This is a genomic window from Weissella sp. LMG 11983 (genome assembly GCF_025908495.1).
Taxonomy (GTDB): Bacteria; Bacillota; Bacilli; order Lactobacillales; family Lactobacillaceae; genus Weissella; species Weissella fermenti.
Genome location: NZ_JAOZFD010000001.1, coordinates 1,170,001 through 1,285,343, shown reverse-complemented (window position 1 = coordinate 1,285,343; position 115,343 = coordinate 1,170,001). Strand labels below are relative to the sequence as shown.

General features: G+C 46.9%; 74 protein-coding genes, 8 tRNA genes, 5 pseudogenes, 1 riboswitch and 1 other annotated feature (1 of these 89 running past the window's edge). Of the genes and pseudogenes, 9 read left to right on the top strand and 78 right to left on the bottom strand.

The features are described from left to right. On the bottom strand, positions 1-405 hold the start of the coding sequence (leuS, locus tag OIT45_RS06530) for a leucine--tRNA ligase (RefSeq protein ID WP_199403892.1). Its footprint begins 2,010 nt before the window's first position; 405 of the gene's 2,415 nt are visible here — the first part of the coding sequence; its start codon is at positions 403-405; its stop codon lies off the left edge, out of view. Between the two features lie 154 nt (positions 406-559). On the opposite strand from leuS, the gene OIT45_RS06525 reads away from it, so the two are divergent. Both OIT45_RS06525 and OIT45_RS06520 read left to right on the top strand, forming a co-directional pair. Continuing rightward, positions 560-1,255, top strand: coding sequence for a phosphatase PAP2 family protein (locus tag OIT45_RS06525; protein ID WP_135798500.1), 696 nt, complete (start codon positions 560-562; stop codon positions 1,253-1,255). Then, complete coding sequence (locus OIT45_RS06520; protein WP_199403893.1) at positions 1,215-1,727, top strand: rRNA methyltransferase; 513 nt, start codon at positions 1,215-1,217, stop codon at positions 1,725-1,727. Before OIT45_RS06525 ends, OIT45_RS06520 begins: the two co-directional genes overlap by 41 nt. A 664-nt stretch (positions 1,728-2,391) precedes the next feature. Here the strand turns inward: OIT45_RS06520 and rlmD are convergent. From rlmD to OIT45_RS06505, 3 genes are read right to left on the bottom strand one after another with little or no spacing between them, the layout of a single operon-like run. After that, positions 2,392-3,771, bottom strand: coding sequence for a 23S rRNA (uracil(1939)-C(5))-methyltransferase RlmD (rlmD, locus tag OIT45_RS06515; RefSeq protein ID WP_199403895.1), 1,380 nt, complete (start codon positions 3,769-3,771; stop codon positions 2,392-2,394). A gap of 51 nt (positions 3,772-3,822) precedes the next feature. Continuing rightward, on the bottom strand, positions 3,823-4,680 hold the full coding sequence (locus tag OIT45_RS06510; protein ID WP_199403896.1) for an alpha/beta hydrolase: 858 nt from the start codon (positions 4,678-4,680) through the stop codon (positions 3,823-3,825). A 31-nt stretch (positions 4,681-4,711) separates the two neighbouring features. Beyond that, positions 4,712-5,530 (bottom strand): hypothetical protein, encoded by an 819-nt coding sequence (locus OIT45_RS06505; protein ID WP_199403897.1) that lies wholly within the window; start codon positions 5,528-5,530, stop codon positions 4,712-4,714. A 112-nt stretch (positions 5,531-5,642) separates the two neighbouring features. Between OIT45_RS06505 and msrB the strand changes: the two genes are divergently transcribed. Next, positions 5,643-6,080: a peptide-methionine (R)-S-oxide reductase MsrB gene (msrB, locus tag OIT45_RS06500; protein WP_056972292.1), complete on the top strand. Its 438-nt coding sequence runs from the start codon at positions 5,643-5,645 to the stop codon at positions 6,078-6,080. 77 nt (positions 6,081-6,157) lie between these two features. Here msrB and OIT45_RS06495 read toward each other — a convergent pair whose 3' ends face one another. The 13 genes and pseudogenes from OIT45_RS06495 to OIT45_RS06435 form a co-directional block, all read right to left on the bottom strand. Next, positions 6,158-6,565, bottom strand: coding sequence for a GtrA family protein (locus tag OIT45_RS06495; protein ID WP_199403898.1), 408 nt, complete (start codon positions 6,563-6,565; stop codon positions 6,158-6,160). A 390-nt stretch (positions 6,566-6,955) separates the two neighbouring features. Next, entirely contained in the window at positions 6,956-8,002 is a 1,047-nt protein-coding gene (locus OIT45_RS06490) for a BMP family lipoprotein (protein WP_199403899.1), read from the bottom strand. 243 nt (positions 8,003-8,245) lie between these two features. Continuing rightward, entirely contained in the window at positions 8,246-10,027 is a 1,782-nt protein-coding gene (locus OIT45_RS06485) for a glycerophosphodiester phosphodiesterase (RefSeq protein WP_199403900.1), read from the bottom strand. 78 nt (positions 10,028-10,105) lie between these two features. After that, positions 10,106-10,654 (bottom strand): hypothetical protein, encoded by a 549-nt coding sequence (locus tag OIT45_RS06480; protein WP_264339937.1) that lies wholly within the window; start codon positions 10,652-10,654, stop codon positions 10,106-10,108. Further along, positions 10,603-15,813: an adhesive domain-containing protein gene (locus OIT45_RS06475; protein WP_264339936.1), complete on the bottom strand. Its 5,211-nt coding sequence runs from the start codon at positions 15,811-15,813 to the stop codon at positions 10,603-10,605. Before OIT45_RS06475 ends, OIT45_RS06480 begins: the two co-directional genes overlap by 52 nt. A gap of 432 nt (positions 15,814-16,245) precedes the next feature. Beyond that, on the bottom strand, positions 16,246-16,413 hold the full coding sequence (locus OIT45_RS06470) for a hypothetical protein (RefSeq protein WP_264339935.1): 168 nt from the start codon (positions 16,411-16,413) through the stop codon (positions 16,246-16,248). Continuing rightward, positions 16,374-17,402 (bottom strand): M28 family peptidase, encoded by a 1,029-nt coding sequence (locus OIT45_RS06465; protein WP_264339934.1) that lies wholly within the window; start codon positions 17,400-17,402, stop codon positions 16,374-16,376. The genes OIT45_RS06470 and OIT45_RS06465 overlap by 40 nt, the downstream gene beginning before the upstream one ends. Positions 17,403-17,628: 226 nt before the next feature. Further along, the gene (locus OIT45_RS06460; protein ID WP_199403903.1) at positions 17,629-18,375 is read right to left on the bottom strand and encodes a hypothetical protein; all 747 of its coding nucleotides are present in this window, start codon (positions 18,373-18,375) and stop codon (positions 17,629-17,631) included. 3 nt (positions 18,376-18,378) lie between these two features. After that, positions 18,379-18,942, bottom strand: coding sequence for a hypothetical protein (locus tag OIT45_RS06455; RefSeq protein WP_199403904.1), 564 nt, complete (start codon positions 18,940-18,942; stop codon positions 18,379-18,381). Positions 18,943-19,359: 417 nt separating this feature from the next. Next, a pseudogene (metK, locus tag OIT45_RS06450) lies at positions 19,360-20,554 on the bottom strand (methionine adenosyltransferase). A gap of 267 nt (positions 20,555-20,821) precedes the next feature. Continuing rightward, positions 20,822-21,601, bottom strand: a complete 780-nt coding sequence (locus OIT45_RS06445) for a hypothetical protein (RefSeq protein WP_199403905.1) — start codon at positions 21,599-21,601, stop codon at positions 20,822-20,824. An 18-nt stretch (positions 21,602-21,619) separates the two neighbouring features. Continuing rightward, positions 21,620-22,402, bottom strand: a complete 783-nt coding sequence (gene map / locus OIT45_RS06440) for a type I methionyl aminopeptidase (RefSeq protein WP_199403906.1) — start codon at positions 22,400-22,402, stop codon at positions 21,620-21,622. An 87-nt stretch (positions 22,403-22,489) separates the two neighbouring features. Next, positions 22,490-22,768 (bottom strand): hypothetical protein, encoded by a 279-nt coding sequence (locus OIT45_RS06435; protein ID WP_003608845.1) that lies wholly within the window; start codon positions 22,766-22,768, stop codon positions 22,490-22,492. 142 nt (positions 22,769-22,910) lie between these two features. Between OIT45_RS06435 and msrA the strand changes: the two genes are divergently transcribed. Next, a complete protein-coding gene (gene msrA / locus OIT45_RS06430; RefSeq protein WP_135798513.1) occupies positions 22,911-23,435 on the top strand; it encodes a peptide-methionine (S)-S-oxide reductase MsrA in 525 nt (174 codons plus the stop codon). Between the two features lie 44 nt (positions 23,436-23,479). Here msrA and OIT45_RS06425 read toward each other — a convergent pair whose 3' ends face one another. The 29 genes and pseudogenes from OIT45_RS06425 to OIT45_RS06285 form a co-directional block, all read right to left on the bottom strand. Continuing rightward, a complete protein-coding gene (locus OIT45_RS06425; protein WP_199403907.1) occupies positions 23,480-25,030 on the bottom strand; it encodes a bifunctional metallophosphatase/5'-nucleotidase in 1,551 nt (516 codons plus the stop codon). Positions 25,031-25,085: 55 nt separating this feature from the next. Next, positions 25,086-25,880: a phosphonate ABC transporter, permease protein PhnE gene (phnE, locus tag OIT45_RS06420; protein WP_056972242.1), complete on the bottom strand. Its 795-nt coding sequence runs from the start codon at positions 25,878-25,880 to the stop codon at positions 25,086-25,088. After that, positions 25,880-26,662 (bottom strand): phosphonate ABC transporter, permease protein PhnE, encoded by a 783-nt coding sequence (gene phnE, locus OIT45_RS06415; protein ID WP_003608852.1) that lies wholly within the window; start codon positions 26,660-26,662, stop codon positions 25,880-25,882. The genes phnE (OIT45_RS06420) and phnE (OIT45_RS06415) overlap by 1 nt, the downstream gene beginning before the upstream one ends. 3 nt (positions 26,663-26,665) lie before the next feature. Next, the gene (gene phnC, locus OIT45_RS06410; RefSeq protein WP_087044571.1) at positions 26,666-27,433 is read right to left on the bottom strand and encodes a phosphonate ABC transporter ATP-binding protein; all 768 of its coding nucleotides are present in this window, start codon (positions 27,431-27,433) and stop codon (positions 26,666-26,668) included. A 142-nt stretch (positions 27,434-27,575) separates the two neighbouring features. Continuing rightward, positions 27,576-28,508 (bottom strand): phosphate/phosphite/phosphonate ABC transporter substrate-binding protein, encoded by a 933-nt coding sequence (locus OIT45_RS06405; RefSeq protein WP_264339933.1) that lies wholly within the window; start codon positions 28,506-28,508, stop codon positions 27,576-27,578. Positions 28,509-28,811: 303 nt separating this feature from the next. Then, complete coding sequence (locus tag OIT45_RS06400; protein WP_199403909.1) at positions 28,812-29,768, bottom strand: acryloyl-CoA reductase; 957 nt, start codon at positions 29,766-29,768, stop codon at positions 28,812-28,814. 85 nt (positions 29,769-29,853) lie between these two features. Further along, entirely contained in the window at positions 29,854-30,456 is a 603-nt protein-coding gene (locus OIT45_RS06395) for a thymidine kinase (RefSeq protein ID WP_199403910.1), read from the bottom strand. Between the two features lie 125 nt (positions 30,457-30,581). Next, a complete protein-coding gene (locus OIT45_RS06390; protein ID WP_199403911.1) occupies positions 30,582-31,298 on the bottom strand; it encodes a hypothetical protein in 717 nt (238 codons plus the stop codon). A 154-nt stretch (positions 31,299-31,452) separates the two neighbouring features. Continuing rightward, complete coding sequence (locus OIT45_RS06385) at positions 31,453-32,598, bottom strand: LCP family protein (RefSeq protein ID WP_199403912.1); 1,146 nt, start codon at positions 32,596-32,598, stop codon at positions 31,453-31,455. A gap of 106 nt (positions 32,599-32,704) precedes the next feature. Next, positions 32,705-33,328: a hypothetical protein gene (locus OIT45_RS06380; protein ID WP_199403913.1), complete on the bottom strand. Its 624-nt coding sequence runs from the start codon at positions 33,326-33,328 to the stop codon at positions 32,705-32,707. After that, positions 33,325-34,101, bottom strand: coding sequence for a sensor histidine kinase (locus OIT45_RS06375; RefSeq protein ID WP_264340025.1), 777 nt, complete (start codon positions 34,099-34,101; stop codon positions 33,325-33,327). Before OIT45_RS06375 ends, OIT45_RS06380 begins: the two co-directional genes overlap by 4 nt. 5 nt (positions 34,102-34,106) lie before the next feature. Next, positions 34,107-34,721 (bottom strand): hypothetical protein, encoded by a 615-nt coding sequence (locus OIT45_RS06370; RefSeq protein ID WP_264339931.1) that lies wholly within the window; start codon positions 34,719-34,721, stop codon positions 34,107-34,109. Then, the gene (locus OIT45_RS06365) at positions 34,718-35,380 is read right to left on the bottom strand and encodes a response regulator transcription factor (RefSeq protein ID WP_199403915.1); all 663 of its coding nucleotides are present in this window, start codon (positions 35,378-35,380) and stop codon (positions 34,718-34,720) included. The genes OIT45_RS06370 and OIT45_RS06365 overlap by 4 nt, the downstream gene beginning before the upstream one ends. A gap of 117 nt (positions 35,381-35,497) precedes the next feature. Continuing rightward, entirely contained in the window at positions 35,498-36,181 is a 684-nt protein-coding gene (locus OIT45_RS06360; RefSeq protein WP_199403916.1) for a VIT family protein, read from the bottom strand. Positions 36,182-36,196: 15 nt separating this feature from the next. Next, complete coding sequence (locus OIT45_RS06355; RefSeq protein ID WP_199403917.1) at positions 36,197-36,880, bottom strand: VIT family protein; 684 nt, start codon at positions 36,878-36,880, stop codon at positions 36,197-36,199. A 79-nt stretch (positions 36,881-36,959) separates the two neighbouring features. Continuing rightward, a complete protein-coding gene (locus tag OIT45_RS06350) occupies positions 36,960-37,418 on the bottom strand; it encodes a universal stress protein (protein ID WP_199403918.1) in 459 nt (152 codons plus the stop codon). An 18-nt stretch (positions 37,419-37,436) separates the two neighbouring features. Next, positions 37,437-38,825, bottom strand: coding sequence for an Nramp family divalent metal transporter (locus OIT45_RS06345; RefSeq protein WP_264339930.1), 1,389 nt, complete (start codon positions 38,823-38,825; stop codon positions 37,437-37,439). Positions 38,826-39,241: 416 nt separating this feature from the next. Continuing rightward, positions 39,242-39,637 carry an HNH endonuclease family protein gene (locus OIT45_RS06340; protein WP_264340024.1) on the bottom strand — a complete coding sequence of 132 codons (396 nt, stop codon included), beginning with the start codon at positions 39,635-39,637 and terminating at the stop codon, positions 39,242-39,244. Positions 39,638-39,654: 17 nt separating this feature from the next. Further along, a pseudogene (locus tag OIT45_RS06335) lies at positions 39,655-41,046 on the bottom strand (DUF262 domain-containing protein). 296 nt (positions 41,047-41,342) lie between these two features. After that, a tRNA-Leu gene (locus OIT45_RS06330) sits at positions 41,343-41,426 on the bottom strand. A 54-nt stretch (positions 41,427-41,480) separates the two neighbouring features. Beyond that, positions 41,481-41,564 (bottom strand) — tRNA-Leu (locus OIT45_RS06325). A gap of 44 nt (positions 41,565-41,608) precedes the next feature. Then, a tRNA-His gene (locus OIT45_RS06320) sits at positions 41,609-41,681 on the bottom strand. Between the two features lie 14 nt (positions 41,682-41,695). Then, positions 41,696-41,766 (bottom strand) — tRNA-Trp (locus OIT45_RS06315). A 27-nt stretch (positions 41,767-41,793) separates the two neighbouring features. Beyond that, positions 41,794-41,866: transfer RNA gene (locus tag OIT45_RS06310), tRNA-Phe, on the bottom strand. Positions 41,867-41,872: 6 nt separating this feature from the next. Beyond that, positions 41,873-41,946: transfer RNA gene (locus OIT45_RS06305), tRNA-Asp, on the bottom strand. Between the two features lie 2 nt (positions 41,947-41,948). Then, a tRNA-Val gene (locus OIT45_RS06300) sits at positions 41,949-42,021 on the bottom strand. Positions 42,022-42,175: 154 nt separating this feature from the next. After that, positions 42,176-46,720, bottom strand: a complete 4,545-nt coding sequence (locus OIT45_RS06295) for a hypothetical protein (protein ID WP_199403922.1) — start codon at positions 46,718-46,720, stop codon at positions 42,176-42,178. Next, positions 46,692-54,518, bottom strand: a complete 7,827-nt coding sequence (locus OIT45_RS06290) for a hypothetical protein (protein ID WP_264339928.1) — start codon at positions 54,516-54,518, stop codon at positions 46,692-46,694. The genes OIT45_RS06295 and OIT45_RS06290 overlap by 29 nt, the downstream gene beginning before the upstream one ends. A gap of 5 nt (positions 54,519-54,523) precedes the next feature. After that, positions 54,524-54,913, bottom strand: coding sequence for a hypothetical protein (locus OIT45_RS06285; protein WP_199403924.1), 390 nt, complete (start codon positions 54,911-54,913; stop codon positions 54,524-54,526). Positions 54,914-55,167: 254 nt separating this feature from the next. Here OIT45_RS06285 and OIT45_RS06280 point away from each other — a divergent pair. Beyond that, positions 55,168-55,238 (top strand) — tRNA-Cys (locus OIT45_RS06280). Between the two features lie 117 nt (positions 55,239-55,355). Here the strand turns inward: OIT45_RS06280 and OIT45_RS06275 are convergent. From OIT45_RS06275 to OIT45_RS06230, 10 genes are all read right to left on the bottom strand, one after another. After that, complete coding sequence (locus tag OIT45_RS06275; protein ID WP_264339927.1) at positions 55,356-55,673, bottom strand: hypothetical protein; 318 nt, start codon at positions 55,671-55,673, stop codon at positions 55,356-55,358. A gap of 43 nt (positions 55,674-55,716) precedes the next feature. Then, positions 55,717-60,057 (bottom strand): phage tail protein, encoded by a 4,341-nt coding sequence (locus OIT45_RS06270; protein ID WP_264339926.1) that lies wholly within the window; start codon positions 60,055-60,057, stop codon positions 55,717-55,719. Between the two features lie 24 nt (positions 60,058-60,081). Further along, positions 60,082-61,182: a hypothetical protein gene (locus OIT45_RS06265; RefSeq protein ID WP_199403926.1), complete on the bottom strand. Its 1,101-nt coding sequence runs from the start codon at positions 61,180-61,182 to the stop codon at positions 60,082-60,084. After that, a complete protein-coding gene (locus OIT45_RS06260; RefSeq protein ID WP_264339925.1) occupies positions 61,133-66,430 on the bottom strand; it encodes a beta strand repeat-containing protein in 5,298 nt (1,765 codons plus the stop codon). Before OIT45_RS06260 ends, OIT45_RS06265 begins: the two co-directional genes overlap by 50 nt. Positions 66,431-66,444: 14 nt before the next feature. Continuing rightward, complete coding sequence (locus OIT45_RS06255; RefSeq protein WP_264339924.1) at positions 66,445-68,958, bottom strand: hypothetical protein; 2,514 nt, start codon at positions 68,956-68,958, stop codon at positions 66,445-66,447. A 3-nt stretch (positions 68,959-68,961) separates the two neighbouring features. Further along, the gene (locus tag OIT45_RS06250; RefSeq protein WP_264339923.1) at positions 68,962-71,145 is read right to left on the bottom strand and encodes a lectin-like domain-containing protein; all 2,184 of its coding nucleotides are present in this window, start codon (positions 71,143-71,145) and stop codon (positions 68,962-68,964) included. Positions 71,146-71,414: 269 nt separating this feature from the next. Beyond that, complete coding sequence (locus tag OIT45_RS06245; protein ID WP_199403928.1) at positions 71,415-72,929, bottom strand: glycosyltransferase; 1,515 nt, start codon at positions 72,927-72,929, stop codon at positions 71,415-71,417. Positions 72,930-72,940: 11 nt separating this feature from the next. Then, positions 72,941-74,542, bottom strand: coding sequence for a glycosyltransferase family 4 protein (locus OIT45_RS06240; RefSeq protein WP_199403929.1), 1,602 nt, complete (start codon positions 74,540-74,542; stop codon positions 72,941-72,943). 143 nt (positions 74,543-74,685) lie between these two features. Next, positions 74,686-75,555: an NAD(P)-dependent oxidoreductase gene (locus OIT45_RS06235; RefSeq protein WP_199403930.1), complete on the bottom strand. Its 870-nt coding sequence runs from the start codon at positions 75,553-75,555 to the stop codon at positions 74,686-74,688. An 88-nt stretch (positions 75,556-75,643) separates the two neighbouring features. Beyond that, positions 75,644-77,149: a helix-turn-helix domain-containing protein gene (locus OIT45_RS06230; RefSeq protein ID WP_242458254.1), complete on the bottom strand. Its 1,506-nt coding sequence runs from the start codon at positions 77,147-77,149 to the stop codon at positions 75,644-75,646. Positions 77,150-77,341: 192 nt separating this feature from the next. On the opposite strand from OIT45_RS06230, the gene OIT45_RS06225 reads away from it, so the two are divergent. Beyond that, the gene (locus OIT45_RS06225) at positions 77,342-78,961 is read left to right on the top strand and encodes an L-lactate permease (protein WP_199403932.1); all 1,620 of its coding nucleotides are present in this window, start codon (positions 77,342-77,344) and stop codon (positions 78,959-78,961) included. 385 nt (positions 78,962-79,346) lie between these two features. Here the strand turns inward: OIT45_RS06225 and OIT45_RS06220 are convergent, their stop codons facing one another. The 3 genes and pseudogenes from OIT45_RS06220 to OIT45_RS06210 form a co-directional block, all read right to left on the bottom strand. Further along, positions 79,347-80,300, bottom strand: a complete 954-nt coding sequence (locus tag OIT45_RS06220) for an aldo/keto reductase (RefSeq protein ID WP_135798545.1) — start codon at positions 80,298-80,300, stop codon at positions 79,347-79,349. 85 nt (positions 80,301-80,385) lie between these two features. Beyond that, positions 80,386-80,957, bottom strand: a pseudogene (locus OIT45_RS06215) (xanthine phosphoribosyltransferase). Next, on the bottom strand, positions 80,957-82,276 hold the full coding sequence (locus OIT45_RS06210) for a nucleobase:cation symporter-2 family protein (protein ID WP_199403934.1): 1,320 nt from the start codon (positions 82,274-82,276) through the stop codon (positions 80,957-80,959). Before OIT45_RS06210 ends, OIT45_RS06215 begins: the two are co-directional and overlap by 1 nt. A 113-nt stretch (positions 82,277-82,389) precedes the next feature. Continuing rightward, a riboswitch (purine riboswitch) is annotated at positions 82,390-82,488 on the bottom strand. Between the two features lie 158 nt (positions 82,489-82,646). Between OIT45_RS06210 and OIT45_RS06205 the strand changes: the two genes are divergently transcribed. Beyond that, positions 82,647-83,045: a hypothetical protein gene (locus OIT45_RS06205; RefSeq protein ID WP_199403935.1), complete on the top strand. Its 399-nt coding sequence runs from the start codon at positions 82,647-82,649 to the stop codon at positions 83,043-83,045. A 43-nt stretch (positions 83,046-83,088) separates the two neighbouring features. Here the strand turns inward: OIT45_RS06205 and OIT45_RS06200 are convergent, their stop codons facing one another. From OIT45_RS06200 to OIT45_RS06170, 7 genes and pseudogenes are all read right to left on the bottom strand, one after another. Then, positions 83,089-84,429: a dihydrolipoyl dehydrogenase family protein gene (locus OIT45_RS06200; protein ID WP_135394356.1), complete on the bottom strand. Its 1,341-nt coding sequence runs from the start codon at positions 84,427-84,429 to the stop codon at positions 83,089-83,091. A gap of 66 nt (positions 84,430-84,495) precedes the next feature. Continuing rightward, a complete protein-coding gene (locus OIT45_RS06195; RefSeq protein WP_199403936.1) occupies positions 84,496-84,996 on the bottom strand; it encodes a GAF domain-containing protein in 501 nt (166 codons plus the stop codon). Between the two features lie 95 nt (positions 84,997-85,091). Next, positions 85,092-85,331 (bottom strand) — a binding site (T-box leader). A gap of 73 nt (positions 85,332-85,404) precedes the next feature. Then, positions 85,405-85,743, bottom strand: a complete 339-nt coding sequence (locus tag OIT45_RS06190) for a thioredoxin family protein (protein ID WP_199403937.1) — start codon at positions 85,741-85,743, stop codon at positions 85,405-85,407. A 144-nt stretch (positions 85,744-85,887) separates the two neighbouring features. Next, positions 85,888-86,922 (bottom strand): branched-chain amino acid aminotransferase, encoded by a 1,035-nt coding sequence (locus OIT45_RS06185; RefSeq protein ID WP_199403938.1) that lies wholly within the window; start codon positions 86,920-86,922, stop codon positions 85,888-85,890. An 83-nt stretch (positions 86,923-87,005) separates the two neighbouring features. After that, positions 87,006-87,992: pseudogene (locus OIT45_RS06180) on the bottom strand (NAD(P)-dependent oxidoreductase). Positions 87,993-88,284: 292 nt separating this feature from the next. Continuing rightward, complete coding sequence (locus OIT45_RS06175) at positions 88,285-89,034, bottom strand: glycosyltransferase family 2 protein (RefSeq protein ID WP_199403939.1); 750 nt, start codon at positions 89,032-89,034, stop codon at positions 88,285-88,287. A gap of 112 nt (positions 89,035-89,146) precedes the next feature. Continuing rightward, the gene (locus OIT45_RS06170; protein ID WP_003608442.1) at positions 89,147-90,091 is read right to left on the bottom strand and encodes an NADP-dependent oxidoreductase; all 945 of its coding nucleotides are present in this window, start codon (positions 90,089-90,091) and stop codon (positions 89,147-89,149) included. Between the two features lie 300 nt (positions 90,092-90,391). Between OIT45_RS06170 and OIT45_RS06165 the strand changes: the two genes are divergently transcribed. Further along, positions 90,392-91,465: a VanZ family protein gene (locus tag OIT45_RS06165; RefSeq protein ID WP_264339922.1), complete on the top strand. Its 1,074-nt coding sequence runs from the start codon at positions 90,392-90,394 to the stop codon at positions 91,463-91,465. A gap of 136 nt (positions 91,466-91,601) precedes the next feature. On the opposite strand, the pseudogene tyrS reads toward OIT45_RS06165, so the two are convergent. From tyrS to gnd, 9 genes and pseudogenes are all read right to left on the bottom strand, one after another. Further along, a pseudogene (gene tyrS, locus OIT45_RS06160) lies at positions 91,602-92,785 on the bottom strand (tyrosine--tRNA ligase); the annotation flags it as partial. 318 nt (positions 92,786-93,103) lie between these two features. Then, positions 93,104-94,807 carry a DUF2207 domain-containing protein gene (locus tag OIT45_RS06155; RefSeq protein WP_199403942.1) on the bottom strand — a complete coding sequence of 568 codons (1,704 nt, stop codon included), beginning with the start codon at positions 94,805-94,807 and terminating at the stop codon, positions 93,104-93,106. 229 nt (positions 94,808-95,036) lie between these two features. Next, on the bottom strand, positions 95,037-95,942 hold the full coding sequence (locus OIT45_RS06150; RefSeq protein ID WP_199403943.1) for a sulfite exporter TauE/SafE family protein: 906 nt from the start codon (positions 95,940-95,942) through the stop codon (positions 95,037-95,039). Between the two features lie 139 nt (positions 95,943-96,081). Further along, positions 96,082-96,717, bottom strand: coding sequence for an NAD(P)-dependent oxidoreductase (locus OIT45_RS06145; protein ID WP_199403944.1), 636 nt, complete (start codon positions 96,715-96,717; stop codon positions 96,082-96,084). Positions 96,718-96,770: 53 nt separating this feature from the next. Further along, positions 96,771-97,142: a hypothetical protein gene (locus OIT45_RS06140; protein WP_237667673.1), complete on the bottom strand. Its 372-nt coding sequence runs from the start codon at positions 97,140-97,142 to the stop codon at positions 96,771-96,773. A 113-nt stretch (positions 97,143-97,255) separates the two neighbouring features. Continuing rightward, positions 97,256-102,631, bottom strand: a complete 5,376-nt coding sequence (locus OIT45_RS06135; RefSeq protein WP_264339921.1) for a mucin-binding protein — start codon at positions 102,629-102,631, stop codon at positions 97,256-97,258. Beyond that, entirely contained in the window at positions 102,609-109,847 is a 7,239-nt protein-coding gene (locus OIT45_RS06130; protein WP_264339920.1) for a KxYKxGKxW signal peptide domain-containing protein, read from the bottom strand. Before OIT45_RS06130 ends, OIT45_RS06135 begins: the two co-directional genes overlap by 23 nt. A gap of 553 nt (positions 109,848-110,400) precedes the next feature. Beyond that, the gene (locus OIT45_RS06125; RefSeq protein ID WP_199403946.1) at positions 110,401-111,108 is read right to left on the bottom strand and encodes an FGGY family carbohydrate kinase; all 708 of its coding nucleotides are present in this window, start codon (positions 111,106-111,108) and stop codon (positions 110,401-110,403) included. A gap of 342 nt (positions 111,109-111,450) precedes the next feature. Next, the gene (gene gnd / locus OIT45_RS06120) at positions 111,451-112,359 is read right to left on the bottom strand and encodes a phosphogluconate dehydrogenase (NAD(+)-dependent, decarboxylating) (protein ID WP_003608474.1); all 909 of its coding nucleotides are present in this window, start codon (positions 112,357-112,359) and stop codon (positions 111,451-111,453) included. A 181-nt stretch (positions 112,360-112,540) separates the two neighbouring features. On the opposite strand from gnd, the gene OIT45_RS06115 reads away from it, so the two are divergent. Continuing rightward, positions 112,541-113,383 (top strand): MurR/RpiR family transcriptional regulator, encoded by an 843-nt coding sequence (locus OIT45_RS06115; protein WP_199403947.1) that lies wholly within the window; start codon positions 112,541-112,543, stop codon positions 113,381-113,383. A gap of 39 nt (positions 113,384-113,422) precedes the next feature. Here OIT45_RS06115 and OIT45_RS06110 read toward each other — a convergent pair whose 3' ends face one another. The 3 genes from OIT45_RS06110 to OIT45_RS06100 form a co-directional block, all read right to left on the bottom strand. Further along, entirely contained in the window at positions 113,423-114,082 is a 660-nt protein-coding gene (locus OIT45_RS06110) for a hypothetical protein (protein WP_199403948.1), read from the bottom strand. Positions 114,083-114,088: 6 nt separating this feature from the next. After that, a complete protein-coding gene (locus OIT45_RS06105) occupies positions 114,089-114,913 on the bottom strand; it encodes an aldo/keto reductase (protein ID WP_199403949.1) in 825 nt (274 codons plus the stop codon). A 167-nt stretch (positions 114,914-115,080) separates the two neighbouring features. Continuing rightward, positions 115,081-115,332: a GlsB/YeaQ/YmgE family stress response membrane protein gene (locus OIT45_RS06100; RefSeq protein ID WP_135798567.1), complete on the bottom strand. Its 252-nt coding sequence runs from the start codon at positions 115,330-115,332 to the stop codon at positions 115,081-115,083. Between the last annotated feature and the right edge of the window lie 11 nt (positions 115,333-115,343).

The window sequence follows — 115,343 nt, the reverse complement described above, 5'->3', positions numbered from 1 at the left end:
GGTCCACTTGTAGTACTTAGGGTCAGTCGTGTTAACCTCACGTGACCAGTCATATGACAAACCAAGTGTCTTCATTTGGCGGCGGAAGTTCTTAACGTTCTTTGCCGTCACGACACGTGGATCCTCACCCGTCTTGATTGCGTACTCTTCAGTAGGCAAACCGAACGCGTCGAATCCCATTGGGTGCAAAACATTGAACCCTTGCATACGCTTCATACGTGAAACGATATCAGTTGCCGTGTACCCTTCTGGGTGCCCAACGTGTAGCCCTTGCCCTGATGGGAATGGGAACATGTCCATTGCAAAGAACTTTTCCTTTGAGTGGTCTGATGACGTCTTAAAGGTTTGATTCTCTTCCCAGAAGCGTTGCCACTTCTTTTCTACTTCTTTGTGTTGATATGCCATGATTGATAACCTCACTTTAATGTTCTAACTTTAACAAAAAAATGCCGTTCTTTCAATAAATGAGCGGGTTTATACCGGTGTTTCACACGACTAATAATTAATCCAAATTGTGATACACTTAGTTAATGAAAAAGTAGTGAAAGCGGGTGTCCATATGTTTCAAATGCGTAAGTTTGATTATTTTCAGCTTGCGGTTGCCTTTGCGGGGTTAATCCTATTTATTTTATTAGCAATTGGCTATACCCACCATTTGGGTTATATCGATTGGATTGACCAGTTTGGCTTCAAACATATCCGGCAACCAGTCACGCCAGAACGGTCTTGGTTCTTCCGCAATATCACGCGTGCTGGTAATCCAAAATGGACGTTAATTGTGATGACAGCGACCGCCATTGTGGCATTGCTGGTTCGCAAAATTGACGTGGCCGTCTTTATCGTTTTGAACGTCGGCGTCTTCGGACTCGGCGTCATGGCCCTACTTAAGCACGTTTTCCACCGCCCACGTCCTGACATTTATCACGTCATCAGCCAAGGTGGTTTTTCCTTCCCATCGGGTCATGCACTCAATGCCGTGCTATTATATGGTTCATTGATTGTTCTCGTACATTATTACTTGAAGCAACACGACCAAGTGCGCTATGCGATCATGACATTGTTTGCCGCACTAGTCGTCGCCATCCCCCTCAGCCGCGTCTATCTAGGTGTCCACTATTTGTCAGACATCCTTGCCGGCTTCGGTCTTGGCGCCTTTTTCCTAATTATGTCGAAGGAACTCATTTTTAAATATCAAACACGAGAGGTTTTCGAACATGCGATCAACTCAGAATCTAGCGCAAATCACGCTGAATGAATATTTAGTACCCGGCGATTTAGCCATCGATGCCACGATTCGTCGCGGTGACATCACGCGCTTCCTTGCTAGCCGTGTTGGCGACACTGGTAAGGTCTTGGCCTTTTCAGATGTTAAGGCTGAAATCGACGATGTTGCGACATCACTTTTCTTGAGTGGTCTGCACAACCGCGTTGACCTCATCAGCAAGGACTTCTCAGCCGTTACCAACTATTTGGATCCAACAAAGCCAATCGCTGCGGCCCTGTTCCAAGTTGATGAAAACATGGATACAGAGACATTGACGGCAACGGTTAAGACATTGTTGATGGTCTTGAAGACAAATGGTTTGGTGTTGTTGCTAAGTGACAACCCAGCCAACCTAGCCGACGCCCAAGCTTACGTGGCACAATTGCCAACGGATTCTTACGGTGTCCAAAAATACGAAGACGTCCTAACCGGCGAAACCGCCTTGTTAGTTCAACGTCGTTAATGAAATATATATTAACTGTTTAACGGCCACCCATCGGTAGTATATCGATAGGTGGCCGTTATATTTTGAAATCTTTTATTTGTCGTTAAAGTGTTTATTGATGACCTTCAACGCTAACAACCAACTCATTAATAAGAATAGATACCATAGAGGTAGTAGACCTTTCTGAGTTATCGATAAAAATACGAATGCACTGAGCAGTAAAATTAAAACAGCGATTTGAGTCATTCTCTTTTTATTATTCATAGATTACCAATTCTCCTTTCGGTGTTAAAAACAACGCAACTCAGGAAGTAGCTAATCTTTTAAAACCAGCTTGTAGCCGATATACACCCAAGGGAGCTGTGAAATCGGATAAACCCAAGGTGAAAAACCATGAAAGTAGTAATTAATTATAAAATCAATAACCACGTACGCGACCGCAACATAGGCAGTTTGCTTTTTTCCCATAAACTACTTTCTTCTCCTAACCATTATTTCCCTACCCTCACCATAACAAAAATACATCATCATTGATTATGTATTTATTCATCTTCATTTAAGTCGATTTAATGCCGCATTAAAAAATCCCAGAACCGCATCCAAGCAGTTCTGGGATTTATTAGGTGCGTCTTGGTCACGTCGGAGGTCTAAAACCTCCAACATTCCCAGTCTGCTTTACCGTTTACTTATTAATTGGCTCAAAAACCGCCACTGCTTCAACGTGAGCAGTTTGTGGAAATTGATCCAACGGTTGAATGTCGCCCTTGATGCGGAAGCCCTTGTCGATCAAGTACTTTGCATCGCGTGCCATCGTTTCTGGGTTGCATGACACATACACAAAGCGGTCTGGATTCATATCGGCAACGGCATCCAACAAATCTTCCGTCAAACCACGACGAGGTGGGTCAACGAAGATAACGTCCGGCTTCAAGCCACCATCTTTCCACTTTTGCATTTGTTCAGGTGCATCAGCTGTAACGAATTCAGCGTTCTTCACGTTGTTGTTAGCGACGTTCTTTTGCGCGTCAATCACGGCACGCTCAATCACTTCCACACCCAATACCTTGTCAACACGGTCGGCAACCGTTAAACCAATCGTTCCGATACCTGAATAAGCATCGATAACCGTATCAGATTCCTTCAACTCACCCTTCGTTGCGGCCATGTCGTATAACACTTCCGTCGTTTGTGGGTTAACTTGGTAGAACGAATTTGGTCCAATTTCAAAATCGATATCCAACAACTTATCGTGGATGGCGTCGGCGCCCCACAACGTGCGATTGTCGCCTGATGTCAAAACGTGCAAGCTACGTGGGTTGTGGTTCAAAATGATACTCTTGATGCCATCGACGGCTTCAGCAATATCAGCAGCAATCGCGTCTTCATCCGTCAACGTTGGCGTTTGCGTTACCAACACCACCATGACTTCGTGACTGTAATAACCACGACGCACCATGATGTAGCGCATTTCGCCTTCTTGCGTATCGTCATCAAAAACCGATACCTTGTGGGCGTCTAAAATGTCACGCACAATGCCGATGATTTGGTCGATTTTCTCATCGTTCACGAAGTAATCGTCCAATGGCACAATGTCACCAGGCGTACGCTTCTTGATGAAACCGGTCGTCAACTTACCATCAACATACTTCACCGGCACAACCGTCTTGTTGCGGTAGTGGGTTGGATTATCCATTCCGATAGTTGGTGCAACGTCGACATCGATACCGTATTCCTTATATAACTTTTGCACCTGTTGTTGCTTCAAACGCAATTGCGCATCATAAGCCAAATTGACGTATGGTGCGATACCAGCTTCAAGCAAATAATCCTTACCAGATGCCACACGGTCTGGTGACGCTTCAAGGATTTCAACGACCTTGGCACGGCCGAACTTACGGTTGACCTGCGTCACCTCAAATAAAATTTTCTCGCCTTCGAAGGCGTTTTCCAAATGAATTGGATAATCATCAACCATGATGACCCCCAATCCAGTGTAAAGCACGTCGATGACAACACCTTCGCGTTGCTCACCCAGCTTTACCGGAGTGATTGTATTACTCATATTTTCTCTCGTTTATCCTTTTTAGTCGCTTTCCATTATAACTGAACTGAATTACTTCGTGCGACCCCACAAGAAATCAATCATTGCATGGTTCACTTGCTGATTGTTCTCATGTAGCTTACTGTGTTGTGCTTCAGGACCACTAATCAAGCGTTCTTGGTATGACTTTGGTCGGTCACCAAGTAAGTATTGCAACGATTTAGCTGACGTTGTTGAAACCCGCCCGTCCGAGTGCGTCCCATCATCCAAATCACCGTAAATGTTCAACACATCAACTTGGTTCTTTGGATAATTATCTTGGCGGGCCAACAACCAGTCATAGTACGACACCGTTTTTTCAGGCTTACCAAGACCATCCAAATGGTTATCTGAAACCTGCTTATCAAGGCCAACAATCCCATCGAAGTGACCAGCAATTGCGACTTGCTTTCGTAACTTTGGCAACGACTTATCTTGACCGTACGTCATTTCATAAGTCATCAAACCCAAGTTTCCCATCGAATGTGCGACGGCATTGAATGACTTAATACCATACTTATGTTGCAATGCAACCACGACATTCTTGATCCACTTGGCATCTGTTTGATAATCCGTATTACGATTATCGGAAAAGACAATTTGCACCATTGGATTAAAACGATTCTTATCCCAATGGCCTGACAACTTCACGTGACCATCTTTGGTCACTCGTGCTGTCAGCATTTTCTTAGCCGCCCCAGACTTTTCAGCTGCGCGAACTAGGTCTTTGGTTGAATTTAGCGTGCCACCATACCCGTGAATAAACAAGGTTGGCGTGTTCGAATAGACATACTTGTCTGGATTGCGTTTTAGCTTTAACGAATAGTTCAAAGTAAATACAACCGCAAAAATTGCGACCAATCCGACTATAATACTGACCCATCTTTTCATCGTGCATCCCCCTTTGCATTCCGAATAGTGTTTAGTTCATTTTTTGTCCGTGTTCAATGACATACGCTACCGAAACCGGCATCATCTTGCCACTGTACTCTACCGCCAACGCACGTGCCGTTTCGTCTTGCGTTGGAACAACTGCCACAAAAGATCCGTCATCCAAGCGATACATATCCACCAATTGCCCCGCGTCATTCAATAAGAATGAAAAATCGATCAAGTGGTTGTAATCGTCAAACTTGAATGGACGCTCATCTACGCGTTCTTCGTGAACTGGCTCAACCGGTTGTTCAGGCATCCCCGCTGCCAATTGTGCAATCAACTCAAAACGCAGGTTCTTCATATCCAACAGTTGTGCTTGGAATGAAATTGGCGCTTCATCAACCACCGAACGGACAAACTTAGGCAACAAACGCTTTGGCCGTGTAATTGGCGCTGATAGTTCTGAGAAGAAAGCGTAGATGCTCATCTTACGATCAATCAAATCATCCAGCGTCACTTCAATATGCACATCATCGTTTTCAATGCGCCAAGGCAACTCTTGACCATTCTTCAGGTCACGGTCTGAAACCAACGGTGCCACCAACGTACCAAGCGTAATCATAATTAAGCCATCAACTTGGTTAATTGTCACATCAAATTGCTTGGTTGCATCTTCAAACAGCATCCCCACTGTGCGCGTTGAAAACATGTTCACCATGCGAATATCAGCTAGTATCCCGGTTGCAGCATCCGCGTTCTTGTCTGTAATTAAATCGACCAACTCGTGGTACGTCTCAAGGCTCTCAAAATCAGTTGGCGTTAGGATTAGTTCGCCATAATCGTCAAACATTTCATTTAGTAACATGTAACACCATTCCAAACTCTTCTTATTTATTAATAATGATACCAGCGTTTGCGATGCAATGGTAATCATGAGACACTACTGGTAGATTCATCAGAAAGAGGGGATATTATCGATGACAAAATATGATAAAGAAGCATTGCGTCAACGACTCACACCAGAAGAATACGCCGTCACGCAAGAGGCCGCGACCGAAGCACCGTTCACTGGTAAGTACGATGCCTGGTTTGATGACGGTATCTACGTTGACGTTGTGAGTGGCGAACCATTGTTCAGTTCAACTGACAAATATGACGCCGGCTGTGGCTGGCCATCATTCACTAAGCCAATCGAGAAAAAAGCCGTTAAGCGCCATCTCGATACCTCGCACGGTATGTTCCGAACTGAGGTCACCTCAACAGATGCTAACTCTCACTTAGGTCACGTGTTTACTGACGGTCCTATTCAAGAGGGCGGATTGCGTTACTGCATTAACTCAGCAGCCATGCGTTTTGTGCCAGTTGATGAGCTAGACAAGCAAGGTTACGGCGATTACAAATCATTATTCGAATAACACAAAAGGACGGCATCTCTGCCGTCCTTTTGTGTTCTAAAACGTTCAGCAACAACCAGTTATCCGAATTCCCAGACCTATATCTTCCTAATTTTAAAAACAATCAGCTTGCTAATTATGTAATTCAAAGTAATGACCACGATATTATCAATAATCTTCCAGACGATAGGGTCCTGATTTAGGAGTTGAACCCCAAACCAAATTATCACCATCTCCACAACCAGCGTCGCTAATCTAGCAAGCATAAAAGAAATGAACTCGCGCAATAATTCCAACTTGGTAACCGCTCCAGAATTAAATACCCAGACTCTATTAGTTAAGTAAGCAACAATTACAGCCAGTAACCATGAAAAAACAACCGCTATTTGCACGTTTATTCCAACGAATAACAGCAATGCGTACGAAACAACGTTGATAATTGTGGTTGTTACTCCAAAAATCCCGTATAAAATAAGTGCCTTATATTTTTCAAACCTGGCAAACATGCGCAGACGCTCCTTTGCAATAAATAAAAATAGAGGGCAAAATTTCTTACGCCCTGTAATCACTTAGGTCAATGTATTATCATCCCCCACATGTTGTGCTTAATACGTAATTTTGTATATGTCACAGTTCACTTACCGATCTTACACACGACATTGTCTTGCTGAGAGATAAAAATTTGCAACTTACTATGTTCATTACATAACAAATTATATCTCTATCAATAATTTTCCTCTTAAAAAAGAATACATTTCAATTCAAATATTTGATATTAACAATCATCAAACCATCGATCGACTATACTCAAAAGGCAGCCGACCTCAACACCGTGAAATCAACTGCCTAAGCGAGGTTCAAAGTCATCCGTACCGTGTGCCTTTGAGCCTATTTTTTTACTTCACCGGCACCTTCACGTCACCAGAAAGAATTTGCTTCTTAGCTGCTTCGACTGCAGACCATGCCTTATCTGACATGTTTCCGCGCGTCACCGCAACACCCTTATCATCCAAACCGTAAACCAAGTGCTTGCCACCTGGGAACTTGTTTTCATCTGCCATCTTCGTCACGTCAGTTACAACCGTGCCAACACCCTTCGTTGCTGACGTCAACGTGAAGTTTGCTGCGCCGTCAGTTGCCTTGTACTCACCGTCAGCTGATTGATCAATATCGACACCGATGACCCAAACCTTGTCGGCCTTCGTTTGCTTTTCGTTCAAATCCTTTGCCTCAGTAAAGACACCCGTACCAGCGCCACCGGCAGCTTGGTAAATGATGTCCGTACCGTTTTGGTACATTGAAGCCGCGATTGTCTTGGCCTTACCAGCGTCAGCAAAATCACCGACGTATTGCACATCAACTTGAATATCAGGGTTAACTGACTTGGCACCTGCAATAAAACCAGCTTCAAACGTATCAACAACCGCAGACTTCATGCCACCAACAAAACCGAGCTTGTTCGTCTTCGTCGTTTCAGCGGCTGCAACACCGGCTAGGTATGATGATTGTTCTGAGTGGAACGTTACTGAGACAACATTCTTACGTGTCTTTGCAACGTCATCGATAATCATAAAGTTGTTCTTTGGGTACTTCTTAGCCGCCGCATTAATTGATGGCGTCTTTGGGAACCCGATTCCATAGATGTTCTTGTAGCCATTTGAAACAGCTTGGTTGATGTTTGTCTCAAAGTCAGCCGACGTCTTGGCTTGGAAGTATGTGTAACCACCCTTACCTTCCTTAACGTCATTAGCCTTCGCCCACTTCGTCAAACCTTGCCAAGCTGATTGTTGGAATGACTTGTCATCGATACCAGCCGCATCCGTGATCAACGCAACAGACGTGTGTTCATTCTTAGCTTCAACTGAGCCAGAGTGCATGTATGCCCCAATCCCTGCACCAACCAACACAACAGCACCAATTCCCAAAACAACTTTACGATTCATTATGAAATCCCCTTAATAGATATAAAACACGAACATTTATTTCGTTTTTAACAACTTAGATATCATAACCCGAACTTACAACGTTGTAAAGGGTATATTTCGTATTTTAATCGTTTTAATCAACCAAAACCGGCCCGACTAACGGTTAAAACACGAACTTTAGCATTTTCGTTTACGCAAAGTTCGTATTTAACATAAAAAAGCCGAGACATTTATTCAAAATCCCCGACTTTTAGTCACTTATTAATTTGCCAAAATGTTAACAATATACAATCCTAACTTTTGATGCATCACGTGTGCGCGGTGCGTCTCTTGCACAACCGCCTTCAACTCTGAAACATCATCGGTAATTTCACCTTGGACACCCTTGGCATAAGTTTCCACCATGCCTTGTGAGTCGTTCACTGTCCATGCATAGATTCCCTTACCACGCTCATTCAAGTCATCGACCTGGCTTTGCGTCAAATAAGAGTATTCCATCGTGTAGAAATCAGCCTTCGTCACTGGCGTACCAATAAAGTCACCCGGCAAAATCATCCCAACCTGCAGCTTCTTATCCAGTGTTTTTAAGCGTTGTACAACTGAATAATTCAAACTGTGCATTTGCCAACCATTTTTATCCATCGTTGTTTGAAATTGGTCCAAAAATGAATCGGCTAAGTCTGGCGCATTGGTCCGTTCCGTCTTAATTTCAACCAACAACTTTACGTTGCAACGTTCAGCTGCTTTGGCATAGTCCGCAAAGCTTGGAATCTTTGCTTGATGACCATTCTCATATACCGTCAACTTAGTTGCTTCATCTAACGTCAAATCAGAAACCGACTTAGTCGAAGCGCCTTTGGTTAAAGTTGCCAAGTTAGGATCGTGCATCACCACCCATTTACCATCCTTGGTTTGACGAATGTCCATTTCCACAAAGTTCGGACGAGCATGCGAAACTGTATCAATCATTGCTGGAATTGTGTTTTGTACCCCATTACCGTCATCTACGCCACGGTGCGACAAAGTAACCAATGGTCGGCTAACTGTATTCACAACAAAGAACAATGATGGACCTGCACCTTGGATCAACGCACCTAGCATCAAAATTAGCCCAACGACCCGCTTTGTACGGCGTGGCTTAGTAGCATAATCAACGAGCTGCACAACCTGATAATCACGGGCCATCAGCCCAATAATGAACTGCAAACTCATGATGCCAAAGAAAATATCAATCAGCGTTGCAAATGTGAAAGTCACAACTGCTGTTAGCGCACTGACCATGAACGGCGCAAACCAATCAACAATGTACTGCGCGCTCCACGTTAATCCAAAGACAATCAACGTTAACAGTCCGACCAATAATGACCCAGCCAACAGCGTCAGTGCTAATTTAATACCCTGCGCGCCACTCGTTTTACGCCAACTGTTTTTGATTGCCACCCCCGCTGTATGTTCCGCCAGCATAATTTCCGGCAATACGTAGAAAAAGCGAATCGCGAAGAATAATGCTGCTAACCCAAGCACCCAGATAAGCGTTAACATCCACGGCGTGCCAGTGATAGTCGGCCATACAAATTGTGGAATGATTAAATCCGCCGTTAATTGCGAGTGAAATGCCAGCATTGGGAACGGTAATACGACAATGCCGTAAAACAAAATCAATACCCACGCACCAACACCACCTTGACGTAAACGATGCGATGCGGTCTTCATGACACTCGTTGCAGTTGGACGTTGCCCCTCATGTACTGCCGAAAAGCCAATCGTGTAGCTAGCCAATTGACCGATAAACACCGTTAATAGAATCAGCACCGTGATGACTAAAATAACCGTGAAAATTGGATTTTGCATCAGCACTTGCCCCACGTTTGAGAGGGACATAAACGGCACTTCATCAAGCCATTGACCGACGTACAACAAACCTTTCAAAACCGGTACGACGATAACTGAAATTATAATCGTAATCGAGAAGAACAGTCGGCTCAGTGTCCATTTCGATTGCCAAAACCGACGCCATAACAGCGTCCAGATTGATTGTTTCATAGTATTTTTCTCCCCTAAACCCACGTGTTTTGCCAAATTATACCAAACAGATTTGCAAATTTAGGGTTAGGGCACTCACTATTGGTCTCGCTTATCCTTTCGACGCATAATCCACGCTAAGAACATCGCACAGAATGCGAAAATACCGACAAGATATGGTCGTACGTCAGCAACCTTTTCAGTTTGTTCATCCGTTTCCTGTGATTCGATTTGACCATCTGTTAGTTCTTTGCTTGAGCCGTTGTAAACAATGCGATCATCGATTGTTTGGACTTGCCCCGTCGTTGCGGTTATTGAACTCACAGTTGCGACGTATGGGTTTGATGCACCTGACGCATCCCCATTAGACGAAGTCATCTGGTCACCCACCGTAGTTAATGAACCAGTTGCTGTCTCACCGGTTGGCGCGATGACATTATTCTGCGTACCATCTCCGTTCCAAACAGGCGTATCAGTCAAACCGGCTACCGTGCCAACTGTCGCCACTTGAGCGTTACTCAAAGGTAACGGCGCTGCCACTACGTTATTCGTTGCCCCATCATTCGTTGTCACGTTCTTCGCAGCATCAACACCCACTATTGCATCATTTTGCGATCCTGTGGTTGTTGATGCAACACTCGTTGGCACCGAATCACTTTCATCGTTTGTTCCGGTTCAGGTTGCTCATTGGCAGCCGTTGCTTCATCCACAACTTCTTCTACTTCGGCCACGGTATCTGAGCCACTGGCTTCACTGCTAAACGAACTTGCTAAACTAGCTGACAAATTGGTCAGGTCACTGATTTCAGCATGGGCCCACTCTTTTGCATTCGCCAAGTTAGCCGCTTCGGCTTCCTCGATAATCGTTGTGACCTCATCTGAAGTCGTCGCAGTTGTAACCCGGTCCTTGTATGATGATTTTTCGTCATCAGACAAGTACGCCATTTCATCGATTTGCGCCTCAGCTTCTGTTTTTTGTTGCACTAACTCGTCCGCCGATTTAGCAGCCGCAACGATTTGATCAACTGATGCCACTGTACCCGCATTTGGAATTTGATCAACAAACAATTGCTTCTTATCATCAGTCAAATGCTGTAACCCATCAATCTCAGTCGATGCGTCCGTCTTAGCATTTACCAAGTTTTGGTCCGTCGCTTCAGTGACGATTGGTGCGATATCAGCAACATTCTCAGTGTTAGCAATCTGTTGCTTAAAGTCAGTCTGCTCATCTGATGACAAATAGCTCAGATTATCAATCGTCGCTGTTGCATCTTTTTTTGCTTCGGCCGACACTGAATCAGCCGCCTGCTTTGCATCAGTGACCGCTTGTTCAACTGTCGCGACATCCGTCGCCTGATTGACATGATCGATATACGTCGTTTGGTCAGTTTCAGACAAGTTCGCTAGGTTACCAATTTCAGTTGTCGCTACTTCTTTGGCATTGGCCAAATTTTGGTCAGTTGCGTCATCAACTACGGCATTAACCCCCGCAATATCAGTCGCATCTGAGATTTGTTGGTTATAAGCTGACTTCTCATCATCAGTCAGATAGGTCATGTTATCAATTTCGGCCTGTGCATCTGACTTTTGGTCCGCCAGCTTATCAGCCGCCTGGCCATCGGCAACAATCTGTTCAACGGCACTAGTTGACTCGGCCAATGACACTTGATCATCAAATGATTGCTTCACATCTGCATCCAAATTAGTCAGATCGGCAATTTCACCATTTGCCCAATCCTTGGCATTAGCCAAATTTTGGTCGGTCGCTTCAGACACAAGCTTCTCAACATCAGCAATCGTCGTAGCCTCAGCTACTTGTTGCTTAGCATCATCCTTTTCATCCGTCGACAAGTACGTCATATCGTCAATTGTTGCGCCTGCGTCTTTTTGCGCTTCCGCCAATGCCGCCTGATTAGCATTCTTCGCATCAGTTACCGCTTGTTCAACAGTCGCCACATCCGTCGCCTGATTAGCTTGGTCTGTGTACGTTGATTGGTCGGCCTCAGACAAATTGGCTAAGTTGCCAATCTCAGTCGTCGCGCTTTCTTTAGCATTTGCCAAATTCGTGTCAGTTGCTTCATCAACAACAGCATTAACATCCGTTGCATTGGTCGCATCTGTGATTTGTTGCTTATAATCAACCTTCTCATCATCAGACAAGTAGGTCATATCATCAACGTCAGCTTGCGCATCAACTTTCTGTCCTGCCAATTCAGCAGCTGCTTTAGCATCAGCTACAATTTGCTCAACCGCAGCCGTTGTCGTCGCATCTGTAACTTGATCAACAAACGTTTGCTGCTGTTCATCACTTAAGTTCTGCAAATCAGCAATTTCAGTCGATGCCGATTCCTTAGCGTTCGCCAAATTTTGAGTCGTGGCATCGGCGACCGTCTGCGCAACTGTTGCAACGTCTTTTGCACCGGTAATTGCTTGCTTAACCTCAGACTTTTCAGCCACTGATAAATAAGCCATGGCATCAATGGCTGTTTCAGCTGACGCTTGCGCATTTTTCAAATCAGTCGCTTGTGCATCGGCGAGAATGTGTTCAACCGTTGCGACATCATCCGCCTGCGTAACTTGATTAGCGTAATCAGCCCGCTCGGAATCTGATAGATTAGCCAGATTGCTAATTTCGACTGTGGCTAAATCCTTAGCATTCGCCAAGTTAGTTGCATCCGCTTCGGTAACAACATTGTTCACACCAGTTGCATCAGTCGCTTCGGCAACTTGATTCTTATACGTTGATTTCTCATCATCTGACAAATAAGTCATGGCATTGATCTCAGCTTGCGCATCAGCTTTTTGTCCCGCTAATTCATTAGCCGCTTTGGCATCAGCAACGATTTGCTCAACCGTGTCCGTCGCATCTGCATTCGTTACTTGTTCCACAAACGTTTGTTGCTGACTATCATCAAGATTCTCCAAACCGTTGATTTCATCTGTACCTGATTCCTTGGCGTTGGTTAAATTCTGGTTGATCGCCTCAGTGACAACCTGTGTCACATCAGCAATCATCGTTGCGTTTGTTACTTGTTGCTTGAAGTCAGTCAGCTCATCCGCTGATAAGTACGTCAAATCAGCAATCGTTGTATCAGCTGCTTTTTGCGCTTCGGCTAATGCCAACTCGGCCGCATCCTTTGCATCCGCGACCGCTTTTTCAACAGTCGCCACGTCCGTCGCCTGGTTAACTTGTTCTGTATATGTTGTTTGATCAGCTTCAGACAAGTTCGCTAGCTTGCTAATCTCAGTCGTTGCTGATTCCTTAGCGTTCGCCAAATTCGTGGCAGTCGCATCCGCAACTGTCTTATCAACATCAGCAATCGTTGTTGTGTCATCGATGGCTTGTGTCGCCGTCGACTTTTCCGTATCTGACAAATACGTCAGCTCTTTAATTGTCGCCGTTGCTTCAGCCTGAGCATCCTGCAATGCGTTTTCGTCAGCAACCTTCGCATCCGCCACGATTTGTTCAACCGCCGCTACCGTTTCAGCATCTGGCAACTTAGAAATAAACGACTGTTGTGCATCAGTATCTAAGTTATTCAAAGCACTGATTTCATTTGTTGCCCAAACCCGTGCATCCGCCACATCAGCATTCTTTGCTTGCGCAACAATTGTGGCGACATCTGTCACCGTTTTAGCATTGGCAATTTGATTCTCAAAGTCCGTTTTCTCGTCTGATGATAAGTAGGCCAACGCATCGACAGTCGCTTTCGCTTCATCTTGTGCATCCGCCAATACCGCTAAATCAGCTGCATTTGCGTCAGCGACAATTTGTTCAACATCTGCCACTGTTTTGGCATCAGCCAATTTATCGACGAACGTTGCCTGATCCTCTGATGCCAAGTTAGGTAATGCATTGATTGCTGTTGTCGCCTGGTCTTTAGCATTTTCAACATTTGTCGCTGTGGCTTGCGTAACCACATCATTCACGTCGGCAACAGTCGTGGCATTTTCAATATCTTGCTTGTACCCCGCCACTTCATCCGTCGACAAATAACCTAACGCATCAATGGCAGCATTCGCCTTCGTACGTTCAGCTTCCACAACGGCTGCATCTGCCGCTTTAGCATCAGCCACAATCTGTTCAACTTGCGTCACAGTTGTAGCGGTTGGTACCTGATCGGCGTAACCTTGTTTGGCATCAGCATCCAGGTTAACCAACTTGGTGATTTCATCATTCGCCCACGCTTGGGCATTTACCAAATTTTGATTAGTTGCATCAGACACAACCCCATTCACACCAGCCACGTCAGTTGCACTCGCCACTTTCGCTTTGTAGTCATCCTTTTCAGCGGTCGACAAATAAGCCATGCCATCAATTGCTGTCGTGGCCGTTGTTCGTGCGTCAGTAAGCGCCGTTGCATCTGCCGCTTTAGCAGTCGCTACGATTTGTTCAACTTGCTCAGGCGTTGTTGCGCCTTGTATTTGCGTTGTGAATCCTTGCTTTGAAGCATCATCTAAATTAGTTAGGCTGGCGACTTCGCCATTTCCCCACGTCTTAGCGTTTGCTAAATTTTGGGTTGTTGCGGCCGTCACCACATTATTCGCGTCTTCGACTGTCGTTGCGCTCGCAACTTGTTGCTTGTATGCCGTCTTTTCATCATCAGACAAATAAGTTAGCGCATCAATCGCACCATTAGCATCTAACTTTGCTTGTGCCAACTCATTTGCCGATTGCGCAGTCGTGACAATCCCATCAATCGCATCTGTACTTGTTGCAGCCTCGACCTGACTCTTATAATCTGTGCGTTCGGCATCCGTCAATGCAGTCAAAGAATCAATCTGTGCGTTTGCATTTGCCTTCGCCGTCGTTAAATCAACTAAGACATCAGTCGAACTGGCTACACCAGCAAACAAATCAAGATTAATCGCATCTGAACTCGCAATCGCCCCCTTAACTTCGACTGGTGATGTCGAGCCATCCGGCGTGATTGTCGTCGGAACCGTGACCGTTGTACTACCCAAAACAGCAGCATCTACCAATTGGTTAACAACATCCCCTGTTCCACTAGATAGGGCTGAAATCGTTGGCGTTAGCACCTCATCAACCAACGGCGACAGCACCGGACTCAAGTCAACAAGCCCGCCGACATTAATACTAGTTAACGTTTTAAGCAAATCACTCAGCGTTCCACTAAGCGTTTGCCCTAACGCTGTACCCAAGCCACCATCTAAATCTACGGACAAATACTGACTACCATCTGACAACGTTTTCACTGTCGCCTCGCTGGGATCGACCGTGTAGTCTGCTGTAATCGCACCGTTTTTCAAATTATCGATTGTAGCGTTCAAATTATCGATAACTTCTGAACCAATCAGCGCTTTAACCGCCACGTTGTCCAGCAATGCCACAACACTCTGAACGCCACTAATAACCGGATCAAGAACCGTCCCGAGACCGCCGATTACTTCAACGTGCACCTTAATTGGTCCAGCCGCCTCAATATCCGTCCCCGCCGGCACCTGCAATGCCACTTCACGAGACGTATCACCAACTAGCGAAACATCAGCCGCGCCACTCGCATCCATCGTGAAATCAACATTAGTTGGTTGCCCAACCGGTAGCAATCCCGTCGCATTCGATGTCGTATCGACGTTCGTAAACAATTGACCATCCACAACCGCTGCGTCAGCCGTTCTTTGGACCAAGTGAACGCCATTGCGATCAACCGAAATATCCGGAAAGTCTAACGCTACGCCCCCACCTAACGTCAAACAGGAAATCCCGGCAATCACCCACATCTTCTTGGACTTATACATCCGCTTGCGTTGCTCGGATGTCCCCAAGGCTTTGTCTGCCTTATTCATTTTTAAACCCCCACTGTTATATACTCTCTAACGTGTTCAGACCTCGTCCCTCTCGGAGCTCACTCACCACTCCACAAGGTCAATACAGCTTAGTTTTAACACATATCCAGTAACGGTACCAAAGATAGCTATCGCAACGGTTCCACCCACCAAAAACATGCGTAAACCGTGATGAAGCGTAGAAAAAAAGCGTTGCACAACGAGAATAATTCTCGTTGTGCAACGCTCATATATCGACATAGGTCTTATTTTAAAATATCCCTTTATTTTCAATTAGCGACGTTCACTCGGGTTCCTTAATTGAAAATATACCCCTTTTTTCAATTAAGAGCACTCAGTCAGCCGTCCTTATTTTAAAATTACCCCTATTTTTTAATTAAGAAACCTAATCGACGATTCTAATTCAGAAATACGCTATTTTTTGAATTAGAGTCAGTCTACTTCTTCGATAAACCGACTGACCACATCAGCTACAACGTCACACATCTTTACATCAACAACATCCGCGTTATCTGCATCCCCGTGCAACGAGTCCATTTGCGCAAAAACATCTGCCGACGTCAACGCAATCGCAGGCACGCCCATTGCGACGTAAACCATATGATCACCCATTGCCACGGATCGACGGTTACGAATTCTTCACGCTGTGAAAAAGCCTTCTCAAAAATTTTCTTAAAGCCATCTGGCATTTCATAGTCTGAATACGCAACTTTACTACCACGCATTCCGATGCCATCTAAATTCACGACAATTTTATACGCGTTTGACTCAGCTGCTAAATGTTCTGACACCACCATTTCGCCCGGCATGGCGTAATTATCCTCGCCATTCATAACCACAAACTCTAACGCCGACTTACCGTGCCAATCCTTCAATTTTTCAGCAATCGCCAATAACGTTGCAACACCACTAGCATTATCCAACGCACCAATTGTTTTTGGCGCTGTATCAACATGGGCAACAATTGCAATCTTCTGTCCGTTGCCCAAATGACCAAGGACATTTTCACCAGTACTCTTAGATCGACTAGTCTTAATGACAACATGCGCCCGGTGGCCACTTTGCAACTTTTCGCCGTCATTCTGAGACACGCCCAGAACTGGTATTTCAAAATCGCCGTCTTGGATAACCGCAGTCGGTTCATCACTATGGCTAACAGAAATAATCGCAGTTGGTTCGCCTGATTCTAAGGCTGCAATAATCTGTTGATGTGACTCGGGGTTGTAGAACGTAAAGTTTTTCGGCATCAACACTTCCGTTGTTAAGTCGCCCGTGAGTACACAAATTTTCCCCTTCACGTTGGTTGTTTTTAGGCTCTCGAGTGTATCAACAATTACCAACTCACCAACCGCATTTGCTGGATTACTATAGTCAGCTGACTGTACCGGAATCTCTTGACCATCCACCTTCAACGTCGCACCGTTGTCTTCCCAGTCCATAGCATCAAATTGTTGTTGCTCAACTTGATAGCCAAGTTCTCGCAAAACGTCAGCGACATAGGCCGTCGCCCGCTTATTACCAGGTGCTCCAGTTAATCGCGGACCAATGTCAGTTGCCAATACCTTCAGATGTTCTTTTATTTTTGTCATACTACTCACCTTTCTAAAAACAGTTTATCCGGTAAATGCGCTTATCTTCCGGCTAATTCCAGAGAAAGGTGAGTCAGAATGTTGAAATATGGCACCACACTAAAATTCATCAGCTCCCTTGATACCTGCGGTCGCTTTCACATCCCATACACATTCCTCAGAATACAGAAAAAGCATTATGAATCCGCAGACTCACAATGCTTTATTTCTACCACAATAACTAAAATTAATCAGGGTCGGACGTCTCATCTTGCAGATGTCCGGCTATAGTAGCAATCTGGTTTGGATATTCCTTAACGACACCCTTAATCTTATCCATATTAGTTTTTAACGTTGGTTCATAGTCCCCGTCACTATTCAAGCGATAGAGCTGAATTGTTCCATTTGAATCAACTTTATAGGAAACATTCGCCTGGACATTGCTACTCATATCTCCATCAGTTTCAAAGCCAATCCCGGCATCTGTTGTCACAACATCCAGTCCATCTTCAGCTTCACTGAGCAACGATTTCCAGTCTGCCATCTTCTGGAGATCTGAATCATTATTACTACTGTAATTTCCAGCAGCCAACAACAACGCGGCTTGAACTTGTTGCGCCGTCAAAGACTCCGGCATATCAGAAGCCGAGTTTTCGCTTGAAGATACATCACTTTCATTTGTGTCGCTGTTCATTTCGTTTGAAGATGAAGCTTTAGACACATTTGACTTTGCCTTCAAATAACTTGACCGTTCAGCTTTTGATTCACTTATCGCACGCTTTTCTGCTGCCAAGCTTTCTTTCTCGGATTGCTTTGATTCTGAATCGTACAAACTGTCATTAGCCGCTTTGAATGATGCTTCTCGCGCGTCGTACTCTCTAGACAAGAAATAATTTTCCAAATCACCATTTACATCTACGTGATGCAAAACGCCCACGGCAACGATGATAATAATACCTGAAATAATTCGAAATGCTTTATTTGGTCGCTTCATTAGTTACTTGCCTCGTTCTGCTAAAATCTTACTTGCAACAACGCTCATGGTAGTTGTATATTCACCCGTATCGCTAAAACGCGTTGGTTCTTCAGAAACGATGCGAATAAGTTCCACATTCGTTAATTTGTCTAACATTCTATATGCAGCTTGCACGTTTATGTTATTACTGTCTCGCTCATACATAGTTTTCGCTGATTCAACAACGCTCTTATCTTGCCGTTGTGCATACCAGATTATCCATACTAGTGCCGCGATTATAGCGCCTAGAATCATAAAAATTGTCGAGAATCGAACATCAAACATCCAGTTCAATAGCGCGCTGATTCCAAATACAAACACCCAAAACCACCAGTTCATCGCCTCCGGATTATTGAATAATTGCATGTACAAACTCAACAATGCCAACGCAGTAAATAACACTAGCCAAATATTCTGTTTTGCATCAACCCAATTGCGGTACCCCGCTAAGAATGAACCTTCTGACGCATCGTCTTCCGGAATCCGCTCAACATTTTCAATTACCACATCTGGTGAGGTAATTTCTTCTTTTTCACCTTGTTCCATACTCTCTTAACCACCTATTTATTATGTATCTTTTCCCGAAGTGAAATTATCACCCAAGAAATGGCCACCACAGCCAAAATCAACAACACAAAGCCCAGAAACGGACTCAACAACGCCAGCCCGATTATCACCAACAAAGTAATCCCCACAAATAACAATAATTTGTGTAGTGCCTTTTTCGACAACAATACGAGCAACAAAAATACGACAACTAGTATCAGAATCGGCACCTGTGAAACCTCCTCATAAACCAGTGCATGCCACTACCATGCACTACTTATTTTTTTCACAACTTTATACATAATATCATTACAATTCAAATATATTGAAAAAGTCTAATTATCCAGACGCACAAACTCAGATTATACAAAAAAGCGTTGCAAGCCCAGAGACTCACAACGCTTCTATCAATATTTATTACTTGTTAAAGTATGCCTTCAACTCGTCAACCTTATCCAAACGCTCCCATGGCAAGTCCAATTCAGGACGACCGAAGTGACCGTATGCGGCAGTTGCTTCGTAGCGAGGCTTGCGCAAGTCCAAGTCCTCGATAATTCCGGCTGGACGCAACTCGAACAAGTCACGGATTGCGGCTACCAATTCGTCATCAGAAACCTTACCCGTACCGAACGTGTTGACGTTAACTGAAACAGGCTTTGCCACACCAATAGCGTAGGCAACTTGGATTTCAACCTTTTCGGCCAAACCAGCTGCAACGATGTTCTTGGCAATGTGACGCGTTGCGTAGGCAGCTGAACGGTCAACCTTGGTTGCATCCTTACCTGAGAAGGCACCACCACCGTGACGAGCGTATCCACCGTACGTATCAACGATAATCTTACGACCAGTCATACCGGCATCACCCTTAGGTCCTCCGATTACGAAGCGACCAGTTGGGTTGATGTAGTAACGCGTCTCGTCGTCAACCATGTCGGCTGGCAAAACTGGGTCGATGATGTACTTACGAACATCGGCACGCAATTGTTCCAATGAGACTGACTCACGGTGTTGCGTTGACAAAACAACTGCGTCGATACGGATTGGCTTGTCGTTTTCGTCCAATTCAACCGTCACTTGGGCCTTGGCGTCAGGCAACAAGTATGACAACTCACCTGAACGGCGGACGTCAGCTTGCTTCTTAACCAACTTGTGTGACAAAACAACTGACAATGGCAAGTATTCGTCCGTTTCGTTCGTGGCGAAACCGAACATCAAACCTTGGTCACCGGCACCGATTTGGTCCAATGGATCAACACCACCGTCTTCACGGTGCTCGATAGCTGAGTCAACACCTTGCGCGATGTCAGGTGATTGCTCGTCCAACGTTACCCCAACGTGGATATCGTCAGCCAAGAAACCAGCTTCCTTATCATCGTAACCGATGCGCTTCAATGTGTTACGAACAATTTCGTTAATGTTGACGTAGGCCGTCGTTGACATCTCACCAAAGACGTTAACGTAACCAGTTGTTACTGACGTTTCAATGGCCGTACGTGCTTGTGGGTCTTCAGCCAAAACGGCGTCCAAAATGGCATCTGAGATTTGGTCTGAAACCTTATCTGGGTGTCCTTCTGAAACTGATTTCTGACGTGAACAAACGCTTTTCTGACATATAATCTAATCTCCTAAAATAAAAAACTCTTGTGAAATTAAATAACCCCGACATACCACTCGTAGGCGGCATGTCGGGGTTCAGTCGATATGCGCCTATCTGCTAGAAAGTACCACATCGCCCGAAACGGGTAAGTTGGCGTCAGATCAAAGGGTCTAGTCCCTCCCTGAACTCTCGATAGGAAAGTCGAATTTATTTACTTTTTAATACCTAAATTACTATACGTGGTTTTGAACAATCGTGCAAGCTAAAAAGCTAACTTCTTTTTTAGTCGCCCATTGCACTGACATTTTGATCAGTAACCGTTACGTCACCAAAGGCTTGGCGGACCGCATCAAGGTCGTGTGTTGCCAACCAATTGTTAACATCGATAGTAAATTCGTGCATGCCATCGCCATTACCAGCGCTGTAACGGCCAGTAATTTGACTCACCCCGCCATCGCCGGCCAATGAGTATTGCACCCCAATCCCATTTACGCCAACACCAAGGTGCAAGCTTCCTTTACCAGATCCAACACCACCAACCGTTCCGGCTGTAATACCTTTTACTTCAGTGGCTGGCTTGTTATATCCCGCCATAACTACCTGCGCAATAATCTCAGCGCGATCAGTACGGTTTAGGCTCGTTGCAGCAACGCCAGGCGTGCTACCAGAAAAGTCTGACGCCTTGGTTGAACTTGCTGAACTAGCGCTTGATGAGCTTGCACTGCTACTTGATGAAGAAACGGCACTCGAAGCTCGGCTTGAGGATGCCTTTGACACTGACTTAGCTGAAGAAGAAACTTTGGCCGTTTCAGTTTCAGACTTAGGATGCGTCAACTTGTATGTCAGAGCACCAGCTACAACGGCAACGACGACGGCTAATAACAAGAACAACGCTTGCTTGCCACTAGTCTTTTTCACAACAGCCGTTGGCGTTACAACTGTCGTTTCGACCGGCGTCTCTTCCGGTTCAAAATTACGTGCAGCCGCCATGCGATACTCTTCACGGCGCGCAACGCGTCCATGTTCTTGACGGAATTTATCTTCCCATTCTTGACCAGTCATGGATTTACCTCCTGCAAATTATAGATACTTCGCATCGAATTCAGGGTCCTGACTCGTCAAAATCTTTGGTCCCTCTTCAGTAATTGCAATTACGTGCTCATATTGGGCTGACCATGAACCGTCCAACGTCGTCACAGTCCAACCATCTTCTTCAGATGTTTCAACTTCCCACGTTCCCATGTTAACCATTGGCTCAATGGTAATTGTCATTCCCGACTTCAAACGCAACCCACGTCCGGCAACACCATAGTGGAACACGTTCGGATCTTCGTGCATAGTTGGTTGAATACCATGACCAACATAGTCACGGACATTACCATAGCCATTTTCGTCTTCAACAAAAGCGTTAATTGCAGCCCCAATGTCACCCAAACGGTTACCAACTTGGGCTTGTTCAATGCCGATGTACATCGCTTCCTTAGCAACATCCATCAAACGTTGGGCTTCAGGCGAGACTTCACCCACAGCATACGTCCAAGCTGAATCTGAATAATAACCATCCAATTCAACCACCGTATCAACTGTGACGATATCGCCTTCCTTAAGGAAAAGTGTCTTACGTGGAAATGCGTGTGCGACTTCTTCATTCACTGAAACAGTCGTCGCATATTCGTAGCCTTCAAAGCCAATTTGTGCGGCGCGTGCGCCGTGACTCTCGATGTATTGGCGACTGAATTCTTCAATCTCCCAGGTTGAAATGCCTGGCTTAATAATGTCGCGTAGTCCTTGGTGCATACCGGCAATGATTGCCCCAGACTTACGCATTCCCTCGATTTCACGAGGTGACTTAATCGTAATCATAATAATCTCTCTTCACTAATCTTCTGTTTTCATTCTACACGTACCACTTACAAAAAAGCCACGCAAACGCGTGGCTTTAAGAGTTTCTCAGTAAATAACGGTTGCCAGTTGTGACGTCAAAAATAGATCAACGTATGCACGGTCCAACAACATCTTTGTATCATTCATTGACATGAATAGGAATTGCAAGTAACCACGCACCAATTCATCATCAGGCAAAGCTGACAACTTTGGCAAGCGCTCTGATAACTCTGGCGCTGACAAAATCATTTGTTCATTCGCACGCGCAATACGTGGAATGCTCTTACGAATCGTTTCTGCCATTGAAGCAACCATCGCATCATCAATTTGAAGTGTAATACCCATTTCTCTGTCCTCACTTAACTTTTATCAGTCATTATTATAACCAAAAAAGTTACAATAACGATTTTTCAAGGGAAAGTCTTGAAATATTGCTTTTGTTTTTGCACCAACTGAGTAGAATAAGAACCAAACGGAGGGGAATAATATGGCAATTCAAACAGCAATTTTTGCAGGTGGATGTTTCTGGTGCATGGTCGAGCCGTTCGAGACCATGGCCGGCATTCAAAAGGTACGTTCAGGTTACACTGGTGGCTTCGTCGCTAACCCAACCTATGCACAAGTCGCATCACATCAAACTGGTCACACAGAAGCCGTTAAGATTTGGTTCGATGATGACGTTGTATCATATAGCGATTTGGTTGAACTATATTGGCAGCTTGCCGACCCGACAGATGCCATGGGTCAATTTGCTGACCGCGGTGACAGCTACCGTCCGGTGATTTTCGTGGCAAACGACGAACAGCGCCAAATTGCCGAAGCATCGAAGCGCGCCTTAAATGACTCTGGTCGTTTCGATGCACCAATTGTTACAAGTATTGAAGACGCTCAACCATTTTATGATGCTGAAGAAGAGCATCAACAATTCTACAAAAAGAATCCTTTGCGCGAGTACATGATGATGGTGCCACGCAAAGCCTACCAAAAGAAATATTGGTCTGATAAGAAGTAACCAAAAAGCCGGTCTCGTCTGCATTGACGAAACCGGCTTTATTTTTAATAGATCACATGGAAATTTGTTGGTTGGTCAATCTTAGTATCTGGGTGACTCATAATGTAATCACCAATTAAGTCGGCCGTTTCTTGCTGCACTTCACGAACCACCTTATCGAGTGAGAAGGATGCAAAATTACCCGCACCACCCGCACGGTAGTTATTCATTGCAACTTCATATTCACCAGCTAAATCAAGCGGCTCACCATCAACCAGCACTTCAATCACACGCTCGCCTTCACGACGGCGTAAATCAAACGTGTAATCAATGCCACTCCAAACATCATAGTTATAATGTTCGACCTTAGGTTCCAAAAATGCCGGGTTAACGGCTGGTTGACCATTATCATCCAAAACAAAGTAACGCGCATTCACTTCCAGGGCATCTTTAATATCTTGCCCCGTCAACTTTTCGACGACTAGTGTATTTGGATAAATGTAATTCGTCATGATGTCGCGCAACGTCACTTCATCAGCCAATCCCTTCACTTCATTGTTAAACAAAGCCGTGTTAGCAATCGTCGTTTGCGTCGCATCCATTTGCACTTGGTTAACCAAGGCAATGAATGGGTGACTATGCAAACGAGCCTCGAAATGATTCGTAACTTGCATGTTGTGACCAACGTGACCGACCGCCGTATCAAGCCAGTGATTTGTCGCAACATGAACTGGCTCAACAACCGCCTTCACCGCATCGCTCTCAGGGAATACCGCTGTGGCAATCAATTGCGCATCACGATTAGTAATTTGCTTTTCGTCATTCAACGCAAATGTCATCAAACCAACTTGGTCAGCACGGTAGCCAGGCTGCGTCGTCGCAACGTGATTGATAACCGCTGCCAGCGTACGATGTTGGTGACCAGTCACAAGAGCATCGACACCTGGGATTTGGAGTAATTGGTACCCTTGGTTTTCACCCGTCAAACGTTCTAACGGTTCACCAGTTTCCAAATCTTCAGCGAAACCGCCGTGATAAGCCAGTACCAGCACATCTACTTGTGGACGCAATTCATCGACATAACGCGTAGCAATTCCGACCGGATCAGCAAATGTTAACCCATGGATGTTCGCCGGTTGCTCCCAATTTGGCACGTACTTGGTAATCAAACCAATGATACCAACCTTTACTCCACCACGTTCAATAATCGTATATGGACGACCGATAAACGGCTCACCACTCGTTTCATCGAGCACATTGGCGTTCAACAACAAATCGTTTTGTCCCAAAACGCGTTCAAGATAATCACGACCATAATTAAATTCGTGATTACCCAAAATGCGTACATCATAACCAATCGTTTCAGCCAAGTCATCATACAAACTCACTGCTGATTGATTGACTTTTTCAATGTAATTCGTTAATGGTGACCCCTGAATAAAATCACCATTTTCAATCGTAATGATGACATCTTCTGGATTAGCTTGTTCCCGCAACGTTTCAATAACCGTGGCTGCGCGGGTCAAACCCAACCCATCATTTTGTAATGGTCGACGGAAATCATCAGCCCGGAAATAACCGTGGACATCAGAAGTCGAAATAATAGAAACTTGCATATTGCACTCCTTTAAACAGAGAAGGCCACCGAGTAATCGATGACCTTCTAACCTATTAGACTAGGCGCTTACGCAATTGACCTGACAAGAAGTCAATTACCGTCACCATGATGATGATTCCTAGCAAGATGATACCAACCTTTGGCCATTGACGTGTTTGCAAGGCAAAAATCAATGGCGCACCGATACCACCGGCACCAACCATACCCAAGATAGCCGCTGAACGAACTGCGATTTCAAATCGGTATAGCGTGTAATTCATAAATTCAGGCATAACCGCTGGCAATGTTGCCAACGTCAACCCATCAAGTGCTGATCCACCAGCTGCTACGATAGCTTCGTTCGGTCCGCGATCAATGTTTTCAACCGCTTCTGAGAACAACTTACCCAACATACCAATTGAGTGAATTGAGACCGCCAACACACCAGCGTAGGCACCAGGTCCAACTGCCTTAATGAACATGATGGCCATCACAATTTCAGGGAACACACGGATAACCGTCAAAATCACCTTACCCAACGTTGAACGTGGTGTGAAGAAGCCCTTCTTCGTGCGTGCGGCCAAGAAGGCAAATGGCACTGACAAAATCGCTGAAATGAATGTTCCTAAGAAGGCAATGGCCAGCGTTTCAACCAACGCTGTGATCAAATCTTCGCCATCCCCTGTATAAACGTAAGACCAATCCGGATGGAACAATCCTGTGAAAATAGCCTTCGTAATCAATAGTGCTTGTGGCTTAACTGACGACATTGGAATCCCAGAAAAGGCCCAAGCAAACAACGCAACAACCAACACTGTAATAATCCAAGGACGATAACGGTGCCAAGGACTTTGCTTAACTACTTGCATTATGCCAACGCCTCCCGCAATCGATTTGAAATGCCGTCAACAATCACGACAACAACCAAGATGGCCAAGATAACCACAGCCGTTCGATCGTAGCGGAACATTGAAAGTGTCTGACTCAAGAACAATCCAACACCACCGGCTCCCAAATATCCAAGCACCGTTGAGGCACGGACATTGATTTCCAATGTGTATAGGAAGTAACTCAAGAATTGATTGAATACTTGTGGGATAACCGCAAACACAATCGTTTGCAAGCTGTTGGCCCCCGCGGCCGTCAACGCTTCAATTGGTCCTTCATCAATCGTTTCGATTGCTTCATAGAACAACTTTGAAATCATACCAAAACTGAAAATTGTCAAAGCGCCGACACCGGCCATCGGACCGATACCAACAATCGCAACGAACAACGCTGCCAACAACAAGTCAGGCAAGGCACGCACTAAGTTCAAGAAGAAACGGACGATACCACGCACAATCGTGTTCTTCATCAAATTACGGGCTGCCAACAAACTGAATGGCACTGCAATAATCGTTCCCAACAACGTTCCGACCAAAGCCATTTGAATGGTCTGCAAAATTGGCGTAATTACCGCCGTGACATATGACCAATCAGGATTCATCATCTTAATCAAGATATCCATGAATTGTTCCCAACTAAAATCAGTTGAGACACCCGTCATGCGCCCTGATCCAAACAAAATTAATACAACTAGAAGCGTTGCCAGTAGACCCTTGACGTGCCATTTTTCGCTGAAACGCTGTTCAGGTAAACTTACATTCATCGTCTATTCTCCATCTGTTGCTTCAGCGTAAATACCGTCAAAGTCATTCTTGTTAACTTCTGCGATTGGCTTGTCATAAACAAGTTGACCAGCCCGCAACCCAATGATGCGCGTTGCGTATTCCATGGCAAGTGGCACACTGTGCAAGTTAACGACAACCGTCATACCCATTTCCGTGTTCAAACGCTTCAAGTCATCCATAACCATCTTGGTTGTCTTTGGATCAAGTGATGCGATTGGTTCGTCGGCCAAGACGACCGTTGGTGATTGCATCATGGCACGTGCAATAGCGACACGTTGTTGTTGTCCACCAGACAACTCGTCCGCACGCGTGTAGTACTTGTCGAGCATGTTAACCTTATCCAAGTTTTCAGCCGCTTTCGCCTTATCTTCCTTAGAGAATAGGCCAAACGTACTCTTGAACGTTGAGTAGTAACCCACGCGTCCGGCCAATACGTTACGCGCAACTGATGCACGCTTTACCAAGTTAAAGTTTTGGAAAATCATGGCGATGTTACGACGCAATTCGCGAAGCTTACGTCCCTTCGCAACCGTGATATCTTCACCATCAATCAAGATTTCACCTGACGTCACATCGTGTAGTCGGTTGATAGCACGCAACAACGTACTCTTACCGGCTCCTGAAAGACCAACAATCACAACGAACTCGCCTGAAGCGATATCCAAGTTAATGTTATCCAAACCAACCGTCCCGTTCGGATAAATCTTTGAAACGTTGTTAACTTTAATTGTGCCTTTTTGGGCTGTCATAATAACTCTCCACTCTTGTTTAACCTTGTTAACCAAATCCAGCGAAATCTGCTGAACCGTTTTACATGATATGTACGAAGAACGGACCTCACTGGGCAATGCCAGTAAAGCCCGTTCTTCTCGTTTTATTCAGAAATCAGTCTTACTTGATATCTTCAATTTGCTTTTGGTAATCGCGGACGATGTCAAAGTTTGAGTCCTTTGACTTCGCAACACCGGCCCAGCTGTAGACATCGTTCAAAACCTTCTTACCCTCAGCCGTCTTTGATACCTTGATCATGGCGTTTTGGATAGCCTTTAAATCCTTAGCTGAGATACCCTTACGCAAAGCAATTGTATCGTTAGGAATCTTTGACGTGTACATCAAAGCACGCGTTTGCTTGAAGACATCTGGGTTGTCCTTCTTAACAACGTTACGGGCATCATCAAAGATAAATGCTGCGTCCGTATCGCCGTTCAAGACTGACAAAACACCTTGGTCGTGACCCTTAACCGTAACTAGGTCAGAGTTCTTCACAACGTTCATACCCTTCTTCTTCAAGTCAACGACTGGGAACATGTAACCCGCGTCTGAAGTCGTATCTTGAACGGCAATCTTCTTACCCTTCAAGTCCTTAACTGACTTGATTTTTGAGTCCTTCTTTACCAAGACAATCGCACGGTAGTAATCAACAAGCTTCTTGGTGTTTGAACCGTCGCCCTTCTTGTCGTTAATACCGTAACGCTCTGATTGCAAGATAACCTTGGCACCGTATTGCTCGTGTGCGTGTACGTATGGGTCAGGTGGCAAGAATCCCATATCCACCTTCTTTGAACCCATCGCCTCAACAACCGTGTTGTAGTCAGTTGAGATGGTTACGTGCACTGGAATCCCCAATTGCTTCTTTAGCAACTTTTCCAGTGGCTTAGCCTTCGCTTGAATCGTGTCAGCTTGTGATGATGGCACGAATTGTACGTTCAACTCCTTCAAGCTAACCTTCTTTGATGCGGCATCAACTGATGCGACTGGCAATGCGGTAACAAGCGTTGATGCTGCAATCGTAAGTGCAGCCCCTGCAACAAGCTTTTTAAACATGTCCCTCTATACTCCTTAAATATGTGTGCGATTAAAGGTTGAGTTAAGGATAACACCGAACTTTCTTCATGACAATATGCATTTTGTTCATATTTATAGTTAAACGTTTTAAAAAAATATATACATTGACTATTAATGTTCGGTAAGTAGAATGTCGAGTTATTCATCCGTAAATCAGGACTTCATCCACGCTGTAAAGCTTATTCACAGACTTTTTGCATCATACATATGCAACGGTGGCTGGTGGGGACAAAATCAATAAAGACGCCGATCAGGTCTATCCAACCTGGTCGGCGTCTTTGTTTAAAATGTCAAAATTGTGCGTCCCTTATGTGTATGTACCGCAAATGCATCAAGTACATCTGGCAACTTTTCAAAAGACACTTGTTCAACTGGCAACGCATTCATCACATGCCAATCGGTCGCGAAACGTTGCCACAATAATTGGCGTGTCGGCATATCAGCTGCCACTGAATCGACACCTAAGATGCTAACGCCACGCAAAATCAGTGGGAACACTGACGTTGGTAAATCAGCGCCACCAGCATTACCCGTCATGGCGATGGCACCGTTGTAGTGCAACATAGCAATTAACTTAGCCGCTAATTCGCCGCCAACCGTATCAATCACGTAGTCATACGTTTGTGAAAGCAGCGGTTTGCTTGGCAGTGCCAAAATATCATCAGCTGTCATTTCATCTTCACCACCGCGGTGCACAATCGGCGTCACATTTTGATAGCCACTAGCTTGCAACAGCGCTAGCGCCACACTACCAACACCACCAGCTGCACCAGTCACCGCAATCTTGGGTTGATCAGCAACGCGCATCCCCAACCCTTCTAACTTCATAATGGCCAAACCAGCAGTAAAGCCAGCAGTTCCAATCGCCATAGCATCTTGCAGGGAAAGACCGTCCGGCAACTTCACCGCCCATTCCGCCGGTACTTGCACTTGCGTTGCAAAGCCACCATCATGACGAACACCTAGGTCATAGCCAGTTACTAGCACTTCATCCCCCACCGCAAACAATGCTGAATTCGACGCTACAACCGTCCCGCTCACATCAATGCCCGGCACCATTGGATATTGGCGAATCACGCCACCCTTGGGCAATGTTGCTAAGTAATCTTTATAGTTCACACTCGAAAAAGCCGTTTGAATTTGAATTTCACCAGCCGCTAACTTGGGTAAGTTCCGCTCAGCAAAATCACCTTGCACAACCCCTTCAGTATCAGTCATCACATACGCTGTTGCTGTCATCTTGTTATCCCCCAAAACCTGTTTCTTCCAATATATCATGAATACGAAAAAGCCACTGTCGCAAAACCAGCAGTGGCTTGATTCACTAATTTTGTTTACGGAAACGAGCCGCAATGGCTGCCTCATCCGGGTGATAGTAGTGGTAACGAGAAACTGGTAAATAAGCTTCATCCCCACCAATTTCAATTTGTTCACCTTCATACACCGGCTTACCGTCATGAATACGTAAATTCATCGTCGCCTTTTTCGTCCCAAACGAATCGAGCGTCTTCATTTCTTCCAGCTTATCCGCGAAAATCAACAACGCCTCAGATCCAGGAAACAAGTGATTTGAGAAATCGTTCTTCAAACCGAACGCCATTACTGGAACGTCTAAATCATCCACAATATGCGCAAGTTGCATGACTTGTTCACGCGTCATAAATTGCGCTTCATCAATCAAGACAATTGCTGGTTGCTCAACTTGACCCGCCACCATTTCAAATAGGTCGTCCGTCGCATGAATAACACCAGCATCTTGCTTCAAGCCGATACGCGATGAAATTTCACCGACATTCGTGCGGTCATCTAATGCAGAAGTCAGGAGCATCGGCTTGCGTCCTTGGACCTCGTAATTATGAGCCACCTTCAGAATTTCAATCGACTTCCCCGAAGCCATCGTGCCATATACAAACGTTAATTGCGTCATAGCGTCCAACCTTTCACTCTCAATGATGCTGTGTCTTCATTAAGTGTACTAGATTAGTCAACTAACGCTACTGATAAAAAAAGCGATTGATACACCCATCAATCGCCTAAATCATATTAAATATTTCAACTACTGTGCTTGTTAAGTATGCTGTTTGCGTTATCAGCAGTCGTTTGGGCATCTTGTTCGGCCGCCTTCAACTCATCGGTCAACTCTGAAACTCTAGAATTCAAAGAATTAATTTGGTCATCCTTGCCACTTGAAGCTTTCTTTAGATCATTAACCTGGTTATTCAATGCATCAAATCGGCTTTGCAAATCCCCAATCCTACCATTCAAATTCCCAACTTGGGCCGCCAAAGCATCAACTTCCTTTTGCTTCTCAGCTACTTTTTGATTACCCTCATCAATCTTCTGTTGAATTTCAGTAATCTTTTGTTGAATTTCAGCATCCTTTTGACTTAGTTGCCCCTTCAAACTGTCATTCTCCGCTTTAGCTTGATTCAACGAGCTAGTCAAAGTAGACACCTGTTGCTGGGCACTGACTAGTTGTTGTTGCGCATCATTCAACCTTGTTTCAGCGTCACGCTTTTGTTCAGTCAATGTTGCGATTTGCTTATCAGCATCACTTAATTGTTGCTTCAATGCTGCCACTTGGTTTTCACGACTTGTCAATAGGCCATCAAGCTGACCCAGCACACCATTAATGCGGGTCATATTGTCATGACCACTCCAGCCGTTAAACGCTGCCGAAGCCCCCACTGCTGTAGTAGTTGCTAGTCCAACTACTGCAATCCCCAAAAACACTTTAGACTTACACAGAGCCAAAATCTTATCTAACATGATTAAAAAAATCCTTTCGTATATATCTCTTACTTTTAATCAGTAAAATCAATATACGAAAGGATGTTCCCCTAAACAATAACCGCTTTTTTCAGCTAAATAAAATCTAAAATCTTGACTAATCTGACTTTGAACAGCCTAACATAGCACATTTTTATTGCGCTTGTTCTACCGCGTCAGTTGTTGCTGTCAGCGTTGGCACGCCAATCGCAGCAGCTTCTGCATCAGAAATCTTACCAGCGTACAAGTTACCTGTTTCCGCTTCATCCAAATTCAATGAACGACGCAGAACATTCGTCGCACGTTGTTCTTCTTGACGTGACACGACTTCAGTAGAACCTGATGCCAAGTTGTATCCCTGACCTTGAATGTAATCTGACTTGATGTTCTTCGTAGCATTTAGATATTTTGTGCCAATCGTTGTCATGTCACCAAACGTCAAATCAGTCTTCACTGATTTAGAAAGTGATGTCATGAACCCATCTGTCAGCAATGATGCTGGATTGGCCTTGGCTTTATCAACAACTGCCTCCAACACCAAGCGTTGACGTTGTTGACGGCCATAATCACCACGTGGATCATCGTAACGCATGCGTGAGAAAGCCAATGCTGCCTTACCGTCCATCTTGGTATACGTCTTCGTTTTGCCATCCTCACCGGTATGCGTAAATGTGCTACTATCCTTGACGAAGCTGTACAGGTTACCAGGCGTTGCGTGTGCAGTATCTGGATTAAAGTCAAACGTGAGCGGTGATTTAACTTTCACACCACCAAGTTCATCAACAACCTGCTCCAAGCCACCCATATTAACCAACGCATAATAATCAATTGGAACATTCAACCAATCTTGCACCGTTTCAATCGCGGTCTTGGCTGATCCCAATTCATAAGCGGCATTAATCTTTTGCGGGAACGTATCTTCATACCCAGGCACAGCAACCAAGGTATCACGTGGAATCGACATAATCGTCGTCTCCTCTTTTTGCGGATTAATCGTCATAATCATCATCGAATCCGTACGACCCTTGTCATCACGACCCAGCTCACCCGTATCAGTTCCCATCAACAAGACTGAAATTGGCTTGCCATCTTGAATCGTCGCAGAGACATCACGCGCCTTTTTAATCCCAGCACCTTGATAAGTCTTGTCGACCACCGTCTTTGCACGCATCGACGTAAAGCCCACAATACCGACCAACACCAACAACGTCACGACGACCAACGCACCGATTAAACGTCCCCAGCGTACGCCATGGCGCTTTCTAACACGCGATTGTTCATTTCTATTCTGCTCTGTCATGTTCACTAAATTCCTCTACTTAAACTAATATAGGGTTAAGCATACGGAGGAGTTGTATCTAACTTGTATCGCAAATAAAAAAGCCCGCAAATCCGCGAGCCTCCTTCTAAATAAGTGTGATTACTAAACTGGCATTTGATTTTGCTAGTCGATAATTAATGCCTGATACGAATTGTTGACTGATTTCACCATCAGCCAGGCTTTCTTGATGACGCAACGTCACGTTAATGTTATTGCGCCAATTTTGCGCAATCGTTTGCAACGGCAGGTTAACATCGTCACCGAACCATTGCAGATTCAAAATTAAATTGTTACTAGGTACAAACTCAAAATCAATCTCATTTGTTTTACTCATCGCACTAACATAATAGGTCGTCACAACCTCACCATTGGTTGAGTGATACACTCGTTTTTCAACATCAAGTATCTGTAAATCATTAGGAATATCGCCGACAACTGGTTCCAGTATTTTCTTTAAATCAACCCCGCCTGCTTCGTCGACGTCACTTTTAAACTTAATCGGATTGGCGTATTCAGTCACAACGGTTAAGGCCTCAGCATTGCTTAATAGCATTTGTTGCTTATTGGGCAAACTATACGCCGTCTGATGTGGTGCCTGCTGACTATAATGATTATCTTGCCAGTGCACAAATAGTTGGAGCATGCCGATTACTAGGAAGAAAAAGAGAATCGCCAAGCCGAGCACAAGCCAATTTTGCTTTTGTTTCATCGTTCAATATCTTGCGCCGGCACCTGAATGCTGACGGTCACTCCTTCCCCAGAATTATTCTTTAAGGCTACACGCCACCCCAAAGCCGTACTAATTCTTTTGACAATCGACAATCCTAATCCAAGGTGATCATCTTCGCCAAGCTCGCTATCCGTGACGAACGGTTCAAACACATCATCGACGGCCTGTTCATCTAATCCATGACCATTATCAGTTATCGTGATTGTCAGTCCCGTTTCATTCAAGTCTTCCGCCACCGTAATTCGACCACCTTGTTGCGGCAATGCTTTGACGGCATTATCCAGCAGATTGACCAACATTTCTGAAACCAAGCCCATATCTGTACGCAAACGATAGTCGACCTGATTTGCATAATCAAATTGGAAGCCATGAGCGGTTTGCTGTCGAATGCCAAGTGCAATATCTGTCACCTTTTCGTGCAACATCTGACTGCTAATAGTTTCACGCTGTAAAGTCACGTGATCATATTGAATCAACTGACTGATACGGCTACCGAGCTGCTTTAATCGCGTGCTTTCATCCACAATATAACGCACCGCCTCTTGCTTCACCTCTTCAGTAACATTCGATTCAGCAATAAGCTCGGCATACCCCAAAATAATCGTCAACGGCGTATTAATTTCGTGGGTCAAATGACTCGCAAACTCTTTTTGAAACGCCGCATTTTCACGTTCAGATGCCACCATCGCCTGAATTTGATGTGCCATCTGGTTAAAATCATTTACCAATTCTGTCAATTCATCATGGCGCATCGGCTTCAAGGGCTGATAACCCATCGGATCTGTCTGAAACGACTGACTGGCCTGGCGTAATTGATGAACCGCACCAAGATTTGCTTCGTTAAGATATAAATAATTGCCGTCGATACTAAGAACAACACCAACAAGTTAACCTGCACATCACGAAGCAATCGCTTTTGCGCCACATACACCGAATTCAAATCCGTAAACGTACTAATGTAATACGTCTTACGCAACAGTTGTACCTTAATCGTCGCCACGACATATTTTCGATTACCGTCCAACAAATATTGAATTTGTTGTTTATCACTATCTAGCAAATTCAAACGATTAGCTTGCTTAACTGCCATGTCCTCGCGATAAATCAACTTTTGCTTCGCATCCCAAACCAACACATTATCTTGCGTTGTGCCGACGAACTTAATTACCTGTGCCTCTTTGATACCTTTATCTTGTTGATAGTCCAGCTGTTGGACTTGTCGCGCCGTCTGCTTATTAAGGACTGCGGCGCTTGACTCTTTTTCCTGCAGGCCACTTTCAAAACTACGATGCAACACCAATACACTATTAATCGATAGCGACGCAACCAAAGTCACAATGAAAGCAATGAACAATTTAATCGAAATTTTCATAGCGTCTCCATTCGATAACCAACGCGGAACACCGTCGTAATCCGGTCAGCCAGGCCCAGCTTTTTACGTAGTCGTTGCACATGTAAATCGACAGTTCGGGTATCCACCATGTCATCCGCAAAATCCCAGATGTTTTCATAAAGTGTTTCACGCGCTAAAGTGACCCCCTGGTTGCGCACGAAATAAACCAACAACTCGAATTCCTTGTTCGTTAAATCCACCAACTCACCATCCCGACGAACCGTTTGTTGGGTGACATCAATTACCAAATTATCATACGTCATTCTCTCATCGGCATGGCCGTATACTCGACGCATAACCGCTTCGACCCGACTCTTCAGTACTTCCAGATGGAATGGCTTTGTGATGTAGTCATCCGCTCCCAACTGCAGGCCCTGCACAACATCCGCCACCTCAGTTTTAGCCGTCAAAAAGATGACTGGTATTTCCTTATCTGTGATATACGGCAAAACGTCATAACCACTCATCTTAGGCAACGTGATATCCAATAACACCAGATCAATCTTTGTCGATTGCAGGCTTGCAACGGCATCTTCACCAGTGAACGCTTGCACGATATCATACGTATTCATCAAACTCATTTTGACAAGCTGGTTAATTCGCACACTGTCGTCGACTATTAGAATTGTTCGCTTCATGACAACTGCCTTCCTTCACTAATTCGTAATGACAGTCTATCATATCTCACGTTTGTATCTCAGTTGTATCTCACGCAAAGAAAAAGCGCTCGATTTCTCGAACGCTTGTTGTCTCTTTTAGAAGAACAATCCAATTGTGTAGTGAATGGCAATCGTCAGCAAGCCGATGACCACATTACGTTTAACTGCTCGGCTAGCAAATCCCTTTCCAATCAACGCACTCAGGTAACCCTTTAGTGCCACCGCTACTGTCGTCGCTAGAATAGTTGCCCAGAATTGCCAACGAATTGGTGCAAAGTACAACGCTAGCAGCGGGAACGCCCCACCAATCGCCGCACAGAACAATGATGAAAACGCGGCTGCCCATGGGCTGACATAGTGGCCCAATTGGACATTATATTTCGTTGATAAAATCGTTTCTAAAGGCGACTTGGCCATCAACTCGGTCGCAATTTCTGCAGCTGTCGCTTCAGAAACCCCACGGTCCAGATAGAATTGACGAATGTCTGTCGCCACACCATCTGGATCAACGTTCAGGCGCTGTGTTTCAAGGTCAACGACGACCTTTTCCGCGTCCGCTTGCGAACTAACTGACGCATACTCACCAGATGCCATCGACAAAGCACAGGCCAACAAGTCAGCCAAACCAGCGATCAAAATTGTAAACTGATTGGTCGTGGCAGCGCCAACCGAAAATAGAACACCAACAACTGTTAGAATTCCGTCATTTGAACCGAGCACACCGGCACGAATAGCGTTCAAACGCTCTTCCATCGTTTGATGTGTCTTAACTTTTTTCATGGTTGCACGCTCCTCCTATCGACCAATCAACGTTCCAATGTAGAACGTCACAATCATTGTGAACACTCCTGCGACGACATTGCGTAACGTCGCTTTCTTCTCATTTGCCCCCGACAAGTGGGCCGCTGAATAACCCGTAATCGCCAACGCAATCAAAACGGCCACTCCAGTCGCAGCAACGCGAATATGTGGTGGGAATAGGGTAATTGCCAGCATTGGCAATAATGATCCGAGTGGGAATGACACCATCGACGCAATCGCTGCTCCGACAGCTGACATCTCGTGGTGCAACGTAAAGCCATAACGTTCACGAACCGTCGTTCCAAGCGGATCCTTCGTCATCATTTCTTGTGTCGCCTTGTTTGCTAGGCGTTCAGAAATACCTTGCGCCTCATACTTCTTTTGTACGAACGCAAACTCGTCATCATAACGGTTATTCAATGCATCATTCTGCACCGCTTCCGCCTTAATTTGTGCGTCATTTTGCGAGTGTACCGAAACATATTCTCCCATCGCCATTGAAACCGTACCGGCTAGCGCTCCGGCGAAACCGGCAATAAAAATAGCGAATGAATTCGTCGTTGCACCGGCCACACCAATAACAATACCGGAAACCGACAAAATCCCATCATTCGCCCCCATCACGGACGCACGAATCAAATTATTTCGTTGTGCTAATGTTTGTTTATCCTTTGCCATCCTATTCACTTTCTACTTTTTAAAACTAAAAAGCGCCTTTGATTATGTATCACACACAACCAAAAGCGCTTAAGCTTGCCTAACGACGGGCAATCAATGATGAAATCTTAGCGTGTCGCGCAATGTACACTGCTTGTGATCCCAACGATGGCCACATACCTTGCTTTGAGTGCGCGCCGACAATCAGTAGGTCAGCCTTAATTTCAGGTGCCACCTCCATTGCTAGTACTTCACCAGCTTTAGCACCATCGGCCAAAACCGTCTTGACATCAGTCACACCCTGCTCAACAGCGTATGCCTTATACGTTTGCAAGTTCTTTTCTAAATCTTCACGACGCTTATTCACAGCTGACAAGCTCAAGACGTCTGTTGTTGAAAGATCCCCAAGTTCCAACACAGTTGCAATCGTCAACTTTGCTTGATCTTCTAGCGCCTGGTGGACAGCACTTGCTAATGCAACTTGTCCTTGTTCTGATTCATCAACCCCAACCAAAACGTGTTGGTAGGCTGTTTGAATATCTGATAGTTCCAAAGCCATTTCATCATCCCCCGAAAATTAAAGTAACTTGCCCACAATTTGAATTACCAATTGAATGTTCAAACCTGTCAACAACAAGAAGACCAACCAGGCGACAATCGTCATCCACTTTGAAATGATGAACTCTTCACCCATAATCTTCTTTGAACTTGTCATCCAAATAAGCGGTGCCATTGCAAATGGCAAAGCAACTGACAAGAAGACTTGTGAGTACACAAGCAATTGATCAAGCTTATCTTCAGCACCACCGTAAATCAATGTAAAGGCGACAACTGGAATCAACGCCAATCCACGCGTAATCACACGACGTAGCCACATTGGCACGCGCAAATGCAAGAATCCAGCCATGATAATTTCACCGGTCAACGTACCCGTAATGGTTGAGTTTTGACCTGAAGCCAACAACGCAACGGCAAACAACGTTGAAAGAACTGGTGATGCAATCGCCCCCGCAATCGTCTTGTCACCCAAAGCGTTATACATCTGTCCGAAAGTTCCAACTGAATTTGCGTGTCCAAAGAACATCGCAGCCCCCAAAATCAACAACATTGAGTTAATCACAAAGGCCATTGAAAGTTGGATGTTTGAATCCCAAGCCATAAAGCGAACAGATTCCTTCAACTCTTCCTTGTTCTCGCGGTTAACCTTACGCGTTTGGGCGATAGATGAGTGCAAATACAAGTTGTGCGGCATAACCGTCGCACCAATAATACCCAGCGTCATAACCAATGGCGAATCCGCCCCTGCCACACCGTGTGTGTTAACAGCTTGAATCTTTGGCAAGTAACCGCCAAACATCGCTGCAATATCAGGACGAGATAAGACAACGAGATACAAGAATACAAACAAGATTGTCATAATCAACGTAATAACAATCGCTTCAATCTTTCGGAACCCAAAACGCATCAACAACAATAGCAACAAAACATCAAATGCCGTTGTTAAAACAGATACAATCATTGACCAACCGAACAACAAGTGGAGCGCAATGGCACCACCGATAACTTCGGCGATATCAGTGGCCATCAGCGCCAACTCAGTAATAATCCATAGCGCAATACCGCCACCCTTACTGGTGCGGTTTCGTGTTGCTTGCGCCAGGTCTTCACCAGTGACCATCCCCATCTTTCCAGCCATATACTGGAGCATCATGGCAATCAATGATGAAATCAACACAATTGACAATAGCAAGTAGTGATATGTTGCACCACCTGTTACTGACGTTACCCAATTACCGGGATCCATGTAACCAACCGCCACCAAGGCACCTGGTCCTGAAAACGCCCAGAGCTTACGCCAAAAATAACCGTTCTTTGGCGGCACAATTGACCCGTTAACTTCTGCCAAGCTGGCATCGTCTGCGGCGTTTTGAATCAACCCGTTCTTACCGTTTGTCACACTTTCCATGACAAAACCTCCAAATTATCAATTTGGATTGCGGTCTCAGTACTATTCAGTTTTACGCTTATCGCTAAATATTTAGTGGTATTCGTATGCTAAATGCTAAATAAAAGTCATAAAGAATTTCGTCCAACTTGGCTGTTGAAAGCTTATGACAATAATTTAACCGAGAGCCACTACAACCCATCTCCTACAATTTAGCACTGTTTTCAAGTAATAGGAAAAACCTCCCCTAAAAAAGACAGCCCCTTACAATGAGCAAACAAAAGTATACAGCTTTCAGAAACATCTTCCTGTTCAGCGGAATAATTGATGCAAAAAGAAAAGACGTTCGATTTCTCGAACGTCTTACTTGTAACCCGAAGGTCACTATATTATACCTTCGGATGGGGCTGCCGCAGCAAAGCTTTCCCCTCTACGCATTAATTAACCTCAGAAAATATAAAATCCACAATACGCTTTGCGGACTCGTCAGTCGCTTCTTCAATATCTTTTTTAGTCCAAACATCTTTATCTAAACTACCGAGATATTTGGCAATTGGATATTGCGAGTTTTGGTATCCGTCTTTCTCACCAGCTCGTCCAATTCTTTTTTCATGCAATGCCGGATTGCCTAAAGAACGATTAATTCCCGATTCCAATAAAATCTTGTTTCCCAGCAAATCCTTGTATTCTTCAGCTTGCTCTTCACTTTCAAATCCTGATTGAACTCTAATATCCAACAGGTTATTTCCACTCGCAGGCACCACATGTTCCACATCAGGCGCTTTATCAAACGTCAAAAATACAGGTTCAACACTATTTTCCTGAGCAAACAGATATTCGTTAAGTGTTACTAACGAGATGTTGACCTTTTATTTTGAAGTTGAGTCATAATACTCTCACGATCAAAATGTTCAGCTATGTGTTTCTCAAAATTTTTAATAACGTCAGATGTCATCACACCCTGACCTAAAGCCATATTTTGGTTGTACAAAAAGACTTTAAAGTTGCTTGAAGAATAGCCAACCTCAACAATCTCTAGTAGCACAAACATTTTCAGCAAGGTTCGCATGTAATTTGCTACGGTAATGGCGCCATCTTCTTTAGGCTTCAAAAACATGTAAGTTGCCAAGTATAGACGGAAATTACTATTAAATTTACCTAGAAGCGTTACCAAATATCGTTGATCTATAGTCATTGAATCCCAAGACCAGTTATACGCGATTGTTTTCAAGTCACTCACAAACTCTTGTGGATTATCTAAATATCTAGGTTCCATGTCAATAAAGTATCTGCGCAAACCAGGTAACGTTGTTGACTTTTGGTTAAGACGTGCACGATTTATATACATATATTGGAGCAACAAATCATCCACATTTGATGTTCGTACCAATTCTTGCCAAGTATCCATGAACTTTTGCCGTTCCTCACCATCAGCAGTTTTTCCATACATCTTCGCAGAAAAAATATCCGCATCTGATAAAGGCAATCCTGTGGAATTTAAGGAATTAAAAATTTCAATAGCTTCTTCCATGTCATAAGAAACAATCGTAATAATTTGTGATTGATATAGTATGCGCTTTGCGAAATTATTTAATTTTAAAGTGTCTAATTGGTCAAACTTTTCGACAAAATAATTAAACGTCCTAAAGTACTTTGTTTTACGATTATCACCGCGCTTATACTTTATATCTTGAACGTCATGTCGAATCATCTCAGCATTTTCGCCGCGTAAAATAGTATTTACTTCAGTTTTATACGGTTCATTGATTGAATTATTTACATATTTCGTTTCCAATTCACCCAACGATGTTGCACCATCCACAACATCATAAGCATCATCTTCACTAATAACAAACAAAGCGCTCAAAATTTCTCGTTGTCGGTCTTGAAGCTGTCGATATAATTTCCGTTCATCTTGTTCACCTGCCGCTGGGTCAGCAACAGCTTTAATTCTTAGGTATAACGCCTTAAGCAGCAACATGAACGTAGTTGTTCTTTGCTGACCATCAATAAGCGTACTGTTTTCGTCACCAGTACTCCCAAGCATGATAACAGATCCTAGAAAATACGTGCTTTCTTCGTTTGATTATTCAACAAACGACTCTAAATCTTGCCAAAGTCGGTCAACTTGTTCATTAACATTCCAATCATAAGCTCGTTGATATTCGGGAATTATAAATCGTTTTGACTCTGTCAAAAAATCCTTCAGCCACTTCAAATTTGAATCAATGTCTTTTTTCATAGTAAAATGCCAAACTTTCTTTCGTTAATCGAACTCACTCTCATACTTTTTCAGACCTACATTCAATCCTTATTGTATCAAAATGTTCGAACTAACATCGAAACCGACCACTACACATAATTTCTATAAAATATCTTTTCCAGCCCCCCCAGAATGACAGGTCAGCCAACATGACGCAATCAATGATAAATCAGGCTGGGAATGTCGGAGGTTTTAGACCAACAGTTGCTGTAACAAAAAGAAAAGACGTTCGATTTCTCGAACGTCTTACTTGTAACCCGAAGGTCTTTAGATTATGCCGTCGGTGGGGGTCGAACCCACACTCCCTTGCGGGAACTGGATTTTGAGTCCAGCGCGTCTGCCTATTCCGCCACAACGGCATGATTATTATTAGATAAGACCTGAGGCCTGCTTGGAAACCCGAAGATTTCCGATGCCGTCGGTGGGGGTCGAACCCACACTCCCTTGCGGGAACTGGATTTTGAGTCCAGCGCGTCTGCCTATTCCGCCACAACGGCATATCTAATATTAATCGGATGATAGAAAGTTTAAAACTTTCAAGGGCGGTAGATGGGAATCGAACCCACGCATGTCGGTACCACAAACCGATGTGTTAACCACTTCACCACTACCGCCATTATCTATCAAGCAGGGGTAGAGGGAATCGAACCCCCACCAACGGTTTTGGAGACCGTCGTTCTACCGTTAAACTATACCCCTATAATGGAATGTATTATTAAATTCCAATGGCGCGGGAGGGAATCGAACCCCCGACACTACGAGCTTCAATCGTATGCTCTACCAACTGAGCTACCGAGCCATTTAACGGTCACAACGGGATTCGAACCCGTGATCTTTCGCGTGACAGGCGAACGTCCTAACCAACTAGACCATGCGACCAATGGACGTTACAGGGATCGAACCTGTGACCCCCTGCTTGTAAGGCAGGTGCTCTCCCAGCTGAGCTAAACGTCCATTATGTTTTGTGCTTTGCGATATCTCTCGCTCAACAACAAAAATTATTATACATACCTTCTGAACACTTTGCAACCCCTTTTTTAAAATAAAAAGCACACAATGCATTTTCATTGTGTGCTTTTCGTATGAAACGTTGATATATCAACGTTTATTATTGTTCATCTTCCTTCTTTTTTGTTGGCAAGAAGAACCATCCAAGGAACATACTGAACAACAAAACAGTTACAAGTGTAAATGGTTGCAAGTTCCAGTCCTTGCTAAATCGTCCGCCTAGATAGTATGGACGATCCCAGAATCCACTACGAGCATCATTAGTCTTCGTTTCATCATCTGACTTAATAATGCGGTCTTGGATACGAGCACCACGGGTTGCCTTACCTTCAGCCAACAAACGTTGACCAACATAAGCTGCAACACCTTGGACTGGTGCTTGCGTTGGCAATTGCTCACCAACTTGAGTTGCCACCGCTTCAGTTGCTTGCGCAATACCCGACACTTGGGTTGGCAATACAACCGTCTCAGTAACCGTGTATGGCAACATTGCTGTTTGTGGTACTGATTGACCACTACCAAGTGCTTGAACGATTGTCGCCGTCGTTGAAAGACCGTTAGCAATATCCTGTGCTTCACGCAAAAGTTGTTCTGCACGTTGCGTTGCTTGGTTACCAACAACTTGGTCAACACCAATTTGGTTCGTCGCTGCGTCAATTTGAGCTGGCGTTTCGGCCGTTTCAATTGCTACCAGCTGAGCACGGGCATCTTCAAGGGCTGATTGCACCTTGTTCAATTGATCCTTGGCTTCAGCCAGCTTGTCAGCAAGTTCTTGATTACCAGGATGGTTGTTAACCAAATCCTGCAATTGATCCACAATATCTTGAACACGAGAAGCATCATCACGCAACTCGTTAATCTTGTCGCGAACAGCATCTTCTGCCTCAGCCTTGGCATCTGCCATATCATCAGCAACCGCCTTCTTAGCGTCAGCGACATCCTTATCTGCCGCCTTAACCGCATCGGTTGCCTTTTCACCAGCTTCTTGGGCGACATCATTGATTGCCTTAGCATCATCAGCCGTCTTAGCTTGGTTAACATCAATCAATTGATCAACAATCGTGTCCTTGGCATCCTTTGCGTCAGCCAATTGTTGCTTGGCATCATCCAGCGCCTGTTGAACCTCAGGTGTATTTGGATGATCCTTCGCCAATTGCGTCAACTCATCAATGTCCTGCTGAATTTGCTTGATTTCATCATCAACACGGTCCAATTGTTGTTGGATTGCATCCTTGGCTGCTTCCTTAGCGTCTGCCAAATCGTCCGCTGCCGTCGTCTTAGCATTCGCCAAGTCTTGGTCAGCCTGCTTACGATCAACATCAGCGGCCGTTGTCTTATCAGCAATGTCATCAGACAAATCAGAAACTTCAGCCAAAGTTGTGGCTTGAGCCAGAGCGTCCTTGTCAGCTTGCGCATCCTTATAACGACCCTGTGCCTCAGTCAATTGCTTATTGGCATCCGCCAACAAATCGGCAATCTTCGTGCTGTTTGGATTATCAGCAGCAATCTTTGACAACGCTGCAATGTCATCCTTAATCTGCTCGATATCTTCTTGAATAGCGGCCAAATTAGCATCCGCTTGCTTATTCGCATCATCAATGGCGTTATTCAAGTTATCGGCAGACTTCGCACCAGCATTTTGCAAATCAGTATCGGCAGCTTGACGAGCGGCTTCGGCTGCCGCGACGTCAGCATCCCCTGCAGCCGTCTTTTCATCAACTTGTGCCAGCGTCTTGGCATCATCAACTGTTGCCAATTGATCCTTGGCATCAACCAATGCTGACTCAGCCTTGTCCAATTGGTTTTGGGCATTCGTCAACGCAGCACCGATTTCTGAATCACCTGGGTTCTTTGCAGCAATGTCTGACAAGCGGTCAACGATACGTTGTGTCTCATCCACATCATCTTGGATAGCTGCGATATCATCCGTCAAATCTTGCTTAGCAGCTGACTTTGCAGCGGCCAAATTCTCGGCAGCCTTTGCTTGGGCGTCGGCCAAATCTTGGTCAGCTGTTTCCTTATCCACGCCAGCCGATGCGTCATCATGGCTCAACGCATTGTTAATATCTGTGATATCAGACAACGTTTCAGCCTTGGTAATCGCATCCTTTTGCGCTTCAGCATCGGCCAAAGACTCATTTGCTTCAGCCAATTGTTGTTGTGCATCAGCCAACTTATCAGCAATTTCAGTATCGTTTGGATTATCCGTCACAAGTTGTTGCAACTGACGAATATCCTCGTCGATACCAGCAATATTTTGGTTAATTGACGCGATAATCTTATCAGCATTCGTCGTCGCCTTATCTTGCGCGTCCGTCAATTGCTTGTTCGACTCAGCTTGGGCCTTATCAACGTCATCTTGGGCTTGCGTTGCATCCCCATTCGATAGCGTCGTTTGCTTATCAGCTGAGGCAACCAAATCCGCCACATCAGCCAACGTTTCAGCTGATGCAATTTGGTTAGCTGTATTTTGCACGTCAGCCAATGATTGATTAGACTCGCTCAATTGCGTCTTAGCATCCGCCAACAAATCGGCAATCGTGTTATTACCAGGGTTCTTGTCAGCCAAGTCTTGCAAGGTTGCAATATCATCCGTGATGTCTGAGATATTTTGCTGAATTTGCTTAATATCATCAGCCAAACTCGTATCAGCAGCTGTCTTAGCCGCAGCCAAGTTCTCGTTGCTTTGCGTTTGAGCACTCTTAACATCATTATCCGCTTGTGTCTCAGCCGTTGTTGCATCCGTTTGATCAGATGCTGCGTCTTCAACAAGTTCGGCCACATCAGCCAGCGTTTCAGCTGATGCGACATCGGCAGCTTGTTGCTTAGCATCTGCCAACTTGTTTTCAGTTGTCGTTTGTTGTGCCTTCGCATCTGCCAACAAGTCGGCAATCAATGTATCATCTGGATTCTTCGCTGCAATATCCGTCAATGTTGCGACGTCATCATTGATGTTTGCCAATGAGTCTTCAATGGCAGCAATGTTATCCGCAATCGACTTGTCAGCTGCATCCTTAGCTGCCGCCAAGTTTTCGTCACTCTTCGTTTGCGCGTCCTTAACGTCCTGGTCAGCCGTTGTCTTAGCTGTATCGGCCGTTGTCTCAGCTGTTTCAGCCGTTGACTGTGCGGCTGCCACATCGGCTGGAATCTTGGCATCGTTAACGGCTGCCAATTGGTCTTGCGCATCTGACAAAGCGTCTTCAGCCGTCGTCAATTGGTTTTGTGCATCCGCCAACTTATCCGCAATCTCAGTGTCATCCGGGTTCTTCGCTACCAAATCCTTCAAGTCCGCAATGTCCTTATTGATAGCCACGATGTCATCCGTGATGTTGTCGATTGACGTATTGATGGCCGTCTTAGCTGCCGCTTGGTCGGCTGCTAAATCCTTAGCGGCTTGTGCTTGGGCATCCGCCAAATCGTTATCCGCCGTCTTTTGCGCCGTTGCTGCATTTGAAACTGCCTTATCAGCAATTGCTTCTTGGGCAGCCACATCAGCCAACGTTGTTTGACTGTCGATAGCGTCCTTTGCATCTTGCGCTGCTGTTTGAGCGGCTTGGGCATCCGTCAAACGCTCTTGCGCGTCGGCCAAATCTTGGGCAATTTGATCATTCGTTGAATTATCCTTGGCAATTTGCTCCAAATCAGCGATGTCTTGCTCAATTTGCAGAATGTTGTCACCAATCGTTACCAATTGTTCCGTGATTTGGTCCGTGGCTGCTTCCTTAGCTGCTGCCAAGTTTTCAGCACTCTTCGTTTGCGCGTCCGTCAAATCTTGATCCGCATTTGTTTGCGCCGTCGTACCAGCCGCCTTATCAGTTGCTGCTTGATCAACCAAGTCTTGCACATCGGCCATTGTTGTTTGGTTAGCAACATCGGCCAATTGCGTCTCCGCGTCAGCCTTAGCCGCTTGGGCATCCGTCAATTGTGCCTTAGCATCAGCCAACTTTTGCGCAATTTCACTGTCATCAGGATTCTTAGCCGCGATATCCGTCAATTGCGTGATGTCATCCGTAATCTTCGTGATGTTATCCGTAATTGACGCAATGTCTTGGTTAATCGTATCTGTGGCCGTTTTCTTTGCGTTGGCTAGGTTTTCAGCATGCTTGTCTTGGGCATCGGCCAACGCAGCAGCGGCATCCTTTTGGGCCGTGTCAGCAGTTGTACCAGCTGTCGTGGCCTTTTCTTCGGCTGCCGTCACTTCTGCAGGTGTCGTTGCATCAGCAATCTCCTGCAATTGATCTTGCGCCGTCGTCAACGCTGTCTTAGCATCTGTCAAATCTTGTTGTGCCTTAGCCAAGTCATCTGCAATTTGCGTATCGTCAGGGTTCTTAGCCACCAAATCCTTCAAGTCAGCGATGTCATCATTAATGGCATTGATATCATCTTGAATGCCTGAAATCGTTTGGTTAACAGCCGTCTTTGCCGCTGTTTGGTCAGCTAGCAAATCTGCTGCCGCGGCATCCTGTGCTTGCTTCAAATCAGTATCCGCTTGCGTATTCGCACCATCGGCACTCTTAGCAGCGTCGGTAGCAGCATCAACTTGGTCTTGGACCTCGGCCAACGTTGTTTGATCATCAAGCGCATCCATTGCTGCTTGGGCATCCGCCTTATCTTGCTCAGCCTGAGCCAATTGTTCCTTGGGCATCCGCCTTATCTTGCTCAGCCTGAGCCAATTGTTCCTTGGCATCCGCAAGCTTATCGGCAATGTCCGTGTTTGTTGGATTATCCGCCGCAATTTGCGTCAACTCGTCAATGTCCTTATTGATGGCTGTAATGTTCTCATCAATTGCCGTCAACTGGTCATCGATTGTCACCTCAGCTTGTGCCTTGGCATCAGCCAAATTATCAGCACTTTGCTTTTGGGCATCTTCAACGTCAGTTTGCGCTTGGTTTTCATTCTCTTGAGCTTCGGAAACTTGATCAGCCGCGTCAGCCACTACATCGGCAACATCAGCCAACGTCGTTTGATCCTTAACCTTATCCAAATCAGACTGTGCTTGCGTCTTGGCCGCTTCGGCTTCATCCAATTGCGTTTGCGCGTCATCCAACAATCCTGCAATCTTCTCATCATCTGGATTCTTATCAGCCAAATCTTGCAACGTCGCAATATCATCAGTGATGTTCTTGATGTTGTCATCGATTGTCGCGATGTTATCCGTAATCGTCGTCTCAGCCTGTGTCTTAGCCTCCGCCAAGTTTTGGTCAGACTTTGTTTGGGCGTCCGTCACATCTTGTGCTGATGCTTCAGCTGCCTGAGTTACTGTGTCACCATCAGTTGTTGCTTGATCACGAGCAGCTTCGACTTCAGCTGGCGTCGTTGCATTTTCGATAACCGACTTTTGACTCGTCGCATCAGTCAAGGCATCTTGCGCCGTCTGCAATTGTTCCTTCGCATCAGCCAACTTATCCGCAATCTCAGTATCAGCCGGATTCTTAGCGGCAATATCCGTCAGTTCGGCAATGTCATCATTGATATCAGCGATTTGATCCTTGATATTGTCGATTGTGTTATCAACTGCCGTTTGCGCAGCTGCTTGGTCTTCAGCCAAATCACCACTGGCTTGAGCCTTGGCGTCCGCCAAATCTTGATCAGCCGCCTTACCAGCCGTATCCGCATCACTAACAGCGTCTGTCGCAACTTGCTCTTGCTCAGCAACATCAGCCAACGTCGTTTGTGAGTCAATAGCATCCAATGCCTTTTGTGCATCATCCTTAGCCGTTTCAGCGGTCGTCAATTGCTCCTTCGCATCCGCCAACTTATCGGCAATCACCGTGTTATCAGGATTATCTGTCGCAATTTGCTCCAATGCTGCGATATCGTCATTAATCTTAGCGATGTCATCATCAATGCTTGAAATTTGGTCAGTAATCGCTGCCGTCGCGTCCTCCTTGGCATCGGCCAAGTTGCTATCTGATTGCGTTTGCGCATCCGTCAAATCACCTTGGGCATTTGTCAAAGCGTCCGCTGCGGCCTTTTCATCAGCCGTACCAGCGTCAACTTGCTTCTGCACATCAGCCAACGTCTTGGCATCATCAACCGTATCCAATTGGTTTTGTGCATCCGTCAAAGCGTCCTGGGCGTCCGTCAATTGTTGTTGCGCATCTGCTAGCTTATCAGCAATATCTTGGTCGTCCGGATTGTTATCGGCAACCTCTTGCAATTGGTCAACGATGTCCGTAATCGACTTAACGTCATCGGTAATCGCATGAATATTATCTTGCAACGACTCCTTGGCTGCCGTCTTCGCATCAGCCAAGTTTTGGTCTGATTGCGCTTGTGCATCCGTCACATCCTTGTCAGCCGCTGCTTGGGCAGTATCACCCGCTGTCGCTGCTTCAGTCGCCTTATCTTGCGCAGCCGTCACTTCAGCTGGCGTATCAGCATTTTCAATAGCTGCCTTTTGATCAGTTGCCGTCGACAAAGCATCTTGCGCATCAGCCAATTGTTGCTTGGCATCGGCCAACTTGTCGGCAATCGTTGTGTCGTCAGGATTATTGGCTGCAATATCCGTCAATTCGGCAATGTCATCATTAATTTGATCAATGTTGTCGTTAATATCGCTAATCGCTTGATCAACTGCGGTTTGTGCAGCCGCTTGGTCAGTTGCCAAATCGGAAGCTGCCAAGTCCTTCGCATCAGCCAAATCTTGGTCAGCTTGGTCCTTGTTACCAGTGGTTGAGGTTACGGCATTCGTCGCAATTTGCTCCTGTGCATCAACATCAGCTGGCGTCGTGGCACTATCAACAGCCGTCAAAGCATCTTGAGCGGCCTTTTGAGCCGTCTCAGCTTCAGTCAATTGTTGTTGCGCATCCGCCAACTTATCCTGAATCGTCGTGTTATCAGGGTTATCCGCTGCAATTTGCGTCAATTCGGTAATATCGCTGTTGATACCATCGATATTCTTTTGAATCGTCTCTAAATCCGCATTAATCGCATTCTTGGCGTTTGTTTGCGCATCAGTCAAGTTTGCCGCTGCTTGTTCGTCAGCCGTCTTTTGATCAGCTTGTGCGTTCACCAAATCTTGGGCTGACTTTTCAGCGTCTGTTTGACCTGCATCAACCGCTGTCTGGACATCGGCCAGTGTCGTTGCCTTATCCGCATTATCCTTTTGCGTCTCAGCATCGGCCAATTGTGTCTTGGCATCCGTCAATTGCTGCTTCGCATCTGCCAAAGCATCAGCAATCACTGTATCGCCAGGATTGTCGTTTGCCGTTTGTTGCAAGTCATCCACAATCGTTTGGATATCGTCAATGTTCGACGTGATATCGGCAATGTTTTTATCCAGCGCCTTATCAGCGGCATCCTTGGCTTCAGTCAAGTTACTGTCAGACTTGGCTTGGGCATCTGTCACATCTTGGTCAGCTGCATCCTTGGCATCCGAAGCTGACGTGCCAGCTTCAGTCGCTGCCTTTTCAGCGGCCGCCACCTCAGCAGGCGTTGTCGCTTGTTCGATAACCGTCTTTTGGTCTTGCGCTGTATCCAATGCCGTCTCAGCTGTTACTAATTGGTCCTTGGCATCAGCCAACTTATCAGCAATATCTTGGTCATCTGGGTTCTTAGATGCGATATCTTCCAATGCCTTAATGTCATCTTGAATATCACCAATTTGATCTTCAATTGTTGAAATCGTTGAATCAACCGTCTTTTGCGCAGCCGCTTGGTCAGCAGCCAAGTCAGAGGCTGCTGCCGTCTGAGCATCGGCCAAATCATCGGCCGCTGTCTTTGCATCTGTATCAGAAGTGTTCTTGGCAGCATCGGCGGCATCAGTTTGCGTTTGCACATCAGCAATTGTCGTTTGGTCAGCAATCGCATCCTTAGCAGCTTCAGCAGCTTCCTTTTGTGCTTGGGCATCGGCCAATTGCGCTTCAGCATCCTTCAACTTGTCAGCAATCGTTGTATTGTCTGGGTTATCAGTCGCAATTTGCTTCAAGTCATTAACATTGCTTTGAATGCTATCGATATTGTCTTGAATGTCCGCAATGTCTGCATCAATTGCTGTCTCGGCAGCTGTCTTAGCATCTGCCAAGTTATCCGCAGACTTATCGGTTGCCGTGTCCAATTGTGTTTGCGCATCCGTTACCGCCTTATCAGCTGCATCTTGATCGGCTTGGGCGGCATCAGTAATCGTCGTCACATCTGCCAACGTCTTCGCACCATCAACTGCTGCCAATTGGTCTTGTGCGTCTGCCAAAGCATTGTCAGCAATCGTCTTTTGGCCTTCAGCATTTGCCAAAGCATCCGCAATCGCCGTATCACCAGGATTCTTATCAACCAAATCTTGTAGTGATTCGATTGTATCTGCAATTGCTGCTTGATCCTTTTCGATTTGGTCAATATTTGCTTGAATGTCCGTCTTAGCTTCAGCTTGCGCATTGGTCAAGTTGTCCTCAGATTGAGATTGTGCGGCCGTAACATCCGTACTTACAGCATCAGCTGCTGCCTGGGCGGCGTCCTCATCCTTTTGACCTTGCGTTGTCAAAGCATCAACACCCGCTACCGTTGTTGCAGAATCTACTGCTGCCAATTGTGCTTCGGCATCCGTCAAAGCATTATTCGCAGTTGTCTGTTGCGTAAGTGCATCAGCCAACTTATTCGCAATCTCTTGATCATCAGGATTGTTCTCCGCCAGCGTTTGCAACGTTGCGACGTCGGTTGCGATTTGTGCCACGTCTTCGTTGATAGCGTTGATGTTGTCTTGGATGGCATCCTTAGCCGCTTCTTGGGCAGCCTTCAAGTTGGCATCGCTCTTAGCTTGGGCAGTCGTCACATCTTGTGCCGACTGTGTGCCAGCCGCCTCAGCATCGGTTTGATCACCGGCTGCGACTGCCGTAACTGCCGCGACAGCAGCTGGCGTCGTTGTATCAGCAATCGCCTCCTTTTGCGCTTGTGCGTCCGTCAACGCAGCATTAGCGTTATCCAATTGCTTCTTCGCATCAGTCAATGCATTTGCAATGTCCGTGTCACCAGGGTTGTTATCAGCCAACGTTTGAATCGTGGCGATATCCTGCGTGATTTGGTCAATTTGATCTTGAATAGCTGCGATGTTGCTATCCACCGTGGTTGTTGCTGCGTCTTGGGCGGCCTTCAAATCAGCCGCTGCCAAATCCTTTGCGTCAGCTAGGTCCTTGTCAGCTGCTGTTTGCGCTGTGTTCGCAGTAGTCGTTGCCGTTGTCGCAGTGTCTTCCAAAGCTGTCACGGCTGCTACTGTGGTTGCCGCATCGATGTCCGCTTGCGCATCCTTGATAGCTGTTTGTTGCGTTGTTGCTGTCGTCAATTGTTCCTTGGCATCAGCCAACTTCGCTTGGATTTCAGCATTATCTGGATTATCAGCTGCAATCTGCGTCAAAGCAGTGATATCGTCATTGATTTGCGCAATGTTATCCGTTACTTGCGTCAATTGATCGCCAATTGCGGTTTCGGCAGCTGATTTTGCGGCTGCCAAATTAGCGTCAGCCTTCTTTTGCGCATTGGCCAAATCGGTTGTTGATTGCGTCGTTGCATCGGTAATTGAACTTGCAGTGGCCGTTGCAGCATCACGTGCTGCTTGCACTTCCGCTGGCGTTGTTGCGTCTTGTGATGCTGTCATTGCTTCAGCCAATGTCGTCAATTGCGCGTTTGCCGTCGCTAATTGTGACTGCGCGTCAGTCAAAGCCGCTTGAATATCCGCATCCCCAGGATTGTCAGTAAGCAATTGTTCAATTGCATCGATATTTGATTGAATCGTCTTAGCATTCGCATCAGCATCATCCAATTGTTGTTGAATTGCTTCCTTTGCAGCCGCCTTATCGTCCGCAAGCACCTTTTCAGCTTCAGCTCGAGCCGCCGTCACCGCATCGTTTGCGACAGCCAACATGCTTTGCACATCCTTACCAGCAGCATTAACCGCCGTTTGTTGGGCGATAACAGCTTGCACTGACGTCAAGTCAGGCACTTCTTGCGCAGCCGTATCAACCGTCACTTGGGCAGCTTTGGCATCCGCCAATGCCTTTTGCGCATCAGCCAAAGCAGTTGAAATTGTCGCGTTGTTTGGATAATCCTCATTCAATTGCTCCAATGCAGCCACATCGTCAGCCATCGTATTCGTTGCCGTTGTATTATCGCTCGTAACTGCAGTTGCGGCAGACGTTGCAGCTTCCTTAGCCAACGCCAAGTTTGACGCCGCACGCGTTTGTGCATTCGCCAAGTCAGTATCAGCGATTTGTTGCGCCGACGCCGCAGCTGCACTGTTTTGATCAGTACCAACGACAAGGTTGTTAGCGTCGGCCATCGACATCGTGCCACTATTCAAACTTTCAAGGGCCGCTTGGGCTTGTGAGAGCGCCGTCTGCGCATTCGTCAAACGCGTCTTAGCATCAGCCAACCAGTTGGCGATATCTGTGTCGTTAGGATTGTCCGCCGCGATCGCCTCAAGTTGCGTAATGTCACTCTGAATTTGGGCAATGTTGTTGTTAATTGAGTCAATATTAGCTTGGACGCGCTTCTTTTGTGCATCCAGTACTGCAGCATTGTAGGCTGCCAATGCCGTTTGATAATCGGCCAACGTTTGCGCATTATTTACAGCCGTCAATGCATCTTGCACTGATTGATCACTTGCAACAACACCGGCATCTTGTGGCGTGTCTTCATAAGCAACCGTGTGCGCGATGTTGTCGGCACCAAAACTACCAGCAGCAATTGACGTCGCCTTGTTACCATCAACGAATGATACCTTGCCGTCTTGTTGCTTAACGCTTTGTTCAGCATAATCCGTGAACGCATTCTGGTTAACCACATCCGTTGAACCGTCTGGGTACGTCGTGGTCATGTTAACTGCCTTTTGGGCGTATGCGACCGTGAAACTTGGCACGGCCAATGCACCGGCACTAGTCATGTTGAAGGCACCAACAATCGTGTACGTACCATCACCGTTGTCCTTGTAGTACATTGACTTCGTTGAATCCGTATCCAATACCGTTCCGTCACTGGCCGTAATCTTGGCCGTAAATCCATCCGGCACCTTAATCGTGTTCGCTGAATAAGCCCCGTCCGTGACACCTGTCAAAGACGTTGCAGAACCACCGATAGCCGTTGAAAGTGCCGTCTTTCCGGCATCATTCAACCCGTCTGGTTGCGTGTAATTAATCGTTGCTGTTTGGGCTGCTGGTGTCAATTGGACATAAACCGTCTTATCAGATGATCCAAATGTCGCCGCCGACAAATCAGCTCCCAGCTTACTTGTGAGGCCTGAATCTGAATAAACGCCCGATACCGCACCGGTATAGCCAACACTCTTTGCAGCTTCCAATGCCTCCGTATACTCAGAGTAATCCGCCGCATCCGTACCCTTTTGTCCGTCGTAATTAGTACCAGCTGTTCCAAGTTCAACTGAAGGCACAGTTGAAATAACCTTACCGTTCTGGTCAACAAAGACCGTCGTCAGCTTGGAATTCTTGGCATATTGCACATTAATAATGTTGTTAGCATCCATGTCAGAAACCGTCAACGTACCGGTTGTCGTACCAGATGTGCCGTACTTTGTTCCAACATACGTGTAACCCGTAATTACTGGTGGCGTATATGTGTGCGCAGTCCCAGTTGGATTAGCCTTCGCATCTGAAGTAACCATTCCCAATGTGTCATTGACGTTAGCCTTAATCGTTGTACTAGATGCAATCGTGTTACCTGATTTGTCTTGGTAGTTCACAGTCGTATCAGCCGTCGGCAACGTTAGATCAAATTCACGAATCGTGACACCTTTTTGCGAATATTGATCACCGTCAGACGCCTTAAATCCAACTGACATAGTTGAATTTACGCCTTCCGTAATTGGAATCGTCGTAGTTGCTGAATAGGTACCACCACTACCTGGTGCTGATGTAATAGTAAGCGTACCAACACCATTTGAATACGTATAGGTCGCTACAAATTGGGCTTCAAGGTTAGGGTCTGAAGCCCCCGCCCAATCTGAATCATTAATGCTTTCAGGTCCATCTCCAGCAAATCCCATAACCGATTTTCCCGTGTCATGATTGAAAGATGTAAATCCCACGTCACTAGTAACCGCATTCAACGTTCCTGTTAAATCCGTCGTACGGAAGCCTGCAACCTGAGTACCGTCATCACCAGCACTCAGCAGATTACCCTTAGACGGCTGAACAATCGTTGGATCACCTTCATTAGGATAAAAGTCAATTCCCCATTCAATTGCATTGGGTATTCCGACTCCGGAACCACCACCAATTCCAAGGTCACCACCCAATTCTCCTCCTGATGTTCCTAATGACGTCGGACTAACAGGCGCCAAAACAAGCCCCAAAAAATCACCCGCTGGCTTTGGATCACCCCACGCAGAAGAGCCACCCGTATTAAACTTAGTTAGATTTAAATTAAACTTCAAAGTCCATTCGGATGTCATATCCAATTGCTTATTAAAGGCAATTGCTCCTTGGTCATTCCCTGACATATTAGTCAAAGTTGTAAACGTGGCAGACTGCCCCCATATGATCCTGATGCGTTAGAAAAACCTGTACCTGAACCAGTAAAATTACTCGTCACCTGGGTCTGCGTCGACTTAAACGAGTGGTTTCCCCCATTCGCGTCTGTCACAGTATTAACTGCGTCAGCCGAAGCGGAGCGCGACTCAAATAAGATGTCACCAATCTTTGTAATTGGCGACGAACTCTTCTTCACTTTCACTGATGAACGTGGTTCGTTGTTACCAGCCTCATTTTGAATTTCATCAACAACTTCCGGACCGACAATACTTGCTCCAACTGTCAGTGCGGTCATCCCCGCGATAACCCATGCGGATCTCTTTTTCGGCGTTTCTGACGCCTTTGCAAATTCGTTTTTATTCATCGTTTCCGCCTCAATAGTCACTCAATATTTTTGTGTATACTCAACCCTAAGAATTTCGATACTTTCCCTACTTTGAATGATACGAGGCTGGTTTTTCTTTTCAGTGATAGAAAACAGAATTAAAGTGGTTAAATTTTTGTCCTTATCGCGTGAGCAAATTTCTTGACATCTTTAAAAGTTCCTTATTGAATTGCAAGAAGTTCACATTTCGCCTATAATATGTATTCGTGGTGTGAAACCTTTAAATATATTTTGGTAGTGTAGCCAAGTGGTAAGGCACCGGTCTGCAAAACCGCCATCGCGGGTTCGATTCCCGTCACTACCTCTAAAGAAAAGACCCAATCGGAAGTGTCGCTCCGATTGGGTCTTTTCTTTTTGTCGTGAAATTAAAACAAGCTCCCGAGAAATTATTTTAAGATCTCAGGAGCTTATTTTTTATCGTTTACTTATCATCGTTCTTCTTGCGCTTGATACCAATCAAACCACCCAAGGCAGCTATCATTGATGCCACAGCGCCAGCAATCAAACCACGCTTCTTAACATCCGTTCCATCAGTCGGCTCACTCGTTTCCGTTGGCTCGGCCGTCACATTAATCGGCGTTGCACGAATAATCTTCTCATCAGCCTTAGTTCCAGCGGCGTATGGCAAAGCATTTACTCCACTAGACGTTGCCGGCGTTTCTGACACTACCGATGTCGCTGAACCTGAATCTGTTTGCGTCGTTGGTTCTGCCGCGTAGGCTGCTACGCCTGATGTCACATCCGTCGTTTCGATTGATTGTTCTGCACTTGGTGCAACTGCATCAGGCGTGACAACGTTTGAATTCTTGCGTTTGCGTCACAACTTGATCCACATGTTGTGGTGTCGTTGTTGTTGCGGTCGCACGGTCGTAAGCCGTTTGGGCTGTTGCCATCGCGGCGCTTGCTACATTAGCCAACGATGCTGCTTCAGCAAATGCTGATGTTGCAACGTCTGCGGCACTTGAAGCAATTGCCGTTTCACTAGCAGCCACGGCAGCAGCACTCGTTGCAGCTGACGCAGCGCTCGTTGCTTCGCTGGCAGCACTTGCGGCCTTAGTAGCATATGAATCAGCAGCTGATTGATCACCAGCTTGGGCAGCCGATGTTGCCAATGAGGCATAAATCGAGGCAGCTGATTCAGCAGCTTGCGCCGTACTGTGCAACACATTTGCCTCAGAAGCGGCGGCGCTGGCAGCTTGGGCAGCGCTTTGGGCTACTGCATTCGCGCTTGAAGCAACACTAGCAGCACTGTCCGCAGCTGATGCGGCACTGGCAGCTTGTGATGAAGCCGAAGCAACCGTTGCATCAGTGGTCTTTGATGCCAAGTGGGCAATGGCCGTTGCCTGTGAGCGACTTTGGTTAGCCACACTGCCAATTGCCGTTGCAGCACTTGATGCTGTCTTAGCATATGAACTTGCGGCCGACGCATCAGTCGTTGCCTGCGTAGCGGCTGAACTCGTCGTTGCTGTTGCTGAGCTGGCAGTCTTAGCAGCATCCCCAGCTTGATTCATCGCAGCTTCCTTATCAGCTACTGACTGTGCGGCAGCTGCTCTTGATGTTGCAGCAGCGGCGCTTGAAGCCATCTCATTGGCGGCTGATGCCGTTGAAGTTGCACTCGACGCAACTGACGCAGCACTTGACGCGGCTTCAGAAGCTGCCTGTGCAACACTAGCAGCACTTGAGGCAACCGCTTGGGCTGAACTTGCGACAGCGGCAGCGCTGGCAGCTTGGCTCGCTGCTGAACTTGCCGCAATCGAATCTCCAGCTTGCGCATATGAACTTGCGGCGGCGGCGGCTGAGCTAGCAATTTCATTAGCGTTCGAGGCAACCGTTGCGGCGCTTGAAGCAACCGCATTAGCACTTGAGGCCGTACTTGCCTGACTTGCAGCAACTGAAGCAGCACTTGAGGCCGTACTTGCGGCACTTTGCGCAACACTAGCAGCACTTGAGGCTGTTGAGGCAGCTGACGTTACCGCACTGTTGTTTGGATACTTGGCAGCATCTGATTCAGCATTCGTTGCCACACTTTGCGCCTTTTCAGCAGTTGAACTAGCTGTTGACGCTGTCTTATCAGCTTGGCTAGCGGCCTGACTTGCGCCAGATGAAACTTCACTTGCAGTTGATGCTTGTGAAGCTGCATTACTGTTATTCGCATCTGCTTGGCTCGCAGCGCTCGCAGCTTCATCAGCAGCTGATTGCGCTGCTGTAGCTGTTGAGGCAGCCGAAGCGGCACTTGTGACGACATCATTTGCTGAGCTTGCTGTACTTGCGGCCGTTGATGCAGCATCGTTTGCTGCACTTGCAGCTTCGTTCGCAACACTTGCCGTACTTGCAGCTGACGTTGCTGTACTCTGAGCAGCACTAGCTGTTGCAGCAGCGCTCGATGCAAGTGACGCATATGAGCTTGCTGCTGACGCATCACCAGCTTGTGCGGCACTTGAGGCGGCTGACGCGGCACTTGAGGCCTGCTTGTCAGCTGTCGAAGCGGCCGTGGCAGCGCTCTTTGCCACGCTATTCGCTTCATTAGCAAGACTAGCAGCTGAACTTGCCACGCTGGCTGCGCTTGACGCAACACTGTTGGCAGATTCTGCAACCAAAGCAGCACTAGTTGCCACCGAGGCAGCGCTTGAAGCAGCGCTGTTATTTGGATACTTACCTGCATCCGCTACCGCACTCGAGGCTGCTAAACTTGCTACCGTTGCCGTTGATGCGGCACTTGAAGCAGCACTAGCCGTTGACTTGGCCGCTTCGGCAGTTGCATCCGCGGCACTATCTGTCTTGCCAGCTTGCTCTGACGTAGCAGAAGCTGCTGAACTTGCGGCTGAGGCCGCTTGGCTAGCTTGATCTGCCTCTGATTGGGCAACTGCGGCCGTTGAGGCGGTTGTTGCTTCGCTAGCAGCCGTCTCATTAGCACTCGTTGCCGTTTGGGCAGCGCTTGACGCAACACTATTCGCACTTGAAGCAGCATCATTAGCAGCACTGGCAGCCGTTGCGGCGCTTGAGGCAACCGCTTGAGCTGACTTAGCCGCCGTGGCCTCTGATTGGGCAATCGCTGCATATGAACTTGCAGCGCTCTCGTCGCCGGCTTGTGCATATGAACTGGCCGTCGAGGCAGCTGAACTTGCGGCTGTTGCAGCACTTGATGCAGCTGTTGCAGCACTCGATGCTGTCTCGCTAGCCTCAGCTGCCTTCGCAGCTTCTGATGACGCCGTTGATGCTGCTGAACTTGCTACCACATTAGCCGATGTCGCTTCCGAAGCAGCCGAACTTGCAGCCGTTGCAGCTGACGTTACCGCACTGTTATTTGGATAAGTCGCGGCATCGTTAGCAGCGCTTGACGCAGCATTAGTAGCATCTGATGCTGCTGAACTTGCGTTATTAGCTACTTCATCGGCAACTGACGCTGCACTTGAGGCAGCACTTGTTGCGGAATCAGCAGCATCTGAAGCAATATCCGTTGCTGTGTTTGCAAGACTAGCAGATGAAGCCGCCTTAGCTGCTTCGTCTGCTTGTGATTGCGCATTAGCTGCAATCGACGCCATTGTTGCGGCACTTGATGCCGTTGACAAGGCTGCGCTTGCAGCTTCACTCGCACTATCGGCCACGGTTGCGGCTGATGTTGCTGTGCTTTGGGCTTCAGATGCGACACTGGCAGCTGAGGTAGCTACTGATTGAAGTGATGTCACAGCATCGGCAGCACTCGAGGCAACTGCGGCATATGAACTTGCAGCACTCTCATCACCCGCTTGAGCAGCTGAAGAGGCAGCCGTTGCAGCGCTGGCAGCTGAGTTAGCTGCTTCACTGGCAACTGCGTTTGCATTTGATGCAACCGATGCTGCACTTTCGGCCTTCGTTGCAGCACTGCTTGCTGTTGAGGCTGCACTTGACGCAACGGCATTGGCGCTATCAGCTTCACTAGCTGCAGCAGATGCAACTGAAGCAGCAGATGTTACCGCACTATTGTTTGGATACTTTGCTGCTGAACTTGCGGCATCCTTTGCGGCCGAGTCAGCCGTTCTTGCAGCTACCGATGTTCCTTCTGCAGTTTCTTGTGTATCGTCAGCAACCGAATTAGCACCACTCGCACTGTTTGAGGCTGTTTCAGCTTGATCGGCCGTTGCAGACGCAGCACTTGATGCGACATCAGCCAAACTTTGAGCATCATCCGCCTCAGACTGTGCATCAGCAGCAATCGATGCCGTTTCAGCAGCTTCCGAGGCAACTGCATTCGCACTACTTGCGACGCTCGCAGCACTACTTGCTGTTGATGCTGCCTCACTAGCAGCACTCGAAGCAGTCATCGCTTGGCTATTAGCACTCTCTGCAATCGCTTGTTGGGCAACCGCTTCGCTAGCAGCTGCATCTGCGGCTGAACGGGCTTCGCTAGCAGCAGACAGGTCACCTGCTTGCGCATATGATTCGGCAGCACTGGCTGCGCTGCTTGCCAATACTTCTTGACCGGCAGCCGCCTTGGCTGCTTCTGAAGCCTGACTAGCAACCTTATCAGCCGTTGAGGCAGCTGATTCCGTCGCACTGGCGTTATCTGACGTTTGACTGGCAACAACGCCAGCGGCACTAGCAGCATTACTTGCGGCTGCGGCGGCTGACTTCGCGTTGTTATCCGCCGTCTCAGCGCCGATTGCTTGATCCGTTGCAGCAGCGGCCGTACTTGCTGTTGTTGCAGCACTTGAGGCGGCCGATTCTGCCGCGGTTGCAATTTCTGCTTGTGATGACGCGATAGCTTCAGCACTTGAAGCTAGGCTAGCCATCGAACTAGCAACAGCTGATGCACTCGTGGCTGTCGACAAAGCACTGGCAGCTGCTTCTGATTGCTCAGCAGCTTCGTTTGCAGCACTCGTGGCCTTGTCCAAATCACCGGCCTGAGCTGCTTCACTCGCGACGCTGGCGGCTGAACTTGCCAAACTAGCGGCGTTACTTGCAGCTGTTGCGGCTGATGAAGCAGCCGTTGAAGCTGAATCTGCTGTTGCGGCGGCACTTGAAGCAATCGAGGCAGCCACACTGGCGGCTTCATTTGCGTTCGATGCTGTTGTCGCAGCCGAATTCACATCATCAATTGCCTTATTCAAAGCGGCGTTTTGTGCATATGCTGAAGAATCTAGCAACGCATTCGCAGCTGAAGAGTCTGCTTACGCATTTGAATTAGCTGTCGAAGCCGTTACTGCGGCACTTGAAGCATTATCAGCCGACGCATTCGCATCAGCCGTTTGCTTACCAGCATCACTGGCAGCCTGACCGGCATTTTCGGCATCAGTATTCGCTGCGTTTGCATCCTCAGTTGCACGGTTAGCCTCGTCTTGGGCTTGAGCTGCCGTTTGAGCATCTGCCAACGCTGACTTAGCCTTTTCAGCTGCCAAACTAGCCGTCGTTGCAGCTGATGAGGCAGTTGTTGCAGCACTTGAAGCCGTTTCGTTAGCTGTTGTTGCAACAGCCATTTCAGATGCTGCCGCTGATGACGCTACCGAAGCAGCTTGGGCGGCTGTTGATGCCGCCGTTGAGGCTGCTTCAGCATTTGACTGATCACCAGCTTGAGCATATGAGCTTGCGGCGCTTGCCTGATCAGCGGCAACGGCCGCTTGCGATGCCGCTGTTGAAGCATACTCACTTGCTGCTGTTGCGGCACTGTTAGCATCTAGAACCGCTTGACTGGCCGTTTCATTGGCTGCTATTGCCGTTGACTCTGCATCACTGGCTACCGCCGCTGCTGACTGAGCCGCGCTATTTGCCGTTGAAACGGCAGTGTTATCTGGATAACTTGACGCAATATCTGCCGCTGCTGAAGCGGCTAATTGGGCGACAGAATTGTAATTAGTTGCTGACTCAGTTGCTGTGTTCGTCGCATCGGCGTTTGAGGCAGCATCTGATGCGGCAACTTCGGCATTGTCCGCGTCGCTACCAGCTTGCTTAGCCTGGTCGCTAGCGGTCGTTGCATCCGTCCCTGCCGTTCCGGCAGCATCCGCTGCTGCGGTTGCTTGGTCACCAGCTTGGGCGTATGAACTTGCATCAGCTGTCGCATCGCTCGCTTGTGACGCTGCTGTAGCCGCTTCACTTTGAGCTGATTGGGCAGCAACCAAAGCGTCACTAGCGACACTTGCGGCTGAACTTGCCACCTTGGCGGCTGATTGGGCTTCAGACAATGCTTGTGCTGCTGCGGTCGAGTTCGTTGCGGCAGCTGATGAATTACCAACTTGCGATTGCGTTTTGGGCTGTCGCAGTCGCCGACTGTTCATCCGCGACACTTGCGGCTGATTGCGCCGTACTGTTAGCAACCGATGCCGTCATCGCTGCCGATTTAGCAGCAACAGCAGCTGATTGCACAGCACTGTTATTTGCGTAAGCAGACTCTGATGCCTTAGCACTTGCTGAAGACGCTGCTTGATCAGCCGTTGACTTTTGAGTCGCAGCTGAACTTGCCGCGTTATTAGCTTGTGAGGTCACATTCGCAACATCACTCGCTGTTTGTGACACATTATTTGCCGTTTCGCCAGCTGATGAGGCCGTCGTACCAGCCGTCTGTGCATCCAATGCTGCACTGTCGGCATCATCTTGTGCTTGAGCAGCTGTTTGCGCATCTGCTAACGCTGACTGAGCCACGGCAGCTGCCGAACTAACATCACCGGCGGCCGAACTAGCCACAGTGGCAGCGCTATTAGCCACCGAAGCAACACTTGAAGCTACTAGCAATTCAGATGCAGCTTGTGACGCTGCAGTTGATGCGGCAGCCGATGCCGAACTTGCGGCTGATGAGGCCAATGATGCATTAGCCAAATCACCGGCTTGGGCATATGAGCTGGCTGCACTAGCTTGATCGGTTGCGATTTGCGCTTGCTTGTTAGCTTCGCTGGCAGCCGATGTTGCGTTTGACGCAGCATCATTAGCGGCACTCGCTGCTGATTGGGCAACGACATTTGCCGATGACACAACTTGCGCAGCTGAGTCAGCGACGCTTGCCGCGCTTGATGCTGTGCTATTCGCTGTCGCAATCGCACTATTAGCTGGATACTTCGTTGCGATGCTTTGTGCTTCGCTCGCTGCTGATTGCGCAATTGCATTATCAGCAGTGGCGTTCTCAACACTGACATTAGCGCTATCGGCTGCTGTATTGGCGCCACTCGCTGCTGACGTTGCATTCGTTGCATCGTCCGTTGCTTCTGAAGCTGACGAACCAGCGGTTACCGCATCGCTACCGGCCGTTCCAGCGGCATCGGCTGCTGCAGTGGCATCACTACCAGCCGAAGCATAAGAAGTTGCATCAGATTGCGCACTCGATGCTGTAGTTGCAGCTGAACTTGCCAAAGAATTAGCTGAACTTGCTGTATCCGCTGCTGTTTGTGCGTCTGCTTGGGCACTTGCCGCTGTTGAGGCAGCTGAACTTGCCAACGCAGCATATGATGAAGCAGCTGAACTTGCCGCTTGGGCTGCACTTAAATCACCCGCCTGGGCTGCTTCGCTCGCTTGAGAAGCAGCCTGACTTGCTGCTTCGGCTGCCGATGAGGCAACCGTCGCAGCTGAATTAGCGGTGTCTGTTGCTTCACTTGCCGCATTTTGGGCATTTGAGGCAACCGTGGCTGCTGATTGGGCAATGCTATTCGCTTCACTTGCTTGAGAGGCTGCTGTTGATGCCGCACTGGCGTTAGATTGCACGGCACTGTTGTTTGCATAGGCTGAGTCGGCAGCCATAGAAGCTGCCTCGCTTGCGGCCGTTGAGGCAGTTTCAGCTGCAATCGCGGCTGAACTTGCCGTTGATTGTGCTGCGTTATTTGATTCAGCCGTCTCCGAACTTGTCGATGCTGTTTCAGAGGCAACATCACCGGCCGTAGCGGCTGAACTTTGTGCATCAGTTGCACTGTTCAAAGCACTGTCGGCGACATCTTGGGCTTGAGCAGCCGTCTTCGCTTCAGCTAGTGCCTGTTGTGCTTCAGACAACGCTTCACTAGCTACGGCGTCCGCACTTGCAGCGGCGCTGGCAGCTTCACTAGCCTTTATCATTTCTGCATTAGCCGTCGAAGCCGCACTGGCTGCTGCTTCACTAGCGGCACTAGCTGCTGCTGCCGCTGAACTTGCGGCCAAACTAGCATTAGTTGCCGCACTCAAATCACCAGCTTGCGCATATGAGGCAGCTAATGATGATTGTTCAGCAGCTGTTGACGCAGCTGCATCCGCAATGTCCGCTTGCTTATCAGCCTCTGATGCTGCTGCAATCGCTGCATCTTGTGCTGTTTGAGCATCCGATGCGGCTTGAATTGCATCAGCCTTGGCTGAATTTACCTTATCGGCGGCCGACTGAGCCGTCGATGCAGCCGTTGAAACCGCCGCATTATCCTTGTATGCACTCGAAGCCAAAATATTAGCTGCTGATTGGGCAGTTGTATCAGCATTCGACGCTGTTGACGCGGCTTGTTCAGCTGAAGATTGCGCATTATCAGCATAGCTAGCAGCTGAATCAGCATCATCTACAGCTTGATCAGCGCTGGCGGCAGCACTATCTGCCGAAACAGACGCTGCAATGCCATCTGTTGCCGCTCCTGCTGCATTATCTGCAGCGCTAACAGCCGTTGCCGTTTCAGACAAGGCCGTACTTGCGGCTGTAGCAGCACTATCAGCGGCACTTGAGGCCTGATTGGCAATTGTTGCATATGAACTTGCAACTGATGCGGCATCCGATGCGGCACTAGCGGCCAATTGCGCATCACTCATCGCTGCCGCTGCTGCGGTTTGTGCACCGGCTGCGGCCGTGGCGTAACTTGCGGCGGCCGACTTATCACCAGCGTTAGCAGCACTTGAAGCCAATTCAGCATATGAACTTGCAGCGGTTGCAGCTGAACTTGCCGTTGACGCGGCTGTAGAAGCTGCTTCTTGCGCAGCGGCCGCGGCACTAGCAGCATCCGATGCAGCCGTAGCAGCGCTATTTGCTGTTGTAAGGGCATCGTTTGCTGCCGCAGCGGCACTAGTAGCCGCTGTAATCGCACTTTGTACTGCGCTGTTGTGCGCATAGGCCGAGTCATTTGCCAAGTCGCTGGCTTGTGAAGCATACGATGAAGCAATTGCGGCTGTTGAAGCAGTCACTTGTGCCGTTGATCCAGCACCACTAGCGGCGTTTTGGGCATTCGTCACTGATGAACCGGCTGCGTTAACTGCTTCCCCAGCAGATGCGGCGTTTTCAGAAGCCAATGTCGCTGCGTCATTCGCATTGTTGGCTAAATCAGTTGCGGCGGCAGCATCAGTCGCCTGTAATTGGGCAACCACTGCCTGATCAGCAGCTGATTGCGCCGTCGCTTCGGCGTTATTAGCTAGATCAGTTGCCGATTGCGCTGCCGATGCAGCTGCGGCGCCTTCTGATGCGGCTGTTGAGGCAGCTGCTGATTGATTTGCAGCGACTGTTGCAGCTGAACTTGCGGCTGATGCAGCTGAACTTGCCGTCACGGCATCGCCCGCATTAGCTGCCGAACTGGCAACTGACGCTAATGAAGCAGCTTCTGATGCGGCCGTTGACGCAGCCTTTACTGCAGAAGCCACCTTATCTGACGCTTCACTAGCAATTGATTGTTGTGTGGCAGCTTCTGATGCAGCTGACTGGGCAACCGCATCCGCACTATCCGCCGTTTGTTGGGCAGCACTAGCCATTGATGCAGCTGACTTCACGGCGTCGTTGTCAGCATAAGAATCAGTCGCAGCAATACTTTGTGCAACACTATTCGCTGAACTTGCCGTTGACGCTGCCGAATTAGTGACATCAGCAGTTGACGTTGTATTTGTCACCGCATCATTTGCCGTACTCGTCGCATCCCCGGCCATACTTGTCGCGGTTCCCATATCAGCAACCGTGTCGCTTGCGGCACTAGCTGCTGAACTTGCGTTAGTCGCATCTGCTACTGCCGACGCGACTGTTTGCGCATTTGCCAAAGCTGTTGCGGCAGCCGTTGACGCTGCTGTTGCTTCTGACATCGCTTCAGAAGCCATTGTCGCTGCACTATCTGTCGTTGACTGATAACCATCCGCAGCAGCGCTTGCCACTACCGCGGCGCTCGACATATCAGTCGCTGTTTGCGCAGCTGTTGAAGCAGCGTCGGCCGCTGAACTTGCGGTCGCTAAATCACCGGCTTGCGCTGCTGAACTTGCGACTGACGCCAATGATGCTGCTGTTGATGCGGCATCAGCAGCCGTCTTAGCCATCGAAGTCGCATTCGATGCTGCTTGTGACGCCAAACTATCAGCGTATTCAGCATACGAATTTGCATCGGCTGCTTTTTGTCCCGCCGCCACAGCATCAGTCGCAGCAGTAGCTGCATCTGATGCTGCTGAAGCCATCGCTGAGTTACCGGCATAGGCAGAGTCAGCAGCTAATGATTTAGCTGCACTGGCTGCCGTTGAAGCACTTGTGGCCGTCGTTGTCGCTGTTTGGGCCGACTGACTTGTGGCAGTACTTTGTGCGGCAATCGCACTTGAAGTTGCATTCACTTGATCAGCGGTTAAATCAGTTGTCGTTGCGACTGAACTTGCCTGGTCAGCCGAACTTTGCGCCAAAGCTGCTTGTTCAGAAGCTTCTGCAGCTGTTTCAGCAGTGGTCAATGCATCGTTAGCCGTTTGCAAGGCACTTTCGGCAGTGGCCTTCGCTGAATCAGCTACTGCAGCAGCTGAGCTCGCTGCACTGGCAGCGGCCGTAACATCTGTCATTGCGGTCGCAACATCTGTTTGTGCCGATTCAGCAATTGCTTGTTGTGCAATCGCTTCTGCAGCGGCTGAACTAGCAATGTCATAACGACCTTCTTGGGCAGCTGAACTAGCGACTGCATAAGCTGACTGTGCAGCGTCATTGGCTGCTTCGGCAATGGCTGTTGCGCTATCAACTACCTTTTGTGCATCAGCCAAAGATGCTTGGGCGTCATTAGCTGCTGAAGCGGCTGATTGAGCCGTTGACGCTGCAGTAGATGCAACCGTTGCGGCTGATACAGCCACATCATTAGCCGATTGAATCGTTGCATTACTTGCGTAGGCTGAATTATTAATTAATGATCCAATTTGATCCGCAACTGAACTGGCTGCCGTTGCGGTTGACTTGGCGTCTGCAGCTGAACTAGTTGCGTTCGTTACATCTACCGTAGCGTCAGACATTGCAGCCGTCGTTTCAGCTTGACTATCCGTCGCAGTCGTCGTAGCTTCATCTGCTGCTGACGCGGCTGAACTTGCCTTCGCTGCTTCATCAGCAGCCGAGGCAGCCGTCATCACTTGATCGGCTGCAGAAGCTAAATCATCACGAGCCGCGTCTGCATCAGCTGCATAGCTCGATGCTTGCGCAGCTTGACTTTGAGCAAGCGCAACCGCACCAGAAGCAACTGTTGCGGCACTTTCGGCAGCTTCACGGGCACTATTTACCAATGTAGCTTGTGAAGTTGCTGCCTCAGACATCGCCACTGCTTCACTGTAGTTACCAGCTGACAATAGCGAATCCGCAGCCGCAAACATTGAAGATGCTAACACGGCTTCAGAAGCCGCTACTGATGCTGCTGACGACGCAACAACCGCCGCTGAGATGAAGCGCGGTTATATTGTGCAGTCGCATCTGAAGCCGCCACACTGGCACCAGCGTTTGCAACACTAACTGCCGTGGCAGCGCTTGAGGCGTCAGCAAAGGCTGATGACATCGCTGCGTTAGATGCGTAACTTGAGGCTGTTGCCACACTAGCCAGTGAAGCAAGACTGTCAGTTGCGTTGCTATTCATATTAGATGTCACTAATGCATCAGAATTGGCTGCCGAAGCCGCTGAACTTGCGTTAACAACAGCCTGACTTGCATTCACGTTAGCAGTTGAGGCAGCTGCTGAATCAATATCAACAGCGATTCCCGTGTCACCAGTCTTACCATCAACTCCCGCGGCAGCTGAAGCGGCTGTTTCAGCCGATTGCGCAACAGATGCGGCATTTGAAGCAACGACCGCCAAACTAGCGGCGTTAGATGACGCGACTTCCGCGTGAGCCATAGCTGAATTGGCGACATCCGCAGCGCTTGAAGCCGCAGATGCTGCTTCGCTCGCAGCACTAGCCAACGTTTGCGCGTCGGCAGCGGCTGATGTGGCTTGCGTAATATCACCAGCGGCCATGTATGAATCAGCAGTCGAAGCGGCTACTGATGCAGCCGTTGCGGCTGAACTTGCCTGCGTTGCAGCGTTACTTGCCGCAATCGCAGCTGAACTAGCTTCACTTGCAGCAACATTTGCGGCACTTGAGGCCTTAGCCGCCACACTGGCAGCATTTGCAGCGGTTGCAGCTGCACTGTCAGCATCCAAAGCAGCCTTGGCGACTGCTGAGTTACCAGCTTCAGATCCAACCTTGGCATAATCCAATGCGGCTGATGCATTGCTTGCAGCACTATTTGCAGCGTCCGTTGCACTAGTCGTGTTCGTTTGGGCATCACTAGCCATTGAAGCTGCTGATTGGGCATCACTAGCGGCCAAATCCGCATTTGCGCTAGCGGCTGATGCTGAATCCAACGCCGCACTCGCTGCACTTGAGGCAGCGTTAACAACATCAATCGCCGACATCAGTGCAGTCAATGAATCAGCCGCTGCATTCGCACTAGAAAGTTGTGTCGTTGCGACTGTTGCCAGTGAGCTAGCGGTTGACGCAGCCGTCGATCCCGCAGAAGCCGCCGAACTAGCTTGAATAGCGGCTGCACTTGCTGTCGCTGATGCTGACGCAGCCATTGAAGCTAGTGTTGAAATTTGGTTCATCAATGATTGTTGTGAACTCAATGCGGCTGAAGATGTTAATGACACGTTAGCTGAGATACCAGCTGCTACCGTCGCCAAACTTGAGGCTGCCAGCGCGGCAGAACTTGCCACGCCAGCCGCACTCGCGACGACTGAGGCAGCGCTTGAAGCTGTTGCGTTCTGTGCAGAGGCAACACTTGCTTGCAAACCAGCCGCGGCATTAGCTGAAGCAACCAAACTAACCGCCGTCGAAGCGGCACCGGCTGCACTTGCCACTGCTGAATTTGACGCATATGAACTTCCGGCAGCTTTTGAGGTCACATTAACAGCCGAACTCGTTGCTAACAAAGCTGAATCAGTCGTGCTGTCAGCTGTAATCGCACTAGCGTTTGCCGTAGATGCTACCTTAGCGGCATTAGAAGCCGTGATTGAATCGGTCGACATATTCGTCGCTGCCGTTTGCGCGGCACTATTTGACGCAGTTGCAGCCGACATCGTGATGCTAGTTGCAACAGAGAATGCGCTGCTAGTAGCTGTACTTGCCATTGAAATGAACACGTCAGCACCATCCGTAGCATCAGACACGTAACTATCAATATTGGCCAAATAACTATTGCTCAAATCCTTCACAAGACTAGAAACAAGCACACTTTGCTTATTGTAGACCGAGTTGTAAGCCGAGCTTGCTGAATTCATAAGTACTGTGTATGAATCCACCGCACTTGCATTGCCGTTCGTGTTAGCTGAAGCTGCCAAAGCGGCATAACTACTGTAGGCATTTGCTGCGCTTTCCATCGAATCAACACCAGCATCAACCATCGATAGCAATACTGCACTCGAAGCCACGTTAGCTGCTGCCGTCGAAGACGTCATCACAAATCCCTTGGTTGCGCCAGAAGCCCAATTGCTTGCCGTTGAGGCACTCTTATTCGCCACACTCATCATCTTGTCACTCGAGTAAGCACTTTGAGCAGCCAACGATGAGACCACCTTTGAATATGAAGCTACAACCGATTCACCCGATTGCGCGTATGAAACCGCGACTGATAATGAACTTTGCAATTGCGCAATTGAACTAAGCGCCGTTGCAAGTGACGTTCCCGGATCAGCTACTGACAGAGCTGGTGAATACACAACGTTTGGTGCAAAATTCTGTGACTGGAACGTACCGTTCACTGCAGTTCGATCCATAATATAGCCAGAAACTGATGCCACAGAATAAGAATAGCTGGCTCCGTTAACACCAGTGAGGGTTACAGCTGAAGAAGAGGTCGTAATCCCTTGCGAATCCACGTACAAGAGTTAAATCGTCAATGATCGTTCAGCAATCGTGTTATACAAACTCGTCGTTGCTGATTGGGCACTCAACGTCTGCAATTGTGCAGCTGAAACTGCTGCAATCGCTGAACTTGTCACAACCATCAAGCTCTTAGCCGCACTGGCATAACTTTGTGCGAATGACACTTGTTGACTATATGATGCGGAAGCCAAACTAAACGATGCAATCGCATCGGCCGCTGATGACACTTGTCCTGCTGCGGCCATGCTTGAAGCGACAGCTAAATAAGATGACGCTGAGGCTGACGTGATTGCCGCCGCAGATTCAACTGAAGACGTTTGGGTATACATGTTTGATGCAGCTGAGGCAGCCGACTTGGCAATCGACGTATTCGTTGACGCCACAGCATTTGCACTACTTGCAATAGCTGCAATCGAACCGATGCTTGATGCAACAGAAGCGACTGATGAATTGCTACTGTACTTTGAAGCTAGTGAGCTGGCCGATGACGCTGTTTGACTAGCTGATGAGGCTTCAACGCTTGCTGAAGAAGACTTCGCCGCACTCGTTGCTGACGAAATCATTGAACTTGCTGACGAGGCATCTGATGACGCTGAATTAGCAACACTTGAAACCGCACTAACCGACTTTGGCAAAACCGTTACCGTCGCCATTGAATTTGTGGCATTACCAGCCGCATCAGTTGCTGTAATTTGAACTTGATAAGTGCCTGCTGAAGCGGTATTGATACTACCGCTCGTCAAACTAGTCGTCACCGCCTTTGGTGAGTTGTCACCCAAAGACGTCACAAGGCGGGTCACCATGTCCGAGCTATTAATCGTCTCGTTTTGTTGGTAAGTCACTGTATTAATCAATGACATCTTCGGCGCTTCAATATCCTTATATTGAATTTGAATATTATTGCTTGCCGTAGCCGACGTTACTAACAAATTAGTCGTCGATGCGACTGGACCACCGTTATTCGTATTAGCCGCATATGAAACGGCCACGGCTGAATAACCGGAAATGCTTGGTGCAGCAAAGGTTGTCTTAGCGTTCGTGGCTACTGGCGTCGTTGCACCTGTAATTCCGACAGCTGTCCAGTTATCCGCTGTAAAACTCGTTGCTGATAGCAATGCTGATCCGGCCCCATCAACATACGTCACATTAACTGGTGTTCGTGCTGCAGTGGCTGATACACCCGCCAAAGAACCCGTAACCGTTGCCGGTGTTGCTGTTCCGCCGTTGTTTCCGACCATTTGCATCACAACGTTGCTTGGTAACGAAATGGTCTGGGTAACCACTTTTTCACCTTGTCCACCATTCATTGCAAGCTTCATCGTCCCCGTCACAAACGCGCCGGATGTGCCAGTCGGTGTCCAATTCACTGTATATGAAATGTTTGCTGAATATGATGTTGATGAATTAAAGTTTGTCAGACCAGAGAACAACGATTGAACTGAACTGGCATTTGTATTCGCGATAAATGATCCAGCTGAATTCGTTTGTCGGATACCAACCTGGTCGATTTGCCCCTTACCATTATTTTCAATAACAAACGCCGTATTTGGATCAACACCACTGTCATGCCACAAATCGACACCAACCGTCGTGGCATTGGCAATGCCATTAATCCCGACATTGCCTCCGTTCGCACCATACGAATTACCTGCTGCGTAGGTAGGCGCAAACATCAGTCCAATAAAGTTTCCAGCTGCATAATTGGTCGTTGAAAACGCCCCACTCACAGCAAAAGCGCTTGTGGCAGCGATGGTAGTGTTATATTGCACGGCACCACTAGAACCATTCATAATTCGGTATCCCGAACCACTCGCGACCGCGGTTCCGCCAACAACGCGCATATTTGCATTCGCTGATGCACCAGTCAACGTGCCGTATGTCGCTGCGCTCGTCACTGACGCAACCCCAGCATCCGTCACTGTTACCGCAGTTGTCGTGTTAACCGCAGCCGTTGCAGCCGAAGCGGCATACGCAACACCACCGCCAATAGCCTCTCCTGCAGTTTGGTACACATCCGACATTAACGTCGTGACCTCTTCGGGCGCCATCGCCGTGGCACCACCAACGGCCAAGGCAGTCATACCGGCGATAACCCAGCGCTTTTTAGACTTGTACATCTTTTTATGTGTCTGCGGTTGTACACGCGCTTCGTCGGCCAACTTTTGTTGATAATCTTCTCGACTCATATCTTCATCCCCTCTATATAATCGATTTCATGATGAAAGTTCACTATTTCACCCTGCATCGCCAGTTTCTCAAAAAGATATGGTCGTTCTAACATCATCCGCCCCAAGATTTTATGAATAACTCGCGATTAAACACGCTAATCAACATTCCGATTAATCGTACTTTGTTCAATTTTAGTTGATAGTTATGAATAAAGCGCTTACAAAGTTTCGGGGATGACGGCAATAAAAAAAGATTTAAACCCGCAGGTTTAAATCTTTCATCGTTATTATTGTAATGCGGCTTGCCAAAGTGGCATCATCTCAGTAGCTGAGAAGGTTTGTGCCTTGCGGTAAGCACCTTCAGAAAGGGCTGCCCACAAACCAGTATCTGACAAAATTGCCGTTAAGCGATCCGCCATATCACCATGCGCACCGGCTGGCACGATATAACCATTCATGCCGTCATCAACCAGTTCCTTCGTACCGTACGTAATATCATAAGATACCACTGGTACACCGTAACTCATTGCCTCAACCAAGTTCATACCGAAGCCTTCAGCAACTGACGTTTGGACAATTGCTTGAGCCTCAGTGTAGGCCTTGGCCAAGTTTTCACCAGTCACATAGTCACCGAAGATAACATTTTGCTCAACATCCAATTGCTTAGCCAACGCCTTCAATTCATTCAAAATATCGGCGTTAGATGGATAACCGTGGAATGCCAACGTTGCGTCTGGAATTGACTTTACCACACGCACCAACGCACGAATTGCTTGGTCTGGACGCTTCTCAGGTGAGAGACGACCAACATAAGCAATACGGTGAGCAATACGTTCTGGCAACTTCACATGATCAGCAGCCAAGTGGGCATCATCCACAAAAGTGTCTGGCGCAACGCGGAACGTCACACCTGGGTAACGCTTTTGCAAATCTTGTTGTTGTTCAACGGTTGGGACCAAGATAGCATCAAAATCCTTAACGCGACGTTCCAAAACGTTCAAGTAGGCATCGTAAAGCTTACCGCGTACCGGGTTCTTTATATCAGGTGTGTGAATATCGTGCAAAACCGCAAACTTCTTTGCCGCAAATTGCACATCCGCTACCACGTGGTCCAAACTGCGACGATCTGAAACCAAGACAGAGCCTGGGTTTTCATTCGTTAACTCATTCAAGAAGAACAAGAACATTTGGTCTTCCGTATTGAAGCGCCAATCACGACCCTTGTAGTTCAACAACTTATACATCGTTGGCAAAATGTTGCCATTCACGTTCATGTGCATCACTTCAATCACCGGCACGCCATCTTGGTTCAAGAACTTTTGAACCGCAAGTGCCCCATTTGGATGGAAGTAATCAACAGATGACTTAAAGCCACGCCAATCATAGTTTTCACGCGCCGTTGTGTTACCAAAGCGGTCGTAGTAGAGAATATCATTCACTAGACCAACCGTTGCTGGCATAACATTAATGCGGGCCAATTCACGACCAGCATGATTAATCGTTGAGTAATTTGGTCCGTGACCCTCAATGTGATATTCATCCAATGGAATTTGGTCCAACAAACGCAAAGGTTGTTCCTTGCGTTCAACGGCCGTCGTGCCTTGGAAGAAATCATACATATTAAGCACTTCATCTTGGTTCAAACCGATTGATGCCGCATCACGCGCCAAAAAGCGATTGTAATTACGCGTCACATATAGTGCCGGTTGTCCTTGGGCATTGAACAACTTCACTCGCTTCACTTGTGAGTGCTCAGTCCCTGAATTAAATGTAAAAACATTTTCACTAATAAAATAATTCATTGTTCACACTCCTACTTTGCATCATGGGCATGTGCTGGCATGTCTGCCAACTTGGCCGGCCAAACGCGCTCAGCATCATCCAACAAAACACGCCATGCTTGCCAAACGTTTTCTTCTGAATAACGTTCTGAAGAATCATATGCGCCAGTTGAATATTGTTGGGCCAACTCAGGATCGCGCAACACCTTCAACATCGCCTCGGCCATCGCTTGATAGTCTTCGTATGGGACAACGTTTCCGTTAACACCATCTTCAACGATTTCGTTTGGTCCGTAATTCACATCATATGAAAAGGCAATCAAACCGTGTGAAATAGCTTCCATGATGGCCAAGTTAAATCCTTCCATGCGTGACGTCAAACCGTACATCATGGCATTGTTTTCAACAGCATCGATATCCGTCGTGTAACCCTTCATCGTGACAACGCCATCCAAGTTGTACTCGCGAATCGCTTCTTCAACCGCAGTACGGGCCTTGTAGTTATCAGTTGGATCAGCATAACCGTACAAGTCCAACGTAACTTGTGGGAATTCCTTGTGCACGATACCAACGGCACGTACCAAGTCATCCAAGTGCTTCTCCCAGGCAATACGGGCAAAGGCGATGACCTTACCGAATTCACGTTGTGCAACTGGCACACGTGGTGCGTTCAACAATTCATCAGGTACAACCCCGACCGGAATCGTGAAGAGCTTTGTCTTAGGTTGGAAACGCTCATTCACATCATGCGTTTGCTTGTGCGTCGCTGAAACGACGGCATCGTATTCATCCAAGGCATTCATAGCAAACTCATAGTGATTGTTCAAAATTGAATGCATTGGGTCTTGCGCATCCCCAGCGTGAGAATTGTGCAAGTGCATGGCGATATAAGCCGGCTTACGCAAGCGCAAAAGTCCCCAATCACCCAAGTGCGAACGGTCCAAGACAAACACGTTTGGCTTCTCATCTTGCCAGAAGTCATCATTCAAACGGTCAAAGAAGTGCTTTGTCAATTCTTCAATTGTATCGAATTGCAAAACATGGCCATCATGTTCAATCAAACGCCAACCAGATTTAACAAACTCACCAGCCATCGTGTTCTTGTTGAATGTCTCGATAACCGTGCGCCCTTCAGGCGTCACCCAAGTTTCTGTCCCAATCTTGTTGTCCGGTGTGTACCATTGCAACAATGAGGCGAAACCACGTGAGTCATAGTGATCAACACGGAACAAGTTGTTATAACCGTCAAACAATTCCGTTGAACGCACACGACGATCAGCGGTTGCATCATAATTAACACGCGCCACCAATTGACCATTTTGCGCATTCACCAAGTAACGGTTATTCTCTGGTTCATCAACCAACACCGTTCCCGGCACACCAAAATCAAGGTCTTCAGCATGCAACGTCTTAGGTGTTACAGCCATCGCCTCTTGGAAGTAATCAAACATGTTAATGATCTGTTCATCCGGAATCCCGGCTGCATTCGCATTAATGTGAGCAACTGGATCCCAATCGCGCAAAACGACGCGTGAATCTTCATGGTGATTATTAAATAATTCAAAACGCTTTAGTTGCGCATGCTCAATACCAGATTTCTGGTTTGGCATCGTCGCATTAACGAAGAAATTCATAGTACCGCCCTCTCATGAGCTTTATATTAGTAATTAAATATTATTATCCCTATTGTAACAGTTATCATATTAAACAAACCGTATGATCTTGTTGCGTATTTTGTATGAAAAAAAGGCAACCTTTCAGTCGCCTTTCTTCGTTACTATGCATATTGTGCCCAAAGCTTTACCAATGCTTGCGTTCCCTCGTCACCGAGGTTCTTTTGTTCAACCAACTTCGTATACAAAGCCTCCGCTAAGTCAGTAGCCGGCAAAGCCAACTCCATCTTGGCAGCCTCATCCAACGCGATGCGCAAATCCTTCAACAAGTGCTTTGCATAGAAACCAGGTTCAAAGTCACCTGCCAAAACACGTGGGCCATAGTTATCCAATGACCAGTTTTGTGCGCCACCAGCAGCCAAAGTTTCCATCACCTTGGCAACATCCAATTCAGCTGCTTTCGCGTAAACCATCATTTCTGACATTCCCAACATCGTGGCGGCAATCATAATTTGGTTAGCCATCTTCGTGTGTTGACCGCGACCAGCGACACCAAAACGGTTCGCTGCTTTTGAAATAACATCAAAAATTGGTTGCAAGCTATCATAGGCAGCCTGGTCACCACCCGCCATAATCGTCAACGTACCATTCTTGGCACCAACATCACCACCAGAAACTGGGGCGTCCAACACCTTAACCCCATACTTTTCACCATCAACAGCCAATTGTTCGGCCAAAGTTGGCGTTGACGTCGTCATATCAACGAAAATTTGCCCAGCGTGCGCACCAGCAAATAGTCCGTTGTCACCATAGTATTGTTCTTCAACATCCTTTGGATACCCAACCATCGTGATGACCAAGTCGGCTGCTTCTGCAATCGCCTTTGGACCATCAGCCCACGTTGCCCCGTTATCCAACACGGATTGGGCGTGGGCCTTCGTGCGGTTGTACACCACCACGTCGTAGTTTGCTTTCAACAAGTTATTGATGATACCTCGGCCCATTACACCCGTTCCGATAAATCCAATCTTCATCTCGCGTTACCTCACTTCTATTCGTACTGTCTATTGTACACCGCTGGCAAAAAAGACCAAGAACTTGCGCCCTTGGTCGGATTAATCATTATTCTTGTTCAGGTTGTTCACTACGCCAATCTGCGAATTTTTTCATCTTCACACGATTTATTTCATCGCGCAATTGACTAACTTCATTGGGCGTACCCATGCCATGCCAAATGAACACCGTACAGTCCAAATCAACCGGCTGCGGTGTATCCGTCAGCAGAATATCGGTATGCTCCGTCAATAGATGATTAATTTGAACTTTGTAGCCCGGGAACATCCGCAACGATTGCGCCACAACCTTTTCAAGGCTCTGGTGGGCTCCAAAATCAATCGTCAAATTAACAATCGGCAAACGATCATAAAAGTCTTGCGACATCATAATGACCGCCATTAAATCTGGCAATACGAAATTTTTGTAATCAACATCATTATCATCTGTCGCCACCGCAAAGCGTTCCAACACATCCTCAGAAAACTCGTAGGCCAGTGGGAACTCTGGTGCCAATTGCTCACGATCCATCATGTAATCGAAGTCATCATCACCAGTGTATGGATAAACTAAGTAACGCAGCAACATAGGTTGCATTGAACGCGTCACCGCACGAATTGATTCTTGACGTCCACGATTCTTAAACAAGCACAAGTAGGATTCATGGAGGGCCTTTTCAAACAGCCGCCAGTGCGTAATTGATTCCTCACTCGCATCTTCAAATTCCGTTTCGTGTGGGAAAATTGATAGCGTGTGTAGCACCAAAATAATGAATCGTGCTTCCGCCTGCACCTGCGCTTCTGTGATCTCCGGCAACTTACGTAACTCACCACTCAAAGCCAAAATGATACGTTGGCTGCTTGAAGAGAGTTGTTCAGTTGGCTTCAAAAAGCGATTTGCCAAAGCTGCATCAACGTAGTGTCCACCCTTCAAACGCAACCACCAAATTGCATACAAATGACGCAAGTTCACTAATTGTGTCTCACGTAAGTATGGGCACTCAGGTTCAATCAACTGCTTAATTGATTCACGTGATTGTTCACGCACTTCTTCTGGGAACGGCGATTCACGACGACCATTGTAATAAGACAATAGTTGCAACTTAAATAACCGAATATGCGCTTCGTTCCCGATTAGTTGATAATCCTTGGAAATTTCAATTCCTTCACGAGCAAGCTCTTCGATAACAGCTGCACGCTCTTTATACATCTTTGGTACTGAGACATCGACTTTGAAAGCAAAGTCTTCCCAAGACGTAATGCGTTCGTGAAACAGATCCTCAATCATCTGTCCGCGAATTGATATTTGCAGGTAATGTAGGCCTAGCGCCTCCCAATCCAGCAATTGAATTGGCAATTCGAAGATAACATCCGAGCCATCTTCAATCACAATGCTGTCAGATACACCCGTGAGAATCTCAATATCAACCACTAATTGCTCAACCGTTGTCGTCACCAAATAACGTGACAAATCTAAATCTGTCATGATTTGTGTTATTGGCGCTGCCCCGATTTCCTTAAGGTAGCGAAACATCTTCAACTTATTACGGTCTTGCTTTTCATGCATCCATTTCATTTTTCTCACCACAACCCACATTAACCAAACGTACTCTCAATGAGAAGATACTAACATTTATATTATATTTGTGCCTTATTTAAATCCTGACAACTCATTAAATATCGTATAAAAATCGGACAGTTATCCAATTAAGTTGTGATTTACTGTACAATTAAGAGGACTGAAAAAACGAGTTTTCTTGGGGGTTACATGCTAATTATTGCACTTCTGGCGGTTGTTCTGCCGCTGATTTTGTTGGCGGTTTTCAATATGCCAGCTATGAAAGGAATGGCCATCAGTGCCGCGGTTGTTTCACTAGCCGGCTGGTTCTTCTGGCACATTCCAACCAACGTCATGGCGGCGTCGATTCTGCAAGGTATTCACAAAACATTTCCAATTCTATGGATTTTGTTTGGGGCATTGATGGTCTTGCACGTCTTACGTCATACCGGCGCTATTACACGTATTAACGCTGGTTTCGAATCACTATCAGCCGACATGCGAATCCTGGCGGTTTTGATTGCTTACCTATTTGGTGGCCTGATTGAAGGTGTTTCTGGGTTTGGAACGCCAGCAATGGTGACGGCACCGTTGTTGATTGCCTTAGGGTTCACACCAATGGCCGCCGTTACGTTGGCCTTGGTTGCTGACTCAACTTCAGCTGCTTACGGCGCTGTGGGAACGCCGCTAACCGTTGGGTTGAGTAACGTGGCACCGTCAAATGCCACTGATTTTATGAACGAAATCGCTCGTTCAATGACCACAATTGATTTGTTCGGTGGTACATTCATGCCCCTCATGTTGGTTATCTTGCTAGTTACATTCTTCAATCGTGGCAAGAAATCAGCCCGTGACTGGTTGGAGATGACACCATGGGCTTTGTTCATCGGTATTGCGTACAATGGCTTCGCTTGGGTGTACGCGCACCTAATTGGTTATGAGTTCGTGTCAATTTTGACACCACTAACATTGCTAATCATTGCCGTTATCACACTTAAGACACGTTTCTTGTTACCAAAGACAGCGTTCACGAACCCTTGGAAGGGTGCAAACTTTGCCGGCGATGGTGTGCAAAACGACGAAGAAGTTAATCAACACGCTTCAGGAAACATGTCATTGTTGACGGCCTGGTCACCTTACCTCATCGTGGTGGTGCTCTTGTTGCTATCACGAACAATTGGTTGGTTGAAGGATTTCATGAACCACGCTATTGATTTGGGCTGGGTCAACATCCTTGGTATCAAGGGAATCAGCTCAGATTGGCCAGTTTTGTATTCACCAGGATTTATCTTAACGCTAGCTGCTTTGATTGCCTTGATCGTCCAGGCACGTACAATCAAGCCATTCGTGCCAGCCGCAAAGACTGTGTCTGCCTCAATGGTCAGCACGGGAATCACATTGATGGTGACGTTGATCATGGTGCAAGTCTTCTCTAACTCAGGGATGAACACCATCGACATGCCATCAATGCCAACTTACATTGCCAAGACTGTGTCTGAACACATGGCTGGCGTTTGGGTGTTCGTTGCCCCATTCTTGGGTGAACTTGGTGCTTTCATTACTGGAAGTGCCACGGTTTCAACATTGACGTTCTCACCTATCCAAGCCGACGTTGCAGCAACTGCTCACTTGTCAGCGCCAATTATTTTGGCCTTGCAAGTTATCGGGGCCGCTGCTGGTAACATGATTTGTGTCCACAACATCGTGGCGGCCAGCGCCGTTGTTGGTTTAGCTGGTAAGGAAGGCGCAATCTTGCGTAAGACAGCCATTCCGGCCGTCGTTTACGGTCTATTGATCGGAATCGCCGGTGCTGTGATGCTAGTATTCTAATAGTTAATGAAAGTCCGTTGCCTTGCGCAATGGGCTTTTTAATTTGCCAAAATAAAAAGCACCGACAAATCAAACCGATTCGTCAGTGCTCTATGATTTTATTAAACGCCTGGCGCAACTTCAGGCATCTCTCCGATAAGTAAACAAATTTTGGCACGCTTGCAGCGCACCAAGAATTCATTCACTTATCTCCGGATACCTGATTTTTGGCTTTCAGCCAAAAAACGTTGCTCTATGCTCTTTTTAAACGCCTGGCGCAACTTCAGGCATCTCTCCGATAAGCAAACAAATTTTGGCACGCTTACAGCGCACCAAGAATTTATTCACTTATCTCCGGATACCTGATTTTTGGCTTTCAGCCAAAAAACGTTGCTCTATGCTCTTATTATGGCAAATCGTTTCCAGCTGCAAAGTAGATGTCGTACCACTCTTGGTTCGTCAACGTTACCTTGTCGCCGTCCATCATTTCGTCCAAACGGTTTACGTTCATTGAACCCAAAACAACTTGCATCTTAGCTGGGTGGTGCAAAATGAAGGCCACGGCAATCGTGTTCTTCGTTACACCATACTTGTCAGCCAATTCTTGCAACTTTGCGTTCAATACTGGGAACTTATCGTTGTCGATAAATGGTCCCTCAAAGAAGCCGTATTGGAATGGTGACCATGCTTGAATCGTCATGTTCTTCAAGCGTGAGTAGGCCAAGATACCACCGTCGTGATCAAATGAACGCTCATCTGACATGTTCACGTGAATATCTGAATCGATCATTCCCGTGTGCATGATACCGAATTGCAATTGGTTGGCAACCAACTTTTGCTTCAATGAAGCTTGGACCAACTCAACTTGCCATGGGTTCATGTTTGATGTTCCAAAGTGCTTGACCTTACCAGATGCCTGCAACTCATCAAAAGCTTCAGCAACTTGCTCAGGGTCCATCAACGTGTCTGGACGGTGCAACAAGAAAACATCCAAGTAATCCGTTTGAAGACGCTTCAATTCTTCGTCAACGGCTGAGATCAAGTGTGACTTTGAGAAGTCATAACGAGGTCCCTTCCAGCCGTCACCTGAAATTTGGCCGTCTTCAAGGATGATGCCACCCTTTGATTGCAAGAAGATGTCCTCACGGTTTACACCGGCATCCTTCAACGCTTGTCCCAAAACAACTGAACTCTTACCTGCGGCGTAAATGTCAGCTGTGTCGAAGAAGTTCACATCCTTTTCCAAAGCCTTCTCAACCAAAGCTTGTGCTTCAGCAGCAGACTTGTCAGCGATGCGCATTACTCCCAAGGCAACGTCAGGAACGATTAGTCCTGAGCCACCCAAATCAATTTTTGCCATTGATACTCACCTCCATGTGTATGCCCCCAGTCTACTCTTCTTCTTTAAAAAAGGCCATGAACATCTGGTGAATATTCATCTTGAATTAATCTGCGAAGACAACTTCGCCATTGTCAAAGGCAGCAATGCGGGCCAATGATTTACGCGAACGTCACGCTCGTCCAACAAGACACGGCCCTTTTGGAACGTCTTTTCAATCACGATGCCGACACCGACAACCTCGGCACCAGCTGCTTCGGCAATTTGCATCATACCTTCAACCGCTTGACCGTTTGCCAAGAAATCATCAATCAACAACAAACGTTCACCCGGTTGAATGAAGCGCTTATCAACAATAACGTGGTTCGTTTCTTGTTTAGTAAATGAGTACACATCCGCCGTGTAGTGGTCCTCAGACAACGTGAGTGACTTCTTCTTACGCGCAAACACCATCGGCACATTCAGAGCTAAAGCTGCAAAGACAGCCGGTGCAATCCCTGATGACTCAACTGTGAGTACCCTATCTACCTTGGCATCTGCAAACAAACGGGCAAATTCATCCCCCATCGCCTTCATCAAAGCCGGATCAACTTGATGGTTTAAGAAGTTATCAACCTTCAACACTTCCGTTCCAATGACGCGTCCGTCTTGCTTAATTCGTTCCTCTAGCAACTTCATTATTCAACCCCTGTTTCTTTTTCACGTCCCGGCAAAACAATGTTTAAGAACACTGCTAATACCGACGTCACAACCACTGCATTTTCGATAACCAATCGCACCAACTCTGGTAAGTGTTGGAAAATTTGTGGGTACACTGTCACCCCAATACCAGCCCCAATTGAGATTGCGGCAATCATCAAATTACGTTCCTTGGCAAAATCCACCTTGCGCAAGATTGTCGTTCCTTGCACACCAATCGTACCGAACAAAATCACCATCGCACCACCCAACACTGATGTTGGGATGATTGTTGCTAAAGCACCAAACTTTGGCAACAACCCAATCAACAACAGAATGCCGGCAGCGTAGTAAATTGGCGCCTTTGATTTCACGCCAGACAAACGCACTACCCCAACGTTTTGTGAGAACGTTGAGTATGGGAAGGTATTAAACAAGCCTGACAAAATAACAGCCAATCCTTCGGCACGGTATCCCTTCGCCATGTCGTTATTCGTTAGTTTGCGACCCGTTAGGTCAGCCAAGGCGAAGTACACACCAGTCGATTCAATCATCGCCGTTAGCGCAATGATAATCATTGTGACAACGGCTGATGAGTGAAAAGTTGGCGTCCCCAAGAAAAATGGTGTTGGCAAGTGGAACCAAGACGCTTCCGCTACCGGCGCCAATGAAACCATACCGAGCAGACCAGCAAAAATTGTTCCTAGAATAATGCCAAGCAGAATCGAAATCGCTTTCGTAAAGCCCTTTGCCAACAAACTGACCAAGATAATAACGGCCATGGTAAACACGCCAACCGCCAGATTCCCGGCGCTTCCAAATGACTTTGCGGCCACATCACCACCACCAAGGTTTTGAATCCCAACTGGAATTAACGCAAACCCAATAACCGTAATTAATGACCCCGTCACAACTGGCGGGAAATATTCACGCAAGCGCGCAAACAAACCAGCAATCAAGAACACAAAGACTCCTGCCGAAATCGTGGCGCCGTACATGGCACCAATCCCCAACGTTCCACCAATATTAATCAATGGTGTCACGGACTGGATTGCTGACCCCAGCACCACCGGCATCGCAATCCCTGTCAATCGCGTGCTCTTAAGTTGAAGTAATGTTCCGATTCCCGTCATAAAAATGTCCGCTGAAATCAGATACGCCATTTGTTGTGGCGAAAAATGTAAAGCCGTTCCGATCAGTAGTGGCACCAAAATACCACCTGAATACATCGCTAAGACGTGTTGCAATCCTAAAACCGCTTCCTGCAATCTTGATGTCTTAGTGTGTGTTGTAACCCCAACTTCCGTGACGGCTTCCATAATAAACAAACCCCTCCATCTCTTCTGTGTAACCACTACCCCAATTAGGTGATTCGATAGAACTAAAAAACACCCATTCACATGCGAAAAAGCATGCAGAATGGGTGCATTAGATATCTCAAAACACTATCGGTAGTCCGTCTCTTGGGAAACGGGTAGGAACTCGCCGGCCATTCTCCAGCAATTATACCGATAGTGATTACGTTCTCATTTGTTTCATCAAATATACCAAAAGTGTACGAATTTGCAAGCGTTTTTCAGAAAATCGCTATTCAAAGTTCGTGTTTACATGTCATTTCTGGCATGAATGCCCAACTTTTTGCGGGTATAGTTAACCATATTAAGTATTAACAATTTAGGAGAAAGTAGTATGCGTCCTATTGAACCCCACAAACGAACAAACCGGTTACCTGCTGTTGTTATCTTTTGCCTCGTCTTAATGATGGGAGCGATTATCACGGCAGCTTATTTCCTGGGACATTCAACCGGTTATCAACGTGGTGTGTTACATGGCGCTGAAGAAGCTTTGACGGTGCAATCGTCTGGAACCCAAAAGGAAAACAGTAGCGCCATGTTGGAGAAAGCTTTGCAAACCGCTGCCACGGCTGCCAAGGTGAATCCAGACTCAGTTTCCGCAACGAATGAGGTTTATAACCCGACAGACCGAACTGTTGAAGTCACATTTGAAGACGGCGAATTAACACACACGGTTGTAGTTAGCCGTGATTGCAAGACCGTGCTGTCGCACACCAGCGCACCGGTACAATAATGAAAGAAAACGGCCAGGAAACAAATTCCTGGCCGTTATTTTGTTAGAAGAAGTATTCCAAATCTGATGCTGGGGTTGGATATGCGTACAAACGATCACGGATTGCTTGGTAGCCATCCTTGTTGTTAATTGCTTCAGTGAAGTAGTTAATCAACTCATCGGCATGCGCACTCAAAACTGTTGCGCCTACCAACTTCTTGTCGGCATCCAAGACAACCTTGGCACGGGCAGCTGGCTCACCTGTACGGTAATACGTAAACCAGTTGGTCATGTCGATGTCACGGACTGAGTAGCCGTTTTCTTCGGCATATTGCGTTGGGACACCAACCGCTGCCAACTTAGGCGTACCGTAAACCACAACCGGCACCGCTGGGTATTCGATTGGTTGGTCATGGCCTAAGATAACTGACGCTGCATAACGTGCCTCATAGTAACCAACCGTTGTGATACGTGGCTTGCTTGTGTTCGCCACGTCACCCGCTGCATAAATGTGTGGGTTTGACGTACGCAAGAATTCATCAACGTTAATACCGTGGATATCATCTTCAACACCAGCGTTCTCCAATTGAAGCGTATCGTTGTTTCCAACACGACCAACCGCGCGGACAACCACACCGGCTGGAATTGTACTACCAAAACTCAATGTTGCTGAGTAACCGTCATCCGTCTTTGCCACTTCCGTTACTTCTGTGTTGAAGTAAATACGAATGCCACGGTCATCCAATTGATCGAATAGCGTATCAACAAACGCTTCGTCAAATTCTGACAACAACTCACTACCACGGACGACCAAGTGAACTTGTGCCCCTGCAGCAGCTGCGATTGAGGCGAACTCAACGGCAATGTAACCACCACCAATAATCACAATATCTTCAGGCATCTCAGCCAAGCTCAAGAATTGCTCAGAATTAATGGTGTATTCAGCCCCTGGAATCTCCAATTCAGCTGGTCGTTGACCAACCGTCAAAATCCAATCAGTTGCTTGCACTTCAACATCTTCATCACCGTGCACAATCACTGTATCTTCATTAATAAAGTGAGCTGCTCCGTATATGTGACCGATGCCGTTAGCGTCCAATGAGTGAACCGTCTTGTCAGGAATTGCTTCCGTGAAGCGCATCTTACGGCCCATCAAGTCTTCCCAGTTAATATCAACCTTACCGTCAACACCATCCCCACGTAGGAAGTCCACGTGTTCCTTGGCTTCAACAGCGGCCAACAAAATTTTCTTAGGATCGCAACCATAATTTGGGCATGTTCCACCCCATAGGTACTTTTCAATCAAAACGACTGACTTACCTGCAGCCTTCACATCTTCCGCAGCGGCCAAACCAGCTGGTCCGGCACCAATAATTGCCACGTCATAGTGTAATGTCTCTGCCATGTCTTACTCCTCGTTAAACTTTAATTTTGTAACTCTATTCTATCAGGATTGTCTAGTGACTTCTGATTAGATGTATTGCAACAAAGTCTTAACGAAGTGCTCAAGCTCAGCCTTTTCCTTGGCACCGAAACGGTTAAAGGCCGTTGAGTCGATGTCCAAGACACCCAGGCGCTTACCATCGGCCGTCGTCAAAGGTACCACGATTTCAGCGTTTGATGCTGGGTCGCACGCGATGTGGCCGTCAAAGACGTGCACGTCAGCAACCGTAATCGTTTCTTGCTTCTCGAACGATTCACCAACTACACCTGAACCGGGCTTGATGCGAACAACCGCTGGCTTACCCATGAAAGGTCCAAGAATCAATTCATCAACCTTTTCATCGTACAAGTAGAAACCGGCCCAGTTAACTTGCTTCAAGTTCTCAAACAAGATTGCTGAGGCGTTTGCCAAGTTAGCAAGTGGGAACTTTTCTGATTCTTCCCCCTTGATCCATTCAACCAACAACTTTGAAATCAATGGTGTCTTCAACAATGTGTCTGCTTCTGCGCGTGTAATCTCAATTGCCATAATCTATATACCTCGTTTATTAAATACTCTCTACGTCTTGTCATGAATGCGATGAATAAAAAAGAAAAAGCCGCCCCTAGCCAGAATAATTTCTAGCTAGGGACGACTTTATCGTGTTACCACCCTAATTTATGTACTTGTCACCAAATACACCTCTACAGTTCGCCGCACTAAAACGGATAAACCAGGGAAGATAACGGTTCCTACCGTGACATCAGCTTGCACCGACGTCATTTCTCCGAGCTCATCTTCATGCCTTGAACGAAACGATTTCACATCAACCAATCGCTTTCTGGGTTCATCCGTAACACTACTCTTCTCATCACCGAATTCATGTCTTAACTTATGTGCTTCATCATACACACTAAAAATTAGAATGTCAACAACTAATATGAGATTTCTTTCATGTTAACCAACATGTTCGTTAATCCAATTTTGGACGTCCTTTGGATTCAAACGTTCACCGTTCCCGATGTGCGCAACTTGTTGGCCATCTTCAAACAAGACAAACGCTGGAATACCCATCAATCCTTGTTCTTGGGCAACAGCCAAATTAGCGTCACGATCAGCATCCACCCAGTTCGCCCCATTGGCGATGACGGCATCCTTGAATTGTTGAACAAATGGCTTAATTGCCTTGCAGTCACCACACCAATCAGCTTGCAAAAACATTAGTTGCTTGCCCGGTTGGTTAATCACCGCTTCAATTGTGGCATCATCATTAGTAGTTGGTTCATAAAATTGCATGTTTCTTCCCCCTATTCTCTAATGAGAAGCATAACAAAATCATCACTAATTGAACAGACGTTGTAAAATGCCAACTGCATAGTTCATATCAGCCTGCTTTTAAAACCTATCTTTTTGAATGTCAGTATTATTCTTTTTTCTAATTTAATCTAGTGGTACATCCACTACCCAGCCGTCAGGTCCAGTTTCAGTCCCAAATTGAATGCCCACCAAGCGATTATAGAGTGCTTGGGTCTGTGGACCAACTGCCGTCTCTGAATAAAATACGTGCTTATTGCCGTTGTGCGTAATTGACCCCACCGGTGAAATAACGGCCGCTGTCCCCATTGCACCAGCCTCTTCAAACTGATCCAAATCATAAATACTAATCGTTGTTTCTTCAGCCTTTAACCCTGCCTCTTCAGCTAGTTCTAGCAAAGAATACTTGGTGATAGACGGCAAAATAGAGGGTGACTTAGGCGTCAAGAAACGACCGTCCTTTGTAATACCAAAGAAATTCGCTGACCCCAACTCCTCAATATTTTCATGTAAGCGTGGGTCCAAATACACAACGTCTGAATATCCATCGGCATGCGCGCGTTCCCCAGGCAGCATTGATGCAGCGTAGTTACCACCAACTTTAGCTTGCCCCGTACCACCGTGCGCAGCACGATCGTATTCACTCGTGACGTATGCGGTTGGGGTTAACCCGCCCTTGTAGTACGCACCCACCGGTGTCACATAGATATTGAAAATATACTCATCCGCTGGATGAACGCCAACAACCGCACCAGATCCAATTAGTAATGGGCGAATATATAGCGTTGCCCCAGTTCCATACGGTGGTACAAATTCTTGATTCGCAGCCACTACTTCTTGAACTGCCTTAACAAATAAATCTTCGGGATAACCCGGCATACGCAAACGATCAGCCGATCGAACCATACGGGCGGCATTTTGGTCTGGACGGAATAAGTTAACACCACCATCTGGTCGGCGGTAGGCCTTTAACCCTTCAAACACTTGCTGGCCGTAGTGGAGTGCCGCAGAGGCCTCGCTAATGTGAAAATCACTATCAGTCGTCAACTCCCCCGGTTCCCATTGTCCATTACGATAAACGGCACGATATCGAAACGGCAGGTCATGATATGCAAATCCCAACTCACTCCAATCTAAATCTGTAACACGTGTTTTAGCCATCGCCCCTCATCCTCGTTTCGTTCATGTTGACATTGATTATTAAATTTTAATGAGAATTTGTCAACCGCTTTTTCGGAACCTGATTAATAAATTTCATGTTCAGAGCTTTCACCGGCAATAATCAGCCGGACATCATCTAGCGCGATATCCACCATATTTTGAACAGCGATATTAGTGAAAAAGGCAATATGTGGTGTCAAAATGACATTGGTTAACTGATGCAACTTATCAATCAGTGGTTGCTCAGTTAACCCATCGACACGATGATCAGCATTCAAAACTGTTTCTTCACCAGTTACCGTATCCAGTGCCGCTACTGCAATTTCACCGTCTTCGAGCGCATGCAGTAATGCTGCCGTATCAATGACCGGACCACGGCTGGCATTAACTATACCGGCAGTTGGTTTCATCGCCTCAAAAATGCCGTTTGAATTAGATTCGTTGAAGCGTCATTTAAATCAACATGCAAACTAACGACATCAGCTTGGCGTAGCAATTCTTCCTTCGAAGTATATGTCACAATATCAGCTAACTCTGTCCGTGGGTTTATATCAAACCCTAACACTCGGGCGCCAAGTACGTGTAACAGCTTCGCCAGCGTCCCACCAATCCGCCCGACACCAATGATACCAATAGTTGTCGAATGAATTTCCTGCGCCTGTAGTCCGTCCAAACGGTAATCATTTTCTCGTACACGTCGGTCGACTTCATAGGACTTACGCAACACTCGGAAAATTTGCATCAGCGCATGCTCCGCTACACTACGTGGTGAGTACGCTGGCACATTGGTAACCTTAAGGTCATGCTCTTTGGCCAATGCCAGGTTAATGACATCATATCCCGCTGTTCGTATCGTAATCTGCTTAATCCCCGCCGCCTGGAGCTGAGCGTAGACATCGTCTGACAAACGACTCCGTTGCTGTATCACAATACCATCTACGTCCGTTAACTTTTCAAGATTATCCTCCAGTAATCCTGCTGACGTCACAATGTCAATTTGTGTGCGTTGCATATGCCGTAATAGCTGCTTTCTCATCTTCACGTACGCTAGTCATAAGAATTTTCATAATATCCCCCTTGAACCCCTCAGTTCGTTAAAACAAAAAACCGGTTGTTTCTAAATGAATAGAAACAACCGGTTATCCCGCCATTGATAATTGTTCATCAATTAGGACAGGCCGACCGGATGCTTCTTTGCAATCCGATTGGCCAAGCAAAAACCTTTTGGCTCAAATCGGATTTTTCCGAAAAAACCAAAAGAATGATGATTGTGTAGTTGTCGTATTTACTTGCATCATCACGCTTGCTCCCTTAGTAATTGATAAACATTATTCTAATTTATTTTTAATCAAAGTCAACCACTTAAATAATGTCATCACCGATGCGGGCGATTTGTTGATCGATTTCATGCTCACGTTCACGCAAGGCGTGTGATGCGGTGTGGATGATACTCGTTGAACGAGACACCTTGTTATAAAGGACATCTGATGCAAAGAGTGAATACTCTGACATCGCCTTTGAGGCAACAACTTGCGCAATCCACAAGTGATCTTCGGCCAACTCAAGCGTTTCATCGAAGCGGACCTTGCTATCCAACAAATCCGCTGAACGGTAAATTTTATTCCAAACCATCCCTGAAATAACGTGACCACGGTGCGTCACACCTTCAAACATGCCAGCGCGATCTATTTTGCGGAAGGTTACTTCGTGGGCCTTCTTTGGGGCACCACTAGCACCCCAACTAAAGCCAACACTCGCAATACTAATGTCGGGATTTTCTTCTAGAGCACCAACCAGCGTTTCAACAAATGACGGTGCCAACTGGTCATCCCCATCCACGAAGATAAAGTACTTACCGCGAATTTGGTCTAGCGCTTGATTACGAACTGCTGCAACGCCCTTACGCTTGCGGTTTTGAATCACACGCATGCGGTCATCACGAGCTGCCCAGTGGTTAATTTCTGACATCGTGTCATCTGATGACGCATCATCCAAAATCACAATGTCCATGTTCTTATACGTTTGCTTATTTACGGTTTTTAGGCTGTGGCCAATGTATCCCTCAAGATTGTGACTCAACACAGCAACCGTCACGAGTGGTTCCTTATACATTGTATTTTCCTCTTTTGTTTAATTTCATGACCACTATAAACTAAAATCCGCACGACCGGTGGAAAAAGGTCGTGCGGATTTTCTGATGTGCGTTTAATTGTAGTTGGTCAAATTAGAAAGTCAAAACAACCTTACCGCGAACGGCTTGTGACTCAACAATCTTGTGACCTTCCTTCAAGTTTTCCAAGTTGAATGGCTTTACTTCGGCAACAGCAACCTTGTAGTCACCGTTTCCCAAGTGCTCCATCAACTTCGTCAAAACTTCAGTCGTTGATTGCATCACGTAGTAGTCACCCTTGATGTTCTTGGCATCACGGGCAGCCTTAACGTCGTCACCCAAAGGAACAGTAGACACGATGCGTCCACCTTCCTTCAAAACTTGCATTGAACCCAAAGCGTTGTTACCACCGATAATTTCAACAACAGTATCAACTGATGACTCTGGAATCACGTCAGTAAACTTTTGCGTCGTGAAGTCGATTGTCTCGATGTCGGCGTTCAACTCGTGTAGGTAGTCAATGTCAGTAGGCAATGACGTCGTGTAGATCTTTGATGCGCCACGGTACAAAGCAGTTTGCAAAGCAGCGTAACCAACAGCACCGGCACCACCGTGGATCAAGATTGACTCACCTTCTTGCAAGTTCAATGCATCAACAACGGCTTGGTAACCAGTTTGACCACCCAAGGCCAAAGCGGCTGCATCTTCAAATGAAACTGAATCTGGCAAGTGACCAGCAGTGTCAGCATCAACAACAGCATACTCTGCGTATCCGTGCTCGTGTGGTACAGCAACAACGCGCTCACCAACCTTGAACTCAGTTACGTCAGCGGCAACCGCTTCAACAACACCGGCAATCGTTGATCCACCGATCATGTTTTCCTTTGCAGGCACACCAAAGGCACCGGCACGGAACTTAACGTCGTATGGGTCCATTGCGATAGCAGCTTGCTTGATCAAGATGCTACCCTTCGTCAAAACTGGTACTTCTACTTCAGCTTCGTGGAAGACGTCAACGTCCCCAAATTCGTCAAATACAACAGCCTTCATCGTAGTCATATCCTAAGTCCTTCTTTCGCTTCAAAAAATCTCATTAATATTTATACAACATATTTATGCAACTAATTTTACACTTACAAAAAGTAAATGCAACAGAAAATGCCAACTTTGTGAAATTTAGTGGTCTAGACTGTATACTCTAAGTATGACAGAAAAGCGGAGGAAAGTGTTGTGGGAGGCTTTGGCGTACCTATCAAAGACGCAATTATTGCGTTTCCAATTATACTAATTGTTTTATTCGTACCATTTTTGTTTTTACAATATCGTCGCTTCGGATCCGTGACCTTTTGGCACACGGTGATGACGTTTAGTTTCGTATTTTACTTTACGACCGCGTACTTCATGGTTATTTTGCCGTTGCCAACGGAAGCAACCTTGGAACATTTGCAGGCGATTTACGCCCAGACGATGAACCTGGATCCACTCCAAGTTGTCCGCACCTTCTTTAACGACAACCCCTACTTCCACGGTGGCGGGTTGAAGGCCGGTTTGTTGGATCCATCATTTACGCAGGCAGCCTTTAACGTGTTGCTAACAGTACCATTCGGTATGTATTTGCACTTTTACTTTAAGCGCGGTTTCTTCACAACGTTAATTCTAACGATGATGCTAACGGCGTTTTACGAAACGACGCAATATACCGCGTTGTATCACATCTACTGGCGCCCATACCGCTTGTTCGACGTTGACGACCTCATTTTGAACACCATGGGTGGCGTTATCGGTTGGATTTTCGCCCCACTACTTGGGTTGATTTTCCCATCCCGTGACCGCATGGATGAACGTGCACGCAGTCTTGGTCACCGTGTCACGCTGGTACGTCGTCTACTATCATTCGGCGTGGATTACGTTATTGCTTCAATTATCGGCTTCATTCTTAATCAAGTTGTGTCAAATCAAATAGCAACTGACCTTGTTTCATACCTCATCGTTTGGGGGATTGTGCCATTATTGATTGGCGCAACACCTGGTCAACTGATTGTCCGCACCCGTTATGATGTGGCTAAGTCACAACGTTGGCGCATTTTCATTCGAAATGGTTTGATGGTCGGCTTTACAATTTACTTCTTCCCATTCTGGTTGCAACTAATCGGTTCAACTGGAACGGTATCAGCTGAATTGTTGAACCGAACATACACATTCATTCTGTTGTTTGCGGCCCCAGCCGTTGTGCTGGTCCTAGATTGGTTCATCACAATCTTCCGTCCGCAACACAAGCTACTATATGAAAAGATTAGTGGCGTTGGTTCAGAAGCTATCGTCAAGCAAACGACAATGGCCGACGCACCAATTATGCAAGAACAACCAAAAACACCCGCTACGCCTGATGTTGCTCCTAAGCAACCAACCACGCGCAGCGAGCGTCATCAATAATCAAAAGGGCACTGCAAAAATATGCAGTGCCCTTTACTTATTTTAGATAGTAGTTAGTTCATTAACGAACAACCGCAACGGCCCACTTCTTCTTACCGCGCTTTACGATGACGTACTTACCATCGTACTTTGCAGCTGGGTTAACAACCGCTTCTTCGTCAGTGATTTGCTCACCGTTGATACGGATAGCCCCGTCCTTAACAGACTTACGTGCGGCCGTCTTTGACTTTTCCAATCCAGCTGCAACAACCAAATCCAACAAACCGATTTCAGCGTTGTCGATTTCGAACGTTGGCACGTTTCCAGCCAAGATTGCGACTTCATCAGTCGTCAATTCTGACACATCAGCGTTACCGAACAAGACCTTCGTCATCATCTCGGCCGTCTTAACAGCATCAGCACCGTGAACGAACGTTGTGACTTCTTGAGCCAAACGACGTTGTGCATTACGAGCAGCTGCGTTCTCTTGCAAGTCAGCAACTAGGCCAGCAATTTCGTCTTGTGACAAGAACGTGAAGTACTTCAACATCTTCTCAACGTCTAAATCAGCCGTGTTCAACCAGAATTGGTAGAATTCGAATGGCGTCGTCTTTTCAGGGTCAAGCCAAACAGCTCCACCTTCAGTCTTACCAAACTTCGTACCGTCAGCCTTCAGCAACAAAGGCACCGTCAAACCAAAGGCAGGTGCTTCACCACCTTCAAGCTTGTGGATCAAATCGATACCACCCGTGATGTTACCCCATTGGTCTGAACCACCAACTTGCAAACGCACGTTTTCGCGCTTCCACAACTCGTGGAAATCGATTGATTGCAAGATTTGGTACGTGAACTCAGTAAATGAGATTCCTGCTTCCAAACGTGATGCAACCACGTCCTTAGCCAACATCGTGTTGATTGAGAACAACTTACCGTACTCACGCAACATGTCTAGCAATGACAACTTTCCCAACCAGTCAAAGTTGTTAACAATCGTGAAACCATCTTCACCGAACAACTTAACCATTTGGGCACAATCTTTTCAACGTTAGCTGCCACGTCTTCTTGTGACAACAACTTACGCTCTGACTTTTTACCTGATGGGTCACCGATTGAACCAGTGGCACCACCCACAACGATAACTGGCTTTTGACCAGCCAATTGGAATCGCTTCAAAATCATAAATGGAATCAAGTGACCAATGTGCATTGAGTCACCAGTTGGGTCGATACCAACGTATACCCCAATTTGTTCCTTAGCCATTTGATCACGCAAACCAGCTTCGTCAGTGGTTTGGTTGATGGCACCACGCCATTCAAGTTCTTGCAAAATATCTTCTGCCATGAATCCCGTCTCCTTTAAATCATTACATCTTATTTATTCTTTGGTTGGGTACAAAAAAGCGCCCCAACCAGCTATAACACTGATTAGGGCGCTGTTAAACGCGGTACCACCTAATTTGCCACGGTATGCCGTGACCACTCATCTTCCCAGTAACGTTGGGGCGACGCACATGAGGTTTATGCGGGTGTAATTCGAGCTTCGGAATTGGTTAGTTCACAACGACCACTAACTCTCTGATTGTCCACCGATTATCTACTAAAACCGCTCATGCGATATTGGTAGTATAACACGAAATTAGACCGATAAAAAGGCGCGATTCTAGAACGCACCACCGCCAGATCCACCACCGAATCCACCCGATGAACCACCGGCACCCCAACTGCTACCAGTATCAGATCCGTTACTTGTAACACCGTAAGCCGAAACACTCGACGGGCTAAACATTGTATAGGCTACATAGATTGGCACAAAGTTCGCCATATCATCTACCGGTTCGAGCTGAGCTTGACGCAAGGCATCCGCAACTTTGTCAGCCACCCCGAGTACAACAGCGTAAGCCAAGTAACGATCCCATAGCATCACGTCAGGTACTTGCTTCACCTCGAATTGACCAACATCCCGCAACATACGTTCAAAGCCAAACCAGGCTTCCGCTATTGGCCATCCTTCAACTGTGTATATTCGCCTAATTTTTACTGCCATCGCAAATGCCACCACGGCAATCAGAACGGATAGACCTACACTAACCCCTGTAAACCATCCCGCAATATGCGCTGAACTCATCACCCAGACGGCACCGTTAATTACTATGACAGCCACTGCGGCAACAATCGTCCAAACCTGCCATTGCGTTAATTGCGATACAGCATCATGATCAATCAAATTGACCGGCTTAGCAGCTCGCCGAACTTGATCCTCAAAACGATCAATTTTATTAGTGTAACGTTTTGCAAAAGCACTCTCACCATCTTGCATCGTCTGCGTTTGAATGCTCTTCCCAACCTCAACTTGTTCACCAAACAAAATCGTTAATAACGTCTCTTCAAAATCGTTAAATGCTATCATGCGATCTAGTTGAATTCGATAATTCGTCTTACGCCATTTCTTTGTTGGCTCTTCCGAAACGGTCAACACTCGCTTCGCTAACAAATCCATCAAAGTGGCACTAAACAACGTTGATACCGCTGCACCACTATCACGTAGCTGCCAACCAACAACCGCTGGCGGTAAATCAGATGGCAACTCATAATTATGTGGCGTCTCAATAACATGCTTATTTTGCGCACGAATACGACGCCACAGTGCAATTAGGCGAATCAATAAACCCAACGGCAAAATAGCAAACCACGTGACATAACCTTGCATCGCTTTATCTCGCTTTGCTGTTTTTTCAGCTCGTTCTGCAATGGCTCGTTCTTGATCCAGAATAGTCGATCGTCGATTACCCGTTCGTTGGGTTGCTGTCGATAATGCTGCTTGGTCAAACATTGTGTGCACTTCAACTGGCTGATCAGGGTTCACCCGTGCTTTTTCATAAGTTAGCGTCCCCGCTTGCTTATCCACCACAAATTGCGTTGTACTCTTCGAATGCGTCCACGCCTGCAAGGTTTGGTAAGTCATTTTCGGTAGCTGAATCACAATTTTTGTGTGTTGCAAATCCGTTTGCCAGTTCGTACCGATGATTTTCCAATTAATTTCGCCAACATCTTGATAACGCTTTGCAACGTTTGCTAGTTGGTATGTCCAGGTGACTTGATAAGTACGGTCAGCTTTCACGGGGTAATGCACCCGAAATTGCGTGACATCCCCATCATGCTTTTGCTCCAGGCCGTATCGGTTTCCCGCGCTATAATTGCCGACAACCTGACCGTTAACCGTTGCCGTTGGCGACCCAATCAACTTAACATCTTGATCCGTTTCCTGACTAACGTAAACACCGTTCATGTCATCATCAAAATCATAAATCAGATTGTAGCGAATCGTCGCTGAACCGTCTGGATTAATGGTTACGTGTTCATGCATTTGTTTAATCTCATAGTCGCCATCGGCCGATGCCACTTGGGTCCCAACGAGCATTACGATGACCACTGCTAAAAGAAGTTTCAGTATTTTTATCATATTATCCCCATTTCAGGTTACATATTCCCCGCCACCTACTCTCTATATTTTATGCCTTTCGTTTACCCTAAGCATCTTTAATATTTAAAAAGCAGTGTGTTGATTATATTTCATCAACACACTGCTTAAAAAATTAGTTATCTGTATTAATAATATCAGCCGGTTCCGGCTCACGTGAATCTCGATACAAGTTGAACGCTGTATACGCTGCCAAAGCTACAATAAAGTAGCTTAGCACGGTGATATTAATACCTGTCACCACAGTTGCAGCAACAATAACACCAAGCACACCACCGACGATAATACCGGTGAAGCCACGCCACTCAATACGACCTGTACGCACGAAGCCGATAGCAGACGTCATCATAATCATGGCCGCATCCATCATCATCACTGGGAAAGCGACCAATGGGTTAACCCCAACCAATGAGAAGAAAATCAACTCAGGTGTGTAGTTACCCAACCCGATGGTCATCAAAACCCCCAAGGTGAAGTTCACGACCAAACCGAGTACTAATAACCAACCATGCAACCCATGCACAGCCATTGAATCGGCGTGACCAGGGTTTGCTAGTAGCTTGATCAGCATTGCGATTGCTGCCAATGCTAGCCCAATCGACAAGCCACGTTGCATCTTACGTACTGGCCAATTAGCCGTGATACGCGTTCCAAACGCTGCTCCGGTGATGGCGGCTAGTGTCATTGGTACCAAAGTTGTCACTTCAATCTTAACTGCTGACAGGAAGAACAATGCTTCAACGAACACCGGAATAGCGTGTGCTGCGTTCATCGTGCCTGGTAGCTTACGGTCATCATCTAACCACTTCGTCCCTTTGAACAAAGCCGTTGTCGTTGCAAACGATCCGATACCCAATGTATCGCCAAAATCTGTGATAAATCCAATCAGGAATCCCGGGACAAACTTACGGAGTGGATTAATCTTGTTTCGACGCATTGAAACGGTATACAAAATCGCCATACCGATTAACGCAATGATTAATATCGCCTGCAAGGCCCGTAATACTAGTTGTTCTGTCATAATAAATCTCCTGATTAAAAAAGTTTGTCCGAAGACTAAGTTTACCAAAAATTAGTGCGCCCGGCACCTTTTTTGCTTCTGAATGCGTACACAACACAAAAAAGATCCACATCCCTGTGGATCTTTCAAAAAATCTATTCTACAAATCTGAAACCGTGAAGCGTTCACGGACATGCTTTGGTGTTTCGATTTCATCCAAAATACCAACCGCCATGTTTCCGGCAGTCACGTGTGACTTGCCATCTTCAGCCAAAATCAATTCATCCTTAGCCGTACGGTGCGCCGTAGCTGGCCCTGGAACGAAGTTTTGTTGTGGTGACACACCTGTCCAGAAAACATCTGGTGTCGCACGCAAAATTTCAAGTTCAAGGACACCATAACGAGGCTCGTCAATCCAAGTTTCATTGCCCGGCAAATCCTTCAAGAAGTCAAACAAACGTGTGCCGTTTGCTTGGACAAGTGATGCGGCCCCCAAGATGAAGATGATGCGCGTTTGCAAACGGCGGAACTCGTGCAACAAGTGTGTCAACGCATCCAAGTTCAAGTAAGCATCCTTGTGGTTGGCAAAGGCATTGACCACTACATCGAATTCTTCGAAAACATCGGCATGCATCTCAAACAAGTCACCTACCAAAATCGTCGCATCTGCACCTAGTTTTTCACGTGCCTTATCAGCGTCACGGACGATTGCTGTTACAGCATGCCCGCGCTTTGTTGCTTCTTCAAAAACTGCTTGACCGGCCATTCCGGTTGCCCCAATTACTGCAATTTTCATATTCATTACGCTCCCGTGCTTATTTTTTGTTAATTATATTGTACCAAAGCAAACTAATCATTTGCGCGGATTATTTGACGAACTTGATTACCAAGCACTTTTAACTTGGTACCGTCGGATTTCGTAATGATATAACTGCCATCATCTTGCTTAACGATGGTCTTCACCGTCTCGGCATCCTTCGCCACAGTTTGTGTGCCAGGCAGAATGTAAACATCACCATTCGTAATATCAATTTCAACTATGCGATTCGTTTCGCTGGTTGCTGATTTTTTAGACGCTTTCTTAGCTGACGTAGGCTCATTCTGTACAAATGCACTACGCGCTGCCCAAAAAACACCAAACAGCATTAAGAACAGCATGAAAATGGCTGCAATTCGCTTCACCCATTTGCCAACTGTATTTTTCTTCTTTTTTGCCATCATTTCTACCCCCACTGTTAGCTCTTAAGTAGAAGATACCATAAAAAGGGAGCAAACCTGTGTTACCAGGCTTGCTCCCCATATCGCACTATTTGCGTTACCTTCGTTTAATGGATTTAGTCTTCCTCATCCTTCTTACGACGCTTTGCTGCGAGCAACAAAAGCGTCGATGAGAACAAGAAGATTCCCAAAGCCATCAAACGCCAATCATCCTTATAACCCGTGTTTGGCAACGTGCCAATCCGGTTTGACTCAGTTGCATAAGGCAAGGCGTAAACCGTTGGTGTTTGCGCTTGAACCGCTGCCGGTTGGGCTGCGTATACCGTTTCTTCGGTTGTACCTGGCGTTACCGGCATTTGCGTTTCTGTCTTCGTCTCAGTCACCGTCTTAACAACTGGCGCCGGTGTTGGCGCTGAGTGGTTCGTTGGGTGCTGAACCGGTGGCACAACCACATTGCGCGCCTCAGCTTCAGTGACCGCTGCTTGCAAGGCCTTGATTGCAGCCTCGATATCAGCCGTCAAGTTACTTGAACTGTCCTTGGCTGCTGCTTCCAAGATAGCTTGCAAACGGTCCAAGGCCTTTTGTACGGCTGGATCACCAGCGACAGACGAATTCTTTGCAGATGCAATCGCCTTATCAGCTGATTGGTTTGCATCCGTTCGCTTTGCCTTTGCGTCACCAAGTGCCGTCTGCAATGCCTTTGTCGCTGACGCAATTTGCTCAGCTGATGCGTTTGGATCGTCCAGTATCTTCTTCAAAGCCGTAATCGCATTTGCGACTTCAGCTTCGTTTGAAACCGGTGCTGTCTTACCAAGCAAATCATTGGCTGCATTACGAGCTGCTTCAATGGCGTTGTTAGCCGTTGCAACGGCAGTCTCCAAAGCCTTTGTCGCTGCTTCGATATCGGCCGTCAATGCATCAGCGTTATCGCCAGCTGCTCGGTTCATGATATCTTGCAACTTCTTCATTGCTTCTTGAACCGCTGGTACTTGACCAGCTGCTGATTGCTTCACAATATCAATTAATGACTTTGCCGTGTCGTTGGCTTGCGTACGCGCAGCACCAACTGGTTGCAAAGCATCACGCAAGGCCGCTGTTGCGTTTTCAATGTCCGCTGTCGTCGACGTTGGATCATCCAACAACTTTTGCAAGGCATCCTTTGCCGTCGCAACCTTGGCTTCGTGTGAAACCGGTGCTGTCTTGCCCATCAACTCGTTGGCCGCATTACGTGCAGTTTCACGACTAGTGTTAGCTGTCGCAATTGCATCTTGCAATGCCTTCGTAGCTGCTTCAATGTCCTTGGTCAAGTTACCATCCTGGTCAGCGGCGGCTTGCTTTTGAATCTCATTCAAAGCATCCAATGCAGCTTGCACAGTTGGCTCCTTTGCCAAATCAGTTGGTACAGCGGCTGCGGCTGCATCCGCTGCTTCGTTGGCCGCGTCACGCAAAGGTTGAGCAGTAGCAACTGCATCGCGAAGTGCTTGTGTCGCATCAGCAATTGACTTCGTTGTCGACGTTGGATCATCCAGCAACTTCTGCAAGTTGCTAATTGCATCCGCTACGGCTGGTTCGTGTGAAACCGGTGCTGTCTTTGACAAGGCGTCTTGCGCATCATCACGTGCTGCTTGTTGATTATTAGCTGCGGTTGTTTGCGCCGTTTGCAACGCATCGATGGCTGCTTGGATATCCTTGGTCAAGGCAGAGTCTGAATCAGTTGCTGCCGTTGCCATAACATCCTTCAAATTATTAATGGCTGCTTGGACAGAAGGCTCAGCTGATTGATCTGACCCTTGGGCGTCCGCAATTGCTTGTGTACCAGCCGTATTGGCTGCATCACGATCCGTCTTATCCGCACCAATTGCAGCATTCAAATTCTTAGTGGCTGCTTGAATTTCAGCCGTCGTTGAATTTGGATCTGTCAGGATAGCTTCGATTGAACTAATCGCTTGTGCCGTACCCAATTCGTGTGAAACCGGGTTAGCCGAAGCAATCGCAACCGCAGCGTCCTTACGTGCTTGCTCTTGGGCTGCCTTAGCATCGGCAACCGCCTGCTTCAAAGCGTTACGAGCGGCATCGATGTCAGCCGTCAATGCATCACTGTCATCGTTGGCAGCTTGCTTCATCACATCTTGCAACTTCGCAATCGCATCTTGCACAGCTGGTTCATCAGCTTGTGGTGTGTTTGATGCATCCGTAATCGCGTTTTGTGCGTTGGTATTAGCTGTCGTACGCGTAACCTTGTCATCACTCGTCGCATTCATCAAATTCTGCGTGGCATTCTTGATGTCTTCCGTCGTTGCTGCCGGATCATCCAACACCTTGTTCAAAGCAGAGATGGCATCAGCCACCGCCTTTTCATTTGAAACCGGCGCTGTTCTAGCCAAGGCATCCGCCGCGTTATCACGCGCTTCAGCTTGTTCCTTAGCTGCTTGTACTACAGCCGTTTGCAAGGCATCCAAAGCTGCCGCGATATCGGCCGTCAACGCATCTGGTGTATCTGTGGCCGCTTCTTCTTGAATCTCGTTCAACGCAGCCAAGGCTGCTTGTACAGTTGGCTCGTTTTGCGTGCTTGATGCTTCAACCTTGCTTTCGTACTTGTCCGCCTCATCGTTAATCGCATCACGCTTGGCTTGTTCAGCTTGGTTAGCTTCCGTCAAAGCCTTCGTCGCCTTATCGATATCAGCCGTTGATGATGCCGGGTTGTCCAACCACTTCTGCAAAGCGTCGTGAGCCTTAAGCACTGTCGACTCATTTGAAACTGGCTTAGTAGCCTCGATAGCATCAGCAGCAGCGTCACGGGCGGCCGTTTGATTTTGCTTAGCTGTTTCTTGCGCAGCTGCCAAATCATCAATGGCCTTTTGGATATCGGCCGTCAACGCAGCTGGTGAATCGGCTGCCGCAACGGCTTGCGCATCTTGCAACTTCTTAATTGCTGCAATCACTTCTGGCTCAGTGGCTTGATCCGATGTCTTCGCTGCCGTTACCGCATCATCTGCTTGACGGTTCGTCTCATCACGACTCGCCTTATCGTTTGCCGTAGCCTCAGTCACTGCATTCGTGGCTTGCTTAATCTCTTCCGCCGTAGAATTTGTATCATTCAATACCTCTTGCAACTTCGAAATAGCATCCGCTGTCGCTGCTTCATTCGAAACTGGTGACGTGGCTTGCAGAGCAGCCTCCGCAGCTTGACGTGCATCAGCTTGGCTTTCGGCAGCTTGTGAAACGGCATCTTGCAAGTTCTTGATGGCTTGTTGAATATCAGCCGTCAAGGCATCTGGCGTATCAGTCTGCGCTTGATCAACTAAATCTTGCAATGCCTTTTCAGCTGCTTGAACAGCGGGTTCGTCCGCTTGATTAGAACCATTGGCAGCATTAATGGCTGCCTTAGCATCATCATCAGTGGCGGTACGTTGATTAATCGCCGTCTCAGTTGCCGAACGCAACGCCTCGGTTGCATCATTAATTTGATCAGCCGTTGAAGCTGGGTCGTCCAACAACTTTTGCAAGTCATCAATCTTACTCTGAACATCCGGTTCGTAGCTAACTGGTGATGTTTCGTTCAACGCCTTGGCTGCATCAGCCCGGGCTGCTTCTTGCGCACCACCAGCTGCTGCCACAGCATCCTTCAACGCTTGCGTCGCCTTCTCAATATCTTCCGTCAACGCACCAGCATCACCCGTCTTCGCCTTATCAATCAAATCTTGCAAATTCTTCGTTGCGTCGATAACTGATTGGTCATTAGCTTGATGTGAGCTACCGGCCGTTGCGATTTCATCTTGCGCGGCTTCATTTGCGGCGTCACGATCAGCCTTCGCTTGTTCAACGGCGTCATTGTAATCGTTTGTCGCCTTAACAATTTCGTCTGGCGTACTTTCTGGATTATTCAGAACATCTTCAAGCGCTTGCTTCTTATCGATGACAGACGCTTCATTTTGAACTGGTGTTGCATCTTGTGCAAGTGCCGTCTCACCTGCATCCTTAACGGCATCAATCACCGCTTGGCGTGCATCTTCAATGGCTTGCGTTGTACCAACATTGTTAGCTGCATCCTTTTGGGCAGCTTCCAAATCAGCAACCGCTTGCTTAACGGCGTCATCCTTTGAATCAGTTACCTGACTAACAGTTGTATTCGCATCGTTGTTCGCCTTATCACGTTCTGACTTTGCGTCCGCAACTGCATCTTGCAATGCTTGCTTAGCTTGGTCAATGGCTTCTGTTGTGGCATTTGGATCATTCAAAACATCGTTCAATGCTGACTGTGCATCTTGTACGCCTGGCTCCTGTGAAACCGGTGCCGTATCAACAGCCTTGGCTTCTGCACGAGCAACTGCGTTTTCAAGTGCATCAGTTGCGTCCTTAATGGCTTGCGTCGTACCTTGATCGTTGTCAGCATCAGTCATCGCCTTATCCAGCTTTGCCATCGCATCTGCAACCGCATCATCCGTTGCTACTGCTGTGGTATCAGGTGAATTCAACGCATCATCACCAGCCGTTTCGGCGTCTTCGCGATCACCTATTGCTTGGTTAATCGCATCTTGCAAAGCCTCTTCAGCCGCCGTTTGTTGGTCAGCCGTCGTATTAGGATCCTTGGCCAAATCATCCAAAGCCTTTTGTGCATCCTTAACAGCTTGCTCTTGTGAAACTGGTGCCGTATCAATGAGACTCAACGTCACCGTCTTGGTCGTCTTGTTACCAGTCGCATCAGTAACCGTAATCGTCACATCACGTGGCTTACCATCTTCAGCTACCAAAGCAGCAATTGTTTCATAGTCCGTCTTAATCGTGCTGTCACCGTGTTGTTGGTTATCAGTCGTACTGAAGCCAACATCAGCCAAGAAGGTTGCTTCATCAGCTGGCATACCGGCCTTTGAAGTCGTCAATGCGGTCTTGGTTGTCGTAACCGTTGGTGCCTGCACATCTCGGTAAACATATCGAACCTTTTGGTCCACTGCCGTGTCATCATCAAAGTTAACGTTATCAGCCGTATTATCAACTACCTTACTGTATCCGGCGATTTGTTCATCCTTCACCAAATCAGCATCTTGGTAATTAACTGTTTCGTTTGTCACACCATTCAATGTGTGACCGGTTACGCCCGTGTCTGATGTCAACGGACGACCAACTTCATCAAAGAACATAACGTCAACCGTTTGTGGCAACGGCGTGTATGTGACCACCGTTGCCTGTGAAGACTTGTCGTTATCTGCCGTTGCATCATAAACAACCGTGTAAGTTGCCGTCTGCTTGTCATCTGATAATGACCACGTCACGCCATCAGCTGCCGTAATATTCGAAATTTCGTAACCCGCCGGTGCTGTGATTGTACCTGATGTTTGTTGATCAGTCTTCCCATTCAACGTTTCATCAGCTTGTGGGAAGGCTGGCGTATTGGTTGCGCCATCCGCGTATTGTTGCGTAATCGTGGCCGTTTGGTCATCAGCAACATACGTAATCACAAACTTTTGAACGTCAGAAATCCTCACCAGAACCATTGTTAGTGTTATCGAAGTTTGACGTTGCAGCCAACGCTTCGACCATCGTGTCGTACTTTGAGCCATCAGGACCAGTTACCGTGTACGTGTATCCTGGCGTTGCCAAATCAGCATCCGTGTAACCAGTTGGGGCATTAATTTCATCCCCAGTTAGACCATCAACCACTTCACTCTTGGCACTTACTGACGTTGCCCCATCCGGGACGTTAATTTCAAATTGGGCTTGTTGCTTTGATTGGGTTAACGTAATATCGGTGTTTTGCGGTGCCGTATCGGTACCAGCATCTCCCGTGTTCGTTGAATCATCAAAGTTTCCATCCAATGAAACTGTCTTACCATCCGTCGCAATGTCAGCTGTAATACCTGAAGCTGTCGACACCGCGCCACTAACAACGTAGTAACCTGCCGGTGCCGTGTACGTGTAACCGTATGACTCAGCTGTCTTACCGTTTTGCGTATCAGTTACCGTCGTTGTGCCATCTGGCATATGTTGGGTAACCGTTGCCTTTTGGTTCGTTGGTGCCAATGTGATGACCAAATTTTGTGGCTTCTTATCAGTTGTTTCATTACCGTTGTCAGTATCGTCCATAATCAACGCGTACGTCACTGTATCGTGTTGTTCGTTAGCATATGTCACGCTATACGTGTCACCAGCGATTGCGACAATATAGTAACCAGAAGGCGCCTTAATCGTACCTTCACGGGTATCGCCAGTTACACCAGCAACCGCAATTGGATCAGGTGTCGTTGGTGAGCCAATTGCGCCTGAGTAGACAAAGCTAATTTGACCAGATTGACTAGCTGGTGCCAATTGCAACGTAAAGTCTTGCGCAGCACTATCTGAAGCACTGGCGTTATTCGTGTTGTCATACGTAAACGTAAAGGTTGCCGTACGGCCATCCGCCGCAACACTGGCACCAGATGGCTGACCAGATGCTTCGAAGTAGTATCCTTCCGGTGCCGTGTACGTTGATGTGTAAACACCACTCGTTACACCGGCTGCCGCGATTGATGACATTGGTGCACCGTCAAAGCTAATGTTGGCTGATTGATAATCAGCCTTGTAACTCACAATAAATGACTGCGCCGATGAATCTGATTGGGCATCCCCATTGCTAGTATTATCATAAGCCGCCTCAGCTGCAACCGCTGCAGACAAGTTTGCATACGCTTGCGATGTGCCATCAGGTCGTACAATCGACACATTGTATTGGTAACCATCAACGGCCAAATCGGTATCGGTTGTCGCATATGAGATTGGCGCCTTGGTTACACCGCTAGCCTTTTCAACCGCCGCTCCGGCTGAAATTGGTAAATCGCTACTTACGACTAATTGACTCTCTTGATATGAAGGCGTTGGGTTCAAGACAAACTTCTTAATACCCGTATCGACCGCATCAAAGCTATTGTTGGCTGCAACCGCTTCATCCAAGGTTGCATACACCTTCTTAGCGCCTGTTTCATCTGTCACCCAAGTGCCATCGGCGTTTTGTACCGTCACGTTATACGTGTAACCATGCGTCATTTCCATAGCATGCAACGATTCATCTGTCGTCTTCAATCCAAGCGCTGCACCGGTATCACCGGTCACTTCTTCAACTACACGACCTGAGTACTCATCACCAGTCTCACCAACGACAACTTCCGCCGTCTGTGTAATAGCTGAGTACTCAACTGTATACGTTTGCGGTGCAGCATCGGAATCCGTAGCGTTATTCGTGTTGTCATACAAGCCTGTCATACCTGTCAATGCTGAGGCCAACGTGTTATACGTGTTGCCATTTGGCGCCTTAACAATGTAACGATAACCATCAATATCCAATGCTGAATCGGTTGTCGCAAACGATACCTGACCACTCGTTACACCAGCAGCAGAATCAAGTGTGACACCGCTACTGATTTGCGTGGCCCCACCAATGACCAAGTTAGCTGATTGGTAATCAGCGATATATGACACTGTAAATACTTGTGGGGCTGCATCCGATGAACCTGTATTATTTGTGTTGTCATAAACAGTGTTAGCTGCCATAGCTGCTGACAAAGTGCTGTAAGTCGTCGCACCGTCAGAACCCATGTAGACCACATAGCGATAACCACTACGAGCCAACGTTGCATCGGTGTTTGAGAACGCGATTGCGCTACCGGTCAAACCAGATGCACTTTCAATCGTCTTTCCCTTTTGAATTGGTGAATTTGCAGCACCAACAATCGTTGCTGCTTGGCTCATTGGCGCATAACTAATCATGAAGTTTTGTGTCTCAGTATCTGAGTCATCCGCATTACTTGTGTTGTCGAACGTTGTATTTGCTGATTGCGCAGCAGCCAACGTTGCATACCACTCGCCATCTGGTCCCATAACACGGTAGGTGTATCCAGAAACCGCCAATGACGCATCAGCGATCGAGAATGGCATTGACGTTGCCGTACCACCAGAGATTGAGGCCAACCAGCTACCCGCGCTGACTGGTGAATTTGATGTCACGCCCAATGATGCGCGCTGCATGTCAGCCGTGTAGTTAACCGTAAACGTTTGTGGCTTACTGTCAGTCGATCCGGTGTTATCCGTGTTGTCATAGGCACTATTTGCTGCAATTGCTTGAGATAGCGTACTGTATGACGTGCCATCCGGACCACTAACCGTATAGTGATATCCCTGCGTGTACAAGTAACTATCCGTCACCGTACCAAACGCAATCGCACCACTCGTCGGACCAGCTGCTAAATCAATCACTGATCCAGCGCTGATTGGTGATTCCAAACCAACTGTAACCTTAGCTTGTTGTAAATCCGCCTTATATGACACGCGGAATACTTGCGCTGAGCCATCAGACGTTGCCGTACCGTTGTCAGTATCGTCAAATGTACCGTTGGCAGCCATTGCAGCCGTCAATGTTGCATAGCTTGAACCATTAGCCGCATAGACAACGTACGTGTATCCTTGCACTGCTAGTTGACTATCTGTCTTTGCGAATGAAACAGCACCCTTCGTCACACCAGCAGCTGAAGCCAATGATGAATTTGCGCTGATTGGTAAATCGGCATCCACAACCAATGCAGCTGATTGGTAAGCCGCCTTATATGACACTGTAAAGCTTTGGATAGCTAAATCGGTGCTACCTGTGTTCGTCGTATTATCAAAGATTGAGTTTGCAGCAACGGCTGATGACAATGTTGTGTACGTCTTGCCATCAGGTCCGGTGACCGTGTACGTGTATCCAGCAACCGCCAAACTTGCATCAGAAGTTGCAAAACTCAACGCCCCTGACGTCACGCCAGCAGCGGAATCAACCTTTGAGTTGGCCTTAATTGGTGACGTACCAGCCACATTTACCACGGCTGATTGACTAGCCGCCTTATAACTAACCGTGAACATATCAGGGTTAGCATCAGATGTGCCTGATGCCGTGTTGTTCGCGTTGTAGTACGAGTGCGCTGACAATGCTGATGACAACGTTGTGTACGCCGTTGTGTCGCTACCGTACTTAACAGTGTACGTGTAACCACTCTTGGCTAGTTGTGAGTCCAGTGTTGCGTATGACGAATCAGCTGTAAATGAGATAGCTGATCCTGTTGAACCATTAGCTGACAAGGCCGTTGAACCCGCACTAATTGGTGAATTTGCATCCACCACAACTGAAGCTGCCTGACTCATTGGTGCATACAAAACAACAAAACGTTGGGCCGCAGCATCGGTTGTACCTGTATTATCCGTGTTATCGAACGTGCTGTTGGCTGCCAAGGCTTGTGACAGCGTTGAATACCAAACCGTGTTGTTCACGTCATAACCGTATCCAACCGTGTATGTGTAACCAGACGTTGCCAAATCGGCATCTGTGACCCCGAATGACATCGTTTGGCTAGTAACACCCGTGATATTGGCAACTGAAGAACCCGCCTTAACTGGTGAATTCTGTTGGACACGAATATAAGCTGATTGGGCATCGGCTGTATATGACACACGGAACGTTTGTGCTGAAGAATCAGCTGATGCCGAACCGTTTTCCGTGTTGTCATATAAGCTGTTGGCCTTCAAAGCTGCTGTCAACGTTGCATACGAATCACCCTTTGGACCATATACAACATACGTGTAACCAGTCTTTGCAAGTTGTGAATCCGCCGTGCTAAATGCAAGTGAACCACTCGTTACACCTGATGCAGATTCAACTGCTGAGTTAGCTGAAATTGGTGATGCACTGTCGACCACCAAATTAGCTGCTTGATATTGTGGCTTATAAACGTATGTGATGACCGAATCCAAATCCGCATCGAACAAACCATCAGCATCCGAATTTGCGTCCGGTCCTACCAACGTGTAACCCGCAATTGTCATTGCCCCATCTGGAATCTTTGAGCCGACATAACCATTGGTTGATCGAGCCGTGCTAATCACCTTACCGGATTGATCAACGTAGTTATACGTGACCTTCGCCGTCATCGGTGCATAGACAACCTTGAAACGTTGCACTTGCGCGTCAGTCGTTGCATTGGCTGCGTTTGACGTGTTGTCATACTTGTTAGCCGCCACAGCCGATGTCAAAGTCGTGTATGAATTAATGACACTACCAGCTGCATTCAACGCATTAACGACATACGTGTAACCACTCTTAGCCAACTGTGAGTCAGTCGTCTTGAATGAAATAGCCGAACTAGCAGGCCCGTTAGTCGTTTCGTTAACAGCCGAATAGCTCAAAACTGAGTTACCTGAATTGTCGGCTAAATCCGTAAACAATGAGGCGTATTGATTTGTCTTATACGTCACCACGAAGGCTTGTGATGATGTATCTGAACTACCTGAATTTGATGTACTGTCATAACGTGGGTGCGCTGCCACGGCTGATGACAACGTTGTGTACGCCGTTGAGTCTGGCGCATCCGTACCCGTGTACTTAACCGTGTACGTGTAGCCCGCCTTAACCAAACTTGTATCGTTGGTTGCGAAGCTAATCGTGCCACCAGTTGTGCCACTTGCTGACGTAAGTGTTGAACCAGCTGAAATTGGACCGTTTGGATCATACTTAACCGCTGCTGCTTGGTAAGCGCCGACATAACTAACCGTGAATACCTGGGCTGATGAATCAGTCGTTCCAGAGTTGTTTGTGGCGTCATAAATTGAATTTGCAGCCACAGCTGATGACAATGTGGCATACGTTGAGCCATTTGGTCCCTTCACCACGTATGAATAACCGGCCGTCGTCAAATTAGCGTCGGTATATGGCAATGACAAAGTTGCGCTGGTTGCACCCAATGATGATGCCAAAACCGAGCCAGCCTTCACAGGTGAATTTGAATCAACAACCAAGCTCGTTGTTTGCGTAGCTGGTGTGTAATTAACCACAAAGCTTTGGTATGACGTATCTGATGACGCCAATTGGGAACCGTTTGCGTCCCTGTTGTTTGTACTGTCGAAAGAGTTCGCAGCGATTGCTGAATCCAACGTTGAATACGTCACGTTATCCGGTCCTGTTACGGTGTATGTGTAACCAGACTTAGGCAAGTTACTGTCCTTAGTCGCAAAGTTAATCGCATTGCCCGTTCGACCTCCAGCCGCATCCTTATAAGTTGATGTACCAGCTACATAAGAACCGTTGGCATATGAGAAATTTTGTGTGTACAAGTATGCGCCTTGGTAATCGGGCATATACTTAACCGTCCACGTTTGTGGTGTCGCGTCTGACTGCACACCGGCACTATTTGACGTACTATCCCAAACGTTAGTTCCCGCCGCATAAGCAGATGACATCGTTGAATAGTTGCTACCATTTGGATCAGTAACGTAGTAGCTGTACCCTGAACGAATCAATGAGTCATCCACAATACTTTGCGCAACCGACGCACTGCCTCCCAATGGATTATCTTGATCGACACTCCAGTATGATGTGATGACACTTGAATCACTCCACAAAGCTGGCGTATCTGTTTGAATGATTGACTCTTGGCGAGGCAATGCATTGTACTTAATCGTAATAACGTTACCCGTTGACGATTGTGACACCTTCACACTATTCGTTGCTGAGGCTACCTTATAACCACGAATTGTTGGTGCCCCGAATGTATAATCAGCCGTACTTGCATCGGATGAAAGGCCAGTAATACCAACGACTTCACCAACGGCCGTAACGAAGGACGTTGACGGCTTGATTGTATTACCGTTTGCATCAACATACTTAACCGTCGTTGTACCCGTAGATAGCACACCACTAACGCTATCGAACGAAGCATACTGATCGTTTTTGTTTTGTCCGTTGATGGCATTCAAACCAACCGTCAACGCCGTGGCCGGTGCTAGTGTCACTTTCGCAGCAGCCGTATCTACTGTCCAACTTGCTGACTCACTATTGCGGGTCGATGTTGTCTTCATTGTCGCTTTAATTGAAGGCCCACCATTTGGTCCACCGGTCGGGTTCCAAGTCAGCTCGTAGTAAATCGTACTATTCCAGTTCGACAAGTTATAGCCATCTGTATAGGTTGCAGAGTTGCTAACCCCACTGATTTTACCCTGCGTGGCCATTAACGTACCCGAACTATTAGTTGTTCGTAACGCACCAAACGGACCTTCAGCAGGGTCATTTTTATCCGAATTCTTGTGGAAATCAATACCCAACGCGTAGGCATTCTTCATGCCTTCGATACCAAGCCCTCCACCACCTTTAGCTGTAAAGTCATATGACGAGGCAATCTTATTCGGGTCAGTTGGCGTCAACACCAATCCAGTCCAGTCGGAATAATCACGTGTCAACCAGGTATCCGCATCTCGAACATTAGGGTGGAGATATCCCTTAACCGTAAACGGCTGCGTTGCATCAAATTGACGCGTCAAATATGCGTATCCAGCAGTACTAGCGCCATTGGCAACCAATTTTGTGTAATAGGCCCCAGCCGGGTCTTTATAAAGCGTACTTCCGTATGCACGGTCGGCGCTCCAAGTCGATCCATTGTAAGTTCCAAGACCGGTAACATCACTGTAGTTCCAAGCATTAGATCCATTCCAATTGACGCTACGACTCACCCCTGCTTGGGTGTCCGCATCAGTTACTTGATCAATTGTTAATGGTGAATTAATCGTTGCAGCAGATGCCGCTTCATCCGAAACATCCCTGGCCAAACGCGCTATTTGTGGCGCTGAGGAAACCACCCCCACTGAAAGGGCAGTCAGTCCTGCAGCCACCCAGAACTTACCGCTTTTATACATCTTCTTTCTTGTTTTTGTTTCACCCATAGTAAATACCCATTTAACTTTCCTAAAGTGAGTGATTGTTACAAATTTGTGACAATCTACATTTATAGTGCAAGTTTAACAAGTTAATTACGCTTTTGCTGGGTTAACGATTTGAACAAATTTTCACTAAATAGTTTCTTAAAAACCTGTTATATCAACATTGTTAGCGCTTTCTTATTTTTAGAAAGGGTTTGGTTCCATTTTGTATATTTATGATATAGAAAACTATTGAGGCACAAAAAAAGAGACCTCTCTCACTAAATGAGCGCAGGTCTCCTTCTGTTTAAGCGGACCACCACGTACCGCTTAAACTCCTTCACCGTATCATGTTAACAGGCACCACCCCGTTAACAATCCCCATACATCGAGGTGTCCAAGCCTCGATGCGTTTTCCTCCGATCACATGTGGGTCCTTCACCTCCCACATGCGACCATTACCGGACAGCAGGGCATCGCACCCTCCGTAAACGGCAGTCCTAGGACATCACTCCTCGACTAACTGCATCCCCGGCAACATTTCAATTATAGCATATCGCGACCGACTACTTCCGTCTTAACGGAGGTAGAAAATCGTGTCAGCACTCAAGCCTGTCTTGGTCATCACTTCAGGCAAAAGTGGCACCTTAATTTCAGTATCGGCCACAATTTCAGGCAATTGTTCAGCCGTTAAACCAGTCACGGCCAACGCTTGCACATCCCATGTCTTGTGGGCGACATTGTAGTAGCCAGTACGAGCCGCCAATGCTTCATCAACAATGTTCAAACCGAACAAACGGTATGTCACATATTCAAGCACACCCATGAAGTGCGCTGCATTATTATAAGCTTCAGGACGCTCATTCTTCATCCATAGCGTCAACACAAGTGGTTCAGTTGTCGTCATTGGTAAGCCCGTCTTGCGTTGCAATTGGCCACCGATACCGTTAATCATCAAAGCATCAACGTACTTGGCAGCACGGTTATCGCCACCTGACACAACATCAGTTAGCGGCGTAAAGTTTTCATCCAATGCCATCCAGCCATTCGCAATGCCAGTTGCAAAGCGGACTTCAACAATCTCATCATATTCACCTGGCAAATCAACACGCATTGCAGCTAGTGCATCAACCAAGGTGTTCACGATGTTATCTGCGGTCACTGGGTCAGTTGGAAATGCCATCCCCTCATATGGGAAGTGCATGACCTTTTGATTTTTATTTTCATCGATCAACGTTGCCACAATATCAATTGCAGCCATATCAATCATCACTGTATATTTCATCGGCCTACATCCTCTACGTTAATACCCAAAATTATACACCAAAACAAAAGCACCCGACAGTTTCCCGTCGGGTGCGCTCTCACAATCTCATCTCATGTAGCACAAGATGACAACACTCAAGAATCTCACAACTTAAGCATTGGAACCACGCATATAGTCATTAAAAATGGCTATTAGTTCCTGCCATGGGTCCTCCCCGGTGGCAGACGCAGCGCCAAAGGTCGATAGGGCGACCAACAGCGGCGATTAAACTTGTGGTTTATTTTTTATATTTTGTGGGCCGTCTAAGATAACGCCTGGCGCAACTTCAGTCAAAGACCGTTGCTCTATGCTCAGGTTTTATTACTTAGCAGCGTCCATTGCGTGTCCACCGAAGCCGTTACGCAAAGCTGAAACAACCTTACCAGTAAACGTGTCTTCTTGTAGTGAACGGTAACGCATCATCAATGACAATGCGATAACTGGTGCTGGAACTTCCAAGTCCAATGACTCTTCGATCGTCCACTTACCTTCACCAGATGAGTGCATACGACCTGAGATAGCTGACAACTTAGGGTCCTTAGCAAATTGCTCTTCGGCCAATTCCATCAACCATGAACGAACAACTGAACCGTGGTTCCACAACTTAGCAACGGCTTCGTAGTCGTAGTCGAATTGTGAAGCTTCCAAAACTTCGAAACCTTCGGCGATGGCTTGCATCATACCGTATTCGATTCCGTTGTGGACCATCTTCAAGTAGTGACCTGATCCCAAACGACCAGTGTATAGGTAACCGTCTTCCAAGGCGATTGACTTGAACAAAGGCTCCAAAACCTTCCATGCTTCAGCGTCGTCTCCACCGATCATGAAGTTTCCACCGTTACGTGCACCTGACATACCGCCTGAAGTACCAGCATCGAAGAACTTGATACCAGCAGCAGTCGTGCGCTTGTTTTGCTCCAAGTTATCCTTGTAGTTTGAGTTACCACCGTCGATGATGATGTCGCCTTCGTCCAACTTCTCGATCAAAGTATCGATAGTTGAGTTCGTAGGAACACCGGCTGGAACCATGACCCAAACAACCTTTGGTGATGGCAATTGTGCCAACATGTCATCCATATCAGTAGCTGGTGATACCAAATCTGAGTATGCGTCAGCTTCCTTAACAAAGTCTGCGTTCAAGTCAAAAGCAACAACTTCGTGACCGTTATCTGCAGCATTCTTTACCAAGTTCAAGCCCATCTTACCAAGGCCGATCATAGCGAACTTCATTTGAGTTACCTCTTTTTTTCTTGTGCTTTTTTTCTACATGATTATTATAATGCAAAAGTTTTTCACTTTGCAACCCTTTTGTTGTAAAATGTTTTCATATCCAAAATACGGTAAAATAGAAAAATAGACAGAACGTTGTTATGTCAACGTTTCCCGATTCTAAAAATAAAAGGAGTTTGACATGGCACAATCAGGTTTTGCACGTATTCGTTCGATGCGTGATCAATTATCTGGATCAGATGAAAAAATCGCTGGCTTTATCCTAGCCAACCCAGAAGAAATTCGTTCCTTAACAATCCAAGGACTTGCGAATGCGGTCGGACTTTCAACCGCTACGATTTCCCGTTTTGTTAAGCGTGTCGGCTTCGGTTCATTCCGTGAGTTTTCACTCAGCTTAGCCGTTGCCACGCAATCAGACGACACGTTCTTTGGTGAAATCGACGAAGAAGACGATACAACTGAAATTGTTCAAAAGGTATTCAGTGGTGCAACCAACGCCTTGGAAGGTACCTTATCAATGGTTAATAGTGACGACTGGGCAACGGCTACTAAGTGGTTGGTTGAAGCTCGTCGCGTTGGTCTATTCGGTATTGGTGGTTCATCAATCGTCGCCTTGAATGGTTATCACAAGTTGTTGCGTACGCCTTTGGATGTCGAACAACACCCTGACTACGACGTGCAACTGATGCAAGCTGTTCGCATGCGTGCTACTGACGTTGCCATCGTGGTATCACACTCAGGTCGTAACCACGATACGCTAACAATCGCACGTCAACTTAAGAACAACGGCGTAAAAATTATTGCCATTACTGCTTATAAGCAATCGGAATTAGCAAAGACAGCTAATTTAGTTTTGGCCAGTGCCGCCGAAGAAGTTAATATCCGAAGCGAATCAATGTCATCATTGATTGCTCAAATCACGATTATGGATAGCTTGTTCACCCTTGTCGGTGTGCAACTTGGTGATAAGACCCAACAAGTAGTTGATCACATCCGTACCGCCATTGAAGGTACGCGTGAATAGTAAAAATCGTCCAACACACATGTGCGTTGGACGATTTTTTTAATGTAATTGTTCAATTGTTAATGCCTGTAAGTCAGTCAACCAAGTCTTTGTTGCCTCATCAACATCATCAGGCATGATAAATGGCGTCGTTGAATACACTGTCGCAACATTGGCCCAATTAATGGCACCATCCTGCAAGAATGATTGCTTTGTGTCAGCAACCTGTTGTTCGGTCACAGCTGCCAAACGTTCCGGCATTGTGGCAAACATCATCAAAAACCAATTAATGGCTAATTGCTGGGAAATCTTTTCAGATACATCAGTCACATCATCAGTGACTATGATACGCTCATTCAACGGCACAGCAGGAACTTCTTTGTTCAAGAACTTTTGTGTACGTGGCCATTCCGTTGCCAACAAGGCATAGAATTGCCACGGCACCTGATTCGCAATTTGGCCAAGCGTCGTCACAAACAATTTGTCTAGTGACCACGTTGAGCCAGTTGCATTATCAAGCAAGGTCATCAATACGCGTTGCATCGTTTCCTTCATCAAAGGTGCCAAACGTGTATTTTGCGTTAAGTGATAACGAACAAGTAAAAACTCCCCCACCTTCTCGGGTGTGATTGCTTTTGCCTCTGTTGCCTTAGCTTGTTGCTTAAAGTTCTTCAAACGCTTTGCTGAACTAACGCCCGCAAATTGTCCCTGCTTCACCATGTTTTTTTACCACAAATCTTCCGTATAGTTTTGGTCTGGTGCACCCATGATACGCTCGCCACGTTGCAAAGCATCAATACGAGCCATATCAGTCGTCGTCAATTGGAAGTCCAAAGCCAAGTTTTGGGCCATACGCGCTGGGTTTCCTGACTTAGGAATCACAGCAACGTTGTGTTGAATTTGCCAACGCAAAATAACTTGCGCGATGCTGACACCGTAACGCTCAGCAATTCCTGCCAAAACAGGATCTTGCAAAACAGCACCACGGCCAAGTGGACTCCAGGCTTGGTGTTGAATACCCAACTCTTCCAAGTAGCCGTGTAGGACATGTTGGTTAAAGTATGGGTGCGTTTCAATTTGGTCAACTACTGGCATAACCGTTGCCTTCGTCAACAAACGATCCAAGTGATGGGCTTCAAAGTTTGAAACACCAATAGCACGTACGTAGCCTTCCTTGTATAGGTGCTCAAGGGCACGCCATGTTTCAAAGAATGGATCAAACTTTGGCCAGTGTACCAAGTACAAATCCAAGTGGTCCGTTTGCAAAGCAGCCGTTGTGTTCTTAAAGGCTTGCAACGTGTTCTCATAACCTTGTTCCTTTTGAGCAACCTTGCTCGTCAAGAAATAGTCATCACGCTTCAACCCAGAACCTACCAAAAAGTCCCCAAGTTCGCTTTGGTTGCCGTACATCGCTGCCGTATCAAACAAACGGTAACCAGCTTGCACAGCCGCATCCATCACTTCACCATATGATAGTGCATCATTGGCTGCATCCGTACCGAATCCAACCATTGGCATTTCAACGCCATTATTAAGTGTCACAAATTCCATTGTGTCGTCCCCAATTTCCATAAGAATGCTTACATTTTAGCACTCATTTATGACGTTTTTGCGAAACATCGCGACACCAGACAATTAATCTTAGAATTATCCTACTCATTAGTCAATGAAACAGGAAACGGGAGTCAGCAACTTGCCAACTCCCGTTTCCCTATGCTTTATTTCTTATTCGCTTTTACAAAAATCCATGACACCACTAACACAACGATAATGGCACCAATAATAGATGGTATCAATGCCATACCTGCTAGTGATGGACCCCAGCTACCCAGAATCATTTGGCCTAGCCATGATCCAACTAGTCCAGCAACAATGTTGGCAATCCATCCCATTGATGCGCCACGGCTTGTAATCGCTCCGGCAATGGCACCAATAATAGCTCCCACAATCAAAGTCCAAATTAAATGCATAATTAAATCCC

Coding starts and splice junctions, on each gene's coding strand:
- OIT45_RS06245 (WP_199403928.1), bottom strand. CDS start 72,929: ATGAATTATTTTATTAGTGAAAATGTTTTTACATTTAATTCAGGGACT.
- OIT45_RS06165 (WP_264339922.1), top strand. CDS start 90,392: ATGACGTTTAGTTTCGTATTTTACTTTACGACCGCGTACTTCATGGTT.
- map (WP_199403906.1), bottom strand. CDS start 22,402: ATGATTACGATTAAGTCACCTCGTGAAATCGAGGGAATGCGTAAGTCT.
- msrB (WP_056972292.1), top strand. CDS start 5,643: ATGACAAAATATGATAAAGAAGCATTGCGTCAACGACTCACACCAGAA.
- OIT45_RS06175 (WP_199403939.1), bottom strand. CDS start 89,034: ATGTATAAGGAACCACTCGTGACGGTTGCTGTGTTGAGTCACAATCTT.
- OIT45_RS06465 (WP_264339934.1), bottom strand. CDS start 17,402: ATGACAAAAATAAAAGAACATCTGAAGGTATTGGCAACTGACATTGGT.
- OIT45_RS06250 (WP_264339923.1), bottom strand. CDS start 71,145: ATGAGTCGAGAAGATTATCAACAAAAGTTGGCCGACGAAGCGCGTGTA.
- OIT45_RS06225 (WP_199403932.1), top strand. CDS start 77,342: ATGCTAATTATTGCACTTCTGGCGGTTGTTCTGCCGCTGATTTTGTTG.
- OIT45_RS06405 (WP_264339933.1), bottom strand. CDS start 28,508: ATGTTTAAAAAGCTTGTTGCAGGGGCTGCACTTACGATTGCAGCATCA.
- OIT45_RS06265 (WP_199403926.1), bottom strand. CDS start 61,182: ATGAACAGTCGGCGACTGCGACAGCCCAAAACGCAATCGCAAGTTGGT.
- OIT45_RS06100 (WP_135798567.1), bottom strand. CDS start 115,332: ATGCATTTAATTTGGACTTTGATTGTGGGAGCTATTATTGGTGCCATT.
- OIT45_RS06135 (WP_264339921.1), bottom strand. CDS start 102,631: ATGGTTCTGGTGAGGATTTCTGACGTTCAAAAGTTTGTGATTACGTAT.
- OIT45_RS06105 (WP_199403949.1), bottom strand. CDS start 114,913: ATGGAATTTGTGACACTTAATAATGGCGTTGAAATGCCAATGGTTGGA.
- OIT45_RS06205 (WP_199403935.1), top strand. CDS start 82,647: ATGCGTCCTATTGAACCCCACAAACGAACAAACCGGTTACCTGCTGTT.
- OIT45_RS06350 (WP_199403918.1), bottom strand. CDS start 37,418: ATGGCTTTGGAACTATCAGATATTCAAACAGCCTACCAACACGTTTTG.
- OIT45_RS06220 (WP_135798545.1), bottom strand. CDS start 80,300: ATGGCAAAAATTGATTTGGGTGGCTCAGGACTAATCGTTCCTGACGTT.
- OIT45_RS06155 (WP_199403942.1), bottom strand. CDS start 94,807: ATGCATGAACACGTAACCATTAATCCAGACGGTTCAGCGACGATTCGC.
- msrA (WP_135798513.1), top strand. CDS start 22,911: ATGGCAATTCAAACAGCAATTTTTGCAGGTGGATGTTTCTGGTGCATG.
- OIT45_RS06370 (WP_264339931.1), bottom strand. CDS start 34,721: ATGAAAATTTCGATTAAATTGTTCATTGCTTTCATTGTGACTTTGGTT.
- rlmD (WP_199403895.1), bottom strand. CDS start 3,771: ATGAGTAATACAATCACTCCGGTAAAGCTGGGTGAGCAACGCGAAGGT.
- OIT45_RS06510 (WP_199403896.1), bottom strand. CDS start 4,680: ATGAAAAGATGGGTCAGTATTATAGTCGGATTGGTCGCAATTTTTGCG.
- gnd (WP_003608474.1), bottom strand. CDS start 112,359: ATGAAGTTCGCTATGATCGGCCTTGGTAAGATGGGCTTGAACTTGGTA.
- OIT45_RS06475 (WP_264339936.1), bottom strand. CDS start 15,813: ATGAATAAGGCAGACAAAGCCTTGGGGACATCCGAGCAACGCAAGCGG.
- OIT45_RS06395 (WP_199403910.1), bottom strand. CDS start 30,456: ATGACGCAATTAACGTTTGTATATGGCACGATGGCTTCGGGGAAGTCG.
- OIT45_RS06110 (WP_199403948.1), bottom strand. CDS start 114,082: ATGGTGAAGCAGGGACAATTTGCGGGCGTTAGTTCAGCAAAGCGTTTG.
- OIT45_RS06145 (WP_199403944.1), bottom strand. CDS start 96,717: ATGAAAATTGCAGTAATTGGGGCAACCGGAATGGCCGGTCAAGCAGTT.
- OIT45_RS06240 (WP_199403929.1), bottom strand. CDS start 74,542: ATGAATTTCTTCGTTAATGCGACGATGCCAAACCAGAAATCTGGTATT.
- OIT45_RS06425 (WP_199403907.1), bottom strand. CDS start 25,030: ATGCAAGTTTCTATTATTTCGACTTCTGATGTCCACGGTTATTTCCGG.
- OIT45_RS06360 (WP_199403916.1), bottom strand. CDS start 36,181: ATGAAAAAAGTTAAGACACATCAAACGATGGAAGAGCGTTTGAACGCT.
- OIT45_RS06375 (WP_264340025.1), bottom strand. CDS start 34,101: ATGCGCCATGATGAATTGACAGAATTGGTAAATGATTTTAACCAGATG.
- OIT45_RS06210 (WP_199403934.1), bottom strand. CDS start 82,276: ATGGAAGCCGTCACGGAAGTTGGGGTTACAACACACACTAAGACATCA.
- OIT45_RS06495 (WP_199403898.1), bottom strand. CDS start 6,565: ATGTTTGCCAGGTTTGAAAAATATAAGGCACTTATTTTATACGGGATT.
- OIT45_RS06185 (WP_199403938.1), bottom strand. CDS start 86,922: ATGGCTAAAACACGTGTTACAGATTTAGATTGGAGTGAGTTGGGATTT.
- phnE (WP_003608852.1), bottom strand. CDS start 26,662: ATGAATGTAAGTTTACCTGAACAGCGTTTCAGCGAAAAATGGCACGTC.
- OIT45_RS06190 (WP_199403937.1), bottom strand. CDS start 85,743: ATGCAATTTTATGAACCAACTACTAATGATGATGCCACAATTGAAGCG.
- OIT45_RS06520 (WP_199403893.1), top strand. CDS start 1,215: ATGCGATCAACTCAGAATCTAGCGCAAATCACGCTGAATGAATATTTA.
- OIT45_RS06140 (WP_237667673.1), bottom strand. CDS start 97,142: ATGATGGCAAAAAAGAAGAAAAATACAGTTGGCAAATGGGTGAAGCGA.
- OIT45_RS06385 (WP_199403912.1), bottom strand. CDS start 32,598: ATGACAGAGCAGAATAGAAATGAACAATCGCGTGTTAGAAAGCGCCAT.
- OIT45_RS06345 (WP_264339930.1), bottom strand. CDS start 38,825: ATGGAAAGTGTGACAAACGGTAAGAACGGGTTGATTCAAAACGCCGCA.
- OIT45_RS06485 (WP_199403900.1), bottom strand. CDS start 10,027: ATGAAACAATCAATCTGGACGCTGTTATGGCGTCGGTTTTGGCAATCG.
- OIT45_RS06390 (WP_199403911.1), bottom strand. CDS start 31,298: ATGTTAGATAAGATTTTGGCTCTGTGTAAGTCTAAAGTGTTTTTGGGG.
- OIT45_RS06365 (WP_199403915.1), bottom strand. CDS start 35,380: ATGAAGCGAACAATTCTAATAGTCGACGACAGTGTGCGAATTAACCAG.
- OIT45_RS06230 (WP_242458254.1), bottom strand. CDS start 77,149: ATGAAATGGATGCATGAAAAGCAAGACCGTAATAAGTTGAAGATGTTT.
- OIT45_RS06170 (WP_003608442.1), bottom strand. CDS start 90,091: ATGACTACGATGAAGGCTGTTGTATTTGACGAATTTGGGGACGTTGAC.
- OIT45_RS06235 (WP_199403930.1), bottom strand. CDS start 75,555: ATGAAGATTGGATTTATCGGAACGGGTGTAATGGGCCGAGGTATCATC.
- OIT45_RS06505 (WP_199403897.1), bottom strand. CDS start 5,530: ATGTTACTAAATGAAATGTTTGACGATTATGGCGAACTAATCCTAACG.
- OIT45_RS06290 (WP_264339928.1), bottom strand. CDS start 54,518: ATGTCAGGGAATGACCAAGGAGCAATTGCCTTTAATAAGCAATTGGAT.
- OIT45_RS06470 (WP_264339935.1), bottom strand. CDS start 16,413: ATGGTTTACGTCGCAATGGGCGTGCCTGCGATTGCGTTGACGTCGGCA.
- OIT45_RS06130 (WP_264339920.1), bottom strand. CDS start 109,847: ATGGGTGAAACAAAAACAAGAAAGAAGATGTATAAAAGCGGTAAGTTC.
- phnE (WP_056972242.1), bottom strand. CDS start 25,880: ATGCAAGTAGTTAAGCAAAGTCCTTGGCACCGTTATCGTCCTTGGATT.
- OIT45_RS06460 (WP_199403903.1), bottom strand. CDS start 18,375: ATGAAGCGACCAAATAAAGCATTTCGAATTATTTCAGGTATTATTATC.
- OIT45_RS06435 (WP_003608845.1), bottom strand. CDS start 22,768: ATGGGTATTACACTTCAAATTGATGATGCGATGGTTGCTTCAATGGCA.
- OIT45_RS06285 (WP_199403924.1), bottom strand. CDS start 54,913: ATGAATAAAAACGAATTTGCAAAGGCGTCAGAAACGCCGAAAAAGAGA.
- OIT45_RS06525 (WP_135798500.1), top strand. CDS start 560: ATGTTTCAAATGCGTAAGTTTGATTATTTTCAGCTTGCGGTTGCCTTT.
- OIT45_RS06380 (WP_199403913.1), bottom strand. CDS start 33,328: ATGAAACAAAAGCAAAATTGGCTTGTGCTCGGCTTGGCGATTCTCTTT.
- OIT45_RS06490 (WP_199403899.1), bottom strand. CDS start 8,002: ATGAATCGTAAAGTTGTTTTGGGAATTGGTGCTGTTGTGTTGGTTGGT.
- phnC (WP_087044571.1), bottom strand. CDS start 27,433: ATGACAGCCCAAAAAGGCACAATTAAAGTTAACAACGTTTCAAAGATT.
- OIT45_RS06115 (WP_199403947.1), top strand. CDS start 112,541: ATGGCACAATCAGGTTTTGCACGTATTCGTTCGATGCGTGATCAATTA.
- OIT45_RS06445 (WP_199403905.1), bottom strand. CDS start 21,601: ATGACTGGTCAAGAATGGGAAGATAAATTCCGTCAAGAACATGGACGC.
- OIT45_RS06125 (WP_199403946.1), bottom strand. CDS start 111,108: ATGAAATATACAGTGATGATTGATATGGCTGCAATTGATATTGTGGCA.
- OIT45_RS06200 (WP_135394356.1), bottom strand. CDS start 84,429: ATGGCAGAGACATTACACTATGACGTGGCAATTATTGGTGCCGGACCA.
- OIT45_RS06400 (WP_199403909.1), bottom strand. CDS start 29,768: ATGACAGCAACAGCGTATGTGATGACTGATACTGAAGGGGTTGTGCAA.
- OIT45_RS06150 (WP_199403943.1), bottom strand. CDS start 95,942: ATGACAGAACAACTAGTATTACGGGCCTTGCAGGCGATATTAATCATT.
- OIT45_RS06195 (WP_199403936.1), bottom strand. CDS start 84,996: ATGGCAATTGAGATTACACGCGCAGAAGCAGACACATTGTTGAAGACA.
- OIT45_RS06295 (WP_199403922.1), bottom strand. CDS start 46,720: ATGCCCAAGGAACAATTGGCTCAGGCTGAGCAAGATAAGGCGGATGCC.
- OIT45_RS06355 (WP_199403917.1), bottom strand. CDS start 36,880: ATGGCAAAGGATAAACAAACATTAGCACAACGAAATAATTTGATTCGT.
- OIT45_RS06455 (WP_199403904.1), bottom strand. CDS start 18,942: ATGGAACAAGGTGAAAAAGAAGAAATTACCTCACCAGATGTGGTAATT.